Here is a 112,157-nt window from a genome sequence, read left to right as displayed (position 1 = left end):
GCGCTGCGATATTGAATATCGCCGCCCACTGAGCTGGTGCGTTTATTGGGAAGCGTGCCGCTAAATTCCTTCAGGAAGGTCATGGTTTTTAGCTCGCCGGAGAAGGTGCCCTGCGTTAGCCAGTCGTTAAAACTGTCTGTTTCAGCAGGAGATGTATCAGCAAAACAGGCGCCGCAGAACATCGCCACAGGCATGACGATGAAGGCGGCACCGCTGGAGTGTTTATGGACGCGCATTGCCAGGTAGCCTCATATCAGGGTGTAGGGTTGATCTCTCTTTCAGGCAAAGCGAAGCCCGCCGCTTCTGTCAGGAAGCGGTCAGTCTGCGCGATGAATAACCCGGGCAATACGTCGTCGCCCGGTACGACGGTGATTTACAGCGTGTGCGGCAGCAGTTTCAGCAAGGCTTTGCCGTAATCGTTGCCGTTGGGAATTCGCGTCAGGGTATGGATGTGAAAGCGTTCAGGATGCGCATTGGTCAGCCACATGCCGCTGTGATGATCAAACTCCAGCATCACCACAGGGCTTTGAATGCGGTAGTAGAAAACGTCCCGATCGCCGCAGCCGCCAATCCAGCTCCACCAGGTCTCATCCATAAAGCGCTCAATGAGCTGCAGCCGCGCCTCACGCGGGCCATCCGGCAGAAAATCCAGGAAAATGGCGATGGTTTCCATCAGCGTCGCCCGCTGCTGCGCGGTGAACTCGCTGGCGCAAACACCCTCCAGTGGAATAATGCGGTTGTCCTGAAACGCGCCGCCAAGATGCCGCTGATCGGCAAAATTGAAACGTTCGGGCGGCATGGCGGGATCTTCCATCAGCCGGTAAATCGTGGCGCGCTGCTGCTGTTCAGGGGTAAGCGACTGCATCAACGTGAGCCCTGCGCGTTCTTCCTCGGTAAACAGCACCGCGTCACGCGCATCGCCGCGCGCTATCACGTTCGGCTCCACCCCCATAAAGGTGGGCGCAATCACGAGCTGACGACCCAGAATAAAACAGCAAAACGCGACGTGATGGCCATACAGGCTCCAGCCCCAGGGCTGCGTCGGGGAAGGCTCGCCAAACAGCAGCACATGGAAGCTCCAGCGGTTCATGATGTGAGTAATCTCATACATCTCGCCGAGAAACTGGTTGGCTTCCATCACCTGCTGCACCTTGTGATACCCGCGCGCGCTGGTGCACTGCCTGAGCAAGTGCAGAAAAGCCTGCTGGCTCGTGGCAGCAGTGTCCTCCAGCCGCAGGCCGAGATCGTTAAAAGGGATCTCGGGGTTGTACCAGGCGCGCCATGCGCTGGCGTCCAGCGGAAAGGCAATTTTCTCACGCTGCGCCTCGCTCAGCGAGGCGCGGAACGCCTGCGCCGCCTCTACCGCGGCTTCCACAGCAAAGCCCTCATCCTGCAGCTGAAAAAGGTCAGATCGTACGGTGCCGTCGCTGGTAATGCCGCGAAAGGTTTCGTCCAGCATCGCCTGCCATTGCGCCTTGAGCGCCTGCGCTTTTGGCGTGGCCAGCATCTGCTCGCCATAGGCGCGAAGATCGCTGCGGCGCGCCAGCTGCAGGCGCGGATTGTCGTCAGGCACGAGGTAGTCTCTGAAATCTGGCATTGTCATGGTGAGATCCTGTTTTCAGTGCAGGGGCGTTTCCGCCACAACCGGATTTTCGATATAGCCCAACTGAGCGATCTCCAGCCGCATCACATCGCCCGGTTTGAGAAACCGTCCGCTGGGCGCGCCGATGCCCGATGGCGTGCCGGTTGCCAGAATATCGCCGGGCTCCAGCGTCATCACCGTCGACAGCCAGGCGATTTGCGCATAGATGTCATAAATCATGTCGCTGGTGGTGGCCTGTTGCCGCAGCTCGCCGTTGACGAAAAGCTTCATCTCCAGGTTGTGCGGATCGGCAATTTCGTCCGCTGTCGTCAGCCACGGCCCTATCGGTCCATGGGTGTCGAACGATTTTCCCAGCGTGAACGTCGGGGATTTTTGCAGCCAGTCTCGCGCGGAAACATCGTTGACGATGAGATAGCCGCCGATCACCGCGGCCGCATCGCTCGCCTTAACGTGACGGCAACGCTGACCAATGACCACGCCTAACTCCACCTCATAATCCATTTTGTCACTGACATCGGGTTTGACGACCGGGGCAAAAGGGCCGTTGATGCAGGAAACCTGCTTGTTGAACCACAGCTGGGTTTCGGGGATCGCGATCCCCGCAAGGCGCGCCTCCTCGGCGTGTTTACGATAGTTCATGCCAATGCCGAGAAATTTCTGCGCATCCTGCACCGGGGCTTCCAGCTCTACCTCCGCCAGCGCGAAACGCGGGCCGCTCGCCGCCTCGAGCAAAGGACGCAGCCGCGGCATATCACACAGCAGTTGCCGCATCGAATCGCCGACGCCCGCTATGACGGAAAGGTCGACCACCTGTTGCTCCACCACTTTGCCGATGCGAGTGCGGCCATCCTGAGTAAAACGTACCAGTTTCATGCCTTTCTCCTTTGCTTAAACGGGGTCAGCTGCGAAAGTAAAATTTCCCAGCCCGTTGCCGTGCGGCGCGCTATCAGGGTTGAAAAACCCTCTCTCACCGCCTCCTGTCCGCTATCCAGCAGGCGCACGGTATTGCGCGTGGGGCCGGTCAACAGCGCGATATCGCCGTAAACCTGCACCTCGGGTTCAGCGCGGGAGATGTCTGCAAACCCGCCCATGGTTTGAATGTGCTGAATAAACTGGGCTTTGGTGTGTACCAGTCCCGTGCTGTGAATATGCGTGAGATCCTCGGCCAGCAATGCCCTCAGCGCCGGCACATCTGCGCGAATCAGCGCCTGCTGGCGTCGCTGCTCCAGCGCCAGCAATGCGGCGATATCGTCGTTCATGCGCCTCTCCTTACACCAGGCCGGTATAAGACCCGCCGTCAAGCTGCAGGTTTTGTCCGGAGATAAAAGAGGCCTGCTGGCTGCAGAGAAAAGCGCAGGCCGCGCCAAATTCCTCTGCGGTGCCGTAACGTCGGGCGGCAATCGACTGCACATTGCGCTGGCGGGCAGCCTGCCGATCGATGCCCTCCTGGCTCATCAGGCGCTGTAGCATAAATTCCTGGCGTGGCGTATCGATGCGTTCCGGCAACAGGTTGTTTATCGTGACGTTATCTTTCGCCACTTCGCCGCTGATCGCCTTGCAGATTGCCGTCAGCGCAGTGCGTGCCGCAGTGGAGAGGCCCATCATATAATGGGGTGTTTTGACCATCGCCGAGGTGATATTGACGATGCGTCCAAAGCCGCGCGTCTGCATGCCAGGCAGCCATGCGCGAATGAGCTGCACCGCCGGGATAAAATTGGCCTCTATGGCAGAACGCAGCGCCTGTTCATGCCACGCCTGTAGCGATCCCGGCTGCGGACCCGCATTGTTGGTTACCAGAATATCGATCTCGGGCAATGACGCGAGAATACGCGCCCGGTCAGCTTCGCTGGTTAAATCCGCCGCCAGGTATTCGATCTTTTGCCTGGGGAACGCCGCGCGCAGGGTGCCGGCCACCTCGTACAGTTTTTCAGCATGGCGCCCGTTCAGCGTCACGTTGACGCCTTCCGCCGCCAGCGCCTGCGCGCAGGCCAGCCCTAACCCCTGCGATGATGCGCAGATAAATGCGTGTTTACCCTGAATCCCTAAATCCATGATCGCTCCTGCCCGTGTACGTGGCTTCTGAGAAAACCTGGCGGCAACGGCAGCGCGAGAGGCTGACGACAACATGTCGCATCACATAACTAGATATATCTATATTTACGATATGTCTGGATACTGCCCTTGTTCTGCGTGTAAAACTCAGAAGTCGATCACGGATTGTTAACCGTACGCTTTTAACGCGTCTGAATAGGCGGAAGGCTTAACGTGACGCGCAGGGTGAAAAACGCAGAAAGCGCTTTATAAACAGGGGATAAGAGGAGATAAAAACCGAAAGGAGTAATGTTAATGCGCTGCAACGCGCCTAAGGAAGGGATTCAGAACGGAGGCTATTTAAGCTCTCCGTCCCGATCGTCCACCGCTCTCATCATAAAAATGCTGCTTAAACGCTAGCGGCGACCTTTAACCACCGAAGCCTTCCAGCTGAAATCGCTAACCTCGCTCTCTTTCAGCGATTCAGGTTTCTTTCTGCGCGTCGGCGCTTTTTTCGCTTTATCGGCCCGCGCTTTCTCTTTTGCCAGCTTCACGCTCATAATTTGCTGTCGCGCTTCGGCGGTAAACTCTTTCTCTTTTTTGACGTCCGGCTCTTTGCCGGTGCGCTGGCGATACTTCTCCATTAGCCCTTTCAGGACGACCTCGACCGCCAGCCGCTCTTCGGCGTCGAACTGATCGATGGAAATCATTTTCTTGTCGCTCATAAGCTCTCTCTCCTGTGAATGCGCAGCGATGAGTGTACGCTGAATAGTCATTGATTGCTGCTGTTCCGGCTTTCTTGTACCCTTCCCGCTTCCGACAGAGAGGAGTTCTCATGACCGATCATCGCACCAAAGACCCGCTGCATGGCGTCACGCTGGAAATGCAGGTCAATGCGCTGGTGACGCGTTTTGGCTGGGCTGAATTAGGCAAGCGCATCAATATTAACTGCTTCAAAAGCGATCCCAGCGTTAAATCCAGCCTGAAATTTCTGCGGCGTACCCCCTGGGCGCGCGCGGAGGTGGAAGCGCTCTATCTGGATTCGCTGGAGAAGCCCGCCGCTGAGTCGCCCGAGCAGCCCGCGTTTAATCCCTGGACCGCGGGGCGCGATGCGTAGCGGCGCACGCCAGCGCGATGGCGATTGATTATGCCGGCTTTCTGCCCGCGCTGCTGCCCGTCGCCCTTTCCCCTGGGGCCAGCTTTACGCTGGTGATGAACAGCGCGCTGGCAGGCGGACGCCGCGGGCTTTTTAAAACCCTGGCGGGCACCGCAGCAGGCATTTATACCCACGCGCTGCTGATCGGCCTCGGCATTACCGCCGCCCTCGCGTCGTTTCCCTCGCTGTTCGGCGTGCTGAAGGTGGCAGGCACGCTCTATCTGCTCTGGCTGGGCGTGCAGCTGATCCGCAGCGGCGTTAACGCCCGCGCCTCAACCTCTGGCAGCGGCGACGCGCCCGTGACGGTCAAAGCCGCCTGGCTTGCCAATCTGCTTAATCCCAAAGCGGTGATCTTCTATCTGACGGTGGTATCGCCCTTTGCCGCGCATCAGGGCGGGATCCTCCCCTATTTACTGCTGGCGTCGCTGCATGTGGCGGTGATGATCGTTTGGCTGATCGCCGTCAGCGCGACGCTGATCTTCTCGGCGCGCAATGCGCATCCGGTCAGGCTGAAAAAGTGGGTGAATATCACGGGCGGGCTGGTGCTGGTGTTTATTTCGCTGAAGGGGTTAGTGCCGTAAATCGCTGGCGGCAGGCGGGAAGTAACCATCCCTGGTCAGTAAAAGAAGTTCTAGCTCTGCAACAGGGCTAACACCATTTGCGGCGTCTGGTTGGCAATCTTCATCACCGCGGCCTGCCCCTGCTGCAGGATCTGCGTCTGCGCCAGACGGCTCGCTTCCTGCGCGTAGTCCGCGTCCTGAATGCGGCTGCGCGCGCTCTGGGTGTCGACGCTCTGCTGCGACAGCACCGCTTTGTTCGACTCGTAGCGGTTGATTTTCGCGCCGTAGTGCGAGCGGTAGGCGCTGACTTTATCCAGCGCCGCATCCAGCGCGTTCATGGTGACGGAAATATCGCCGTCGGTTAGCAGCGTGGTGTTTTTCAGGCCCAGCGTCTTGATATCGGTCGGCGTCGGCGCCAGGGTATCGGTCTGCATCTGCTGCCCGAAATCGGCGCTGGTCACCACGTCAAAAGGACGGCTCTGCTTCGGCGGCACCGCTGGCATCGCTTCCGGCTCCGGCAGCACGCCCCAGGTGAGCTTGCTGGTGAAGGAGCCGTTGCCGACCACCACCACAATCAGATCTTCGGTGACGTTATCAATGGTGATCTGCTCCAGCGGATTGCTCTGGATGACGCCATTGTTATAGTCGCCGGTGGCGGTGTCTTCATAACGGTCGCCATCGCCGCTGTAGCTGATGTTCATCCCGTTATAGCTGCTGCTGGCGCTGCCGTTCAGCGCCCAGCTCGCTCCGCCCTGCAGCAGCTGCGAGTCGTCATAGCTGGCGCCGCTGGCGAAGCCGTTAGCGCTGGTCAGCAGCGAGGCGGTGGCGCTGGCGTCATCGGTAATGCCTTTGCTCACCCAGGTGAAGTCGGGATCGCTGCCGTTGATTGGCGTGCCGACCAGATGTTTGCCGTCGCGCGTAAACAGCTGCAGATCGTCATCCTGTCCCAGCGAGTCGATGCTGATGGTGATACTGGTCGCGCCCGCCGGAATATAGGCCAGCGGCACCACGCCCGAGGTGAACGAATAGCTCTGGCCCGCCACCGGAAAGCGGTTTTTGATCGGCTGCACGTTGCCCAGCAGCGCAGGCGGCAGATCGGGATCGTCGGTGGCGAGCGGATACTGGCCGAAAATCTCCGTCTGCTCGGAAATATCGGTGATGCCGGCGAGGATCTGCTGATACTCCGTGTTGACGCTGGCGCGATCGGCGTCAGAGAGCGTGCCGTTGGCGGCCTGAATCGCCAGGCTTTTGGCGCGGATCAGCAGATCGCTGACGCTGCCTAAGCTGCCTTCGGCGGTTTGCGCGTAGCTAATGGCGTCGCTAAGGCCGCGCGAGACCACGCTGTCCGCGTTGACGTTGGCCGTCATGCGGTTGGCGATCGCCTGGCCTGCAGCGTCATCTTTGGCGCTGTTGATACGGGAACCCGAGGAGAGTCGTTCTATCACCTGCCCCAACACTGACGAGCTGTTCTGCATCGATTTATTCGTCAGGGCGGCAAATTCGTTATGGTTTATTGTTAACATAGCCGCTACATACCTTCTTGGAAACTGATCGATTTATCGGCATGGCGCGGGGCGGCTTTAGCCGCAAAGCCTGTTCTGACGCCGCTTTGCGGCCCGTTTCAGGTTAAGTGGCTGATCGCGAATTGATTTAAGTTACGTTATTTTTTTACCGCGCAGGCGTCGAATGCCCAATGGCACTCGCCGCCTGCCCGTTAGCCTTCACCTCCCAGTGAATGCGCCTCCGCTCTCGCCGCTTATTTACGCGCGTCCAGCAGCTGCTGCGCATTCTCCGGCGTCACCACGGTCCAGGGAATGTAGTAGTGTTTGCTGGTGCCGTTGTTCCAGTTCAGCTCTTTCGCATACTGTTTCCAGATATCGGACTGCGGCTGATAGCTGCTGCCTTTCGCCGCGCGCATCGCTACGTCGATAGCGCCCTGCATCTGGCCTTTCGCATCCTGCAGGATAGAGACCATTTCGCCCGCCTGCACCGCGTGAATGGCGTCTGACACGCCGTCGACGCCTGCGATAGCGAAATCTTTTACGTTCAGGCCAGCGCCTTTGATCGCTTCGATGGCGCCCAGCGCCATTTCGTCGTTCTGACCAATCACGCCATTAATTTTGCCGCGATGCTTCTGCAGCCAGTTTTCCATCAGCGGCTGCGCCTCGGCGCGCGACCAGTTGGCGGTTTTACGCTCCAGCACGGTCACCTGGCCGGGACCGCATTCGGCGATGGCTTTGTCGTTGCCTTTGCCGCGCTGGATTTCACCGCTGCCGCCCTTCGGCCCTTCGATAATCACCACGTTCACTTTTTTCGTTTTGCACTGCAGCTTATCCAGCACCGCTTTGGCTTCCAGGTAGCCGCCCAGCTCGTCGTTCGACACCACTTCCGAGGTCATATCCTCGGTGTTGAGTCGGGCGTTGGTGACCACCACCGGGATTTTTGCCTCGTTGGCGTTGGTGACGATGTCGATATTGGCTTCGAAATCCATCGGGTTGACAATAATTGCGTCAGCGCGGGTCTGGATCGCCGTCGCCGCCTGGTCATTCTGCACCGAGGCGTCATAGCGCCCGTCATAAAAAGTCAGCACCGCATCGCCGCTTTTGACCGCCGGATGCGCTTTGCCGTAGCGCTCCATCAGCTGAACGAACTCCGCTTTGTTGCCGTACATCAGCACCGCGATTTTCACCGGCGCAGCCTGCGCCGCCGCCATATTGCCCACCAGCATTGCCGAGGCAAGCAATGCGATTTTGGTCATTTTCATTGTTATCTCCTGGTCGTTTTTTTATATAAGTAGGGTTAATCGCGCTGTTGTTTACGCGACGGGTCAAGCAATACAGCCACTACAATCAAGCCGCCTTTGATGATCTGCTGGTAATAGGACTGCACGCCCAGCAGATCGAGGCCGTTATTCATTACGCCGATAATTAACACGCCGAAGAAGGTGCCCAGCAGGGTGCCGACGCCGCCTGCCATGCTGGTGCCGCCGATCACCACGGCGGCGATGGCGTCCAGCTCGTAGCCGGCGCCGGCGCTGGTCTGGGCCGAGCCGGTGCGCGCGGTCAGGATCAGACCGGCAACGCCCGCCAGCGCGGCGCACAGGGTGTAAACCAGCACTTTGATGCGCACCACGCTGATGCCGGAGGTGCGGGCGCTTTTCGGGTTGCCGCCCACCGCATAGATATAGCGGCCAAAGATGGTTTTATTGAGCAGCAGCCAGGCCAGCGCGAACAGCACGACAAAGATAATTACCGGCACCGGGATGCCGGCGACATAGCCATTGCCCAGCCAGCGGAAGTCGCGGTTCAGCTGGGAGACCGGGTTGCCGTCGGTGGTGAGCATCGTCAGGCCGCGCGCGGCCGACAGCATCCCCATGGTGACGATAAAGGGCTGCAGCCGATAGCGCGCCAGCACCGTGCCGTTAATCAGTCCGCAGACGATGCCGATGCCCAGCGCGACGATCAGCGGCATCATTACCGCATGGGCGGTGTCGCCAATCGCCAGTCCGCTGTTACTGGTGGCGAAGCGCGCCGCAACGATGCCGCTGAGCGCCAGCACCGATCCCACCGAGAGATCCACGCCGGCGGTGATAATCACAAAGGTCATGCCGATAGCGAGAATGCCGTTGATTGACACCTGGCGCAGCACGATCAGCATGTTTTCATTGCTGAGGAAGTAGTTGCTGGTCCAGGCGCCCTTCGCCACCTGCACCTCGCCGATGACCGCGACGATCAGGCACAGCGCAAAGAAAGCGATAATGATGCCGTACTTGTGCATACGGCGCTTATTGCGAGTAAAAAACGAAACCCCGGGTGTCATTGAATGCGTACCGTTCATCTTGTTATCTCTCTTTTATACCGCCAGCTTCATCAGCTCGGCCTGCGTGGCCTGCGCCGCCGTGAGTTCACCGGCCAGCTGCCCGTCGCGGAACACCAGGATGCGATCGCTCATGCCGATAATTTCCGACAGCTCAGATGACACCATGATGATCCCTTTGTTTTTTAAGGCGAACTCCGACATAAAGCGGTAGATCTCCTTTTTCGCGCCAACGTCGATACCGCGCGTCGGCTCATCCAGCAGCAGCACCTCGGGATCGAGCAGCGCCCAGCGTCCCAGCACCACTTTCTGTTGATTGCCGCCGCTGAGATTGCCGACGATCTGATCGCCGTCCGGGGTTTTGACGTTGAAGCGTTTGATCATCTCGCTGGCACGCGCCTGTTCCCGCTTTTCATTGATAAAGCCTGACCGGCTGATGGCGCCAAACGAGGCGATATTGATGTTCTCGCTGACCGAACGGCACAGCACCAGCCCCGTCTGCTTGCGATCTTCCGTGACGTAGGCGATGCCGCTGTCGATCGCCTCTTTTGGCGAATGACGGCCCAGCACGGTGTCGCCCAGCTGAATGGTGCCGCTGTCGGCATGGTTGATGCCGAACACCAGATCGAGAAATTCGCTGCGTCCCGATCCCACCAGACCGTAGATGCCCAGGATCTCGCCGCGCCTGAGATGCAGGCTGATATCCTTAATTTTGTTGCGCCAGCGCAGGTTTTTGACCTCCATCATCACCTCCTCGCCGGGCTGGTTAAACTTGGCGAACTCGCTGTCATACTCGCCGCCAATGATGTGTTCAATCAGCTGTTCGCGCGTGATGTCGGCGATAAACCCTTCATGGATATAGGCGCCGTCGCGGAAAATGGTGTAGCTGTCGGCAATCTGGAAAATCTCCGACAGCCGGTGCGACACGTAGATGATCCCTTTGCCCTTCTGCGCCAGCCGGGTAATGGTCTGGAAAATCTTCTGCGCGTCCTCTTCCCCAATGGCGGACGTCGGCTCGTCCATGATGATGATGTCGGCATTGGCGTGTGACAGCGCCTTAGCGATCTCCACCAGCTGCTGCTCGGCGATGCTCAGGTTGCGCATTTTCTCGGTGGCGGAGAGGTGAAAATCCAGCTCCTGCAGCAGATCGCGGGTGCGTTGGTTCATGGTGGCGAAGTCAACGAACCCGAGGCGGCGCGGCTCGCGTCCCAGCCAGATATTCTCCGCTACCGTCAGATCGGGAATAGCGCTCAGCTCCTGCTGCACAATCGCCACGCCGGCGGCCAGCGCCTCTTTCGGATGATGAAATTCGCAGCGTTCGCCGTTGATGAAAATGCTGCCGCCATCGGGCTGAATAAAGCCCATCAGGATGCTCAGGAAGGTCGATTTTCCCGCGCCGTTGCCGCCGCAAAGCGCGTGGATAGAGCCACGGCGCAGGGCGAATTCAGCATTTTTCAGCGCCACGACCGGGCCAAAGGCTTTTTTTACTCCGGTCACTTCCAGCAGATAGGCGGGCTGTTGCGTGTGTGGATCGCGTGTCACAGTGAACCCTCCGGATAGGCCTGTCGCAGGCGTTGCAGATAGCGTTGATAGAGCGCGTCGTAGCGCGCCTGCCGTTCGGCGTCAGGCGCGACGCGGGTTGACTCATCAGGCGAGACGAAACGCTGGCAGAGATCGCTGAGCACGCGGTCGGCCTGCTGATGCGGTTGATCAGCGAGCGCCGCCGCCCACATCGCCTGAATCGCGCCGCCCAGCGCCGCCGTCTCATTGACCTGCAAACACACCACCGGACAGCCCATCACATCCGCCACGATCTGGCGCCAGCGTGGGCTGCGGGCGCCGCCGCCGGTCAGGCGGATTTCGCGCGCTGCGATACCCTGGCGTCGAAACAGATCCAGGCCATAGCGCAGGCCGTAGGTTGCGCTCTCCACCACCGCCATACAGAGGTTGGCGCGGGTAAAGTTATCGCTGTCGAGGTTATGCAGGCTGGCGCGCGCATGGGGCAGCGGCGGCACGCGTTCGCCGTTGAAGAAGGGCAGCATCTCTATCCCGCCCGCGCCCGCCGCGGCCTGATCCAGCAGCCGATTGAAGCCGGCAATATCCTCTTCCAGCAGCGTCTGCACCGACGAGGTGGCCGAGGTGACATTCATGGTGCAAATCAGCGGCAGCCAGCCGTTGCTGCTGGAGCAGAACCCGGCTATCGCCTCTGACTCTGCGACGATCGGCGCAGCAGAGCTGGCGAACAGCGTCCCGGAGGTGCCGAGACTCATGGTCACCGTACCGGCGGAAATATTGCCGGAGCCGATGGCCGCCATCATGTTGTCGCCGCCGCCGGTGGCGACGCGCGTGGCGGTCGAGAGTCCCAGCCTGTCCGCCGCTTCCGCACGCAGCGTGCCGATAAAGCATTCGGCGTTTTTTAGCGGCGGCAGCGCATCCCACAGCCGGCCGCTGCTGTCGATCAGCTCGACGGTGCGGCGGTCCCATTCGCGGGTGCGCACGTTGAGCAGCCCGGTGCCGGAGGCGTCGCCATACTCCGCGACGCGCTCGCCGGTCAGCCAGAAGTTGAGATAGTCGTGCGGCAGCAGAACCGTGTGCAAACGCGACCAGAGCGCCGGCTGCGTCCTTTTAAACCAGAGGATTTTCGAGGCGGTGTAGCCGGTCGCCATGCTCAATCCCAACTGCGCCAGCGATCCGCTGACGCCGCCCAGCTGCGCCAGCAGCGCGTCGTTTTCAGCGGCGGTTTCGGTATCGCACCACAGCTTAATGCTGTGCAGCACCTCGCCCTGCTCATCCAGCGGCACAAAGCCGTGCTGCTGGCCAGAGACGCCCAGCGCGACGATCTGACGCGCGTCGACGCCCGCCTGAGCCACCGCCTGATGAAACGCGGTGATTAGCGCCTCGATCCACCAGGCCGCATGCTGTTCGCGACGGCCGTTCGAGTCGCTGATCAGGGCGTGAGCGGCGCTGCCCTCGCCGAGGATCGCGCCCTGTTCGCTGTCGACAATCACCACCTTGGTGCCCTGGGTGCCGCAGTCAATGCCCGCATAGAGCGACATGGGTTACTCCATCTCCAGCATGATTTTGATATCGGAGGCGTTGCCGGCGGCGGCGCGCTCAAAGGCGGCGACGCTTTCGCTAAATTTGTAGGTCTGACTGATCAGCGGCTGCACGCGCAGCTTGCCGCTGCTCAGCAGGCGCAGAGTACGCGGATACATATTGGCGTAGCGAAAAATGGTCTTGAAGGTGATCTCTTTCGCCTGCGCGGCGACGATGTCCATCGGCGCCGCGTCGATCGGCATGCCAACCAGCACGGCTGTCGCGCCCGGCGCGGCGTGTTGCGCCAGCGTCGCGATAGCCGGTTTGGCGCCGCTGCACTCGAACACCACATCCGCGCCGTTGCCGCTGGTGAGCGCAGCAACCTTAGACGCCAGATCGCCGCTTTTAATATTGACCGCGTGCAGGCCTTCGTAATTTGCGGCCACCGCCAGCTTCTCATCGAACAGATCGCAAATGATCACGTCGGAACAGCCGCCCGCCAGCGCGGCCAGCGCCGTCACCACGCCGATCGGGCCGGCGCCGATCACCAGTCCGATATCGCCTGGTTTGATGCCGGCTTTGGTGGCGGCGTGCATGCCAATCGCCAGCGGCTCGACCATGGCGCCTTCCGCGAAGCTGACGTTGTCCGGCAGCTTGAAGGTAAACGCGCCGGGATGAACCACGGTTTCACGCAGGCAGCCATCCACCGGCGGCGTCGCCCAGAAGCGCACCGCCGGGTCGAGGTTGTAGATCCCGGCGCGCGACTGCGCCGAGTTAAGATCGGGAATGCCCGGCTCCATGCAGACGCGATCGCCCGGTTTGACATGGGTGACATTTTTGCCGGTCGCCAGCACCACGCCGGAGGCTTCATGACCCAGCACCATGGGCGCTTCCACCACGAAAGGACCGATGCGGCCGTGCTGATAGTAGTGAACGTCGCTGCCGCAAATGCCCACAGAGTGAATTTTGATCAGGACGTCATTGTCGCCTGTTGTCTCATCGAACTCGCGATCTTCAATCGCAATTTTGCCCGCTTTCTCCAGAACCAGCGCTTTCATTTTTACCCCCGGCAAGATCATTGTGATGGTATCGATATCATTTATCTGCGGCGATACTGTCGCAAAAAAAGCTGCAAAACTGTGATGCTTGTTAAATATCTGTCAAACAGGTAGCCAACCAATCCTCCCTGTAACCAACAACATTGAGGCCGATCACAGATTAACGCTGAACGGCCTGCGATAAATGATACCGATACCATTAACATGAGAAGGAAAAGCCATGACAGACAAGCAAGAGTACGTTCAGCTAACGCTTGATGCCCTGCAGCAGGCCGAGATCCGGCTGACCGACAAAGAGCGCCAGCGTATTGAGATCGCCACCTTTGGCCTGCCGGACTATCCCCTTTCCGGTTTGCAGCTGCTGACCTATGTCAACTCGCCGCGCTATTGCGCCAAGGAGCTGGTGCTGTTTCCTCGCCAGACCTGTCCTGAACATCTGCATCCGCCGTTCGACGGCACGCCGGGCAAACAGGAAACCTTTCGCTGTCGCTGGGGTGAGGTCTATTTATTCGTGGACGACAGCAGCCTGACGCAGAATGACGCCAGCGGCGAGCCGGTGTGTCGGGTGCCTGAAGGCAGCGAAGCCTGGTACAGCTGTACAGGCTATGTGCGGCTGCGGCCGGGCGAGCAGTACACCATTGCGCCGAATACCCGCCACTGGTTTCAGGCGGGCGATCAGGGCGCGGTGGTGTCGGAGTTCTCGTCGGAGAGCCGCGATGAGCTGGATATTTTCACCGATCCGCGCGTCAACCGGCTGGCCTGAGAATCAGCATTAGCGTCCTGACCCAGGATCTGTCATGATTTGTAAATGATACAAAATGATGTGGTGGAATAAAGGAGCCGAAATTGGCAGCAGGTCGGGGACGAAAGGCGACGCTGGCAAGCGTCGCCGCACAGGCGAACGTCAGTAAAATTACCGCTTCCCGGGCGTTTTCGCAGCCTGAGAAAGTGCATCCGGAAACGCTGCAACGCATTCGCGAGACGGCAGAACAGCTCGGCTATGTGGTCAACGCCGCCGCGCGCAACCTGCGGGCGAAGGCCAGTAAAACCATCGGCATCGTCAATCCCGATATGGCTAACCCTTTCTTTGGCGGCCTGACGCGTCTGATGACGCTGGAAGCGCAAAAAATGGGTTACGACACGCTGGTGTTCGACTCTTATGAATCCCAGGAAGCGGAAGATCGCATTATCGATAAGCTGATTGGCTACAACGTCGACGCCATTATTCTCTCGGTGATTTCTAACGACGTTAACTATCACCCCGCCTATATGAAGCGGCTGGAGATCCTGAATATTCCCGTGGTGCTGGTGGACCGCGAGCTGCAGGCTTCGCACTGCAGCGGGGTCTATATCGACAATCTGGACTGCGGCCTCCAGACCGGGCGCTGGCTGCTGGAACAGCAGGCAAAGCGCGTGGTGGTGGTTTCCGGGCCGGAAAACTCCAACGTCGCGCGTGAAAGGGTGACCGGTTTACAGGCGGCGCTGCTGGGCAAGGTGACGTCGTTCGAAATTTTGCACGCCGATTTCTTTATGGATGCCGCCTGGCGGGAAACCAGCCGCTGGCTCAGCAGCCACGAGGCGCCGGATTACTTTGTCGGCTGCAATAATCAGATTTCGCTGGGGATCGTCAAAGCCTGTATCGAACATCAGCTAAAGCTGATGGAGCAGGTTAATCTGTTTAGCATTGATGACGTTTCTCATGCGGAGATCTACGGCTTTCATATTCCCTGCGTTACCCATGATCTGCAGGAAATTGCCTGGCAGGCGCTGAATCTGGCGCTGCGTCGCGTGCAGGACAGCGACAGCAAGCCCGGAAAAGTGATCGTGCGCGGTAAGATTGTGGCCTAGGGCATCCGGCGAGGGAACAGCATGAACAACGATATCAATCAGGAAATTACCTTCCGCAAGCTCTCCGTCTTTATGATGTTTATGACCAAAGGTAATATCGCGCGCACGGCGGAGGCGCTCGATCTGAGCAGCGTCAGCGTGCATCGGGCGCTGCACACGCTGGAAGAGGGCATCAACTGCCCGCTGTTTATCCATAAAGGGCGCAACCTGGTGCCGCTGCCAGCCGCCTGGACGCTGCTGGAATATTGCCGCGACGTCACCGCGCTGATGAATAAAGGCATTGAAGAGGCGCGCCTGGTAGCAGGTGTAGGCTGCGGACGACTGCGCCTCGGCACGCTCTACTCCCTGACGCTGGAAACCATTCCCCGCCTGGTGATGGGTATGAAGCTGCGGCGGCCCGCGCTGGAGCTGGAGCTGACCATGGGTTCTAACCAGATGTTGCTCAACATGCTGGAGGATGACGCGCTCGACGCGATCCTCATCGCCACCGACAGCGAGGTCCCCAGCGGCGCGAATTTCGACGTTATCCCCCTGTTCTACGATCATATTTTTCTCGCCGCGCCGGCGGGGGAAAAGCTCGATATCACGCGCGAAGCGGATCTGCGCGACTACGCCGACCGCGATTTTGTCTCGCTGGCGGAAGGCTTTGCCACCTATGCCGGCTTTCAGGAAGCGTTTCAGGTGGCGGGATTTGAGCCGCGCATCGTTGCGAAGGTCAATGACATTTTCTCGCTGATCAGCCTGGTGCAGGCGGGTATGGGCTTCTCGCTGATCCCCGGCCGCATGAAAAAGGTGTATGAAAACAGCGTGCAGCTGGTGAGGCTCGCCGAGCCCTACCAGATGCGCCAGCGGATTTCGATCGTCTATTCGCACCACCGCGAACGCGACCAGGATCTGCTGGCGCTCGCCGCCGAAGGCCGCATGTTCGCTCGCGGCCTTACTGACTCAGCCGTTTAGCCAGATGGCGCGCCACCTCGACGCTGTTGCGCTCCATGCAGATCGCCTCTCCCTGCCAGCCCGCCTGGTGCGTCAGCCCGGTCAGCACGTTGCCGGGCGGCATCTCGATCGCCAGCCGCGCGTCGCGCTGATTGGCGGCGATCACCGCATCGCTCCACTGCACCGTGCGCGCCATATTAAAGGCGAGATCGTCGGCGATGCGGCGCGGCTCCCAGATTACGCGGCCGGTTGAGCCGCTCAGGTAGGCGCAGGCGGGACGCGCCAGGGTGACGCCTTCAAAAGCGCGCGCCAGCGCCGCGGCCGGCTTGTCCAGCAACGCGCAGTGGGACGGCACGCTCACCGCCAGCCGGGTCGCTTTACTGGCGCCCGCGTCGAGCGCTTTTTGCGCCACCGCCGCCATATCCTCGTCACGTCCGGCGATCACCGTCTGTGTTTCCGCATTGATATTGGCAACATAGGTGTTGCTGCCCGCCATCAGCGTCTCCAGCTTGCCTAACGTCAGCCCGACGATGGCGGTCAGGCCATAGCCGTGAGGATAGGCCTGCTCCATCAGATCGCCGCGCAGGGCAACCAGCCGCAGCGCGTCATCAAAGTCGAGCGCGCCGGCGATGACCGCAGCGGGAAAGGCGCCGATAGAGAGGCCGCTGACGATATCCGGCTTCACGCCCTGCTTAATCAGCTCACGCGCCCAGGCAACGCCGACAATCAGCAGCGAAAGCTGCACGGCGCGGGTGTGGCGCAGCGCCTCGGCGCTGTCGAGTCGATCGGTTTCGTCGCCCAGCACGGCGCGCACGCGACTCAGCAGCGCGTCGCCGTCGGGCAGCTGTTGCAGCATCCCGGCGCGCTGCGTGCCCTGGCCGGGAAAGGTAAAGAGTATTTTCATTGGGGCTCCCTGCTCCAGGGTGAGGCGGTCAGGAGCGGGCCGGTGGCGGTTTTCACCAGCGCGCGGCCGGCGCGCAGCCATTCGCTGAGCGCAAAGGCGCCTGACTCTGTTTCAACCTGGGTGTCGACGCGGCAGGGCAAACGTGTTGTCTGCGTCTGCCACTGCTGTAAGAGGTCGCGCGCCAGCGGCTGCGGCGCGCGGAGGATTACATCGAGATCGCTCTCAGGATGCAGCACCGGGCGGCCGGTCGCCAGCGCGTAGCCGGTGCTGCCGGTCACGCCCCAGCGCCACGGCCAGCGCATATCGGCCAGCGCCAGCGCGGCCTGAACCGGTCGATACGCCGCAAAGGGCGAATCACGCAGCACGTCGCGTTCGGCCAGGCTCTCCGGCGTGGTCACGCGGACAATATCTGCGGCATGCACCCAGCCGGCAGCGCGCTGTTCGCGCCGTTCGCCGCGCACGCCCACCGGGATTAACCCCTCGGCGTGACGATCGCGCCGCACCACCACTGGCAGCTCAGCGTGCCAGTGGTGGCCGACCCACGCCTCGCTCACCAACAGCAGCGCGCTCTCGCTGCGCAGCCAGAGCAGATCGTGAGGACGAGGGATAACGTTCATGTTAAATACCTGAGGTTAACGTAATAAACAGGGGAAGCGACAGCACGCACAGCACCGAGCTGAGCAGCAGCACCGCCTCCGCATCCGGCGACTGCACGCCGAAGCGGTTGCCAAACACCACGCCGAAGAAGCCCGCCGACAGCGCAATCATCAGAATCGAAGTAATGGCCACCGGCCCGGTCAGGCCCAGCGCCAGCACGATGCCCCAGGCGATAAAGGGCTGAATTAACAGTTTAGCCACGGTGCCGACGCCGACCACCGCGTTGAGTTTCAGCTTCCGCGCCGAGAGGATCACGCCGGTCAGGAACAGCGCCGCGGCGGTGGCCGCCAGCCCGAGCGGTTTGATCGCCGCCAGCACCAGCTCCGGCATTTTAACGCCGAAGGCGGAAAGCACCACGCCAAACAGCGGGCCGAGCACAATCGGTTTTTTCACCGAACGCCACATCAGCACCGGCAGCATGGCGAAGGTAGAACCGTGGTCTTCGCCGGCGGCGCGCGCCTTTTCACGCTCGAGGATCAGCAGGCAAAGCGGCGTCAGCAGCACCGAGCCGCAGGCGATGGAGACCGCCACCGACAGCGAGGTGGCGCCGCTTTCGCCCAGCACGCTGCCGAGGATCGGCAGGCCCAGCGCGGCATAGTTCGGCAGCGCCACGGTCAGGGTCAGCACGGCGGCATCCTGAGGCGCCTTTTTAAACACTTTAGTAGCGAGGAAATAGATCGCCGCATAGGTGATCCACATGGCGCCGGTCAGCACCACAATCAGCGGCCACTGGGCGACGATGCCGGGCCAGGAGGTCTGCACCGTGGCGCTGAACAGCGCCGCCGGCAGGGCAAAATCCATCACGAAGATATTGAGCAGCGAAACGTCTTTATTATCGACCATTCCCGCTTTGCCGGCCCAGAAGCCGAGCAGCATAATCACAAAGATGGGAGCAAGGGCATGAACAATTATGTAAATCATAAATCACCTGTTTTTAAGAATGGTTATTCCAGCACACGCGATGTTTATAATTTCTAAAAGCGGCCCTTGCCCCGGGGCGCGACGATGCGCCCCGAGCAGACCGGTTTCGGCAGGTCTTTTTTAATAAGTGTTTTGGTGTTACCAGGCCGCGCGCATCCGCTCGCGAACCAGGGAGGAGCTGCGGCGGTTTTCCGCGCCGAGCCGGGTTTTCAGCGTCGGATCCTGACGCGCGTCGGCGATCGCTTTCTGCAGGGCGATTTCCACCTGCGCCAGATCGGCGTCGGACGGCGCGTCTGGGTTGCTGACGTTCAGCAGATCGGCGAGCAGCCCCAGCGTGGCGAAGTTGCTGACGTCATACGCCATCGGCGGAATAGTCGCCGCCAGCTTTTCCAGCGCGTCGACGGTGCGCAGCGTAATGCGCGCGGCGGACTCTTTGCCCATCGCATGCACCAGCACGCCCCGATCGTTAATGGCAATCAGACGGTTTGCCTGGTAGCCGTGCGCCAGAAACGCACCTGACATCGCTTTGCCAACGATCAGGCCGATTACCGGATGTCCGGCGAGACGCGCTTTCGCATAGGCGCCTGCGGCGCCGGCCAGCGCCTGATGAATGCCGAACGCCTCTTCGCGGCGGCCGTAGGCCTGGCTGGGCACGTCGATCACCGCGATAATCGGGCGCTTCACTTCGCTTTTTTGATCCGCCTCGATGGTTTCATTGACCACCTTCGCCAGCGTCCAGCCCTCCAGCAGGCCGACCTCGCCGCGCGCGGCGCGGGGATAGTGGTTGTGCGCGTCGGGCACCACGGCGATAAAGCGCGCGCGCTCGCCGTTGAGTTCGCCGTCGGCGACCTGTACAGAGGCGCAGAGGCCGCTAACATGCTGCGCGTTGGGTGCCAGTTTTTCCAGCCAGGTCGCACCGCGGCTGATAGTCTCGGTCATTATTTATCCTCCCGCGCAAAAAGCTGTTTAATCTGCGCCGTGTCCGCCTGCTGACGCGTATCGAACTGGGTCAGACGCGGCAGGAAATCGGCATAGTTGTCGCTGCGATGCTGCGCCGGCACCCCTTTGTCGATAAAACTTTTCATCGCGGTTTTCACTGCGCTAATGCCGTCGTCCACCAGCGCGTCGGCCAGCCCGCTGGCGTAGCGGATCTCGCCGCCGGTCATGCTCCAGATAAAGGGACGGTCGCGGGAGTCATACTCTTCAATGCCCGCTTCCTGCTCGATAACCTGCGGACCGTTAAGGCCCAGACGCGCCTCACGCGTGACGATAAGGTAGCTGCAGAGCGCGGCGGCAATAGACATGCCGCCAAAGCAGCCGACGGTGCCGGCGATAATGCCAATCACCGGGGTGTAGCGGCGCAGATCGACGATAGCGGCATGGATATCGGCAATCGCCGCCAGGCCGAGATTCGCCTCCTGCAGGCGCACGCCGCCGGTTTCCAGGCAGAGCACCGCCTGGGTGGCAATGCCGTTGCGGTTATCTTCTGCCGCCAGCTCAAGCGCCGCCGCCATTTTCGCGCCGGAGACTTCCCCCATGCTGCCGCCCTGGAAGGTGCCTTCGATGGCGATCACCACGGCGGACTGCCCGTTAATGGTGCCGCGCGCCACCACCATGCCGTCATCGGACTGCGGCACGATGCCCTGCGGCGCCAGCCAGGGCGACATGATGCCCTCAAAGGGATCGAGCAGTTCGCGGTAGCTGCCTTCATCCACCAGCGCATGCGCGCGTTCACGGGCGCGCAGTTCAATAAAGCTCGGATCGTTACGCATGGCTCACCTCTTCAAAAACCTGTTCGATACGAATGCGCGCCACGCCCGGCGTCGCGCCGAAATCGTGGATCACCAGCTGCCCGGCGGGCAGGCCGCTGATCAGGTTCAGGCGGTCGAACAGCGCCTTCCAGCGGCTGTCGCTGTTGTCGAGCGAAGTGGTGATATCAATCGTGAGCGTTTGCCCTTCGGCTGCGGTGAACAGCACTTCCATATCACCGGAGCCAACTACCCCTGCAAGGGCTCTGCCGCTAAGCGTGCGGTTCGCAGGGAGAGATAATGTAATGTGTTCCATAACGTCCTCTAGAAAAAAGAGTGAGGGTGAGCAAGGCTGACCCTGTCAATGAACAGCGTGGCGGCCAGCAGATCGGCGGCGCCGCCCGGCGAAGCGTTGAGCTTCAGCATGCCGGCATCGAGACGCGCCAGCGCGCGCTGGCCCGCCGCCATCATACAGCCGCCCGCCGCCAGCACGGCGCGCGCGCCCGCCTGCATCGTTTCCAGTCCGGGCAGGCCCGCGCGGGAGAGCACGCAGGTGTCGCTGAGCGAGGTCATGATCGCCATCAGCGCGTCGAGGCGGGCTTCGCTTTCGCTGGCGCCCGCCGCGCGGCTGCGCAGCAGCTGCGGCAGCGCCAGCGCCATGACGTGGGGAAATCCCTGCTGCGCCTCTTCGCGCGCGCCAGGCACCCGGTAGCGATGGCTCGCCTTCAGCCCTTTGCTGAACAGCTTCGGCGCGGCATTGTCGGGCAGGCTGGCCAGCGCTGCCGCCGTGTGGGCAAGCTGTGCGGCGTCGGCGCGACCGCCGTTCATCGCCGCTGCGCTCACCAGCAGGCCCAGCGCCCAGATGGCGCCGCGATGGGTGTTGACCCCGCCGGTGGCCGCCATCATGCGCTGCTCCCCTTCCCGACCCAGCCGCCCGACCGCTTCGCGCAGGGCGACGTCGGCCGGGCGCTGCCAGCACTCGCGCGCCAGCTGCTGAAAGGTCGGCTGCAGGCTGTGGGCTGAGCGCTCCATCAGCGCCAGCGTCAGATCCTGGTGTGCGCCGCTGCCGCGACTGTCGACCAGACCCGGCTTCGGCGTGAGCCGCGCTTCCGCGATCAGGCTGTCGCATGCGACGGCCGCCAGCTGGCTCACCTCCGCCTCGGCTTGCGTCTGTGACAGGAGTTTCATTACCAGCTCCGGAATTTTGCCGGCGGGTTGTAGAGACCGCCTGACCATTCGACCAGATCGGCGACGCTGCCGGCGGCCAGCAAGGAGCGCGTGGCGTCGGAGCGGCGAATGCCCATATCTTCCGGGTAGACCACCTTGCCGCTTTTACGCAGCGCGGCGACGCGCGCGGCGTCAACGCCCAGGCCGATATCGGTGATGCCCGCCACGGCGGCGACCATGGCGCGACGCTCTTCAAGGCTCTCGGCGCGATAGAGGTAGGCGATGCCCTCTTCGGTCAGCACGTGCGTCACGTCGTCGCCGTAGATCATCACCGGCGCCAGCGGCATACCCGAGGCTTTCGCCACCTCGACGGCGTCGAGCTGCTCGACGAAGGTCGGTTTCGCGCCGGCCTGGAAGGTTTCCACCATCTGCACCACCAGCTTTTTGCCGCGCTGCATCGGGTCCGGCTCGGTGATCATATTGAGCCAGGCGGGCGTGGCGTGGCGGCGACCGTGCGGATCGTGTCCCATATTGGGCGCGCCGCCGAAGCCGGAGAGACGGCCGCGCGTCACGGTAGAGGAGTTCGCTAGCCCGTCGACCTGCAAGGTGGCGCCGATAAACATATCGACCGCATACTGACCCGCCAGCTGACAGAAGGCGCGGTTGGAGCGCATCGAACCGTCCGAGCCGGTGAAAAAGATATCGGGACGGGCGCGGATATACTCTTCCATCCCTAGCTCGCCGCCAAAGCAGTGCACGCTCTCAACCCAGCCGCTCTCAATCGCCGGGATCAGCGTCGGATGCGGATTCAGCGTCCAGTGTTTGCAGATTTTACCTTTCAGGCCGAGCTGTTCGCCGTAGGTGGGCAGCAGCAGCTCGATCGCCGCCGTGTTAAAGCCGATACCGTGGTTAAGCGACTGCACCTGATGTTCGGCGTAGATCCCTTTAATCGCCATCATCGCCATCAGGATATGCTCCTGCTTAATCAGGCGAGGATCGCGCGTAAACAGCGGTTCGATAAAGAAGGGCTTGTCGGCCACCACGATATAATCGACCCAGGAGGCGGGAATATCGACGCGCGGCAGGTCGCTTTCATCGTCAACCAGTTCGTTGACCTGCGCAATCACGATACCGTCGCGGAACGCGGCGGCCTCGACCAGCGCGGGGGTATCTTCGGTGCTCGGCCCGGTATAAAGATTGCCTTTGCGATCGGCTTTATAACCGGCAATCAGCGCCACGTTCGGACTGAGATCGACATAGAGCCGGGAATAGAGTTCGATGTAGGTATGGATAGCGCCTATTTCCAGCTGACCATCCTGCAATAATTGTGAAATACGCAAACTCTGCGGACCGGAAAAAGAGAAGTCGAGTTTACGGGCAATGCCTTTTTCAAATATATCGAGATGCTCGCTGCGGCCCACGCTCGGCATAATCATATGCAGGTCGTGAACTTTCGCCGGGTCGACTTCCGCCAGCGTGCGAGAAAGAAAATCAGCCTGTTTCTGGTTATTCCCTTCCAGCACGACGCGGTCGCCTGGCGCAATGAGTTTTTCCAGCGCTTCTACTGCTCTTTCAGTAGGGATCACTTTACCGTCTGCGGGAAAGGATGCTAAACGACGCGCTTTTTCGCTGCGGCGCGTGTTCCATTCCCGAACCGGCGCCTGGCCAGTTTGCATTATAACCTCCTGATTCAGATAACCATTCTTCGTTTATGCTGGATGGAGTCTGCGCTTTCTGATCAAGTGATTCAATTAAGACAAGGTGACGATCGTTAGTCTTAGAGTAATGATTGAGGGTTTCGGCATTGAGATAAACGAACCCGAAAACTGAGTGTAGACCTCATCCTCAGGAGGAAAAGGTCCCGTCAGGATATTTCTTCAGTTTGAAATAATAATTAGCCGTCAATATCGACTTTTTTATCCGCATTAAAAGGCGAACTATCAGGATAATATGCGGATTAGGCAGGTTATTTTTCTTTATCGGCCGGCGTCATAAAGAGCGACGCGGTATTTTGAATAAAAAGTGTAACATCCTTATTTTGCCTCCCCTCTTTCCAGCACAGCGACAAAGAGGTGGTGATATCGGTCGCATCTATATCCAGCGCCACCACATCCTGGCGCAAAAAAAGGCGCTGCGAGGCGGGAACAAAGGTTATTCCCATGCCCATTGCCGTCAGATTAATGGCGGTATTAACGTCGCGCGCTCGCACGCTGCTGCCCGGCGCGATGCCCGCCTCCGCATAGAGGCGTAATACCGTGCCGCCCAGCCCGACGCCGTCGGGATCCTGCTGGACAATCAGGGTTTCATCCGCCAGCTCGCTCAGGCGGATCTGTCGCGCGCCCGCGTGAGGATGATCGTCAGGCAGCACCGCGATAAGCGGCGTCTGCTGGATAGTGCGGCGGGCAATAAAACGGCAGGCTGGCAGCGGGCCGCGCAGAATGCCAATATCCAGTTCGCCGCTTTGCAGCAGGCTGAACTGCTGATCGACGTTGTACTCTGTCGGCTTCAGCTGGATGGTCGGGAACTGGCTTCTGAAGCTGCGCAGCGCCTTCACCAGCAGCGGCTCCTGCACCGCAGTGCCGACATAGCCGAGACGCAGCACGCCCCGACTGCCCGCCGCCACCTCTTTGACGGTGACCTGCAGGTTGTCCAGCCGCCTCACCGTGCGCGCAATCTCCTCCACCAGCTGCTCTCCCTCCGCCGTCAGGCTAACCTGGCGCTTATTGCGTTCAAACAGCCGTATCCCCCAGTTTTGCTCCAGCGACTGAATATGCTGGCTCAGCGCGGGCTGCGTCAGGCTGACCTCCGCCGCCGCGCGAGCGAAATGCAGCGTGCGTGCCAGGGCGAGAAATGAGCGAAGTTTACGGTGATCCATGCTTTTCCTGATAATGGTTCATTATTAATAATCCGATAATAGCAATTAGATCTTTATCAGTCCGCGTTTTATTTTCTTTCCTGTTGTGACGATTTGTCCCCCCTGTCGCCAGGCGGATGCCTGACTGGTTTAAGGAGAAAATATGAGTGACCTGTTATCTCGCCCTGAAGAAGGCGCCAGTTTCGATCTGCGCGCGGCGATCGACCTACTGAAGCAGTACGACGACGAATATATTGAAACCAACGAGCCGGTCGATCCCGCCGCCGAACTTTCAGGCGTCTATCGCTATGTCGGCGCGGGCGGCACCGTAATGCGCCCGACGCGCACCGGACCCGCGATGGTGTTCAACAAGGTAAAAGGGTACGAGGATTTCCGCGTGCTGATCGGCCTGCTCGCCTCGCGGCAGCGCGTCGCCCGCCTGCTGGGCGTCCCGAAAGAGAAGCTGGCGCAGCTGCTGCGCGACTCGGTTCATCACGCCATCGCGCCGGTGGTGATCCCCCGTGAGCGGGCGGCGTGCCAGGAAGTGGTGCATCTGGCCAGCGACGAGGGATTTGATATCCGCACGCTGCTGCCCGCCCCGACCAACACGCCTGAGGATGCCGGCCCCTATTTTACGCTGGGCATGTGCTACGCCGCCGATCCGGAAACGGGTGAACACGATGTCACCATTCATCGCCTCTGCGTGCAGGGTAAAGATGAGATTTCGATGTATTTCGTGCCAGGCCGCCATCTCGATCAGTTCCGCATTAAAGCGGAACAGGCGGGCAAGGCGCTGCCGATCACCATCAGCATTGGCGTCGATCCCGCTATTGAGATCGGCGCCTGCTTCGAGCCGCCGACCACGCCGCTGGGCTTTGACGAACTGGCCATCGCAGGCGGTCTGCGCCGTCGCGCGGTGGAGCTGGTGCAGGGCGTCGCCGTCGATGCGCGCGCTATTGCCCATGCGGAGATTGTGATTGAAGGCGAACTGATGCCGAACTACCGCGTGCAGGAAGATCAGCATACCCACAGCGGCAAGGCGATGCCGGAGTTTCCGGGCTATACCGGCGAGGCGCAGGCCGCCGTGCCGGTGATCAAAGTTAAAGCCGTCACCCACCGCAAAAACCCGATCCTGCAAACCTGCATTGGACCAAGCGACGAGCACACCAATCTCGCCGGCATTCCTACCGAAGCGAGCATTCTCGATATGGTTGAGCGCGCGCTGCCGGGGCTGGTGAAAAATGTGCACTGCCCTTCGCCGGGCACCGGCAAATATATGGCGGTGTTGCAGATTAACAAGCGCGGACCGCAGGATGAGGGACGTCAGCGCCAGGCGGCGTTACTCGCCTTTTCCGCCTTTTCCGAGCTGAAGCATGTGTTCCTGGTGGATGAAGATGTCGACGTGTTCGATTTAAGCGATGTTATCTGGGCGATGACCACGCGCTATCAGGCTGATGTGGACACCATCACCATTCCTGGCGTGCGCTGCCATCCTCTCGATCCGTCGCAGGATCCGGCGTTCAGCCCCTCTATTCGCGCGCACGGCATTACCTGTAAGGCGATTTACGACTGTACCGTGCCCTGGAATTTGAAAGGCAACTTCCAGCGCTCGCAGTTTATGGAGGTGGACGTAAACCGCTTTATTCCCGGCTTTAGTCAGCCTTAAAAACGCCAAAGGCCGCATTACGCGGCCTCTGAAACAGCAGTGAAGCAGGATTATTTAACCAGCTCAGCCGACACGTAAGCACCGTTATCGAAGCGTGCGCCGGTAATTTTGTATGAGGCGCCAGCCTGATGCGCCTGCGCAGCGATTTGCGCTTCTGCCGCGTCCAGCGTTGAGGCGGAAGCGGTGATGCTCTGAGCGAAGCTGCCGAATGAAACCAGTGACAGAGCGGCAACTGCAACGAAATTTTTGATGGTTTTCATGGTCGATTCCTTAATGATTATTCAGGTTGGTGAGGCGTTCTGCCTCGATGTGATAATCATGCGCCTGAAAACCTGCGGGTAAAAGCGGACTAATTTGCTCTGAAGATTCAAAAAAAGTGAATGAGTTTGGCGGGGCGCTCTGCACATAATGAAGAAGGCTTAAAGAAGCTTTATGAACCCCCTGAGCGATCGCAGCAAGGGGGTCTGGAAGGACCTTATTATGAGCGAACGTGTCCCGCGCGCGCCCGCTTTTTGCCAGAAGCAGACGTGGCCTTTGTTGCCGCACGCCGATGAGGAAAATCACCGCTCATATTGTCTGCATCATTCATTGTGACTTTTTAGCTGAAAATGTTGGGTAATTTTCAGGCGTAATAAGCTGATAAGGCACCCAGTTGAACGCCTCAACCTTTTGCTTATCCAGCAGCGCTTTGGTTACCTGAACCGAACCGGTGGCCTGTCCTTTAGCGTCCTGGAAAATATTCAGCGCCATTTTGCCCGTTTTAATAAACTGCTGACCGTCTGGCGTTCCGTCGATGCCGGCAACGAGAATTTTTTCATTCTTCGCCTGGCTCAACGCCATGATGGCACCGATTGCCATTTCATCGTTATTGGCGGCAATGGCGTCAATCGGACGCTGATTCAATAGCCAGCCTGAGACCACATCTACCGCTTCATTGCGCTGCCATTTTGCAGATTGCTTCTCAATCACCTTCATATCTTTATATTTGGCAATCACCCCTTCTACTGCGCGGGTACGCTCACGCGCCTCTTCGTTCGACAACGCGCCCATCAAAATGGCTACGTTGCCTTTGTAGTGCATTTTTTTTGCCAGCGCCTCCATCTGCATTTCGCCGCCCAACGCAGAATCTGAACCGACATAAGCCATATCAGCAGGCAACTTCATTTCCGGCTTGCGGTTAACAAAAACCAGTGGGATACCGGCGTTTTTTGCCGCAGTGATCATCGGCAACACGCCCTGCGTATCCACCGGATTAAGGATGATGGCGTCAACGCCCTGATTGATAAAATCATCCACCTGCTGCACCTGCAGCGCCACATCGCCTTTCGCATCAACAAACTGCCCGTTGAGCTGATTCGCTTTCAGCTCCTGCTGCATCTGGTTGCGCAGGATAGAGACAAAGTTGAGGTCAAAGTTAGCCAGCGCCACGCCAACGGTGAAGGTTTTGGCGCTGACACTCACGCTGAGCAGCAGAGAGCAGAGACAAAGAAGAAGGGTTCTGATGTTCATGATCTGTTCCTGTAGGGTTGAAATCATTATTGTTTTCAGAGGTTTTTTAACGTCGGGTAACAGGCAAATACCCGACGTATGACGTTTATAACGTAAAGTGATCGCGGAACTGCTGAAGCGCCGCCGTGCTATCGCCGCTGGCCCAGCCCTCCATGGCGACCGTACCGCTGTAACCCATCTCCTGCAATGCACGGGCGATGGCGCGATAGTTTATCTCACCTGTTCCCGGCTGCTGGCGTCCCGGTACATCGGCAACCTGAATTTCCCCGATAGCCGCACCGCAGCGCCGCATCAGTTCAATCAGATTCCCTTCGCCAATTTGTGCATGGTAAAGATCCAGATTCATCTTTAGCCCTGGGCTGTTGACGGCCTCAACCAGCGCCAGCGTATCGGCCGCCAGAGCAAACGGCGTGCCGGGATGATCAACCGGAAGGTTAAGGTTCTCGAGGGTGAAAACCCGCCCGGCACTTTCTCCGAGCTGCGCGATCTGGCGCAGCGTATCGACGGCCTTCAGCCACATGGCGCCGCTAACTGTCGCAACGGGCTTTACCGGCAGGCCGCGATCGTTAAGGCCTGTGCCATGCAGATTAAGCACAGGGCAGTTGAGCCGTGCAGCCACCGACAGCGACGCTTCAGCGCTTTGCAGCAATTGCTGAATTTCCGCATCGTCGGTGAGATTACCGCTCAGATAGCCGGTCATGGAGGTAAAGCGTGCGCCGGTCGCCGCCAGCGCCGCGATATCCTTGTTGGCCCAGCCCCAGATTTCGACGCCAAAACCCAGTTCATGAATGCGTTTCACGCGCTCGATAAAGGGCAGTTCGAGAAAGACCATTTCAGCGCATACGGAGAGTTGATAACCAGCCATCAGCGTCCTCCCAGTGTGACAGGTTGGTTGCGCTTAACAGATTCAATGCAGGCCAACGCGATTTCCAGTGCGTTACGCGCATCTTCACCGGTCGCGCGCGGCATTTCTCCACTGCGGACACAGCGGGCGAATTCAGTCATTTCCGCCACATACGCTTCGCGCAGTAAATCCGAATCCAGCCGCGAGGTGTCGACAGCGATACCACTGGCGGTGTAACGCACGCAGTGATTAGCATTGATATGACCCGCCTGCAGCATGCCTTTGCTGCCAAAGACCTCACCGCGCACGTCGTAGCCATACACGGCCTGAAAGTTCGCTTCGGCGATAGCGATAGCACCGTTATCGAAGCGGATAGTCACCACAGAGGTATCCAGCAGGCCTTTATTTTTAAAATCCGGTCTTACCAGCGCATCTGCCAGCGCATAAACCTCAACCGGTTTCGCGCCGTGATTGAAATGCAGCAGCGTGTCGAAGTCGTGTATGAGCGTTTCGAGGAATATTGTCCATTGCGGAATCGGTGCCGGATCGTGCAGGCCCGGATCGCGCGTCACCGAACGGCTAAGCTGGGTTGTACCATTCTCGCCATTTTTTACTGCTGCAATTGCCGCAGCAAACCCGGAATCGAAGCGACGATTAAACCCTACCTGTAACACCACACCCGCCTGTTTTGCCGCGGCAATCGCGCGATCTGCCTCCTCCAGCGTAACGGCCATCGGTTTCTCGCAAAACACATGCTTACCGGCATTCGCAGCGGCAATCACCCATTCAGCATGGGTGCGTGCCGGGGCAGCGATGGCAATGGCATCGATCTCTGCATCCTGAAGAAGCGCATGCAGATCGCTGTACGCTTTGCTGACGCCCAGCCGGGTAGCCAGCTTTTCCGCTGCGCCGGGAAAGGGATCGGCAATCGCCGCCAGGGTTGCGCCGGGCACGCGATACGCCAGATTTTCAGCATGGAAGCTGCCCATACGGCCCGCGCCGATTAACCCTACACGCACTGTTTGCTGGTTCATAAAAAACTCCTTGTTATTTCGCTTTCGCCCATGCGGGCGAGGAAGGTTGTTGATCAGATCGCTGCGCCTCTGCGGCGAAACGACGAGATTTGGAGAGCATCAGCGGCTCGATATGCTCAAGAGAAACGCCTCGGGTTTCTGGTAAAAAGCGGCGGACAAACCAGAACGCCACCAGACACCCCACGGCGCACAGCATCAGCGGGAAAGCCCCATGAAAGTGATCCATCAACACCCGGCTGCGGTTCATCATCGGGAAACTCTGGGTAACGATAAAATTCGCGAGGTACATAGAAGCGAATGCAAAGCCCATCGCCACGGCGCGGATGCGGTTGGGAAAGATTTCAGAGATCAGTAGCCAGGCACCGAGGCTCCATGACAGGCCAAAGATCAGGACAAAGGCCACCAGCCCCACCACTGGCAGAATCCCGCCCGCCTCGGTGATAAACGCCCAGGCGGTAAACATCAGACAGAGCGCGCACCCCAGCGCGCCCCAGCGCAGCAGCGGCATGCGCCCTGCGCGGTCAATGGTGCTCAGGCAAACGGCCACACCAACCAGCAGCGCCAGGCCAAGGAAGATGCTCTGGAACAGCGAGGCCTGAGTACTGGCGGTGATGTTTTGCAGCAGCGAGGGGGCGTAATAGAGAAGAATGTTGATGCCAGATATCTGCTGCAAAATAGCGATGGCGCAGCCAATCAGCAGGATATAGCGGGCGCGCGCATCGCGCAGGATGCCGCGCTGGCTGGCGGAGGCATGGTCGTGCTGATTGGCCGTCAGGATTTCCTGCAGCAGTCGTTCAGCGTGCTGCGCATTCGACAGCCGGGTCAGCACCGCGCGGGCGCGCGCTGTTTTGCCGTTCAGCGCTAGCCAGCGCGGTGACTCCGGCATAAACGGAACCAGCAGCAGAAACAGCGCACAGGGCACCACGCCAGAGGCCAGCATCCAGCGCCAGCCCTCGCTGACAATCCACTGATGCGACATACCGCGCGCGATCAGGTAGTTAACGATATAGACCGCTACCTGTCCGCCCACCATCAGCATCTGCTGCAGGCCGAGCATGCGCCCGCGCCAGTCTTTCGGGGAGACTTCGGCGATATACAAGGGCGTAATCGCCGAGGCCATCCCAACCGCCAGACCGCCCACCAGCCGCCAGAGAACAAACTCCGTCAGGGTGCTGGCCAGCGCTGAGCCAGTCGCTGAGAGCACAAAGAGGATGGCGGTCACGATTAGCGTGGATTTGCGGCCAATACGATCGGAAACATAACCAACGCCCCATGCGCCAGCGATGCAGCCGAGAATGACATTAGAGACCGCCCAGCCGCTCTCCAAGGGCGTCAGCGCCAGATGTTCTGTCAGCGGTTCAATCACGCCCGAGATCACCGACGCGTCATAGCCCAGAATCACACCGCTGAGTGAAGCGATGCCACAGATAAACAGAATCAACCGTAAATTATGTTTGCGCATAAAGACTTATTTTCCTTATCTCATTCAAGTCACCTCTTTGCATCCTTCATTGCAAAGGCGATGCCAACTGAAATCAGGGTAATTTTGTGAGCGTTCGCACGGCTTCAGCTCACAAGTTGGCAACAAAATTTACATGCCAACTTAACATGTCAATAAAATGGACATTTCGTTCAGTGGGAGAGGTCGGTGAAACAGCAACGGTTATTGAGTGATGAGAGCGATGCGATTTTTAGCCTGCCAGACAGAGCGGAAGCTGACAGCCTGGATGCGCTGTTATGGCAAAGCTGGCAATCTTTTATGCAGGGTGAACAGCCCTCAACGCTGCGGTACAGCATTTTGCAGTCATGGCAGCGTTCGCAGCAGCAGGCCATCGATCCCTACAGCTTTATCTATACCGCCCCGCCTGCGCATGAGCTGGACGCCATCCTTGAACACAACGCCGAACTGATTCTGGTGGCGCGCAGCATCATGGAAAATTTGCTGGCCTATAATCCAGACGGCCATATCAACCTGACCGACGCGCAAGGCGTCACGCTGCATTTTTGCGGCGCGGATCTGACGCCCGTTGGCAGCATCCTGCGCGAAGAGGTGCTGGGTACCAACTGCACCGCGCGCTGTCTGATTGAACAGCGGCTGGTGTACGTGCTGAGCGGGGAAAACTGGAAGATCAGCCTGCGTAAACGTCGCCGTCAGTGCGCCGCCGCGCCGGTACGCGACGCCAGCGGCCAGCTAACGGGCGTCCTGACCCTGACCGCCACGCCGGAAAACTTTAACGCACATACTCTGGGTACGGTACAGGCGGCGGCAGAAGCAATCGGGCAGCAGCTCATGCTGAGGCGTTTGCTGGCGGAACAGCAGTCCATCCTGGAAACCCTGAATGAAGGGGTGATCGTCTGTGATAAACAGGGCCGCATCAAAACGCTTAACCGCTATGCGCGCCAGATATTCAGCGGGCTTGATCCGCAGGGGACATCGATTGACGAACTGCTGCGTCCACAGGGTGGATCGCTGCTGACCATGCCGTTCTGTAATGACCGTGAGCTGCAGTTTATGCCGGAAGGTTTGGCTCCCCTCTCCTGCCTGCTCTCGCTGATGCCCGCGCCGGATGGAGGGCGCGTTCTCTCTCTGCGTGAAAATCAGCGTATCCGCGCCATTACGCGCAGGGTCATGGGCGTGAGCGCCAGTTACACCTTTGAGATGATTCGCGGCCATGCGCCACGCATGCAGCAGGCAATTCAGAAAGCACGCGCCAGCAGCCGCACCGACAGCACGGTGCTGCTGAGCGGCGAAAGCGGAACCGGCAAAGAGCTGTTTGCCCAGTCGATTCACAACGCCAGCCCGCGCCAGCAGGAAGCCTTTATCGCGCTTAACTGCGGCGCCTTACCGCGCGATCTGGTTCAGAGTGAACTGTTTGGCTATGCAGATGGCGCCTTCACAGGTTCACGTCGGGGTGGTTCAGCAGGCAAGTTTGAGATAGCTGACGGTGGAACCCTTTTCCTTGATGAAATTGGCGAGATGCCGCTTGAAGCGCAAACCAGCCTGCTGCGGGTGCTGCAGGAGAGTGAAGTGCTGCGCATCGGCGCAGCGCAACCGGTGAAGGTCAACGTGCGTATTATTGCGGCAACCCATTGCAATCTGCTTGATGCCGTAGAGAAAGGCGCTTTTCGGCGCGATCTCTACTATCGCCTGAACGTCATCTCACTGGAGATCCCTCCGCTGCGTGACCGGCGTGAGGACATTCCAGAACTCGTCAACACGTTCATTCAGGCACTGTGCGCACGTCTGAAACGCATTCCGCCCGTCGTCGCGCCGGATGCTATGGCGGGGTTGCAATCATGGGATTGGCCGGGAAACGTGCGCGAGCTGGAAAACGTGATCGAGCGCGTGGTTAACCTGTGTGAAGGGTTAGAGATCACGCGTGCAGAGCTTCCTGAGTCGCTACTAAACTCAGCCGTCAATAATGTGAATGAAGACAGGCAACCTTCTCTGCAAAATCTGGAACGCGCACATATCCTGCAGGTGATTGATGAACAGCAGGGGAATCTGCGTCAGTCTGCACAGCAGTTAGGTATCTCACGCACCGCGCTGTATAACAAACTTAATGCCTGGAAAATAGATTATCGCGCATTAAGAAAAAGCGCTCGTTGAACGTAGCGAGTGATGTAGCGGATATGGGACGCTGATGTGTGCCACGCCCCGTGTGCATGAGGCAGCCTGTCGAAGGGCTGCTTCGCATCAAGGCTGCTGGTTGAGGCTTATCAGGCTGCGACAGCAGATGGGGAAGTATCAATGGGCACGCCTGACGTAAAAATCATCCTTGTTCGGTTACGCCTCAACATTGATACTCCCGCCATAACTATCTGCACATTATGCAGCCAACCAACGACTACCCGATTTATTTACCTGCTGACATCGACATCTGCTGGGCGGCCTTCAGATGCTCCTCAACCACTGGGGTATGCGCGTCGGCCAGCGTCTTCACATCGGGATCCTTAATTTTTTTGGCGTCGCTTTGCAGCGTCGACAGCACCATCTTATGGTCTTTAGTGCCAGCGTTTTGCATATACATCTTGTCAAAGGCGGCGCCGCTCTCTTTTTCCAGCTTCATTGCCATCGCCTTGTGCTTAGCGTCCGGCTCAGTCGGCAGCGTAACGCCCTTTTGCTGGGCCACCGTCTGGACTTTAGTCAGCGCGCTGCTGTGGTCTTCCACCATTTTCTGCGCGAAGGCTTTCACTTCGCTGCTTTGCGCCTTGCTGAGCGCAATTTTGGCGGCGGCCACTTCATTGATATTGGCCTGCGCCATATCCTTCAACGCTTTTTCGTCGCCGGCGCTGAGCTTGCCGTTCGATGCGGTCTGGCCTGCGGCGCCTGTCTGCGCGGCGCTCGTCGGCGTCTGGGCCTGCACGCCAGCAGCATTGAACATCGCAACAACTGCCGATACGGCCAGCAGCCCTTTCAGGGTTTTATGCTTGTTCATGGTGTTCTCCTGAGGGTCATAGGTAGGGTTCGTATAAGGTATTTATGGTGCGCAGCCTGGTAGGTAAATGGCAGCTGCAACAACGAGTATAGTGGATCAATGATTTGAGACAGCCGTTGAGGAAAGCTTCTGAAGGCGGACGACAGATGATGACCTCGTTGATAGAGGGGCCAGGAGATAGCTATAGCGGCATCGTTGCCCTGACCGATCAGACAGGCTCTGTGTTGGCGCGATAAGTGGGCATATCATAATGAAATAACTGAAACCTTAAACACCTGCTGAGTAAAAGCCAGGGTGTCGTTATTATTAGCAGACTCCAGCCGCAGATGGCCGGATATTAATAAGCACCCTTATAATAAGGGTGTAAATATTAATCCATCACACTTTCAGCTATATTACAGCCATAAATTATTAGAGAGCGGGCTGGATGATAATAAACCTTTAGCGCCACTCTGATTTATTCCCCCTTATTTTCCAGGACAATTCTGGTTGAGTGTAAATCTGTGTCAATGCTAATTTGGCCTTTCTTTTTTGCTCGTCTTTTTCCAGGGGAATATATGCACCCACGTATTACGCATCTCGATGGCATGCGAGGCTTAGCGATCCTGATGGTGATTGCTTATCACGCCTATGCAAGATGGCCTGAATTATTACCTTATGCGGCGACGACACAACATATCCCACTATTTGCATTTGGCTGGGTGGGGGTTCAGTTATTTTTTATGATCTCCGGATTTGTCATTTTTATGACGCTGGATAAATCGCGTAGTTATGGTCATTTCCTGAAAAAACGCTGGCTGCGCCTGTTTCCAGCCATGTTGGTTGCTACCCTTCTGCTCTATTTTACTGCCGGATTCTTTCCTGAATGGTCAGAGCATACGCCGGAAAGCAAGAATCTTATTCCCGGACTCATCTTTGTTAATCCTGAAACCCTGACGCAACTTACCGGCATCGAATTCCGCTCGATGGCGGGATCGTTCTGGTCGTTATATGTCGAAGCGCTATTTTATCTCATCATCGGCGCTGTCTATTTCACTGCCGGACGAAAATATTGCCTTCCGGCGCTCATCGTTCCAATGCTATTACTTTCCGCATCGTCGGTACTGAAATCCCTCGGCCATCCACTCTTGATTGATGTTATTTCAAAGTTCGGCTTTATACATTACGCCTGGTTTATGGTGGGCTGTCTGGTTTATGAGCGCTTACACGGACGCGATAAAGGCTATCACTATGCGCTGGTCATCCTGGCCTTGCTGATCAACTTTAGCTATTACGTTAAAAACAACGGTGTTATGACGATCGTACCGCTAGTAGTGGTGATGCTCTTTTTTATCGCCAGCTTCTACTCAAAACAGATGGAGCGCTGGCTCTCGGTGCGTTTTTTCACCGCCATCGGTTTTGTCAGTTATGCGCTCTATCTGATCCATGAAAACCTGCTGATCGCCATGATGGTCAAGTTGAATGTCCATATCAAAAATGAGGCAGTGATGATAGCGCTGCCCGTGGTGGTCGCTACCGCGCTCTATTACGTTGCCTGGCTTATTACCCAATACGCTGAGCCGGCGCTGCGGAATGCGCTAGGTCAGGTCGTTGATCGTCCGGCCAGGGCGTAGGATCTGATCACTCGCCGCGTCCTGGATAACAGCGCTAGCCTGAGCAGGCTGAAAAAGTTTTCAGCCTGCTCAGAAAAATTCCTCCCCCAGAAGAGACGCCGTTGGCAGCGCTGAACAGTGTGATAATCTTCATTATCCGCTAGTAGCGATTAACAAGCTGGATCTAAACGGCACAAGTAAATATGATTCCTGCCGTTATAAGCAGCATGCCCTGGCGAGAACTATCACTTGATGAGGCACTACAGCAGCAGCATATTTAGCATGATGAAACGCTAAGCAGACCAGGCAGTCTGTGGAAAAGGAGAGGAAATGCTTTTCGCATTACGATTTACCGATCACCCAACAGCATTTGATGTCAGAAAAGCGTATCTTCATCCACATCTGGCGTGGTTGAAGCAAAAAAAAGATGTGGTTAAGGCGGCCGGTTCACTGCGCGAGAAAAATAGCGATCGTCCGGTTGGCGCGCTGTGGATAGTTGAGGCTGAAAATGAAGAGCAGGCCTTATCAATATTTGCAGACGATCCTTTCTGGCTACATGGCTTACGCGCATCTGTTGAGGTGTTATCCTGGAGTCTGGCCTTTGAGGATATGCTTAATCATTAATCTCCTTTTGGTGAAGCGACAGCGTTGTTCTAAACGGATAGCACTGCCTGATGCAGGCAAGCACCATTGCGGGTCTTATCCGCCATACGGATGCAGCGCTATCAGGTGACAGGCCAAAAATCTGACCAGGCTGTGCACATTATTAATTCAGTCACGGGAAAACGTCGCTGATAAAAGCGCCCTTTATCAAACCAACCGCATAAAACCCAATCCTCCTGGCATTCAAGCACCACCATGGTTCTCTTTCTTTTTCGACGTCGAACCAAGGTTCCCGCGTTAATCATGTTGATGTCCTGTTAGCACATCTTCATCATTAACGTCGGAGTTCGACAGTACCGCTCTGACAATAAAATCATTACTCTTTCTGAGATCGTCGATAGCAGGCTGAATTTTGCCATATATCCGCATGCCTTCGAGCATCATAAAAATAGTTTGCGCCATCACGCCTGCGTCCTCATCCTGACGAAAAACGCCCTGCGCCTGGCCTTTCCTTAATACTTTCTGCAGATCGTTGATTATATTTTTAAATTTAGAAGAGACTTTGCTTTTAACCTGTTCGTCGCCCGGTAAGCATTCGCTGGCTGCCGCAATAGTGAAACACCCTTTCTCTCCATCAGGGGCAGAAGATAGCAGCGCTACATACTCAAGGGTTTCACGCAATGCCGCTTCTGGTGAGACCTCGGCATGTCGTTGCGCTCTTCGGGACGCGCCTTCATCCATGTAGTGTTGCAGCGCAGCCAGATAAATGGCTCGCTTGTCTGGATAAAGTTTATAAATGCTGGCGCTTGCCAGACCTGATGCCTTCATCAGGTCTGACAGCGAGGTTGCCCGATAACCCTTTACCCAGAAGCATTCGAGCGCGGTGTTCAAAAATTCTTTGGGATCAAACTCTCTTGGCCTGCCAACAGATGGTTTCATTTGCTTCTCCTGGGCTGATGATGAATTGTAGATCGAACAATCTACAATTGAAAGCGCTGATGCAACGCAGGCTTTTGCACTCTACTCTGCCCGTGATGACATGCCCGCGCTGTCCCGGCAGCAGACGCTAACCCGTTGAAAAAGTGCAGCGGTGAACAGCTTTGCCGTCACCAGTCAGTCTTTACCTGGCACTGCCAGAGATTTTTTGTACCCATAAAGAGGCCAGTTTATTAGATTTTTCATATACTCATGAGCGTGAATAAGGTAATCCGCAGATAACCTGAATAAGAAAGGTTACTGTTTTTTTTGACTTGTCTGACAACGTGGTTGTTGGCTGAATATAAGGGAAAATAATGCCTTTGTTATTTGGTGAGTTATCTGGCGCGCCATCATGGGTGCCTGCTGTATTGCTCGTCACGCTCTCGCTCGCCGTGGGTTTTTTAACGCGTTTTATCCTTCTCCGCTTCATTCGTTACTGGCAAAGCCGTGACCGTAAGCTATTTAAATCCCTTGAAAAGCATCTGCGCGGCTCGATGTTTCTTTTTATTCCTTTACTGCTGATCAATCTGGGGATTAATTATGTCAACGTCCAGCCAGAATCCCTTAGCTTTATTATTACAACCGTTAATATATTCATCATTCTCTCTTTCTGTTCGATTTTAATTCGCTTTATTAATGTCGCGCAGGATATGCTTTTCATCCGCTATGACATTAATATTTCCAATAATCTGCGCGCGCGGAAAATACGCACGCAGATCATGTATGTTAAAAAGGTCGCTATCGTTGTCCTCGTTACGCTCTGTCTCTCCCTGATCCTTCTCAGTTTTCCTGGAGTGAGAAAATTCGGCACCACTATCCTGGCGGGCGCCGGGGTGGCCGGTATCATCATTGGTTTTGCGCTGCAAAAATCGCTGGTTAACCTGTTTGCCGGCATCCAGATCGCCTTTACCCAGCCGATAAAAATTGACGATGCTGTGGTTGTGGAAAAAGAGTGGGGCTGGATTGAGGAGATCAATCTGACGTATGTGGTGGTGCGTCTCTGGGATCTTCGCCGGCTGGTGTTGCCGATCACCTACTTTACCGAAAATCCGTTCCAGAACTGGACGCGTACGAATGCGCAAATTTTGGGCACTGTTTTTCTTTATCTCGACTATTCCATGCCGTTAGAGCCTCTGCGTCAGCATTTTGAAAAAATACTCAATGAAACCAAACTCTGGGATCGGGAAACGCAGGTGCTTCAGGTGACCGACACCACTGAAAAAACCATGACGGTCAGATTGCTGATGACGGCGCAGAATTCTCCCACCGCTTTCGATTTACGCTGCTACGTGCGGGAAAAAATGATTGAGTTTGTTCAGCAAAATTATCCTCAGAGCCTGCCGCGTATAAGGGCGACGCTGAATAGTGATGATGCCTGACGAGCGGACGCTCTCGCCTGATGCGGGTTTTGCGCCCGCATCAGGCCGACATAATGCTGGCAATGCAATTTTCTGATACGGATACGTTCAGAGCAGGATGCGCTCACTGTAGCGAAGAAACTCATTAATACGATCCCGCTGCCGGATAAATTGTGTTTCTAGCATCAACCAGTAACGAGCGCTGCATTGCTGACGACGAAAACCGCGTAATAACTGAAGGCCGGGAAAGGCCCCGCCGTGAAAACTCAGATCGGGATGGAAATCATCGCTGGCCCGATAACGGGCTCGATGCCATAACCCAACGGCTTGAGCCAGCGCAGAAGATTGACAACTCTCTCTTCTAACCAGCGTCATCAGGGCGGCAATCCGCTCGTGCAACGGGCTCAATGAAAACGTCGGGTCAATTTCATTTTGCAGTTGTGTCAGCGCTTCGTCCATCAGCGTCAGATATTGCAGGGCATCCAGTGGCAGCGTCTCTTCAACCAGTAGCGACTCTAGCCAGTGCTGATGAATACGAAAATCCCGCCACAGGTGATTTTCATCGACCTTGTCTAAGGTATCTTCCTCCGTGTGCCACCACCAGCCTCCCCCGCTACCCGGAGAGAGTGATTGCCGCTGTTCAGGCACCTCACGTAAGGAAAAATGAAGGGGAATACCTAACCCCCAGAAGGACTGATCTGCTCCTTTACCGAGGGGCGTTACGCGGTCCGCTGCTTCGCCAGTGGTAACAACAATGGCCTGATTGAGCCAGGCAACGGATTCTGCGCCGCTGGCATTAATCACTAATTTTGATCCGCCCATGCAGCCTGGTGAATCGACATTAATATGTGCAATACAGTTGTGCATGAGCTGTGAGCGGAAGCGATCGGCATACCATGTTGAGCCGCCGTAGCGGCCATTGGAATGGCCCGGCCAGAAAGCGATACGTATACCCCGCTTCAATACCTGACCATGAAACAGCGCAGCCAGGGCAAGGCAAAGGGCATTGCCCGTGGCATTGTCTGTCACGCCCTCGTGCCATGAGTCGTAATGGGATGAGAGCAGGACAAATTCATCACTGCTGCCGGACAGCTCGACGACCGGCAATGAGCAGGACGCGACATGTTCATCAAGAAGCGTGGTGATATGTGCCTGGAGTGGAGCCGCTGATAACTGCGCTCGCAGGCGGGAACCATCCTGCTGGTTAATGCTAATCACCGGAATAGCAGGGTAACGCTGCATATCATCAGGTACTGGCGTGCCCCAGACAGGCCCCACCGTTTCTTCATGGAGCGCCGCTTCGGCTGATCCCCAGATATGAATGAGCCCCAGGGCACCCGCGTGCATCAGGCGCTGCACGTACTCCTCAAAGCCCTGGTCGGCAAGCACCAGTTTACCGCGTACGCTCTCTGCCCAGGCAGCCAACGCATTTTCAGGAAGAAAATCCAGCGATCGTGCATCATAAAATAATTCGGCTTCTACCCCGTTGGGGCAACTGGCAGAAAACGAACGTGTTTTAGCGTCAATCCGCTGGCCCGCTACAGTCAATGAGGCATCCAGCGGATCGCTCAGCCAGAGGTTGCAAAAATTACGCCGAAACGGAATGGCCCGCGCCCGTAGCTGTTCACAAAGCCAGTCAACACTTTGTTCCGCGTCTGCGCTACCTGATAGCCGATGCAGATGCTGAAACTGCGACAGCGTCTCATACATCAGCTTTTTCAGATCACTGATTAACACGAGCGGGCTCCATGCGCGTGACTTTCATCTCCAGATCGCCAAAATAATGTTGTTTCACTCTCTCCCACGTGCCATCCGCCATGATTTTCGCCAGGCCTTCATTCAGTAATTTTTGCGTTTTTTCATCACCTTTACGCACACCGTATGCAGAGCCAATGCTAAACAGCTTATCGTCACGCACTTCCGGGCCTGTCAGCACGAAATCCTTGCCTTCAGGCTTATTCAAAAAACCGTAGGTGACGGCGACACCCGGACTCAGCGCACCATCGAGTCGGCCTGCTGCCAGATCCTGATAGATGGAGTCCTGATCGGCATACATCACAATATCCACGCCTTTGGGCGCCCAGAACTGATTCACGTACATTTCCTGGATCGAGCCCTGCTGAACGGCGATATGTTTACCCTGCAGCGACACGGCATCAGGTTGTAAATTGCTGCCTTTGCGCGCCACCAGTTTAGTGGGGATATGATAAATAAAGTCACTGAAGTCGATAGACTTACGACGTTTTTCCGTCGCGCCAAGAGGAGAAATGAAATCGACTTTTTTGGCCATCAGAGAGGGAATTTCAGCATCAAAACTGCTGACAACATATTCGCAGGTGATATTTACCGCTTTGCAAACCGCATTGGTAATGTCTATTTCAAAACCGGTGGGCTTACCCGAGGTATCACGATACTGGAATGGCGGATAACTCAGATCGGCCGCGACGCGTAAAATGTTATTCGCTGCGAATAACGGACTGCTGAAGGCGAGGGTTAACGCTGCCATCATAGGTAGGGTTATTTTCATATTATTTCTCCTGCGAAACGGATGATTGCCAGGCGAGAAACTCATTGCGCACGTTCTTTAACGTATCAGCCTGCTGAAGGTCTAACGTGGTCATCGCCAGGGCGCGGGCCGCATTCAACATGGCTTCAATCCCACGGTCTGACGCCGCAGCGACCGCAAACTCAGGTGTATGAGGGATAACATCGCCAATGCGTAAATAAGGGTGGATCGCGGCGGTGAGCTGACTGACGTTGCCAATATCCGATGAGCCCACGCCGCCGCGTTCCGGCGCAGCCTCTGCTGCCAGACCGAGTTGCTCGAGATTGGCCTGAAACAGACCCGCCAGCGTCAGGTTGTTATTCCGCTCCGCGTAGGTTAGGCCCTCCTCGATTTCGAGGCGTGCTCCGCTCATCGCCGCTGCGCCCTGCGCGGCGGCGAATACTTTGCTGCGCACGGTCTGCAGCCCGCTCACGCTAGCGGCACGCATCAGGAATTTCGCTTCGGCATAAGCAGGAACAATATTGGTGGCGCTCCCACCGTGCGTGATGATGCCATGCACTCTCACATCATCGGTGAAGAACTGGCGCAAGGCGTTAATTCCGACAAATGTCTGAATAACCGCATCCAGCGCACTGATGCCCAGATGCGGCGCCGAGGCAGCATGTGACGCTTTGCCATAGAATTTGAACGTGGCATCGACACAGGCCAGCGCACCGCGGGTCATCATATTTTTTTCGCGTGGATGGAACATCATGACCGCGTCGATACCGGAAAACACGCCGTTATCAGCCATGATAATTTTTCCTCCGCCCTCTTCTTCCGCTGGCGTGCCGATCACTTCAAGCACGCCGGATTGCAGCGTGCCGCTGGTTGCCAGTGCAACAGCGGCAGCAACCGAAGCGGTGCCAATCAGGTTATGTCCGCAGGCATGGCCAAGTTCTGGCAGCGCATCGTATTCAGCCAGCAATGCCACATGCGGGCCAGGCTTCCCGCTGTCTAAGCGGGCGCGAAATGCCGTCTTAAGTCCGGCCACACCGCGGGTCACGGAAAATCCCGCGGCCTGCAGGGGAGCCTGTAACGCGGCGCTGGCATGATGCTCTTCGAAACTCAGTTCAGGCTGCGCATGAATATCGCGCGCCAGAGTGGCCATTTGCTGGCTAATCTCTTCGATCGCAAAAAGGATTTTATTTTTTTGTTCGAGCATGGTGCATATTTCCCTGGTGTTTCACTTTTGTGGTGCAATTAATCTGAATAACTACAGCGTGTTAGTCATTTATACTCTGCCTTTAAATAGATGCCCAATTGAGCTTTTTTATCTCTTGCACTGTTAAAGAAAAAAATATTTTATGGATGCACACAAGGGGAGCGGATAATGAACGAAAAAGACTGGCTGATTATTCATACTGTCTGGCAGCATCAGAATATTACGCGTGCCGCGCGGCAGCTCTATACCTCACAACCCGCGCTCAGTTATCGCCTGAAGCAAATTGAGCGCAAACTGGGTATCGCTTTGTTTGAAGAAAGCGGACGCCAGATGACATTCAGCGCGCAGGGCCGCTACCTGGCTCAGCATGCCGCCAGGGTTTTAAATGATTCCCTGCAGCTTAGGCAGACGCTACAAAGCCTGTCACAGCCGCGCCAGGGGGAGTTGCGTATTGGCGTCACCAGCAATTTTGCAGCCTATCGACTCCCCGATATTCTGGCGCGCTTCGCTGAGATACACAGCGGCATTCGCGTCAATCTGATAAGCGGTCTCAGCGAAGAGATGTATCAAAAACTGCAGCGCGAGGAGATTCAGGTTGCTCTGGTTAAAGATGACTATCACTGGCGTAACGGCAAACGACTGGTGGATGAGGATGATTACTGGCTAGTGAGCCAGCAGCCCCTGGATCTTCGCCTGCTACCTCAGTTACCGCAGATTCGTATTAATCATGGCGGGCATGTCACCCATCTGATTGAGCGCTGGTGGAATGCCAACTATTCTCTTTCACCGCGTGTAGCGATGCAGGTCGATAAACTTGAAGTGTGTCTGGCCATGGTTGAGCGTGGGCTGGGATATGCCATCGTATCAAGCTATCAACCTTTGGCGGAAGGCTTATGCCGCCAGCCAATCAGGGTCGCAGGAGAAGCGTTAAAAAGCAGGACATGGTTGCTTTATCATCATGCCAGCAGCGACGCATCGGTGATCCTGCCGTTTGTGGAAATGTTTCCGGACCTCGGCGTGTCACAAAATTAACCTGTCTGACCCGCATCTGGCATGCCAGAGCGAATCTCGTCGCTGCTGCGGATCTGGATAAGCTGGCCAGCGCACCTGAATGACCTACCCTTCGCTAGCTGGCTCACTCTCACAGCGTCCCTGATTAGCGTTCTCGCTTTTTTGTTCAATGCCGCCAGCGCACCTGTGAACCCTTAAATCAATCATTCGCCTTCAAATACGTTTCCCCATCCTTCTCATCCCCCCTTTTACCCTTTTGCGGCAAGCCATCGGGAAACCCGTCAGCCGCGTTGACAGCTAACCAACCTACCAGTAGGATGGTTAGACAGGTTAAATATGTGTTAACGCCGATTTCAAATAACATGCCGAGCAGGAGAGTAAAATGCCACTCAACATCAAGCCGTTGCAAGGTCTGCCTTCACAATACTGGCTGAAAAAATATTACTATTTACGCGCTGCGTTTTCACTAATATGGGTTGCTGCTGCGTTTATCGTCGGTCAGCACGCCAGCTATATTGGCGCTCTGCTGCTTATTATCTATCCTGCGTGGGATGCGCTGGCAAATTATATTGACGCTACCCAAAGCGGCGGCTTCGGAAAAAACCGCATGCAGACCGCCAATATTCTTATTAGTGCGCTGACTACGCTGGCGGTGATATTCGCCACCAGAGAGAGCATGAATGCGGTCATCGCGGTGTTTGGCGCATGGGCGATTTTATCCGGGCTGTTACAGCTTGGCGCCGCTGTGCTGCGATGGAAACATAACAATGCCCAGTGGAGTATGGCACTGAGCGGGGCGCAGTCCGCCCTGGCGGGTGCGTTTTTTATCTTTCAGGCTCAAGGGGTTGTGCCGCCCTCTATTATCAATATTGCAGGCTATGCCGCTTTTGGCGCCTTCTATTTTCTTATTTCAGCACTGTCGCTTAGCGTGATTATTCGCAGAAGCAGGCAAGTTAGCGCCTCTTAATAACAGGCTGCTTTTATTACGGCATCTCGCCTTTAAATAACAAACCTGAAGTGAAAAATGAAAATACACCCACTGTTCACCAAAAGAGCACTGCCGCTTCTTGCGCTAACGGGCATTATCCCTCTGGCGATCACCTTATTATTTCTCTGGGCGGGCGGCTGGCTGACACCTGCGCGTCTGACCTCCGATAAACTGGTCACGGTATTAGAAAAATCATCGGGCGTACACCCGACCTATCGCCGCAACCACGCTAAAGGCATATGCATACTCGGCCGTTTTATTTCTAATGGCAACGCCAGCGGTTTATCGCGCGCGGCGCTGTTCGCCAAAGGCGAAACAGCCGTGACGGGACGTTTCGCTATCGCAGGCGGCAATCCGCATGCGCCAGATTATGCGGTGCCGGTACGCAGCATGGCTCTGCTTTTTCAGCAGGCGAATGGCGAGCAGTGGCGCACGGGGATGAATGCCATGCCCTTCTTTCCCGTCTCTTCGGTCGACGCGTTTTACCAGCTGCAAACGGCTACGCTGCCAGAGAGTCAAACCGGAAAAGCCAGTCCGCAGAAGCTCACCGCATTCATCGCCAGCCACCCGGAAGTCAAACCCTTTTTTGCATGGGCAAAGCAGTATAAGCCCTCCTCCAGCTGGGCCAGCGATCGCTTTAACAGCCTCAACGCCTTCCGGCTGGTTGATCAGGCGGGCCAGTCACATCTGGTTCGCTGGAGCATGGTGCCGACGATTGCAGAGGAGCCAGTCAGCGAGGCCAGTCAACACGACGCTGATTTTCTGCAAAAAGATATTTTACAGCGACTCGATCGCGGTCCGCTCAGCTGGGATCTGGTGATCACGCTGGCGCAGGCGGGCGACAAAAGCAATGATGCCGCTGCCGCCTGGCCAGCCGATCGTCAAACCATCAATGCTGGTAGACTGGTGATCAACCGGGCCACGCCCCAGCAGCAGGGGCCGTGCAATGACATCAATTTTGATCCGTTGATTTTGCCCGACGGCATCGCCGCCTCTGACGATCCGTTATTGAATGCGCGTTCATCAGCCTATGCCAAATCGTACAATTTACGCACGCGTGAACAGGCAGGAGCAAAATTATGAAGCACGCTGACTATTTTCACCCGGCGCTGCGCTTGCTGCACTGGCTGATGGCCGCAGCGATTTTCACCATGCTGTTTATCGGTGTGGCGATGGTCGCCAGCGTCTCCTCTCTGCATAGCTTGCTGCTGGCGATACATAAACCGCTGGGCGTGATGATTCTGGTTTTAGTTGTGGTGCGCCTGTGGCTGCGTTTTGCCACCGCGACGCCCGCCCTGCCCGCGTCGTTACCCGCATGGCAGCGCGGCGCGGCGCACTTTTCCCACTGGATCCTCTACCTGCTGCTGCTGGCGCAGCCGCTGATCGGCTGGGCGATGCTTTCTGCTGCCGGTTATCCTGTTACGCTGGGCGGCGGTATTGTTCTGCCGCCTCTCCTGCCCGTCACTAACGACGGGTATGCACTATTGCGTCCTCTTCATAGCTGGGTGGCGCTCGCGCTATTCGCGACGGTGATGCTGCATCTGGCGGCCGCGCTGCTGCACGCTTTTATCCTGCGGGATGGCGTGTTTCGCACTATGACCGGCATGCGACGCCGTGACTAGCCTGCCGTTAAGGGAGAAAAATAGTGACCGTTATCCGTTTTCCTGACAGCAAAACAGCGCGTCCGCCTGAAGGCGCAGAGCAAACTATTCAGGCAGAGAGAGAGGATTATCTGCCGGTCAGTCGGGGTGACAATCAGGCAGTACGCCATTTCGCGCTGACCCTTGCCGAAAAGCTGTTAAAGGACCAGGAGCTCAACCACGTCGCGCCGATGCTGGTAGACAGAGTGGTCAGAATGCTGGTGAATGAATCGCGGGAAGTGCTGGAGAAAAACTAACAGGTCAACGCTCGCATGAGGTGGCAAAAACCCTCTGCGAGCGATGAACGCGCGTTGATCAGGAACCGAGCGCCCGCTCGACCGCCGCCTCGCAGTGGATCAGCGTGGTGTCGAAAACGGGAAAGGAGACATTCTCCTGATTAAGCAACATGCCGACTTCCGTGCAGCCGAGGATCACACAATCGGCGCCGTTCTGCGCTAATCGTTGCGCGATGCCTTCATACACCGCGCGGCTGGCGGAGGTCGCGATATCCTTGCAGAGTTCCTCATAAATAATGCGATGCACTTCCGCTCTGTCGGCAGCCTCAGGAACCACAGGCTGAAGTGAGGCCGCCCGCAGTCGGCCGAGGTAAAAAGGCTGCTCCATGGTAAAGGCGGTGGCCATCAAACCCGGCGCGCGCAGACCCGCCTGACGAATTCGCTCGGCCGTGGCGTCCGCGATATGCAACAGCGGAATGCTGACGCCGTCCATCATCTGCCCGGCCAGCTTGTGCATGGTGTTGGTCGCCAGCACGATAAAATCAGCACCCCCACGCTCCAGCGCCTTTGCTTCAGCATTTAAGATGGCACCCGCCTCGTCCCACTGACCGCTGGCCTGTAGCTGCTCAATGGTGGCGAAATCAAGAGAACGAATCAGCAACTCGGGCGAATGCAGTCCCCCCAGGCGCTGACGAACCAGCTCACACATCTTGCGGTAATAGATCTGGGTGGAAGCCGCCGACATACCGCCCAATATTCCAATGGTTTGCATGCTATTTTCACTCCGTTCAGAGGCTGGCAGAAAAGGCGGCAACGCCTTTTATCGTGCGGGTCAGGCCGTTGCGACAATACGGTTTAACACCGGCTGCAGGATTTGATGAAACAGCCCGGCGCGGTTAAACGCGCGCGCTGAAAGCATGGCGCCGTGCACCGTTGCCATCAGCGCCTTCGCTTCGACGTCTGGCGCATCCTGTAGCTGGAAGGTGCCCTGGCTTTGCCCTTTCTCCAGCAGCGAGGTCAGCCAGCCGGAAAGATCGCGGAAATGACCCGAGACTTCGGCTGCGATCTCCTCAGGCAGCGTGGGTAATTCAGCCGCCAGCATGGCGCACAGACAGAATAAAGAAGAGCCATCCTCAATGCAGTGCGACCAGTAGCCGATATAGGCGTTAAGCTCAGCCAGCGGGTCATTGAGCTGATGATCGAGCGCTGCCATTCCGGCGCGCGCCTCCTCACAATATTGCGCCACGACGGTGCGCACCAGATCTACCTTACTGGGAAAATGGTGATGGATACTGGCTTTGCGGATCTGCACCCGTTCGGCAATATCGGCATAGCTAAAGCTTTTATAGCCGCCAGCGATTAGCATGCGACGAGCATGGAGAGCGATTTCATTCGCTTTTGGTGAAAGTTCGGTCATAAAGCGTCTCAGCGTAGCGATACAGGCGCAGGCAGGATGCCTGCATCTAATGGTGATACTACCTGAGTCAACCTACCTATAGGTAGCCTGCCTGTCAAGGCGCCGCCTGCGCAGCGCAGCCAGCGCAGGCTACCCACCATGATCAGGAGAAGATCGGTCAGCGCATACCGCCAGAAGCCAGCACGATCTCGCCCGTTATCCATCCCGCGTCGTCCGAGGCGAGGAAGGCGACAATCGGCGCAACATCCTGCACCTGCCCGCCGCGACCGCCACGGCCTGTACACCCGCGGCGATGATATCGTTCACCACCCTTTCTGCGCTGCTTTTGCCTGAAGCGTAGTTGACCACAACCCTGGCGCCCTCGCCCGCCAGCTGACGCGCAATGCCTGCGCCGATGCCCTTAGAGGCGCCCGTGACCAGTGCGACCTTACCTTCTAACTTTTTCATCTCTTTGACTCCCGCTGTGCCGGTTGGATTAAAGAGAACAGGTTGAGGCTTACAACATTGTTTAGGAACTGACACTTTTGTATATTTGATGTTCATTTTTGAACGGTACATAGAAGATGGAATGGAGTGACGTTCGGATCTTTCTTGCGGTTATCCGCAAAGGTTCTTTTGGCGAAGCCGCGCGCACGCTTGGCGTGAGCCATCCCACGGTGGGGCGTCGGATCAAGGCGCTGGAGAACGAGGCGCAGCAGGCGCTATTCCGCAGAACGCGCGACGGGCTGGTGCTGACGGACGCCGGAGACGCCATACTGAACCTCGCCGAATCGATGGAAAATTCCGCGCTGGCGCTGGAGAGGCGACTGGCGGGCAATCACGATCGTCTCGAGGGTATATTGCGTATCTCTTCTGCGGAGTGGTTTGCGACCACCGTGCTGGCGCCTGTGCTGAGCGAGTTGACGCGCCGCCATCCCGCCATCGTACCGGAAGTGATCGCCAGCTATCGCCTGCTCAGCCTGTCGCGTCGTGACGCCGATGTCGCTTTTCGCATCGTTCCCTTTACCGAACCGGATATTGTCCAGCGTCGTCTGATGAGCATTGCCTACGGGCTTTATGGCACTTCTGCAACCGCGCAGGCGATGCAGAACGATCCCGCCTCCGTCGGCCTTATCCTGATGAATACCGCGCAGTCCCACTTTCCTGACGTCGCCTGGCTGCTTGATCGATTCCCTCAGTCACCGCGCGTTTTCACCAGCACCAGCCGAGCGGTGCAGGCGCAGATGTGCCTGCGCGGCATGGGCGTTGCGGTGCTGCCCCAGCCGCTTGGCGATACGCTGCCCGGATTGCAACGTATCCAGACGGCGGAGCCGCCGCCATCCCGCGATATCTGGGTGGGATACCATCAGGATCTGCGGCATATGGATCGCCTGCGCGCCATGCTGGATATCGCTGATACGCTTCTGGTAGATCCGGTGATGAGAACGCAATGATAGCGGCGGAGCCAGCAGCCGGTCAGGCTGGCGGCAGAGCAGTCTCATGCAGATGCCGCCAGATCGCCTGAGCATGGTGATCCCGTTCAAACACCACGGTGGAAAAACGGCGCGTTGCCGCCTGTCCGGGCTGTTGCTGTAACTCTTTATATACCACCGTCGCCCCGGTTTCGTTTTCAGCAATGATCTGCATATCGTCGATGTCGATAGTCAGACCCGGACGGGCGCCGCGCTGCGTGCGGAAAAACGCGCTTAAGGCGGTAAAATTGAGCAGAAGACCGCCCGGCGTCACCATTGAGTATGCCGGGCTAAACCGTGACAGTAAGCTTTCGCATACCTCATCAGGGGCATCTGCCTCCCCTAACCAGCGGCGAATTAATGCGTGGGCATCCACGACTTCTCTGAAATAACGATTCATTGCGACTCCTGATTAACGGCAGGTATGACGTGGTGGCTGGCGAGACGAAAACAGCACAACAAGGGAATAACGGCGCTGCATGCTGCTATCACAAAGCAAAGGCGACAGGCCTGTTGCGTCGGTAGCCCGGTGTTGGCGATCAGATTAAACAGCAGATTGATCAGCGTAACGCCCAGGCAGAAACTGAGCTGGCGATTGATATTCCACAGCGCGCTGGCATCAGCAAGTTCATCCTCCGCGATCTGAAGAAAGGCGGCGCTTTGCGCTGTGCTGCTGCATAAGCTGCCGCCAAACCCCATCAGCGCAAAGGCAAACACGCAGACTATCGTATCCGCTGCGTGGCCGGTCAGCGCCAGCGCGCCCGTGCCGGCGGCCTGAACCAGACAACCCGCGATAAACAGCGGGCGCGGCCCCCAGCGGTTAAACTTTTTGCCTGTCAGACCGATCGCGGCAAAAGCAGCCAGCGACCAGGGCAGCATCATCGCGCCGACAACCCTGGCAGGCATGCCAAGCTGATTCTGCAGGTAGAGCATGGCGAGCATATTCACGCCGATAAAGACGCCCGGTACAGACTGATAAATCAGCATGGCGGTATGCAGAAGCGGATCCTTAATCAGACGCAGATTAAGCAGCGGCGTGCTTTGTTTCAGGGCGTGCCAGACGTAGCCCGCCAGGCCCATCACGCCGGTTAACAGCAGCATCGCGCCCTGATTGAGATAGTGAGGCTCCCCCAGCCCGGTCAGCCCGAGAAGGATCAGGGTTAACGCCGCGCAGCCGCTCATCAACCCCACCATATCCAACCGTTCGCGCGAAGGGCCGCGCGCATCCTCTTTCAGCCAGAGCCCGGCCAGGAGAAGCGCGAGCGCGGCCAGCGGCAGGCTGGCCAGAAATACCCATCGCCAGCTGAGGCAGTCGACCAGCACGCCGCCGATAGCCGGTGACAGCGCAGGCGCCAGCAGGGCGATCAGCATCACCACAGAGGAGAGCTTTGCGCGTTCATGGCTTTGATAGAGCGCATAGGTCATTGTCTGGCCAATGGGGATCAAGAGTCCGCCGCCGATGCCCTGCACCCAGCGCCAGGCAATCAGCTGCGAAACAGAGAAAGAGGCCGCTACACCGACGGTGCCGACCATGAAAAACAGCAGAGAAAACATGAAAAGGCGTTTTGCGCCAGCTCGTCTCGCCAGCCAGCGGCTAAGAGGAATAACCAGCGTGAGGCCCAGAATGTAGCCGTTACTTATCCATGCCAGCTCACTCACCGAGGCGGCTAAACGTCGCGAAATAGCTGGATACGCGACGCTGGCGATAAACATATTGACTAAATCAAGGAAAAAACCCAGCAAATAGACGCTGGCAACGCGCACTCGATAGCTCATTTTAGTCTCGGAAAGATCGGCACAAGGGGCGCAGTATAGGCATCGCGAGGAGCGGGATAAATTCACGCGCGGCGGTTACACTGTCAAAAAATTTTTGACAATCAACGCTTCAACAGGAGTAAGAATGATTGACTTGCAGCGCGTCAGGATCTTTGTCGCCGTGGTTGAGGTAGGAAGTTTTACCGGCGCGGCGCACACGCTCGGCCTGACCAAAGCCGTGGTGAGCGCTAACGTTAAACTGCTGGAAAAAGAGTTAGGCGTCTCATTACTGAACAGAAGCACCAGGCGCGTCTCCGCCACGCAGACCGGCGAAAGGTTTTACCAGCATGCTTTGCGGCTGCTGCAGGAGGCGGAATATGTTCTGGACGACGTACGCAGCGCTCACTCAGGCTTAAGCGGGTCGCTGAGAATCACCACCACGCCGGAGTATGGCGTGCGCGTCATCGTTCCGGCGCTGGCGGCATTCAGCGCCAGACATCCGCAGCTGCGCATTCAGCATGTTTCATCATCGATGAATGACGATCTTATTTCTGGCCGTTTCGATGTTGCTATACGGCTTGGGCAACTTGCCGATTCCAGCCATCACGCCCGGCTTATCGATCGGTTTGCTATTGTGCCGGTGGTGTCGCCTGACTACCTGACGACTCTGGGTTCGCAGCCGGTTAGCAAACTGGCGCAGCTTGCCGAGGCAAAATGGATCGCCCACAGCCGTTTATCGACGCCGCTAAGCTGGCAGGTCACCACGCCTACGGGAGAGAGTCTGTTTTTCAGCGCGCATCACCCCGCCGCCATCGTGGCGGACAGCGCCGCTTCCCTGCTCGCCTTTGCCCTGGCAGGCGCGGGCGTCGCGCTTTTACCGGCCTGGCTGGTGAAAGAGGAGATAGCCAGCGGGGATTTAATCCATCTGCTGCCCGATCACCACTTTCCCCGCCAGGGGATCTACGCGCTATACCCCAACACGCGCCATGTACCAGAGAAGGTGCGCGCCTTTATCGATTTCCTGCAGGGCCGCATAGAGGACGCGCAGCAGCATAGCCCTGTTACGCAGACATCCCGCCATCAATGACCAGCTCGGCGCCGCTCACGTAGACGCTTTCGTCTGAGGCCAGGTACAAGGCCGCCGCCGCCACCTCGTCGGGATCCCCCAGACGTCCGGCCGGTATCTGCGCGCTCAGCGTCTGCCTGACATCGTCGCTGACCTGATCGAACATTGGCGTATCGGTGGGCCCAGGACTGAGGGTATTGACCCTGATGCCACGCGGCGCCAGCTCGGCGCTCCAGCTGCGGGCATACGAACGCACCGCGGCCTTACTGGCGGAATAGGCGCCATAGCCGGGATTGGCCATTCCGCCCGCAATCGAGCCGATCAGCACGATAGCGCTGCCCTTGCCCATCAGCTGGATCGCGTGCTGCACGGTGAAGACCATAGCGCGCACGTTCAGGTCGAAGGCGCGGTCGAAATGCGCCTCGGTGGTCTCTTCCAGGCGGGCAGGCTCGGCCACGCCTGAGGCGTTCACCAGGATATCGAGACGGCCCGCTTTGGCATGAATAACCTCGAACAGGCGCGCAAGGTCGCTGGTGCGGGTCAGGTCGCCGGCGATCGCCTCGACCTGGCCGCCAGTAAGCGTTGCCGCCTCGGCCAGCTGGGTTTCACGTCGCGCGGTGATAAAAACGTGGGCGCCCTCGCGGGCAAAACGGCGGGCGATGGCGAGGCCGATGCCGCTGCTGCCGCCGGTCACCAGCACGATCTTTCCTCTTAGTTTCACAATGGCTACTCCAGATGCAGGATAGACGCCAGATGATACATTTCGTATATTTAGTGTCAATTACGCACCTAATCGATACCAGATATAGTGAAGGAAACTTTATGGCGACCGATATCGCGGCTCTGCTGGCCGAAATCAACAGCACACGCCCCATCCTTGAGCAGGTGGCCAACAAATGGTCGGTATTGATCCTGACCGTGCTTTGCACTCAACCGGCGCGCTTCAACGCCATCAAGCGCAGGCTCGACCCCATCACCCACAAAGCCCTGACGGAGGCGCTGCGCCGCCTCGAGCGCAACGGCCTGGTCAGCCGTCGCGTCATCGCCTCGTCGCCGGTGGCGGTCGAGTATGCGATCACGCCGCTGGGGCGCACGCTGCAGGATCCTTTTGTGGCGCTGGTGGGCTGGGCCAGGCAGTTTGGCGCGGAGATAGAGCAGGCGCAGGCGCATTACGACAGTCGGCGCGCCGATGAGGCTTCTGAATGAAGAAAGTTACAGGAGGGTGTTCTGTTTCTTATGGATCTATTGACAGGTTTCGCGAAAGTACACGGGCAAGCCGAGAAAGCCGGCCTTGCCGTCATTAATCCAGACAAATGTTGACCAGACAAATGTTGAAATGCTTAGTCAGTTGCGCGCAGATTTACTGTAAATAATAAGACATATTATCTATGACTTTTTTGGCCAGAATTGCATGATCCATTTCCCAACAGGCTGGACTAAATAACTCAGCCGACCATACTCCATCAAAGCCAGTGGCTTTAACTGCCTCGGTCCAGGCAGGTATATCAATCTCGCCTTCGCCTGGCATAAAAGCGCGCAACACCGTTTCCTGCCAGGCTTCGCCCTGCCGTGGCTTACGACCATCACAGAAATGCACTCCGAAAATCAGCGAAGGGTCAAGCCGGCGAATATCATCCGGTGTCGTTGCGCCAGAAGCAAACAGATGCCAGAAATCAATGACCACTCCTACGTTGGACAGGCCGATGCGGCGAATTACCTCTAGCGCCTGATTCAAAGTATTAAATCGGGTATGAGCGATGACTTCGATTTGATAACGCACGCCATAGCGTTGCCCGATGGTGGCAATGTCATAAATGTTCTCTGTCATGATATCCATGATTTTCGCGTGCGACAGATGATCAATACCATGCTGTGCAAGGATCTGAATAGTGGGGCACTCAAGGTCAGCAGCAATCTGGGTCAAATGCACCGCTTCGGTAAGCAGTTGCTGTTTATCGCTGCCCTGATGACGCTCGATATCAATCAATGCATTGAGACAGGCGGTTTGCAGGCCATAACCATGCACGTTTTTTTTTAGTGCGTCAGTGGTGCCGCCGTTATCGAGATAGCGCAGGAGTTTGTCGTGTAAAAACTCGAGTCCGTCATACCCCGTCTCTGCAGCGATGCGCGTTTCTGTGGCCAGGTTACAATAATGTGTCGAGATGCCGTGTAATGCTTTAATCATATTTACCTTCAGGATAATGAATAAAAAAATGTAGCCGCTGTGCGTAGTAAAGCGCGGCCAGATTTTAAACAACAGGCGAACGGCTATTCGCTGTCACCCTGAATATTTAACGTATCAAGCGCAGCGGATATGGAGCAATATTAATTAAATAGCGCCGGCTTATTCGCTAGGTTCTGACCTGCCCATTAAGCCAAAACTTTTTATAGCGTGCTGGAGGAATACCAACCAGGTTGTGAAAAATACGGTGAAAATTATTAACATTATCGTAGCCAACGGCATTCGCCACTTCGGTGACACCCAACTCGGTACTCAGTAAAAGATTTTGTGCCTCTCCAATACGGCGGCGTGTCTGATACTGTTTAGGGGAGTATCCGGAATATTTTTTAAAGACGTGCGCCAGATAAAAATGATTCATATTCATCGCTGTAGTCAGAGAGCTTAGCGCAATATCTTCTTTATAATGGCTGTCAATATAATCTTTTATACGCTGACCAAGAAGAGCATGGGTATCTTCCTGCTCTTGCTTGTTTTCAATCCATATTTTTCGACAAAGTAATAGTACGACGCTTAGCAGGTTATCACCGATTTCAATACTGTAGAGCTTTTTGCTGTTAACATGCGCCCACATCTGATCAAATAACAGGCAAAGCTCCTCATAGCATTCACCGCTTGCCATTACTGCCGGTTGGGCGCGTGTCGTTAGCACGTTGAGCGGTAAACCTTCAATTTTGAGTTGTTCAACACCGCAGCTGAAAATCAGTAAGTCGTCTGTGGCATCAGGGCATTCATCATGTAACACATTAGCATTGAACAACATGATATCGCCTTGTTTAACGTGATAGCTCTTGCCATCAATGTTATAGGTGCCACTGCCAGAACGAATAAACATCACTTCAAAACGGTCATCATGCTTGTGCATGACTCGAGGAATAGCGTCTTCTTTACCCTCTGCCCTACACATGAACGCCAGACGCGGACGCAAACCACTGTCAAATCCACTAAGAGAAAGAGGGTCATTCAGGCGGAAGGTAATCATGTCAACTCCTGTGGGCTTTTTAGTATTCTTACATGAGTTTCAGGTTTCGTAATCATCAATTTTGCTTTTTTGAAAATCTTACCTTATTGAAATATATCCATTTTATTTATTACAGTTAATGCTGACTGACGATTGTTGTTTTTCTTAGCTGCCGGTAATCTCTTAGCATGATCTCTATCACATTTTGTCTGACTCGAGTCGACTGAGACTCTGCTCAGCGATCTTTTTTTACAAAGGGCATCATCCCAGATGAAATCAGGGATAAAGTGTTTTATCCACCCCAGTATCATCAAAATTGCTTTAGCCGGTTAAAAATTAATAAAAGAAAAAACCTGGAATCAACATTACTCTTTCCTTCAAAAAAGCATGCTGTTTTAAGGCGTCACTGACAGGCGCTATACAACTACTCTCACACAACAGGCGTTTTATGACACCTACCCTTTACTCTTACTTTTCCATTGCAAAAACTTGAAATTTGGCTTCTCTCGATTCTTGCTATGTCAACCTTATAAAAACATCTTGTGATATTTATCACTTTATTTTGTGCTATCTGTTATCAATATTTGATCTCAAACACGCTGTTAAATTCTGTTGCTGACACGCGCTGGTATTTGAAATTTAGTTTGATGTAACGTTGTCGTAACAACAAAGGGAGAGAGATAATTACTCCCCTCCCGAAAATTAACAGTAGTCCTATTGTGCATTACTCCAATGTTCTGATTCAGGCTGCCAAATTTGATCGGTTAATACCGATCATAAATGGCCTCGCATCGGTGTTACCCTATAACCAGATGGAACAGATATGTATAATAAAACCAACCTGCAAAACCCCCAGCGCATGAGATTAATTACCATAGTGTCAACTATTGGTGGATTGTGCTTCGGTTACGATACGGGCGTTATTTCCGGCGCTCTGATTTTTATGAAATACGATCTTAACCTGACGCCAACGCAAGAAGGATTTATCACCTCTTTTTTACTCTTCGGCGCGGCACTTGGTTCCCTGTTTGGTGGTTATTTATCAGATAAGCAGGGCCGCCGTAAAAATCTGTTATGGGTTGCGGCGATTTTTATATTTGGCGCTTTAGGCACCTCTTTTGCCTGGGATGTGCCGTCGATGATTATAGCTCGCTTTATTTTAGGCCTGGCCGTAGGGTGTGCTTCGGTAACGGTGCCCATCTATATTTCCGAACTTGCACGCGCCGATCAGCGAGAAAGGCTGGTTACGGTTAATGAGCTGATGATCGTTACCGGTCAATTCCTCGCCTACTCAGTTAACGCGGCGATTGTGAATCTCTATCCAGAAATGCAACACAACTGGCGGATTATGCTGGCAATCCCGGCATTGCCCGGCGCGCTCCTGTGGTTTGGCATGCTTATGATGCCGGAATCTCCGCGCTTTTTTATCCGTAAAGGCGATACAGATAAAGCAGTCAAAGTTTTAAAAACGCTGCGCCTTCCAGAAGAGGTAGATCGCGAAGTCAAAGAAATTCAGCAAATTGTTAAAGCAGACCAGGTGAAGTTTAATCTCTTTGCCGAGCTGAAAAATCGCTGGGTTATTCAGCTGGTGTTGATCGGCTTAATGATTGTGCTGGCAACTCGTGTAACGGGCGTCAATACCATCATGTATTATGCGCCCACCGTTCTCAAAGCTTCTGGCCTTGGTGATGCTGCAGCCGTTACCGGTGCGGTTGCCAACGGCGTCATTTCGGTACTCGCCACGTTACTGGGTATGGCGCTAATCGGCAAACACTCCCGTCGTAAAATGTTTTTTACCGGCCAGGCAGGCGTCACCCTAAGCCTGGTGTTGATCGGCCTGGCCTTTAAATTTTTCTTTCACACTGAAACGCTAAATGGTGTAGAGACTTTACATGCCAATTTCGCCAACGCTCCCTACGTTATTCTTGGATTAATGCTGGTATTCCTTGTCTTTATGCAGGGCTGGATCGCCCCGGTATTCTGGCTGATGCTGGCTGAAATCTATCCTTTAAGAATGCGCGGCGTAGGTATGGGCTTCGCGGTGTTTGGCCTGTGGATCTTCGATTTTATCATTCAATCCATTTTCCCGTTCCTGCTGAGTCATTATGGCGGCGGTATGACATTCGGATTTTTCGGTGCCACTAACGTCATCATGCTCATCCTGTTGGTGAAATATCTGCCGGAAACGCGCGGCCTGACGTTAGAACAGATTGAAAAAAAATTCCGCTTTTAAACTGAGGTAAAGCAAATGACTGTTAAAATTGGCCTGATTGGCCTTGGCATGATTGGACAAGATCATCTGAAGCGTTTTCGCGATGTCATCTCTGGGGCAGAAGTTACGGCCGTTTGTGATATCAATCATTCTACCGCTGACGCTGTTGCCAGCGAATATAATGCTGTCGCATTTTATGATGCAGAAGAGATGATTCATTCCGAACTAGTCGATGCGGTATTTATCTGCTCGATTGGACCCGTGCATAAAACGCAAATTCTGGCCGCGTTCAAGGCAGGCAAACCGGTTTTCTGCGAAAAACCGTTGACGCCAACCGCGGGTGAATCGAAAGAAATCATTGATGCAGAAGTCGAGGCTGGTAAGCGCCTGCTGCAGTTAGGTTTTATGCGTCGCTTTGATCCTGGGTATCAGGCGCTGAAACAGTCGATAAGCACCGGTGAGCTTGGCGATATTATGCTGATTCACTGCGCCCACCGTAATCCATCGGTTCCCGAAAGCTATACGCTTGAGATGGCGATAAACGACTCAGCCACCCATGAAATTGATATTATTCGTTACCTGCTTAATGAAAATATTACTTCAGTGCGTGTAGATAAGCCGCGCAAAAAAACCAGCCGGGCGTTACCGCACTTACAAGACCCGCTTATCGTTATTTTCGAGACGGAATCAGGCGTCCGTATTGATGATGAGCTGTTTGTTAACTGCCATTATGGCTATGACATTCGCTGTGAAGTTATTGGTGAGAATGCGATTGCCGCCCTGACCGAGCAGCAACTGATCAGTACGCGCTCATTCAACGGCAACGCGCAGCATATTGCCCAGTCCTGCATGGAACGTTTCGCGACGGCGTACGATCGTGAAGTGCAGCATTTTGTTAACAGCGTGCGCGATGATCTTCCGATGGCGGGCCCCTCTTCCTGGGATGGCTATGTGGTTGCACTGGTGTGTGACGCAGGTTTGGCTTCGCTGAAGGATGGCGAAAAACATGAAGTGGTTATCCCTGAGCAACCAGCGCTCTATCGCTAATAGCCATTCTTCTCGCGGAAAGTGAGGGATTAGATATGTTGAAACTGTCTGAAGATTCACTGCATTTGCAATGCCGGGCGGCCAATAAAAATGAAGCGATCAAAATAGCCGCTAACGCGCTTGAAAAAGCGGGTTATGTCAAACCGGGCTTCATGGAAGGCATGCTGGCACGCGAGAAAAGCGTTTCCACCTATATAGGCGCAGGTGTTGCTTTCCCTCATTGTGCAAAAGAGAACCTCGATCTGGTCCTTAAAACCGGTTTTCAGGTTTTTCAGTTCCCACAGGGCGTGAGCTGGGGAGCCGGTAAAGTGGTGTTTGTGGTGGTTGCCGTCGCGGCCACCGGTAATCAACACATTCAGGTACTGGCGGATATTGCGAGCCTGCTGGGTGATGAGGTGAAAACGACATTGTTAGCCAGTGCTAAAACCAAACAAGAGTTTATTAGCCAGTTTGAGAAAGCGTAATTAACGCACCAGATAAAGGATTAAGTCATGAAACTTGCATTATGTACCGATGTTTTAGCGGATTTACCCTTCACCGCGATGCTGGATAAAGTGAAGAGTTATGGGATCAGCGGAGTCGAGATGACCGCTGGCGGTTGGTCACCCTGTCCACACGTCAAAACTGAAGAGCTGCTCTCGTCGCCAGAAAAGCTGGAACAATTCAAGCAAGAGCTGGCCGAGCGTGAAATACGCATCGTGGCGCTCAATTGCTCAGGCAATCCATTAGCACCGGGTGAGCTGGGCGACACCCATACCAAAAGCAGCTATCGGGCGGTGGAGCTAGCCGCCAAACTGGGTGTTAAAAAAATCGTTATGATGAGTGGTTTGCCGGGTGGCGGACCGGAAGATCGCGTGCCGAACTGGATTACCTCTACCGTTTCCTGGCCTGATTATATGCCTGCCGTGATCGATTATCAGTGGAATAAAGTCGCCATTCCCTGGTGGAAAAAATTTGTTCAACATGCAAAACAACACGGCGTTGAGCAAATTGCGATTGAAGAGTTTCCTTCCCAGTTGGTATACAACCCCTCAACGCTGCTGCGGTTGCGCAATGAAGTGGATGATATTATCGGTATGAACCTCGATCCTTCGCATCTGCTGGCGATGGGTGCCGACCCGATTGCGGCTGTGCGCAAACTCGAAGGCGCTATATTTCACGTACATGGCAAAGATGCACGTATTGAGCGCGGACTGGCTGAGATAGACGGTCTGCTGGAATATCAGCCAGTGACGAATACCAAAACCCGTACCTGGAATTATGTCGCGGTTGGATGCGGCCAGGATCTTAAATGGTGGAAGGAGTTTTTCTCGGTGCTACGCATGACCGGCTATGATGGCGATGTCTCGCTCGAGATGGAAGATCTCACCATGAGTGTTGAAGCGGGACTTCAGACCTCTATTGACGCGCTAAATCAGACCTTGAGCCGTTAATTAAAACGTAACGCTTAACGACCCGACAGGTCACAGGGGAGTCTGGCATGGACTGTTTAACTGCCAGACTCGACCCGTTTCTACCCACGTTAATGAATCATCTCTGGACTAGCGGCACAAGATGAAGAGATGGCCCCCCAACCGTTAGTTTGATGCTGGGGTTTTAAGCTTATCCTGTGCCTGCGTGGCCTACTGGTGGGAGTCGTTTCTCACCAGCTTCATTCCCGTCTGACCAAGGCCATAAGCACCTCTCGTGTTGTAGCCCGCACTGTGGCTGTTTCCCCCTGGAAATGTCAACGCTGACCGCCTCTCCCGCCTGTAGTCATTAATGTGTCAATTGCAGGCTGGCAAAAATTCTCTCTTGCATATCAGACAGCAAAAGTTAACCTATATACAATCCATATACGTTTCATATAGGACTTTCGATGGGCATTGTCAAAATCTCCGACCTGATGCATGAAAACCTGCGCATCGCCAGCCAGGCGATGAGCCGCTCGATCAATTCGCAAGCCGAACACTGGCTCAAGCTCGGCATGCTGGCGGAGCTCTATCCGCAGTTTACCCAGCAGGAGCTGGCGCAACTGCTGATCCGCGTTGAGCTGGAGCACGGCAGCGATCTGCGACACATCCTGTCGGTGTCCGAACGTATGCCACAAGGAGAAGCGCAGTGAAAAGAGGCGTAAAGATCCATACGCAGGAACAGATCGAGCTGGCGCGCGCGGCGGGCCACGCGGCGGCCCAGGTGCTGGCGATGATTGCGCCGCATGTGCAGCCTGGCATCACCACGCAGGAGCTGGATGACATCTGCCACGATTTTATCGTCAACACGCTGCATGTGATCCCGGCTAATATCGGCTATCAGGGCTATACGCGCACCACCTGCACCTCGGTCAATCATGTGGTGTGCCACGGCATTCCCTCGGCCAAAAAGCTGAAAAACGGCGACATCGTCAATATCGATATCGGCATTATCAAAGAGGGCTGGTACGGCGATACCAGCCGCATGTATTTCGTCGGCGAGCCGTCGGTGCGCGCCCGCCGCCTGGTGGATATCACGTATCAGTCGCTGGTGGCTGGCATTCACAGCGTCAGGCCCGGCGCGACGCTGGGCGATATCGGCGCGGCAATCCAGCGCGTTGCCGAAGGCGCCGGTTTTTCCGTGGTGCGCGACTACTGCGGCCACGGCGTCGGTCAGATCTATCACGACGAGCCGCAGGTGCTGCACTACGGCACGCCGGGAGAAGGCATGAAGCTGCAGCCGGGCATGATCTTTACCATTGAGCCGATGATCAACGCCGGTAAAGCGGGCACCAGCGTGCTCTCCGACGGCTGGACGGTGGTCACCAAAGATCGCTCGCTCTCCGCGCAGTGGGAACACACCCTTGCGGTGACGGAGAGCGGGTTCGATCTGCTGACCCCCTGGCCGGACGGCACCGGCGACTATGCGGCTATCTGAGCCTCAGGCGGAGTCGCGCTGAATAATCTCAAAGCCGATATCGGTTACCGGCTGCGGCACCGCGTCGCCCGCCAGACGCGCCAGCAGCGCGCGCACCGCCTGCTGCCCTATCGCCTGACGATCGATGCGCACCGTGGTGATCGCCGGGCGATGGGCCGCGGCGAAGGCGAGATCGCCGAAGCCCATCACCGCCACATCCTGCGGCACGCGTCTGCCGCGCGCCTCCGCCTCAATCAGCGCGCCCTGCGCGATGGTGTCCGAACTGCACACCACCACGTCAACTGCCGCATCGTCAAGCGCGGCAAAGGCATCGCGCCCGCCCTGCATCGACGCGGGCAGCGGCACGGCGATCTGCGCGACAATGGCAATCTGCTGTCGCCGCAGCCGCGCCTCCAGCCCCTGACGACGCTGCGCGGCGCGCGCGTCGTCGGCCCATAGCAGCGCAGGCTTGCGGTAGCCACGCTGAATGAGATAGTCGCCCACCTCCGCGCCCACCTGCTGATGAGAAAAGCCCACCAGCATATCGATCGGCGTCGGCGTCATATCCCAGATCTCCACCACCGGCAGCGCGGCCTGCAGCACCATTTTCTTCAGCGCGGGCGTGTGGTGGATGCCGGTGAGAATAATGCCGTCCGGCCGACGCGACAGCAGCGTGGCGACGATTTCCGCTTCGCTCTCCGCCTGATAGCCGCTAACGCAGAGCAGCATCTGGTAGCCCTGACGCACCATCTCGTCGTTGAGCGCCTGGATGGTGTCGACGAACATCGCATTGTTGATTTGCGGCACCACCACGGCGATCAGTCGGCTGCGGCGGCTCGCCAGCCCGCCCGCCAGCGCGTTGGGAATGTAGCCGGTGGCGCGCACCGCCTCCATGACGCGCGCCAGGGTTTGCGCGCGCACCTGCTGCGGCACGTTCAGCGCGCGGCTGACGGTCATGGCGGATAAGCCGGCGGCGCGCGCCACATCCTCCAGCGTCGGCGCGCGCGGCGGGCTCGCTTTGATCTTCATTTCTCTCTTCTCCCTCAAGCGTCGGGCGGTTGCTGCATTGGCACAATGTTAACCCTAACATTTTTGGCAGCTGAATCTGTTTTAATAAACTGTGACGCAGCCCTGCTTTTATGCGCTGCAGGCACGCTATACCTGTTAACGCCTTTAGCCACTCACCCGCTTAAAAATGTTAGCGCAAACATTCAGGAGGTTTTTATGACCCATGCCGGTTCCGATGCCGTCTCTTATGCCAGACATCACGGCGGCAAAACCGCTGCCGAATCTGGCGATCGCATTGTCTGGGTAAAGCTGTCGCTGGCTTTTCTGCCGCTGGCGACACCGGTCAGCGACGCCAAGGTGCTGACCGGCCGCCAGAAACCGCTGACCGAGGTGGCGATCATTTTTGCCGAGCTACAAACGCGCGACGGCTTCACAGGCGTCGGCTTTAGCTATTCGAAACGCGCAGGCGGCCAGGGCATCTACGCCCACGCCTGCGAGCTGGCGGACGCGCTGCTGGGGGAAGACCCTAACGATATCAGCAAGATCTACACCAAATTGCTGTGGGCTGGCGCGTCGGTGGGCCGCAGCGGCATGGCGGTTCAGGCGATCTCGCCGTTCGATATCGCCCTGTGGGATATGAAGGCGCGTCGCGCCGGGCTGCCGCTGGCGAAACTGTTCGGCGCGCACCGCGACTCGGTGCAGTGCTACAACACCTCCGGCGGCTTTCTGCATACTCCGCTCGACCAGGTACTGAAAAATGTCGCCATTTCCCGGGACAACGGCATCGGCGGCATTAAAATCAAAGTCGGCCAGCCTGATACGGCGGAAGATCTGCGCCGCCTCAGCGCGGTGCGTCAGGCGCTGGGCGACGACTTTCCGCTGATGGTGGACGCCAATCAGCAGTGGGATCGCGAAACCGCTATCCGCATGGGGCGCAAGATGGAGGCGTTTAACCTGGTCTGGATCGAGGAGCCGCTGGATGCTTACGACGTCGAAGGGCATGCGGCGCTCGCCAGCGCCCTTGATACGCCGATCGCCACCGGCGAGATGCTCACCAGCTTTCGCGAGCATGAGCAGCTGATCCTCGGTCACGCCAGCGATGTGGTGCAGCCCGACGCGCCGCGCGTCGGCGGCATTACGCCTTTCTTGCAGATCATGGATCTGGCCGCGCGCCACGGCCGCAAGCTGGCGCCGCACTTCGCCATGGAGATCCACCTGCATCTTGCCGCCGCCTATCCGATTGAACCCTGGCTGGAGCACTTTGAATGGCTCAATCCGTTATTCAATGAGCAACTTGAGCTGCGCGACGGCCGCATGTGGATTTCCGACCGTCCCGGACTGGGTTTTAGCCTGAGCGAGCAGGCAAGGAAGTGGACGGTGCTGACCAGCGAAACGGGTCAGCGACCCTGACGCGCGGCCCTCAGGCAGGCTGCCAGAGGCGCACGCCGTCGCGTCCACCGCGCTTGACCTGGTAGAGCGCGTCATCAGCATAGCGCAGCCAGCTGTGGATCGAGTCCGCCTGGCTGGCTGGCGCGATGCCGATACTGACGGTACAGGAAAAATCGGACGACGCAGGCAGGCGCAGCTGTGAGATGCGCGTCCTGAGGGTCTGCGCCAGCGCCAGGATGGCGGCGTCCTGGGCGTCGCGCACGATCACGCACAGCTCGTCGCCGCCGAAGCGCGCCGGAATATCTTCGATTCCCACGCCGTCGCGCAGCAGCGCGGAGATTTCCGCCAGCAGGAAATCGCCCGCTTCATGACCGAAACTGTCGTTCACCGCCTTGAAATGGTCGACATCGATCAGCATCAGCCAGGCGGCGCTCTCTCCGCGTCGGGTGCGCAGAAACTCGCTCTCCAGCCGACGCTCAAACAGCCGACGATTGGGGATTTTCAGCCCAGGATCCATCAGCGCGATGCGCTCCAGCTCGCGGTTTTTCAGCCGCAGGCTGAGCGTCAGGTTGTAGGAGACCACGCTGAGCGCCAGCAGATAAAAGGTGGCGAGCGGCAGGCTCAGCCATACCGTGCGGATGCTGAAGTGCATATTCACCGGCGCGCCGCGCACCAGCCACACCAGCGCAAAGGCGATCAAAAACGCCCGCAGCGCGGCGATAAGCTGCGCCCAGCCGCCTGCGGCGTATCGATCCGCCACCAGAATCGCCATGATGACGAACGATGGCAGCGGGCTCAGCGCCATCATCGCCACCCAGGCGCCGCCGAACGCGGCGTCGAGCGTCAGGTTAGTGCGCTCGCGTCCGGTGGGATCGTCTGAGGCCAGCGCCAGCCGCCACGCCAGCCAGGGCCATAAAAAGGCGTTGGCGAACAGCAGCGCGCAGGCGCTAAGACCACATCCCGACTCCATCAACACCGACAGAATAGGGTAAAAACAGAGCAGCGTGCCCAGCTGGCGCATAGCAAACATACGCCTGACGAATCGTGTCGAGCGTAACTTCAGATGCGTATCATCAGGAGAGTAGTAATTCATTGAAGCCGTAAAAGAGGCGGTATCGTTAGCGCAGTTTATCGGGATTTAGCCTAAATCGGTGGATTTTTTTAGGAATATTCACCTTGCGCGAGCCGCGTCATCACACTAGCCCGCCAGCATCTGCCGCGGCTTAACGCAGCAGACGCATAACCTATGCCGCATTCCTTATTAACGCTTTTGGCGCAGCAAACGTAGTCTGCTCTTTTTTTCACCGGGAAAATAGCAATGAAAATGTTAGCGTTAGCGCTCTCTCTGGCCGCGTTTGCCGCGCAGGCGGCCTCGACCGAACTGGTGGTGGGCGATCAGAAAGGCAACGCGCGCGCCGTGATGGAAGCGGCGGGCCAGCTTACCGATCTACCTTATGCAGTGAAATGGTATGAATTTCCTAACGCCGCGCCGCTGCTGGAGTCGCTCAACGCCAGCCATCTCGACGCCGGGCTGGTGGGTGACGGGCCGCTGTCGTTCGCGGTGGCGTCCGGCGCGACGATAAAAGCGATTCAGGCCTCGCAGTATCTGGGCAACGCTATCATCGTGAAAAAAGGCAGCAGCATCAAAAGCGCCGCAGATTTAAAAGGCAAAAAGATCGCCACGGTAAAAGGCTCCTCCGGTCAGAACCTGGTGTTTAATGCGCTGAGCAAAGCGGGCCTGCCCGCCGACAGCGTGCAGTTTGTCTTTACCACCCCAGCCGAAGCGACGCTGGCGCTGGATAACGGTGCGGTGGACGCGGTCGCCACCTGGGAACCCTACGTCTCCTTTGCTATTGCCCAGTCCGGCGCGACGATCGCGGTGGACGGCGACAACTTCCCGGTCTCCAACTATCTGGTGGCAACCGATCGCGCCATCGCAGACAAGCGCGCGGCGCTGCAGGACTTTCGCCAGCGCCTGATCCGCGCGCGCGCGTGGGGCGTCGCCCATCCTGAGGCCTATGCACAGGGCATCGCCACGCTGCTGCGCCTGCCGGATGCGGTAGCGCTCAGCAAAGTGAAGCGCGAAAACAACGCGCCGGTCGCCGACGTGGCGCTGGTGCAGCAGCGCCAGCAGGCGGCTATCGACACCTTTACCCGCAGCGGGCTGATCAAGCCCGGCCTGAAAGCCGATCAGGTGATCGACGCCAGCTTTTTCCGCCAGCCGTAAGGAGAGATAACCATGATGAACCTCGCGCTCTACCTGGACGCCGGTATTCACCAGGGCGGCTGGCGGCACCCTGAGGCCGTCTCCAGCGGCGGCAGCAACTGGCCGCTGTTTCGCCGCATCGCCCAGCAGGCGGAAGCGGCGAAGCTGGATATGATTTTTGTCGCCGATAAGCTGGCGATCGACGATATCTACGGCGGCGATCTGAGCGCCACGGTGCGCAGCCGTCCGCAGGGCTGGTCGGAGCCGCTGACGCTGCTCGCCGCGCTGGCGGCGGTGACCGACCGCATCGGGCTGGGCGGCACCGTCTCCTCCTCCTATTCGCTGCCCTATACCACCGCGCGCCAGCTGGCGAATATCGATCACCTGAGCGGCGGACGCGCGGCGTGGAACCTGGTGACCTCGGTCAGCGACGCCGAAGCGCGCAACTTTGGCCGCGACCGCCACTATTCACATGCTGAACGCTACGCGCGCGCCGCGGAGTTTATCCAGCTAATGAAAAATCTCTGGGACAGCTTTGACGATGACGCCATCGTGATGGATAAAGCCGGCGCCGAGTTCGCCAGGCCGGATGGCTTCCGCTACCTCAACCATCAGGGCGCCTTTTTCGATGTACGCGGGCCGCTCAATATTCCGCGCCCGCCGCAGGGCTACCCGGTGGTGATCCAGGCGGGCGTGTCGGACGCCTTTATCGACCTGGCGGCGCAGCACGCCGAAGTGTTGTTTGTGGTGCAGCCGGAGCAGCAGCGTGCGCAGCGCTTTTATCAAACGCTGAAAAGCAAAGCGCAGCAGTTCGGCCGCACGCCGGATCGACTGCGTATTTTGCCGGGCATCGTGCCGGTGCTGGCGGAGACGCACGCCGCGGCGCAGGAGAAAGATCGCTTTCTGAAGTCGCTGATCACCGCCGAGTCGGCGCTGAGCTTTATGTCCGCCAGCATGAACCACGATCTGGCGCAGTATCCGCTCGATGGACCTGCGCCCGATCTGCGCGAGGTCATTACCGGCAGCAAGGGGCGCTTCCAGTATGTGATCGCGCAGGCGCTGGAAGAGAAGCTGACGCTCGGAGAAATGGCGATCCGCTATGCCGAAAGCCTGTCGTTTCCATCGCCGGTCGGCACGCCGGATGAGGTTGCGGCGATGATGATCGACTGGTATCGCAGCGGCGCCTGCGACGGCTTCGTGGTGCTGCCCACCTATCTGGAAGCGAGCGGCAACCTGTTTCTTGATGAAGTGGTGCCGCGCCTGCAGCGCGCCGGGGTGTTCCGCACCGCCTACCCGCAAGGGACGCTGCGCGACACGCTGGGGCTGGCGCGCCCGGAAAACGGCCTGCGCTGAGATTTGAGTAGAAGTGTAAATCGGCTATCGTCGCCGTGCCTGACATGCTAAATAACCTTTTTTTACAAGGAGTGCGGCATGTCGGCTTATTTACTGGTTTCACTGATGGCGCTCTGCATTGCGCTGGGTTTTTTATTTATGGGCGTGAAGCGCCAGCAGAAAAATCTGCTGACGCGCGCGGGCGTTTACGCGGTGGTGGCGGTGGTGCTGCTGGTGCTTGGCCTGGTGCTGAACTAACCGAGCAGCCCGGCGTAAATCGCCCGCGTTTCCTCATCGAAGCAGACGATTTTCACCTCCTGCAGCGCCGGGTTGTCCGCCAGCGCGTCGCGGATCGCCTCTAGCGCGATTTCAGCCGCCTTTTTCTTTGGAAAGCGATAGATGCCGGTGCTGATGCTGGGAAAGGCGATGCTTTTGACATCGTGCTGCTGCGCCAGGCGAAAACAGCTCTGGTAGGCGCGCTTCAGCAGCTGCGCCTCGTTCTGACTGCCGCCGTTCCAGACCGGCCCGACGGTGTGGATCACATAGCGCGCGGGCAGGTTGCCGCCGGTGGTGATCACCGCGTCGCCGGTATGGCAGCCGCCCTGCCGGTTGCGGATCTGTTTGCACTCCTCCAGTATCGCCGGCCCGCCGGCGCGGTGAATAGCGCCATCGACCCCGCCGCCGCCGAGCAGCGAGCTGTTCGCCGCGTTGACGATGGCGTCAGCGTGGATGTGGGTGATGTCGCCAGTGACCAGCGTGATCTTCTCGTTCATTGCGCTCTCCTTTTTCTTTCAGCGTAGTTCAGCGCGACGCTTTCAGCTCCCAGGCTTAAATCCCGCTGTCAAAAGCGATCGAAACGGTAAGGCGCGGGATCGATAATCGGCCTGGCGGCCATCACCAGATCCGCCGCCAGCGCGCCCGCAGCGGGCGACGTGCCGAAGCCGTGGCCAGAAAAACCGGTCGCCAGCGTCAGCCCCGGCAGCGCCGCCACCGGGCCAATCACCGGGTTGGAATCGGGCGTCACGTCAATCGCCCCCGCCCAGGCCGCCTCAATCTCTGCGCGGGCGAAGGCGGGCCAGGCGGCGCGCAGGTTGCTCAACGCCTCCTGATTCAGGGCCGGGTTAACCGCCGGATCGAGCGTGCGCACCTGTTCAAAAGGAGAAGGCTGCTGACTGCTCCAGCGACGCGCCAGGCTAAAGTCCTGCATGGAGTAGCGGTTCAGTGTAATGCGCAGATTATCGCGCGCGGCGCGCAGCTGGCCACGATAGCGCAGGCCGATGCGCAAATGGTCGGTGGTCAGCGGCGCATCCAGCGCGCCGCGCTGGGTGACGATAAAACCGCCGTCGCGATGTCGACGAAACGAGAAATCGGGCGCGCCGACGGCGATGTCGGTCGGACCTGCCATCGGCCTGGTGCGCAGCACCGAGCATATTAACGGCAGCGTCGGCAGCGAAATGCCCAGGTTGCCGAGAAAGCGCCTCGACCATATTCCGCCGGCCAGCAAAACCTGATCGCAGCGAATTTCGCCCCGCTCCGTTACCACGCCGCTGACGCGGCCCGCCGAGGTGGTCAGGGAGCGCACCGCGCAGTGCTCGACGATTTGCGCTCCTTTGGCTATCGCCGCCTGGGCAATGGCGCTGGCGGCAAGCGACGGCTCGGCGCGCCCGTCAGAGGGCGTGAACAGGCCGCCTGCCCAGCGGCCCGCGCCGCCGGGCACGTTGCGCGCAATCTCCGCCGCGCTCAGCAGCCGCGAACCCAGCTCAAGATGCGCCACTGACGCCAGCCAGGCTTCATGCGCCGCCATCTGCGCGTCGCGGCGAGCGATAAACATAATGCCCGCCTGACGATAGCCCACATCCGCGCCGGTGCGCGCCGGCATCTCCGCCCAGAGGCGATCGGCCGCCAGCGCCAGCGGCACGTCTTCCGCCGCGCGGCTGGTTTTGCGCACCCAGCCGAGATTGCGTGAGGACTGTTCGCCCGCCAGTCGCCCTTTTTCCAGCACGACAACAGGGATACCGCGCTCCGCCAGCGTCAGCGCGGCGGTCAGCCCGACAATGCCGCCGCCGATAATTACTACGCGGGTTGCGGCAGGGATCTGAGTGCTGGTGCGCACCGGTTTGATAACTGGCGCCATGTTCGGTTTCTCCTGTTACACCGCGACGGTGATGCGTTCTGCCGCCACGCGCGACGCGCCGCGAAACGCCGTGACTTCGATCTCGACTTTATAAACCGCTGAACCCAGCGGCGGACAGGTCACCGTGGTGGCGGGATCGATGCCGGCAAACTTCTCACCGACAATCGTCATCACCGCCTCGGTGTCCGCCGGATGCTGGATAAAGACGCGCGAGAAAATGACGTCCGCCAGCGTCGCGTCGACCGCGCTCAGCGCGGATTCAATATTGGCGAAAACCTGCCGCGTCTGTTCGCCGATCCCTTCAGGGATGGTTTTGCTTACCGGATGTCGTCCCGCGGTATTAGAGAGATAAATCCAGTTATCTACCGCCACGATGCGGGAGTAGCTGCCCATCTCTTCAAACTTCGAGCCGGTTTTTACTTTTACAATGCGGGTCATCGATCTCTCCTTTGCTTAACGTAGTTCCGGCGTGTCCCACAGGTTTAATTTCACGCCGATGTTTTTCTCCAGCGCGTTGCGGTAGATCACCGTGCCCCACGCCACGTCTTCTACCGGCATGCCGCCCACCGACATAATGATGATCTCCTCGTCATTGCGGCGGCCAGGGGCGTCGCCCGCGACGATTTTGCCGATATCCTCCAGTTGCTCGGCCGCCAGCTTTCCCTCTGCCAGCATGTCCATAAAGCGCACCCCGATCACCGGAATGGTGTGGTGCGCCGGTTTCGGTGCCTCGTCATACCAGGCGTGATAGAGGCCGGTGTTGTCGAGCACCTTACGAATGTCGTCGCGCTCCATGCCCTCATCCAGGCTGCAGGCCGCTGGCATAGCGAGAAACGCTCCCGGCTTGACCCACTCGCGCTTTACCTGCGGATAGCGTGCGGGATCGCCCACTTCGCCGGAGCTGCAAAAGGTAACGATATCCGCCTCGCGCACCACCTCTTCCAGCGTGTCGACCACCTCGATAGTGGTGACCTGCGGATAGTTCGCCTTTATCCAGGCGATAAAGGTATCGAGGCTTTTCGCGCCGCGTCCCTTAATGCGCAGGGTGTCGATCAGCGGACAGACGGCGAGAAAGGCGGCGACGGCGGTTCTGCCCATAACGCCTGGCCCGAGCAGGCCAATCACGCGTGAATCTTTGCGCGCCAGATAACGCGCGCCGACACCCGGCACCGCGCCGGTGCGGTAGGCAGAGAGCAGGTTGGCGGACATATGCGCCAGCGGCGCGCCGGTGTCGGCGTCGTTAAGGGTGAACAGCAGTATCGAGCGCGGCAGCCCTTTGTCGCGGTTGGCGATATTTGAGCCGTACCACTTCACGCCAGCGGTGCGGAAATCGCCGCCGAGGTAGGCGGGCATCGCCATCAGCCGGCGATCGGCGGTGGGCTTCGGCATCGCCGGGAACGGCGAGTTCTCGGGAAAGGTGACCATCGCGCCGTGCGAGTCGTTGTTGGCGCCCGCCATGCGGTAGTCGCCGCGATAGAGCAGCGCAAACATCTGCTCCATGGTGTCGACGCAGGCAGGCATATCGGTCACGCCAGCCTGGATCATGTCCTGCTCCGAGAGATAGAGAAAATCGATGCGGGTTGATGAAGTCATTGTGCTGTTCCTCGCCGTACGTAAATGAAGGGAATGACGCTGGCAATATCAATAACCCGTCTTCCAGGCCGGCGTATTGAAGATTTACGACATGCAGTGGCATCGGGATTGCATAGCTGAGTGACAGCCCATTTCGAGGATTGCGCTATGCAACGGCTTCACTATCCTGAACAGCCCTGGTTTGTTCTCAGCGCGGCGCATCGCTACGCCTTAATGACCGCCGACGATCCGGCTATCTCCCATTTCTACAGTTTTGTTGTCTCGCCGCAGGCGGCATTAACCCTGGCGATCCCGGACGGCTGCGTCGATATCCTCTTCGACTGCGACGCCTCTCGCCCGCTGGCGCGGGTGTGCGGCACGCCTCTGCAGGCGCGCAGCGCCGAGATGAAGCCGGGCCATCGCTACTTCGGCGTGCGCTTCGCGCCGGGCGTGATCCCCGATTTTCTTGATTTGATGGCGGAAGAGCTGACCGATCATGAATTTAGCTTTCTCGACGTGGTGCCGAACGCGCGTCGGGCGTTTGAGGCGATTGTGCAGAGCCCTCATTTCTCCCGGCAGGTCGCCCTGTTCAACCAGAGCTTTATGCCGCGGCTGACGCGACGCTGTTCGTCGATCACCTCGCTGATTTTGCAGACCATCTTTCAGCAGCGCGGCAACCTGCGCGTGGGCGCGCTGGAGGCGGTGACCGGCTTTACCTGCCGCACCATTCAGCGACAGTTCCGCCAGGATACCGGCCTGACGCCCAAGGCGTTTTGCCGCATCATCCGCTGTCAGTCGGCGCTCAACAGGCTGCACGCGCCGCACGCCGTGTCGTTTCTCGATCTGGCGTACGATCTCGGCTTCAGCGATCAGTCGCACTTCCTGCGCGAGTTTAAAACCCTGGTCAGCACCACGCCGCTGGAGTATCAGCGGCGCATGGCGCAGGAAGCCTATCAGGCGCGTCTGCACTACGCGGCGATCGGCGAGCCGCGCCTTTCCGCCTGAGCACTAAAAACGTGCAGCGGCTGCACTCCTGCCCTGTCGCATTTTTTCTATCCGGCCCGCTGGTCTCAGGAAATGATGCCAGCTCTGCGACATTCACTAAGGGGTGGTTATGAGCGATGCGGGCGGGTTAGGCAAAAACAGGCTGGGACTCTTTTCTCTGGTGTTTTTTGTGGTGGCGGCGGCCTCGCCGTTAACCGGCGTCGTCGGCGGGCTGCCGGTGGCGATCCTCTCTGGCAACGGCGGCGGCATTCCGGTGATCTATCTCTTCGCCTGTCTGATACTGATGCTGTTCTCGGTGGGCTTTATCGCCATGAGCCGCTACGTCAGCAATGCAGGCGCGTTTTATAGCTATATTGCCCAGGGGCTGGGAGAGCGCTGGGGCGCGGCCGCGTCGGTGCTGGCGCTGGTCTCCTATTTCTCTATTCAGCTGGCGGTCACCGCCATGCTGGGCTTTTTCACGCAGCAGTTTCTCGCCCAGCATCTCGGCGCGCAGCTGCCCTGGTGGGCACTAAGCATGCTTTTTCTGCTGGTGGCCTGGGCGCTCGGCATTAAGCGGGTCGAAGTGGGCGGCAAACTGCTTGGGGTGCTGATGCTGGCCGAAGTGGCGATCGTGCTGCTGACGGACGTGATGCTGCTGGTGAAAAAAAGCGGGCCGCTAAGCTTCGCCTCTTTCGAGCCTGCCGTGTTTCTGCATGGCAACCTCGGCGTCGCCTTTATCTTTACCATCGCCGCCTTTATCGGCTTCGAATCCACGGCCATCTATGCAGAGGAGTGCCGCGACGCGCGCAAAACCGTGCCGCGCGCCACGCTCTGCGCGCTGCTGCTGATTACGCTGTTTTTCTGTTTTACCAGCTGGGCACTGGTGCAGGCCTACGGCTTTGACCAGCTGATCGGCGAGGTTGGCCGGGACCCGGGCAACTTTATCTTTATGATCACGCGCCAGTATGTCGGCCAGTGGGCGGTAGAGGTAATGTCGCTGCTGCTGATCACCAGCCTGTTTGCGGCGGCGATGGCGTTTCACAACAATATTTCGCGCTATCTGTTCAGCATCGCGCGCGACGGGCTGATCTGGCAGGAGCTGTGTAAAACCCATCCCACTAACGGCACGCCGCATAAGGCCAGCCACCTGCACAGCGTGATTTCGCTACTGCTGATCGCCGGCCTGGGCAGCGCGGGCGTCGATCCCATCGTGCATATTTTCGCCTTCGGCTCGGCGATTGCGACCCTCGCCATCCTGCTGTTGCAAACAGGGGTATCCGCGTCGGTGGTGATCTTTTTCCGTCGCCGACCGGAATGCGGGGAAAAAGCCTGGCAGGTATTGTGGGCGCCGCTGCTGGCGATGGCCGCCATGTCGGTCACCCTGGTGATGATGATTGACAACCTACAGGTGCTGAGCGGCAGCGACTCCACGCTGGTGCGCTATATTCCCTGGCTGCTTGTCGCCTGCGGCGGCGCTGGCTATGTGCTCTCCCTGCGCCGCCGCGTGCCGATCAGCGGGTGAGCGTGGTGCCCGGCAGCGAGTAGCGCGACATCGGCGCAATCTGGCCGATCAGCTTGTTGTCCAGCATATAGCGCGCGAAGGCCTGATAGCGCGCCTCGTCAAAGCGGCCAGCGTCGCTGGCGAAAAGCGGCAGCGTCGCCAGCCAGGCCTGATGGTTAAGCGGTGTGTTCAGCTCGGGCCAGGCCTGGGTAAAAGCCTTCCACATCGCTTCCGGATGCGCGCGCAAATAGGCGACGCCGTCGTTCAGGCCGCGCAAAAAAGGAGCGATGCGCGGATCCTGCGCGGCCGTGTCACTTTTCGCCAGCAGGATCAGTTCGTCATAGGCGGGCACGCCGTGCTCTTCCGGTTTAAAGGTCACCGGCTCCGCACCCTGCTGCCTCAGCTCCAGCAGCTCGTAGTTGCGATAGATCGTCATCGCGCCGTCTATTTTATGACTGAGCAGCGCTGAGGCGGCGTCCATATTCAGGTTAATCAGTTTCACCTTGCTGACGTCGACACCGGCCGATTTCAGCATGGTCTGGATGGCGACATCCTCAAAACCGGGAATGGCGTAGCCCAGCGTTTTGCCCGCAAAATCTTTCAGCGTATGAATATTCTCTGTTTTCAGCGCGGTAAGGGTATTGAGCGGCTGGTCGATCAGCGTCCCGACGCGCATCACCGGCACCGCTTTATCCACCAGCGTATAGAGCTGCGGCTGGTAGCCCACGGCGAGATCGGCCTTGCCCGCCGCCAGCAGCAGCGGCACCGAGGCGGAGTCCGCCGGCGCGATCATCTCCACCTCCAGCCCCTGGCGCGCAAACGCACCGCTCTGCTGGGCGGCGAAGATCGCCGCATGGTTGGGATTGACGAACCAGTCCAGCAGCAGGCGCACCTTCTGCGCCGCCTGGGCGGGCGCCATCGCCGCCATCAACAGCACGGCCAGCATCAGCATCACTTTTTTCACGATTGTTCCTTAAGCAGAGTAGAGAAAACGGCGGCGCAGCAGCGCGACACCGCCTGAAAGCGACAGCGCCAGCAGCATGAGCAGCGCCAGCGCGGCGAAACTGAGCGGCGTTTCCAGCCGCGCGCTGGCGTGCATCATCAGATAGCCAAGTCCTTCGCTGGCGCCGACCCATTCGCCGATCACCACGCCGACCGGCGCAAGGATCGCCGCCATCTGCAGGCCGGAGAAAAAGTGCGGCAGCGCGGCGGGCCAGCGCACATGCAGAAAGTGACGCAGCCGCGACCGGCTCAGGGTGTGTGCCAGCTCCAGCCAGCCGGGCGGCGTGCGGCACAGGCCGTCGAACAGCGACAGGCAGAGCGGGAAAAAGATAATCAGCGCCGCGACCGTGACTTTCGAGGCGACGCCGAAGCCGAGCCACAGCACCAGCAGCGGCGCCAGGGCGAATACCGGAATAGTCTGGCTGGCGGTCACCAGCGGAAAGAGCAAGCGCCGCAGCAGCGGGCTGGCGGACATCAGGATCGCCAGCGCAACGCCGGCGCCGCCGCCCAGCAGCAGCGCCAGCACAATCTCGCCGAGGGTATAGATCGCGTGATGCGCCAGCAGCGCGCGCTGCTGCCACAGCGCGGCGCCAACCGCCTGCGGCGCGGGCAGCAGAAACGCGGGCACGCCGCTGTGGCGCGCCAGCTGCCACGCGCCGCCGATCAGCGTCAGCAAGTAGGCCAGGCTTAAAAATCGATGTTTAATCACAGGTGAGCCGCTCAAAAAGCTGGCTCTGCGCCTGCAATACTGCGCCATCCTGCGCGGGGCGCGGCGTGTCGCCGTCGGGCGCGGGAAAAGGGCGGCAGCGCAGCGGCGCGTCGTCCAGCAGGTAGATATCATGCGCCAGGCGGCACGCCTCCAGCGGGTCGTGCGTCACCAGCAGCAGCGTTTTGTCGCGCAGTAGCCTGGCGGTCAGGCTTTGCAGCCGCAGCCGGGTCATCACGTCCAGCGCCGCGAAGGGCTCGTCCATCAGTACCACCGGACGATCCTGATAGAGGGTGCGCGCCAGCGCGACGCGCTGGCGCATGCCGCCGGAGAGCGCATCCGGGCGCGCGTCGCCCAGCCCCTCCAGTGCCACCTGCGCCAGCAGCGTCTCGGCGCGCTTTTTGTCGGGGCGCGCGCCGTTAAGCCGCGCGCTGAGCGTGACGTTGTCGCGCACCGACAGCCAAGGATAGAGGTCATCGCGCTGCCCCATCCAGGCGATCTGCTGCGCCAGTTCGCCCGACAGCGAGCTGGTGATGCGCCCCTGCTGCGGCGTTAACAGCCCCGCCGCCAGCCGCAGCAGCGTGCTTTTACCTGCCCCGCTGCGGCCCAGCAGCGCGCTGGTTTTGCCGCCGCGCAGCCGCAGGCTGAAGCGCTGGCAGATCGCCTTGCCGTCCCAGCCAAAGGTAACGTCCTCAAAAAGAATGTCGGGCGCCGGCGGGCTCATGGCTGATTCGCCGCAATGATCGCCAGCGGGCCGATGCCGCGCTGCGCCAGCGTGGCGGCCGCCTTCGCCGCGCGAATGCCGCTGGCGCAGACCAGCACCACGCGCCGACCGGCGGGCGGCTGCCAGGCGTCAACGGCCTCTGGCAGCAGACGCTCAACCTGCGCCGCCACGCTGCGCGGCGCCTCTTCCAGGCTGCGCAGCTCGACGACACAGTCGTCCGCCTGCAGCAGCGCACGGTTGATAAAGGGGATCGCGGGCTGCGTCGGCTCCTGCGCGTCATCAAAGCGAAACGCGCGGAAGTGCCACTGACTGAAGTCGCAGTTCACCAGGCTGCCCAGCGGCGAGGGCGTCAGCCCCAGCAGCGCGCTAAGCGCCATCTGCGCCTGCATCGCGCCGAGCGTCGCCACGGCCGGCCCCATCACGCCCGCGCTGTTGCAGTTGGCTGCCGTTGCAGGCAGGCGCGGAAACAGCGCGCGATAGCTCGGCGCGCTGCCGCAAAAGCCGCCGACGTAGCCCTGCCGCCCGAGCGCCGAGGCGCTGATCAGCGGCAGGCTGCGCGCCTGGCAGGCGTCGGACAGGATATAGGTCACGGCGAAGCTGTCCGCCGCGTCGATCGCCAGATCGATATCCGCCAGCGCCGCCGCCACCGTGCTGGCGCGCAGCGCCTGCTGTTGTGCCTCCGTGACGCAGTCGCGGTTGCGTTCGCCCAGCGCGCGCGCGGCGCACAGCGCTTTCGGCTGGCCGACATCCTCTTCGGTATAGAGCGTCTGACGATGCAGGTTGTGCAGTTCGACCACATCCGCATCCCAGATGCGCAGAAAGCCGACGCCGGCGCCCGCCAGCAGCGGCAGCAGAGTCGATCCCAGCCCGCCCGCGCCAACCACCAGCACGCGCGCGTCGCGCAGCCGCTGCTGGCCCGCTTCGCCGATTTCCGGCAGCATCTGCTGCCGCTGATAACGATTCATCATCGCGCCCCGTTAGCTGAACCGCGCCAGACCAAACACCGGCGTCGAGGCGGCGGCCATTTCGCGCCGCTCCATCAACCCCGCCTGATGCGCCTGATGTCCCGCGCGGATCGCCCCGGCGAAGGCGCACGCCATCGCCGCCGGATCCTCTGCTTTCGCCACGGCGGTGTTGAGCAAAATGGCGTCGAAGCCCAGCTCCATCGCCAGCGCCGCCTGGCTCGGCGCGCCGATGCCGGCGTCGATCACCAGCGGCACGCCTTTGAACCAGGCGCGCATGCTGCGCAGCCCGTCGATATTGCGCAGTCCCTGACCGGAGCCGATGGGCGCGCCCCAGGGCATCAGCACTTCGCAGCCCGCTTCCAGCAGCTTTTCGCCGACGATCGGATCTTCCGTGGTATAGGGGAAGACCTGAAAACCGTCCGCGCAGAGAATGCGCGCCGCTTCCACCAGCGCGAAAGGATCGGGCTGCAGCGTGTCGGCGTTGCCGATCACCTCTAGCTTGATCCAGCGGGTGTCGAAGAGTTCGCGTGCCATATACGCCGTGGTGACCGCCTCTTTCACGCTGTGGCAGCCCGCCGTGTTGGGCAGCACGCGCCGGTTAAGCTGGCTGAGCAGCTCGCGAAACGCGCCGCCCTGGCTGCCTTCGCGCCGCAGGCTGACGGTGATAATCTCCGCGTCCGCCGCAACAATCGCCTGTTGCAGAATGTCGGGCGACGGATAGCCGGCGGTGCCGAGTAAAAAGCGCGAACGGGGAACGAAGCCGTAGAACATGGTTCAGCCTCCCTGCATCGGCGACAGCACTTCCAGCCGACAGCCCGCTTCCAGCGGCTGGCTCTCATAGCGCGAGCGCGGTAAAAACTGGCCGTTGAAGGCGCTGGCGACGCAGGCGGCGTCGATCTGCCGCTCCTGCAGCAGCGCCGCTACGTTCGCCGCCTCGGTCTCCACGAGCTGGCCGTTGAGTTCAATTTGCATGCGTTACCTCCTGACTGAGCCGTTGCATAAGCTGCTGCGCCATCGCAGGCGCGAGTAAAAAACCGTGACGATACATGCCGTTCAGAGAGAAGACGCCATCGCGATAGCGCACTTCAGGCACGTTATGCGAGTAGGCGGGACGCCGGCCGGTGCCGCTCTCCACAATGCGCGCCTCGGCCAGCGCCGGATGGATGGTCCAGGCGGCGCTGAGCAGCTCCATCATGGCGCGGGCGCTGATCGCACTGGCGTCGTCGCTCTCCACCATAGTGGCGCCAAGCATAAAATGTCCGTCCGCACGCGGCACCAGATAGCAGGGAAAGCGCGGATGCAGCAGGCGAATCGGGCGGGAGAAGTGGAGTTCGTCGCACTGCAGGATCAGCATTTCGCCGCGCACCGCGCGCAGATCCGGCTGGCGCGCGGCGGCATGAATGGCGCGACAGTCGATCAGGGTGCCGCGCGGTTTGCCGGTGTGAAACGGCACGCCGCGCGCTTCAAGGGTGGCGCGCAGCTGCTGCAGCGCGTCGCGCGGGTTGAGGTGCGCCTCGCCGGGGAAAAACAGGCCGCGCGCAAAGCGGCCGGCCAGCTCCGGCTCCAGCAGCGCGGGATCGCGCCACTGATGTTCGCGCGTCATGCGGGCGAAGCGCGTCAGCTCTGCGCCGTCGCGCGGCGCAGCGACCACCAGCGTGCCCTGCTGCGCCACGCCGTCGACCCGTTGCGACCACCACTCTGCGGCGCGCTGTCCCAGTTCGACCACCTGTTCAGGGGCGCTTTCGCCTTCGCAGAACGGCGCGAGCATGCCGCCCGCCCAGTGTGACGCAGGCGTCTCGTCGCTGAGGATCACCTCTGGCGTTTCGCCCTGCTCAGTGAGCAGCGTGGCGACGCATAGCCCGGCGACACCGCCGCCAAGCACCGACCAGCGGCTCATGACGCGCACCTGATAAGCAAAGCTGTAGGAAAAAGATAATGATTCACGCTGGCCTCGACGTTGAGGACCCGTGATACATGAAGGGAAAAAGCGTGAGCAGAGGGATCGGCTCGCGCGGCAGGCATCTCAAAGGGGGCAAAAAACCATGAGATACGAGTCTTCCTACGCCAGTATCAACTGGGTCAGGTTCAAAGGGTCGCTAAACCGCGCGCTGCGCTATTAGCCTCTCAGTCTCTCTGGCGAGACTCCCCTGACGGCCATTAGTTGTAGGGCAACTGCCTGGTCGGCGTCAAGTGCGACGTGTTAATCAGGCGTTAAATCAGCGGTGGCGTTACCGGTGGTCAACGCCACCGAAGCGGCCTGACGTCGCTGCCGCCGCTCGCTTAACACCGAGTAAATACCGGCGAACGCCACCAGACTGGCGCCGATCAGGGTGACTTTTTCGGGAAACGTGCCGAGAAAGATCACACCGATGATCACTGACCAGAGTAGCGAGCTGTAATCGAAAGGCGCCAGCAGCGACGCGTCGGCGTAGCGCATGCTGAGCGTCAGTAAAATTTGCGTCAGCCCGCCGAACAGGCCGCAGCCCAGCAGCAGCAGCAGCTGTTCGCCCTGCGGCAGACGCCAGCCGAACGGCAGCGTCAGCAGCGACGTGGCGCCTGTCATCGCGGTAAACCAGAAGGCGATAGCGCCAGGTTTCTCTTTGCCGCTGAGATAGCGGATCTGGATCAGCGCGCCCGCGGTGCAGAGCGCGGAGAGCAGCGCCAGCAGGACGCCAACCGACGAAGCCAGGCTCGCCACCGTTAGCCTGGGCGGCCCGCTCAGCGACAGGTGGCCGGAGAGCATTACCATGATGCCCGCAAAGCCCGCCATCACCGATAGCCAGCGGTTAAGACGCACCTTTTCGCGCAGCACCACAGCCGCCAGCAGCACGGTAAACAGCGGCGCAGCGTAGTTGATGGCGGTGGCGTCGGTGAGGCTGATGTACATCAGCGACAGATAGCTGAGGTACATGCTGCAGGTACCCGCCAGCCCGCGGCCGATATGGCCCTTGACGTTGCGCGTTTTGATCCCCTGCGCGATGCCGCCCTGGCATTTCAGCCATATCAGCAGCGGCATTACGCCCACCAGCGAACGAAAGAAAATCACCTCACCAACCGGCAGCGCGCCGTCCAGACCCTTTACGCAGGCGAGCATCAGCGTAGAGCTGAGCGTCGCCATCACTTTTAATGAAATTCCTGTCGACGCGCTCACGTCGCGCTCCTCTTTTCGCCATTGTCAGCAGAGGTTCAGGGTAACGCAGCTGCGCCTGACAGGTGGCGGTAAAGCCCGGGCCAGACGGCGTTTTCTGCCATTCTGAGGCGGACGCGCAGCATGAATGCACCATCTTTTGTTACATTTTGCCCGTCGCGCGGTCGGCGGCATTTATTTGCGGGTTGGCTTACTGCCATGACGCGGTTATTTATCCGCCGGGCTTTGCCTTTATTTTCTTTCACCCCCGGCGGGCGTCTGACAAAAAAAGACCCAGCGCTTATTGATATTCTGGTATTACCTTCGCACAGGATAAAATCAATAAGCCACTGTAATAACATGGTTTCGCTTAATCCCCTATTCACCTTGCCAGGGTAAAGCTTAAGTGATAACCGGCCACATAAATCGCTTAGTAAACCATCACTTAAACCGCGCTGATAAAAATAACGCCCGCTGGCGCCATCCCTTTCAGAAAGGCGACTTATTATTAATGCTGTCCCCTAAACAGGTGAGTTTAATTACCGTCTGGCTAAATCGAATGTGACAAACTTCACATATGTGCCAGGCTTATTGTTATCCGAAAACGATGTGCAAGGAGCTAAGCATGACTAATCAAAACGACAAAACACTCGTCCCGGCTGAATATCCGAAACCGTCATTCCCGGAGCAGAAACAACCTGTTCCCGGTCTTGCCAGTAAAATGGATCCGGTTCCGGATCACGGGGAAACGTCCTATCGCGGCACCGGCCGTCTGACCGGTCGTAAAGCGCTGATCACCGGTGGCGATTCCGGCATTGGTCGTGCCGTGGCCATCGCCTACGCTCGTGAAGGCGCCGACGTAGCGATTAACTATCTGCCAGAGGAAGAGTCGGACGCGGCCGAAGTGATCCAGCTGATCGAAGCGGAAGGCCGTAAAGCGGTCGCGATCCCAGGTGATATTCGCGATGAAGCGTTTTGCCAGTCGCTGGTAAAACAGGCGGTTGAGAAGCTGGGCGGACTGGATATTCTGGTGAACAATGCCGGTCGCCAGCAGTTCAACGAATCGATCCGTACCCTCTCGACCGAAGATTTTGACGCGACGTTTAAAACCAACGTCTACGCCATGTTCTGGATCACCAAAGCGGCGGTAGATTATCTGCCGCGCGGCGCCTCCATTATTAACACTTCGTCGGTGCAGGCCTATAAGCCGAGCGAAATTCTGCTCGACTACGCGCAGACCAAAGCAGCCATCGTCGCCTTTACCAAGGCGCTGGCGCAGCAGCTGGGCGAAGAAGGTATCCGCGTAAACGCCGTTGCACCGGGCCCATACTGGACGCCGCTGCAGGTGTGCGGTGGTCAGCCGCAGGAAAAAGTGAAAGAGTTCGGCGCCAGCGCGCCGCTGGGCCGTCCTGGCCAGCCGGTGGAAATCGCGCCGCTCTACGTGACCCTCGCCTCGGTCGAAAGCAGCTACACCTCTGGTCAGGTGTGGTGCTCCGACGGCGGCACCGGCACGCTGTAACGCCCTGCTCTCCCCCACAACTGGCCGCCCTGTGCGGCCAGTTTTTTCGTCTGTAGATAATGCGTTTCAGACAAGGATGCTTCTGATGAAAAACGGTGATTACGCCTCGCCTGTGCGCGAGGAGGGTTTTGCTGGCCTCGGCGACTACGCAGCGATTGGCGAAGGACGCTCCGTGGCGTTGATTGCCCCCGACGGCGCCATCGACTGGTGGTGCGCGCCCAATCTCGACTCCCCGCCGCTGTTCGATCGTCTGCTCGATCCCGGTATCGGCGGCTTTTTCGCGCTGACGCCGGTTCAGCCCTATCGCATGCAGCGACGCTATCGCGAAGAGAGCAACGTGCTGGAAACCTGCTTCACCACCGAAGACGGGGAAGTGCGCCTGACGGAGTCCCTGAACAGCACGCTGGCGGGACGTCTGCCCTGGAGCGAACTGGCGCGTCGCGTCGAAGGCGTACGCGGCAGCATGACGCTGAAACTGCATCTGCGCTTCGGCACCGTGGCGGAAACGCGTTCACCCTGGATGGGCAACACCACACAGGGCAACGTCTTTCATATCGGCGATATTATGGCGATGCTGCGCACCAGCGACGACGTGAAAATTACCCATATGGATGATGAAGAGGTGATCGCTGAAGTCACCACCCAACAGGACTCCCGTTCGCTGGTGGCGCTGCTGATCACCCAGCGCGAGCCGCTGGCGGTGCCGGATCTGGACGCGATCGACACTCGTATCGAAACCAGTCATGTCGCCTGGCAAGACTGGTGCAACAGCCTGAGCTACGAAGGCGAATACAAAGTCCACGTTAAACGATCGGCCCTGTCGCTGAAGTTTCTCTGGTACTCCCCGACCGGTGCGCTGGCCGCGGCGGCCACCACCTCGCTGCCGGAAGGCATTGGCGGCGAAAAAAATTATGACTACCGCTACGCATGGGTGCGCGACGCCTGTCTGATCATCAAGTCTTTCGTCTATCTCGGCGCGCTGGAAGATTGCAAAGCGGCATTTTCCTGGCTGTCGCAAACCATCTTGCGCCACGGCGTCGAGCTGCGCACCTGCTATACCCTGGAAGGCGACATCGTGCCGCCGGAGCGCTATCCGTCGCTGCGCGGCTATAAGGATTCGCAGCCGGTGCGCGTGGGTAATAACGCGCGCGATCAGCGCCAGCTCAGCATGTATGGCGATATGCTCGCCACCGCGCAGCTGTTTATTGAGGCGGGCCACGTGCTGGATCTCGGCACCTCGCGCCTGCTGGGACAGCTGGCGAACCACTGCGCCGATCGCTGGCGGCTGAAAGATTCCGGCATCTGGGAGCTGCCCGACGAGCAGCACTATACCCACTCGAAAATGGCCTGCTGGCTGGCGCTGGATCGCGCGGTCGCGATGGCAAAAGCGCGTCATATTGAGCCCACCTGGATGGATCGCTGGGAGCGAGAGCGCGACCGCATCAGCGAGTGGGTCGAACAGCACTGCTGGTCGGAGAGCAAGCAGGCCTATCTTTTCTATGTTGGCAGCGACGATCGGCTCGACGCCTCGCTGGCGCTGGTGCACCACTACGGCAATGCGGTGAACCCGGCGCGCATGCGCCTGACCTACGAGGCGATCCAGCGCGAGCTGGGACACGGGCGCGCAATGCTCTATCGCTACAGCGGCGTCGAGCAGGAAGAGAGCACCTTTATCGCCTGTTCGTTCTGGCTGGTAGAAGCCTGGGCCTCCATGGGCGATATCGACAAAGCGCGGGCCTGCATGGAAGAGATTCTGGAAACGCTGTGCGACCAGGGCAACGTTGAGATTTTCAATGAGATGTTTGACGTCCGCACCAGCGAGTGGCGCGGCAACCTGCCGCAGGGTCTAAGCCACCTGGCTTTGATCTGCGCCGCCCAGGCGATGACCTGTCATCAACACAATCAGAAAACCAAAGGAGAAGCATGATGGCGATCAGAGGTATTGAGCATATCGGTATTACCGTCAGCAATATTGAGCAGGCGGAAACCTTTTTTATTAAGGCGCTCGATGCGTCGGTGCTGTATCGCATTGTGCCCTGGCAGGATAGCGAGCAGCGCATCGGCGGCGAGAGTATGCGCCCGGTGAATGGCTTTCCGCCGCAGCTGAGCGTGGTTGGCCTGTCGATGCTGCGCCTCGGCAACGGCTGCAACGTCGAGCTGTTTCAGCTCGATCCCGGCATCGCCGACGATCTGGCGAACATCGGCCAGCCCGGCGTTAATCACTTTTCGCTTTACGTAGACGACATTCAGGCAACGGCGGAGAAGCTAAAGGCGCACGGTGCCCGCTTCTATGACGGTCCTAATGACTGCTTCGCGCAGGAAGCGGGCGCCGGCAATCAGACCTGGTTCTGCCTGACGCCGTTTGGCGTGCTGATCGAGCTGATTACCCTGCCCTCTGCGCTGCAGTATGACAGCGAGGCCTCCGCGCCGCGCTGGCTGCCCGCGGAATAATCGCGTCGCCCCGCTTGCGCAACAGGCCAGGGCTTCTAGTCTTTAAAAGGTAAGACGCGCACAGCTTTCTTTTTCTGCTGTGTTGTTTTCAACTGATGAAGAGGAACCATAATGGCTCAACATCGAGGCGGATCGGGTAACTTTGCTGAAAATCGTGAAAGAGCGGCAGAAGCAGGCCGCAAAGGCGGACAGCACAGCGGCGGCAATTTCAAAAACGATCGTGAAAAAGCGTCCGAAGCGGGTAAAAAAGGCGGCCAGAACAGCCGTCGCGGCTCTTAGCCCGCCTGCTGGATCGCCAGGCGGCTGCCAGACATCGCATCAGGATAAGCCAGCCGCCAATAGCAGCGCCGTCTCTTTGCACGGCGCTGTTTTTTTCTTTTCTCAGCTGCTAAAACCTCGCATTAACCCCTACATTCCAGCTTAGCTGCCTGGCCTCGCGGTCACCGCCCACGGCGGAGACGCCGGCAAAGGCATTCACCCTTTCGCCCAGCGGCACGTTAGCGCCAACGGCAGCCTCCAGCCAGTTACTGTCACGCGCACTCGTGGTGCGGCTAAAGGCGGTTTGCGTCGATTTCAGCCCGGCGGTCACGGTGGAATCGGTGTCGCCGAACTGATGGTTGTAGCTCACCTGCGCCCAGGGGTTGACCGGCCACTGATGGGCGTCAATGCGCCAGCCGATGGCGCCGATTTGCGAGTGTTGCGTTTGATCGCCATAGCGCATCGAGGTGCTGCTGTTGCCCTGCTCGCGGTAGCCGCCGACCCGACCATAGTCGAGCGCATAGCTGGCGACCGGTCCGGTAGTGAGATGCTCGCCCAGCGGCAGATCCCAGCCGGTCTGCACGCGCAGGCCAAGCAGCTTGCCGCCGCTGTTGCCCTGTTCGGTACGGGTTGCGGGACCGATTTTTATCTCACGCTGAATAGCGTCGAAATCGAGATCGGCGTAGTGAAGATCGGCGTTGATCCAGGCGTGTTCGCCCAGCTCGAGCTGGCTGTAGGCCGCCACCATATTGCCGCGCAGACGATAGTCGTAGCGCGATGAAGGCGCCTGCCGCTGGTTGGTGGTGGAGAAAAGCAGGCCGGTTTGCCAGCTGTCGGTCAGCTGGTAGCCCAGCCCCAGGGTAAAGCTCTCCGTGGTGGCGTCGCCGTTGTAGAACGCATCGCCTTTGGCGTCCACATGCTGTCCGGCATAGCCGCCAAATACCGACAGCTGACCGGCACGCCCTTCCTGATGTCGCTGCTGCTGCAGATGTCCATCCAGCGTGTTCTGCATATCGCGCGCCATGCTGAGCGGCGCCTGCGATAGCGCGGCAACCTGCAGGGGCGCATCGAGAATCGACTGGATATAGTCCGCCATCATGGCGTGCACGGCAGGGCTCGGGTGCAGACGATCGGCGAACAGATAGCTTTGCTCGCTGGAAAAGCCCGCCGTGGTAGAGGCGCACGCGTCCGCTGAGGTGCCGACCGGACAGGCCATGCCGATAGTATTGGTCAGCCCATAGCGCGCTGGATCGACGATCACCTCGTTAAACAAACCGGCGATATCGACGCGAACGATATTGCCTTTCAGCGCCGCCAGTCCGTTCTCTTCCTGCTGATTGTAGCCTGCGGTCAAGGCGGAAACCTGGGTGCTGAGCGCCTGCCAGGCGCGATAGAGCTGCGCCGCCAGCGCATCGCGCACCGCAGGCACGGTGGAAACCTGCGCCGCCGCCTGCACAAAGGCGTTCTGCACCGCCTGCTGGCGTGACGCGGCGTCGGGCGTCGCGGCGCCGTCAAGCGACTGAAAGGCGGCGGCCATCGCGGCGTCAGAGGCGGGACCCAGCGCCCGCAGAACGGTTAAGATCATATAGGGCGTTTCGCCCAGCTGCGGCGTGGTCGGTACGATAACCGCGCCCGCGCCAGCATCCAGCAGCGTTTTTACCTGATCCGTTGCCGCCGCCGCGCTGGTATTGAGGGTATCGACCGCCGTCAGCGGATTCGTCACGGCAACCGCAACGTCGTTCGCTCCGACCCAGTGGATATAGAGCCCGTCGCTGTCGGCCCGTCCGCCGGTCGAGCGCAGATAGGCGGCAAGCTGATCCTGGGTATTGAGGTCAGGATCGAGACGCGGCCGGGAGACCGCGCCGCCCTGCGCGTAGTTGCTGCCGCCCAGCGACGATCGCTCTAAATCCTGCCCCAGCTGTGCGGCGAGGATTTCATCATAAAGAGGATGACGACCGCCATCCCAGGTATAGCGTCCTATATTTCCGCTGTCGCTCAGGCTGTCGCCGAACACGGTGAGGCTGTCCCACGCCAGCGACGGTAGCGGCGTCAGTAAAGCGCCGAGAGCAGTAAAGGCCGCAAAAGAACGCGCGTTCTGGAAGGTTTTCATCATCGACTCCGACAAAGGAAGTAAACGGCTGCGGCATGCGCAGCCAGAAACGTGCGCATCGCGGATGCGAACGTAAAGAAAATGTTAACAAGGACGTTTAAAAAACTAGTCAGAGACGCGCGCGGTCGCCACTCTTTTTGCAAGATTTTCACAGGCGAAGCGGCAGATAAGCGCTTGTTGTGCCAGCTATCCTTGCCGGCACGCTTTTTCAGGCGGGCTGGATCTGATAAACCCAGGCGGTGAGCTGGTCGCCCTGGTCAGTGTTCACTGTAACCGGCACGCGGTCATAGCCTGCTTCAAATTCATCCAGCATCGGCCAGTGTTGCCCCAGGCTGCTGGACTGAAAAACGAAGCCATGCACCGGCGCGCCCTGCGCATCCAGCTGGATGGCCGGGAAACCCAGCGCCGCGCCCCAGCCCGATTCGTGCAGCACGCCCTTTACCCAGCCGGCCAGCCACTCGCCACCGATTGTTTCCAGAATATGGGCGTTCGATCGCCCCGGACATAAGGTGCCATAGACAAACAGCTTTTCCATTCTCTTCCCCGTGCAAAAAACAAACTCCCGACTTTACCGATGCCGCGGCGCGATGTCATGTGCTGCGTCAGCCTGCGCCGCCTGACGACGGCTGTGCAGCGCAAATATCGCTATCGCCAGCCCGGCGACCCCGGCAGCGCCGACAAAGCGGCCGCTGATATCGCCCGGCAGCGCCAGCATCAGCGAAGACAAAAATTGACCGGAGAAGATCGCAACAGAGAGCGCCGCCAGATTGCGCCCGCGCGCGCGCTCTTCGCTTAAATCCACCGTGAGATGGTTGACCGTGGGAATGGAGAGCCCAAAACCGATGCCCAGCAGCACGCCGCCGAGAATAAAAATCGGCAGCGTGATGGCAAACGCGAAGATCAGATGCGCGCATAAATAGCAGCAGAAGGCAGCGATCAGCGTCCGCCATGCGCCCAGCGCGGCGATAACTTCCGGCATCACCGCCGCAGCGACCACTGCAATCAGCGATATAAACGAAAGGAAATAGCCGGTTTCTGCCGGGCCGATCTGCTGCTGGGAAAAAAATTGCGGGATCAGGATAACGGCGGTGAAGAAGCTGATCATCGAGAGCAGCGCGGCCAGCCGCACCGGGCGCAGCGGCGCGGCCTTGCTCCGGGTGTTTTGCGCCTTCTCTTGTGGTGGCGTCTGCAACGGGCGCGGCACCCAGCGCCACAGCATCAGCAACAACAGCCAGGCGACCAGATAGAGCGCAAAGGGCCAGCGCCAGCTTAGCGTAGTCAGCACGCCGCCGATAAACAGAAAAATCACGCCGCCCAGCTCGATCGACATCCCCTGCCGCGCGATCATCTTTAATCGCGCCTCGCCCTGATAAAAGGTGGAGAGCAGGCTGGTGCCCGCCGCCATCACCAGCGCCGTCGCGCCGCCCAGCAGCAGTCGGTTCAGTATCAGCGCGGGCATGCCGTGCAGAAACACGCCGCTGCTGCCCAGCAAGCCGTAGAGAAACAATCCCCAGCTGAGGCTTCGCCAGGCGCCGAAGCGATCGATCGTTCTGCCCGCCAGCGCGCCGAACAGCACCACGCCCAGCGACGGCAGCGTAATCAGCCAGCTGGCGCCCTGGCTGACGCCCAGCGCCGGTGCGATGGTTTCTAAACCCGGCACCAGAACACAGCCGACCATAATGGTAAGACAGGCAACGCCCAGCAGCGTCGCTGCTCCTGCCGTTGATAACTCCCGCACGCTACACCTCTTAATTATCCGTATAATGGACAGATAATCCGATATATGGATGAATTTTGCAAAGCGTTCATAGCGGAGCGGCAGCCATCGCTTGCGGCAAACATGCTATAGTCGGTCGCGATGTCGGGACGAAAGCAGGAGAAAAAGGTGCACGACCAGATGGAGAAACAGGGTTCACAGGTCATTGCGCGCGCGGCGCAGATATTGCGTGCGCTGGAGAGTCAGCCGCAGGGCATGTCGATAACGGCGCTGGCGAAGCAGACCGGGTTGCCGCGCACCACGGTGCATCGCCTGGTGATCTCCCTTGAATCGCAGCAGCTGCTGACGGCCACCGAGCAGGGCGTGCGGCTGGGCCCCGCGCTGACCCGACTCGCCGCGTCGGCGCATACCGATATCGTAGCGCTGTCGCGTCCGGCGATGGAGTCGCTGGGACGCCGAACCCGCGAAACGGTGGATCTCAGCGTCTATCGCGGCACGCACGCTATTCTGGTGAGCCAGTTCGCTTCCGATCGCGAGCTACGCGTGATGTCGCCGCTGGGCACTGCTTTTCCCTGTCACTGTACCGCTCACGGCAAAGCGCTGTGGGCCACGCTGCCCGAGGCGCAGATCGCCGCGCTACTGGGCGAGCAGCCGGAAGCGCGCACGCCACAGACGATTAATTCGCTGCCGGCGCTGGCAGAGGAGCTTGCTGTCGTTCGCCAGCGTCACTACGCCATCGATCGTGAAGAACATGCGCGCGGCGTGTGCGGCATCGCCGTCACGCTCGCCAGCCCGCTGAATGAGCGCTACGCCCTCTCGCTTGCCGTTCCGGCGTTACGTTTCGATGAGCAGCTAGCGACACTGCTGCCTGCGCTGTTGCAGAGCAAGGCGGAAATTGAGTCGTTGCTTAATCTGTGACCGCGCAGCAGATTACAGTGAATGGGGAGTTTTGCTGATTACAGTGAATGTTCTGGCGGTTCTGTTTAATCTGACGTTCACCCGCTTACTGATTACAGTCAATCTGGCCCATTGCTCAGTAAATCAGCACTCTTTCAGCGCTATTGTTTACGGCGCGAGCGATTGCCGCACGAATTTTGATCAAAGCTGGCAACCGCAAAGCATTCACTGTAATCAGTAAACGCCTGTCGCCGTCAGAGAAGGGTAAAGGCTGTAACGGGAAAAGGGATTAGCGCCAGGCATAGCTGGCGATTTCAGGCTGAAACGCTTAAAAATCAAGGGACTTAACCTTAAGCCCCTCGCGGCTGTTACCAGCCTGTTTTTTCCATGTCGATAACAAAGCGATACTTCACATCGCCCTTCAGCATGCGGGCAAAGGCTGTTTCGATCTCTTCGCCAGCAATCATTTCAACATCGGCGGTGATGTTATGTAGGCCGCAAAAATCGAGCATCTCCTGGGTTTCGCGGATGCTGCCGATTGAAGTGCCGCTGATGCTTAGTCGACGGAAAACCATCGGCGTCACGTTCGGCGACGGATGCGGTTGATCGGGAATGCCCACCAGCACCAGCTGACCGTTGGTTTTCAGCGTGGCCAGGTAGGGGTCGAGATCGTGCGGCGCGGCGACGCAGTCAAGAATGATATCCAGCGAGGTCTGACACGCCGCCATCTGCTGCGCATCGCGCGAGACCACGACCCGACTGGCGCCCAGCCGCCGCGCATCTTCGCCTTTCTCCGGCGAGGTGGTGAAGAGCGTGACCTCTGCGCCCAGCGCACTCGCCAGCTTAACCGCCATATGCCCCAGACCGCCCAGGCCGACCACGCCCACTTTGTCCCCTGGCTTGACGTTGTAATGACGCAGCGGGGACCAGACGGTGACGCCCGCGCAGAGCAGCGGCGCTACCGCTTTCAAATCGAGATTTTGCGGCACGGAGACCACAAAGTGCTGATCGCTGATCAGGTGCTGGGCATAACCGCCAAAAGTCGTGGTGCCGCTGTATTTGTCCGTGCCGTTATAGGTCGGCGTGAAGCCCGCCTCGCAGTACTGCTCTTCCTGCTGCTGGCAGAAATGACACTGCCCGCAGGAATCGACCATTACGCCAACGCCGACAATATCACCGGTCTTAAACGTGGTGACGCTGCTGCCTGTGGCTTCGACGCGGCCGACAATCTCATGGCCCGGCACCAGCGGATAGCGGCTGACGCCCCACTCATTGCGCGCCATATGCAGATCGGAATGGCATACGCCACAGTACATAATGGCGATCTTAACGTCGTTCGGCTGTAGCTCGCGCAGTTCAACCTGACCCACGGTCAGCGGTTGTGTCGCCTGTTGAGCGACCAGTGCGTTAATTTTCATCTTTTCCTCCTGATGTCTGCCTGCAGCGGCAACGAAAGCGGCCCACTATAGACATCAGGGCACGTTATTGGTAGTAGTTACCTTTTGGTTACCATTAAGGAAACGCGTGCTATGCCTGCCTGGGTTGACGGAAAGCTGATGTTCTTTGCCGATTCGCCGCCGCGTCGGCTGCTGGATCTGTTTGCGGTCAAGTGGAGCACCATGGTTCTGCATGCGCTTTATCACTGGCCTGAGCAGCACGCGCGCACCGGCGAGCTACAGCGCAGCCTGCAGGGCATCTCAAAAAAAATGCTGGTGCAGACGCTGCGCGAGCTGGAGCAGCGCGGACTGGTGTCGCGCAAGGTATTTGAAGTGGTGCCGCCTAAGGTGGAGTATGCGCTGACGCCGCTGGGCAAAACCTTTGCCGCGCCGATTGAGCAGATGTATCAGTGGGGGCTGGAGAATCAAAGCGCGCTTGATGAGATGGAGCGCCATCTTCACGCCGCGCGGCGGCAGCAAGAGAACTAATGTGTTATTCCGGCTGCGGCGCAGCCGGAACAGGCAGGCGTTTAGCCAAAAGGAAACTCACGCGCCAGCACGCGGGCGATCACGTTTAACGCGCCATCTTCGTTATTGCTTTCGGTTTTATAACGCGCCACGGCGCGCACCGGCTCGACGGCGTTGGCCATCGCGAAGCTAAACCAGGCCTGGCGCAACATCTCCAGATCGTTGGCGCTGTCGCCGATAGCCACCACCTCACAGTCGCTTATGCCCCACTTCTCCTGCAGCAGCGCAATGCCGTGCGCTTTATGACAACCGGGGATAATCAGATCGATAAAACCATAGCCGCTGGAGACTGGATGCATAATGTTTTCGATCTCGCCCAGCTGGTTGTGCAGCCGCGCCATCAGCGCATCGACGCCTTCGTGCGCCAGGTTCAGGGAAAACTTAAAAATAGTGTCGTCGATAGTGTAGAGATCGTCGCGTTTTTCCAGGCGAGCGTAGTGGTTGGAGAGCAGGCTGACCACCTCATCAGAGGCGGAGGCGTGGATATAGGCGCCGTTGCGGCCGCAGACCACCGTGCTGATATCGGGCTCTTTAGCCAGGATATCCAGCACCTGATGCACGCGCGACTGCGCCAGTTCGCCGCAGAAGATCTCTTCATTGCTGTCTGACACCCAGGCGCCATTCTCCGCGACGAAGGCGATCTCATCTTTAATTTCCGGAAAGTAACGCTGCAGCTGGTAGTACTGATTGCCGCTGGCGACCACGAAACGGATGCCTTTCTCTTTTAACAGCGCGTACTGCCGCAAAAAACGCTGCGCGTTGTACTCCTTGTTATCGTCGAGAAAGGTGCCATCCATATCCACCGCAATCATCTTTACCGCCATTGTCATCTCCTTGCTAAGGCTGTTGTGCCAGTGTGGCCCGGTTCATGGGTAAAGCTTACCCGCAGTGTGGATTAATGAGAATTCTAATAATACGAATGTTCAGGGCTTTCGGAGCTTTCCTGACAGAGTGTGCTCGCTGTCACGAAATCCAGGGTTGCTTTGCGCTATCTTAGCGGCTTAAACTTACGAACGAAACACATTTTAGTTACATATGAAGAACACTTACCCGCCTGCGGAGGCCAGCATGACCCTACAGACTCAGGCTACGCCGTTACCAGAAAATATTAGCGTAGCGATTCGCACCTTTAAACAGCAGCTGCGTCAGCAAATCGGCGATGTCGACGCGCTGTTCGCCCGCATTAGTCAGCATATCGAAAGCGCCATTGCGGAAGCGAAAGCTGAAGAGCGCCAGTTCGGCACAGCGTGGCCGGTCGTCGAACACAGCGATATCGCCAGCGGTCGGGTTTCAAATGAAACCCTGGCGCGCATCAAGCGACGCGGCTGCGTGGTGGTCAAGAAGCAGTTCCCGCGCGAGCAGGCGCTGGCGTGGGACCAGTCGCTGCTTGATTATCTCGACCTTAACGACTTCGACGCCCAGTATCGCGGACCTGGCGACAACTTCTTCGGCAGCCTGGAAGCGTCGCGCCCGGAGATTTTCCCGATCTACTGGTCACAGGCGCAGATGCAGGCGCGTCAGAGCGACGCCACGACGCAGGTGCAGTCGTTTCTCAACCGCCTGTGGCGTTTCTCTTCCCAGGGCAAGCAGTGGTTTGATCCAGACGTCAGCATTATCTATCCCGACCGCATTCGTCGCCGTCCGCCCGGCACCACCTCGAACGGTCTGGGCGCGCACACCGACTCCGGCGCGCTGGAGCGCTGGCTACTGCCCGCCTATCAACAGGTGTTCGCCGCTATTTTCCACGGCGACACAGAGGCCTACGATCCCTGGGATGCGGCGTGGCGCACCGAGGTGAACGAGTATGACGTGCCGGATACCACCAAATGCTCGGCGTTTCGCACCTTCCAGGGCTGGACCGCGCTGTCAGATATGCTTGCCGGACAGGGACTGCTGCACGTCGTGCCGGTGCCGGAAGCGATGGCCTATATTCTGCTGCGTCCGCTGCTCGACGACGTGCCGGAGGATGAGCTGTGCGGCGTGGCGCCGGGCAAGGTGCTGCCCGTCAGCGCAAAATGGCATCCGCTGCTGATCGACGGCCTCTGCTCTATTCCGCCGCTGGAAGCAGGCGACTCGGTGTGGTGGCATTGCGATGTGATCCACTCTTTTGCGCCGGTTGAAAATCAGCAGGGCTGGGGCAACGTGATGTATATTCCCGCCGCGCCGATGTGTGCGAAAAACCGCGCCTGCGTGCAGCAGGTCGCCGAGGCGCTGGCGCTGGGCCGCTCGCCGGCCGATTTCCCGCCGGAAGACTATGAAACAGGCTGGCGCGATCGTTTTACCCTGGACGATCTTAACGACAACGGCCGCCGCGCGCTCGGTCTGGTCTGAACATCGCCGCGCAGCGTCCCCTGCGCGGCGCCTCTCTGCTACACTGGCGCCACCCTTTTCTGATAAACGGCTCGCATGAACGCTCGTCATCAACAGATCATCCAACTCGTTAATATGCGCGGCAGCGTCACGGTCAGCGAACTGGCCCAGCTGACTGGCGTCTCCGAAGTGACCATTCGCCAGGATCTTAATCTGCTGGAGCGTGACCATTTTCTGCGGCGCGTCCACGGTTCGGCGCTGGCGCTGGACAGCGATAACGTCGGTATGCGCATGCATACGCGCTATGAACTCAAGCAGGCGCTGGCCAGTCACGCCGCTGGCCTGATTGAAAGCGGCGAAACGGTGTTTATCGAAGGCGGTAGCAGTAACGCGTTGCTGGCGCGTCTGCTGGCCGATCGCGCCGATATTACGGTGGTAACCGTCAGCCATTTTATCGCCCATCTGCTGAAAGACGCGGCGTGCGACGTGATCGTGCCGGGCGGGCTGTTGCAAAAGAGCAGCCAGTCGATGGTCGGCCCGTTAACGCGCCACTGTATTCAGCAGATACACTTTCATAAGGCATTTATCGGCGTGGACGGCTGGCAGGCGGAAACCGGATTTACCGGTCGCAATATGCTGCGCTGCGACGTCGTTGACGCGGTGCTGGCGAAGAACGCGCCCACCTGGGCGCTGACAGACGCGTCCAAATTTGGTCAGATCCATCCCTATCCGCTGTCGCCGGTTTATCAGGTTAAACAGGTGATTACCGACAGCAGCCTGCGCGCCGAAACGCTCCGGCTGCTGGAAGAGCAGGAGGTGGCGGTGACGTGCGTGGCGCAGCCCTGAGCGGCGCCTCACATTTTCATATGATCGATCAGCGCCCGTAGTTTAGGCGCCAGATTTTTCCGGCTGGGGAAGTAGAGATAGAACCCAGCGAATGCAGGCAAATACGCGTCCAGCAGCGGGATTAATTCCCCGCGCGCGACCCAGGGTTGCCAGGTCTCCTCCAGCCCGATAGCGATGCCGCCGCCTGCGCAGGCGGTGCGGATCATCACCCCCATATCGTTGGTATTCAGCTGCGCGTTGACCGCGACGTCGAATGCCCTGCCCTGTTCCTCAAACTCCCAGCGATAGGCCGCCACGCCCGGCTCGCGTCGCCAGCCGATACAGCAGTGCTGCAACAACTCGTCAGGATGCTGCGGCGCGCCTCGACGCGCCAGATAGGCGGGCGATGCCACCACCATCTGGCGCTGGTGACGCGATACTGGCACCGCGATCATATCCTGAGCGATGATTTCGCCCAGCCGAACGCCGGCATCATAACCCTGCTGCACAATATCGAACTCTCTATCGGTCACGGTGATATCCAGCTCAATCTGTGGATAGCGCGTGATAAATTCCGCCAGCAGTTCGCCGTTGAGAAAACGTTCCGCGATAGAAGAGACCGCCAGGCGCAGCATGCCACGCGGTTCGCCTGCCAGCGCGGTAATGTCGATCACGGCCTGATTGAGCTGCGCTATTGCCGGCGCCACCTCGGCGTAGAGCCTTTCGCCCGCCTCGGTAAGGCTCAGGCTGCGAGTGGTGCGCTGTATCAGCGAGATTTGCAGCCTGTCCTCCAGCCGCCGCAGCGTCTGGCTAATCGCCGGGCGCGTTACGCCCAGTTTCTCCGACGCCACGCGGAAATTACGCGTTTGCACCAGCGTGACGAACACCTCAAGCGCATTTTTATCCAGCATCATTGGTTAGTCTCAGTGACCAGTCAGGTAAGGCATAGATGGATTCTCTTTATAGTCCAGCAGGCCTAAGATCGCCAGACAGCTAACCACAGAGGTGACACCATGAGTGATAAAGTGATTTTAATTACCGGCGCATCCAGCGGTATCGGCGCTGGCATTGCGCGCGAGCTGGCCGCAAGCGGCGCAAGGCTGCTGCTCGGCGCGCGCCGCGTCGATCGCCTGCAGGCGCTGGCGGCGGAACTGGAACAGCAGGGCGCCGAGGTGGCGGTCGCCGCGCTTGAGGTGACGTCACGCGCCTCCGTTCAGCAGTTTGCTGATGTCGCACTGGAGAGATGGGGGCGTATCGACGTGATGATCAACAATGCGGGCGTCATGCCGCTGTCGCCGCTGGCGTCGCTGAAGGTAGACGAGTGGGATCAGATGGTGGACGTTAATATCAAAGGCGTGCTGTATGGCATTGCCGCCGTGCTGCCGCCCATGCTGGCGCGCGAGACGGGCCATATTATCAATATCGCTTCTATCGGCGCGCTGAGCGTGTCGCCGACCGCGGCCGTATACTGCGCCACCAAGTTTGCGGTACGCGCCATCTCCGACGGTTTACGGCAGGAGAATACCCAGCTGCGCGTCACCTGTATTCATCCCGGCGTGGTGGAGAGCGAGCTGGCGAAAACCATCACCGATCCCGCTGCTGCCGCGCTGATGGACGATTACCGCGCTATTGCGCTACAGCCGGCCGCTATTGGTCGCGCGGTGCGCTTCGCCATCGAACAGCCTGATGATGTCGACGTGAGCGAAATTGTGGTGCGCCCTACCCGCTCGCCTTACTAATCTCATCTCTGCGCCCACAAAAAAGGCTGCCTTGCGGCAGCCTTTTCTGGCACGTCCCTGTACGACCATCCGTTATTTATAGAGTTCAGCGGTCATATACACGCCGTTGTCGGCGCGGGCGCTGGTAATTTTATAGCCTGAAGCGCCTTCAGCCTGGGCTTTCGCTGCAATATGCGCTTCGGCGCTATCCAGCGTGCTGCCGTGTGCAGAGATGCTCTGCGCGGCAAAGCTGCCGAATGAGATCATAGAGAGTGCAGCGACGGCGGCGATAGCGAATGTTTTTACGTTTTTCATGGTCAAAATCCTTCTTTTGTTAGTGCGAGGCAACATGCCTTCGATGAAAGATATAATAACCTAAGTTACTATTATCAGACTAACAAAAAGTGCGATTTAGATCACACTGGACTGTTCACGGCAGAAGAGCCTGACAGCCGAAGCCGTCAGGGTTTTTTTATGCCTCAAGAGACCTGATTAACGGCCAGCGCGCCTGCGGATAGAGTGAGAGCCGCACGTTGAATAGATGGAATAACGGCGCATAGAAACCGCTATCACGCTGCGCCAGCGCTTCCAGCGCCAGTATCAGCCTGTTCAGCTCCTCAAGCAGCGCCTCATGCGGCTGGGTCGGCAAAAGCCGGATACGGTTTTTCAGGAAGATACGCAGCTCGCCGAAGAAGCGATCGCTGCTAAGTCCCTGCTCCGCCAGCTGCGCCTGATGACGTGCATAGAAGTCATAACAGTTGGCGCCTAACCATGCCTCGGTGATTAGGTTACCGCCTGCGGCAAGCTCCGCATCGCTGTCGATGCGTTTGCGAGGCAGAATAACGTTAACCTTGTCCAGGGTTCGTGCCACGAACTGCTGGCGCATCAACAGCGACGCGCTGTTCAACTCCACAGCCGTAATAAACTGCAGCAGCTCTCTTATTCCTTTGCGCAGCGCGCGCTTCGCTGTCCAGGCGGGACGCTTGTTGCGAATCACTGCCGTCACCAACACCGCCGCAGCGATGCCGGTCAGCGTCGACAGAGAAGCATTCACTATAAGCAGCAGGTTGGGTTTGAAATCGTGACTCATGCCGATCAGGCCAGGAATTTGCGTCGCCACAATCAGGCCAATTAAATTAGTAGAAGGGTTAGCAATCACCAGGCCCAGTAGCATTAACCCTGGCGCCAGGCAAAGCACCAGTGATTCAAAAGAGGTCGCTTCCGGAATCAGTAAGGTGACATAGAGCATACTGATGAAGATGGCCGCCACCACGCCCTTGAGAAATATCTTCATCGGCGCAAGCGGACTGTCCATTGCGGCAAAGAAGGAGCAAAGCACGGCTGCCATCATTGGTGCGGTGGAGCCGTCTACCCAGCCGCTGCCGATCCAGAAAAGCGACGTCAGGAAAGTAGCGAGAAAAGCGGTTAAGCAGGAGAGAAGCAGCATCCCTTTATCGACATGCTTGTGACTGCGCGCGACCTTGCCGGGCTTAGCGCTCGGCGTCAGCTCGCTGACGCGATCGCCCACGGTCTGATACGCTTCGGCAATGCGGACAAAGTTTAGCAGCCGCTCCAGTAAACCCGTCAGCAGTAGACTCTCTTCGATATTCATCTTGCCGCTTTCCCAGCTTTCTCTAAGCTGCTGCTGCGCTGCCGCCAGACTCTCTTTTATCGCGCGCGTCTCTGCCCCATGCTCCGTGCTGTTTAACCAGCGCAAGAATTGCTGAAAGGTCTGCGCAACCTGTTCAGGAAAGGTGATCTGCTGCTCCGCCAGTAGACTGAGGCGCGCTTCGATGGCGGTCAGCGTCGGGATCAGGTAGGAGAGATGCTGATACTGAACGCTGACCAGACGGATCAGTCGGCGCGCCGCTTCGCCTTCATAGACGCAATGGGTAATAAGCGTTTCGACATTGAGCGGATAGTTCGCCATCTGGATCAGGATATCTTCACGCTCCAGCGACTTCTCTTTAGGTATCGCCGTCATCAGCTCCGCGCAGAGTTTTCTGGCATTCTGATACCAGATGCTGACGCTCTGCTCCAGCATATTGCTCATCGAGACCGGCATAAAAAGCCTGTGCACCAGGCTACTGCACAGTATTGCCACGCTGATCTCTTCAATACGCGAAATCACGGTATAGGTAATTTCGGTCGGCGCTGTCACGTCGGGAAATCCCATTATCGCCGCGCTGTAGCCGGCCAGCATAAAGACATAGCTTTTTGGCGTACGATCGTGCAGCGACAGATAAAGACACAGCGCTACCCACAGCGAGATGCAGAGGCTGAAGAGCATGGGGTCCTGCACGGTGGCGGGATAGATCAGCAAGACAAATAGCCCGCCCAGTATCGTCCCTAAAAAACGGAATACCGATTTAGAAATCGTGGAGGCAGAATAGAGTTGCGATGCGACATAGACGGTGGTCAGCGACCAGGCGGGTTTATCAAGATTAAGTTCTAATGCGATATAGAGCGCTAAAAACGCGGCCACGCAGGTTTTGCCCGAGAAGAGCAGCGCGCTTTTTGAAAACCACTTCATACAGTGAATGGACCTCAGACAGGCATTTTTGCCGGTATCCTGGCAGAAGGTACTGCGGAATGCTCTTTGATTATTACTACAAATTATTAACGTGCTAACTATTCTTACTGAGTATAAGCAAAGTTAATTCGTTATTTATTGGTTATATATTTGATTTGGTAAGGTTGGCAAAAAAACAGGAGAGAATAAATTGAAAGCTAACCGCCATCTTCTCAGCGCGCTGGCGCTTGCATTAGGATCTGTTGCCAGCGTAGCGCTCGCCGCACCGCAAACTGTTAATATCGGCTATCAGAAAGCCAATATCTTCGCCCTGCTTAAATACCGCGGCACGCTGGAAACCGAATTTAAAAAAGAGGGGATTACTGTCCGCTGGGTTGAGTTTCCAGCGGGACCGCAGATGCTCGAAGGCCTTAACGTTGGCAGCATCGATTTAGCAGCGACCGGCGATGCGCCGCCCGCGTTTGCTCAGGCGGCAAAAGCCGATCTGGTCTATCTCGGTCACTCGCCTGCCAACCCTAAAACAGAAGCCATTGTCGTTCCCGCCGCCTCCTCTGTTCACAGCGTTAAAGATCTTAAGGGCAAACGCGTTGCCCTGAATAAAGGCTCTGACGTTAACTATCTGCTGATTGCCGCGCTTGAAGAGGCTGGCCTGACCTATCATGACATCACCCCCGTCTACTTACCTCCTGCTGATGCGCGCGCGGCGTTTCAGAAAGGAGCAGTGGATGCGTGGGTCATTTGGGATCCTTATCTGGCAGAAGTTGAAGCCAGCACAGGCGCAAGGCAGGTACGCAATGCTGAAGGGCTAGTGCCGCATTACACCTTCTATCTGGCCAGTCGTAAGTTTGCAGATGGCGAACCGGAGACGGCCAAAAAGGTGCTTGCTGAGCTTGGCGCGTTAAGTGACTGGGCGAACCATCATCAGGATGAGGCGGCGGCTATTCTGGCGACCTCTACCGGTCTGGATAAAGCCATCTGGCAAACCACGCTGACGCGTCTGCCCTATGGTGCAGAGCGCATGACGGATAAAGTCTTTACCGAGCAACAGACGCTGGCAGATACCTTTTCCCGAGTAAAATTATTGCCGGTTAAGATTGACGTTCGCTCTGCAACCTGGTCGGCTGATAAAAAATAATGGCTTACAGGCTTAGTAAACCGATGCGTTTGTAGCAGCGATTATGCTGGCGATTTCACCCTGAAATTCTTAACGAAAACAGATTTATTTCAATAAGTTAAGAGTGAAATCGCCGTGGAGAAGATTTTATGTTTTTAAGAGCACTTGCACTGCCTGACCCTTTTTATCAATCTTCCAGCTAACGTTATCAGAGAGAAACCAGCAGTGAAATCGTGGCGATTTCAGGCTGAAATTTATTTAGAAGATGCTTAGAAACAGGCAGTTAGGCTTGAAATCGGGCTGGCGAAAGGGGAGTAAAAAAATCCGGATAGCGCGCTATCCGGATGGTATTGTCACTGCTCGCCAAGGTATTGTCGCAGCGTCTCAGCAATCACTCTGTCCAGCTCTTCCTGCAGTTCTTTCGACTGACGATTGAACTCATAGCTAAACATACGGCCGCGCGTTTTCTTACGGGCAAAGCGGTCTTTATCCCCAAAGGTCCAGAGGTTCTCAGATACCGTTTTATCTTTTGCTGGCGTCTCGATCAGCGTCTGGCTGCCGTTGCGCACCAGTCGAAGAATATGGTTTTTAACCTCATCCTCAGCCAGCCCCTCACGCGCGCATACGCTATCAACATCCATGGAGATGGTTTCAATTAATCTGTCGACCGCTTGCCCTGTCTCAGTGAGCTTATCCGCTGCCATCAACAGCGCCTTGTAGTCGGGATAGGTCAGTTCTGAATGGTTGGGGAACAGCGAGATCAGTTCTGCCGGCACGCTGGCGGCCTGTAGCGCACGCGTCACTTTCGCCTGCGACAGCCCCTGATTTTCTGCGATCTCTTTTTGCGACAGGCCGCCATTTTTTAGCGACAGCAGACGAAGTCCCACTTCACGCAGGTTATGTTCGCGCGCGGTCTGAATATCCTGCGCCAGCCTACGCGCCTCGTCGGTGGTAATGGCCGTTTCGGAAACCAGAATATCAAGACCGGTTTTACAGTAGAGTGCCGCGGCGCGTCGGCGGGAACCGTCGAGGATCTCAATGCGTCCGTCTCGCTTAACGCCGATAGCCGGGAAGAATTGCTGAAGTTTGATGGTGCGAATAATGTCGCGCAGGGAATCGGGCGTCAGCCCAGCCTGATCGCGGCCATTGGTTTCCAGCACCACAAACGTTTTCTCTGCTAACTCTTTCGCCTCAATTCTTTCCAGACGGAAAACGGCGCGTTTGCCAGTAGACAGAACAAAAGTTTGTGTTGGCGATTCTTGTGACTCTTCAGTCTGAACGGGCGTCTGGCTGAAGGTTCTGCCGATAGTAATTCTTTTTGCACTCATAACGACCTCAGTTCAGGCGAATAAATTCAATACGGTCAAAAACCGCTTTCGCAAAATCTTCCGCAGCCGAGCGCGCATTTTTTAATGCCTCGCTACTGCCGACGTAGGTAGAGGGATTAGCCGAGATAACGGTATCGAACGACTCCCCGCAGCGCTCAAAACCATCAAGGCGCGGCAGAGCGGCATCCAGCATATCGCCACCGAAGATCTCTTTTGCCAGGCTGTGACAGAGCTTATGGTCTGCTTTGTTAGAGAGCTTCGACATAAAGCCGATATTGCCCTGCAGGCGGCAGGCGGCGCCCGACTGCTCAATAATGTCGATCAGCTCTGGCAGGCGCGTCAGATATTTGAGAGTGGAATGAAAATCGACCTGGGCCGGCGGCACGGGCGTCATCAGCAAATCAGAAGCGGCGATAGCGTTTTTCAAAAATGCATCGAGGTGGGGACCGCTGTCGATAAAGATAAAGTCATAATCTTTTTTCAGCTTCGCGATAACGTTGTCATAGAGTACGGCGTGCACGTTCTGCCCAGACAGATGCTCCGCGCAAAGTTCATCCCAGCGAGAGGCGATAAAGGCGTCGTCGATTGACGCGGGAAGTACATCGACGCCAGGAATAATGGAGGGCACGATAAACTCTTTCAGCAACTCTTCGCGGCTGACGTTTTGCAACATCGCCTGAGCAGCTGTCGCTTCGACCAGCCCAACTGAGCGTTCATGATTGAGGAACATGGTGGCGGAGGACTGAGGATCGAGATCGATCACCAGAATACGCAAATCTTCAAAAAGCAGATGAGGATGCGCGCGCAGGGCGTGAGCCAGAGAGACCGTGGAAACGGTTTTCGATACGCCGCCTTTTAGGTTGCCAACGAAGATTGTATAGGCTTCTGCATGACGGTCGCGGTATTTAGGCACCCCGCGATGATGGTAAATATCAACGATATTTTCAATCGACATGGCGTACTTGGTTGAGCTGCCTGCTGCACGCTTGTCGAACTGATAGCCGCTTTCTTCCATTTCATTAACGGCATAGTCAACGCTGGCGCGCGTGAGCTTTGGCAGTTTCGCTAAAGCGGCTTTGGCATAAACCTGGTAGAAGGTGTTCTCATGCAGTTCTTCTTTCTGCGCCTGAATCTGTTCCGTCAGGCTCAACAGCATTCTCTCTGACCGCTGCGCGACCTTGAGAACCTGCTTTTCATCATTAGCCATACTTGCTCCACACATGTAGGATTTATGACTTTATACATAAATCCTGCATATAGGGCAAGAAAATATCTTTTAGACCAAATCAGATGACGTTCTAAAAATGGCTGACGTGATAACAGCTTGTTGCTTGTGTTCACTGTAATCAGTAGACCATCGTCCGGTCATGTCTGCTCGCTCATTCACTGTAATCAGTGCATCGTTCACTGTAGTCAGTGAATGTGCCCGCTTTAGCTCCGGGCATACTGGCTAATGGTCAGTTTAAACCAGACCGGCTGTTGCTAACGTTCACTATACTCAGTAACGCAAAGCGGAAGTGTTCACTGTAATCAGTATTGCCAGCCATAAACGGCTGAAATAACACCAACGTTCACTATAAACAGTAAGCAAAGGGGCTCTGTCAGGCAGAAATTCACTGTAATCAGTAAGAGATTCACAGTAGTCAGTAGAAGAGGGGCAAACATTCACTGTAATCAGTAGCGGTTGTCTGACAAAGGAAGGAGACAGAGCGGTAATCGGAATAGCCGGGACGTTCACTGTAATCAGTAAGCCTCGCCAGAAAGAAACCCGTTCGGTAACGTTCACTGTAATCAGTAAAAAGCGATTCACTGCGCCCAATTGATGCGGACTAAGGTGACATGCTGGGCGCAGGCAGCCGTGAAAGGGCAGGGCGCGGGCATAAGATTCACTGTAATCAGTAACGCTGAGATTAAGAGGAGAGTTTACCCGCCCAGGTCATTAACATTCACTGTAATCAGTAGATGGCAGGTAGGGCTGGCTTGTATGAATGCATAAACAGAGTGAAACAGGCTGATTACGTTCACTGTAATCAGCACAGGCGGATGCAAAGTAGTCACAGTGGCGCATATTCGTTCTAAGTTTCACTGTAATCGGCAAAAAGGGGCGTTGCGGTAGGCGATATCGGGCTTTGCCTCTAACTGTTCACTGTAATCAGCAGAAAACGGATGCGACCATCAGAATACAACATAAAAAATATATAATTCAATTAGTTAAGCAATAATGTTCACTGTAATCAGCAAAACGCCAGTCTGGTAAATTCACTGTAATCAGCAAAATCAGGGGCAGAGCTGCGCCCGAGAATATTCACTGTAATCAGTGTAGACCGCATCAAAGGGATTGCAAGAAGGAGGCCAGTAAAGTGAGCAGGCGCTTACTTACATGTAACTTGCTGTATTTAAACGATTTTTAATAAGTGAGAACTAAAGTTCCCTGGAAAAGAGCAGCAGGCGTAGCTGATTACAGTGAACGTTACTCCTTACAGTGAACGTCAGCCCGTGCTGAATACAGTGAATCTCAAGGGGAGAGCCGCTGCCACTTTACCCGCTAAAGCAGCAGCGCCGCAGAGGACGCGCAGATCACAGTGAACGTGACCTGTTAATCATCAAAATCGATTTCGTCGAGCGAGTCGATGCTCTCCAGATTGCTGATTCCGTCCAGTTTTGGCGTGCGGCTGTGAATGATAAAGAAGACCGAACGTCCGCGCTTAACCTCTGAATAATCGAGATAACCGATCTCTTTCAGCTGCTCCATCGCCCGACGAACGACATGGTTTTGCGTGGTCGTTTTGGAGCCGAGGTTTAAACGCATCCGCAGGCGCGCCAGCGAGATGGGCGCGGGATTGGTAGGCAGGCTTTCAAGGAAGGTGTAGAGCGCCTGTGCAGACTCTTTACGCTTGAGCCGGGAAATAGCGCGTAGCTGCAGCAGCACCTTGTGATCGAAGTTATAGAGTTCAAACAGCTTGGGATCGGCCTGGATCCGCACCACGTCCTTTTCACGATCGTAGTAAGCAGACTGCACAAGGTGCGTGTGGTATGCCTTGCCGTTGCCTTCAAAGGAGAGCGTATTCGTGGCGATACGTCGCAAAGAGGCGTCCAGCCTTTTACGCAATGCCGCTGACGAGTTAGCGGAAGGAATACCACACATCTTAACGAAATCGATAAAGGGCAGGGTAACCGTATCGCCTTTGGTGGGATAGCGAGAAAACGACTGAATAATCCCGGCCCAGGTTTTGAAATCGTTATCCATATCCAGCCTCGCGCCGGTAATGGTAATCTTCTCGTAACCCTCGGCTTTTACCAGCGAGAGGTTTTTTAGCTCTTTCGTCGCATCCGTTGAAGCCATTGCGCCTGACTTACCGCGCGCCGTCGATTTAAGTGTCGGGACAAACAGTCCCAGACGCATTAACGCGACGGGCTGAACAGTATTGTTCTTGTTGGGATGAAGCTGAATAACTTCACCGCTGTTTTTGGTCACCGACAGAAAAGGTTCAAGCAACCCTTTGTTTTCACTCTCTTTATCTGCCATGGCATTAGATCTTCATTCTGTGGATGAAAAGGATCGTTTTCTGACTACAGTGAACACTATCACTGTTTATAGTGAACATTCTACAGTGTATAGTGAATAAAGTACTGATTACAGTGAACTCTTTACTGATTATAGTGAACGCGATCACCTTCTCAGCCCTTGTGGGGTGCGGCCTGCGACGATCGGGGATCTCTTAGGATCTCTTTTAGATCTCTTTATGATCGTTTATTAGGATCTTCTCACTGTATATGTGGATAACGATCGAAGCCGCACAAAATTATCTGGCCAGAACCTGTTCGCTACCCCCAATCACTAAATCCATCGCATTCATAATATGAAAACAACTTGCTCACTATTATTCATTTTTCATCACGAATGCAGAGGCGTAGGGTAAGCGCATATTCATCACGCATATTGAGAGGCACTATGACCGATTACGCTGTTTCAAAAAATCCCGCCAATGGTGAAATTCTGGCGCAATATCCGATGCAGTCGCTGGCTGAGCTGGATAGCGTGCTGGCAAGCAGCGCGGCCGCATTTAACCAGTGGCGCAACAGTGATATGGCGCTGCGCGTTAAGGTTCTGCGTCAGCTTGCTGAGCAGCTGCGTCAGCGAGAGCCTGAGCTGTCGCGCATGATCACGCAGGAAATGGGTAAACCGATCGCTCAGGCGCGCGCTGAGATCCTCAAATGCGCCACGCTGAGCGACTGGTACGCTGAGCACGGTCCCGCCATGCTGGACGATCAGCCTACGCAGGTACCGGATGCCTGGCAGCGCTTTAAGCCGATCGGCACCATTCTGGCCGTTATGCCGTGGAACTTTCCGTTCTGGCAGGTGCTGCGCGGCGCTGTCGGTATGCTGCTCGCAGGCAACACCTATGTTCTCAAGCACGCGCCAAACGTAATGGGCAGCGCGACCTTAATGGCTGAGCTGTTCGGCGCAACGGATCTGCCGGCAGGCGCTTTCGCTTCTGTCAACGTCGATAACGAGGGCGTTTCTGCGGCGATTAAGGATCCGCGTATCGCCGCTGTCGCCGTAACCGGCAGCGTGCGCGCTGGCGCCGCCATCGCCGCACAGGCGGGTGCTGCCCTGAAAAAAACCGTGCTGGAGCTGGGCGGATCGGATCCGTTTATTGTACTGGCCGATGCCGATCTGGATGAAGCGGTCAAATCTGCGGTGATCGGGCGCTATCAGAACACCGGACAGGTCTGCATGGCCGCCAAGCGTTTTATCGTTGAAGCAGCGATCGCAGAAGAATTCGAAGCGCGCTTTTGCGCGGCGGTGCAGGCGTTAACCATGGGCGATCCGCTGGATGAGAAAAACTTTCTCGGTCCGATGGCGCGTTTCGATCTGCGCGATGAGCTGCACAATCAGGTGGAACAGTCACTGCGCGAAGGCGCACGTCTGGTGCTGGGCGGCGAAAAAATCGCAGGCGAAGGGAATTACTATGCGCCGACGATCCTGTCAAACGTCACGCCGCAGATGACGGCGTTCCGCGAGGAGTTGTTTGGCCCGGTCGCAGCTATCGCTATCGCGCGCGACGCCGATCATGCGCTGGCTATCGCCAATGACAGCGAATTTGGCCTGAGCGCCACCGTCTGGACCGCCGACAGCGCGACGGCTGACCGTCTGGCCGATCAAATTGAAACCGGCGCGGTGTTTATCAACGGCAACGGCGCCTCCGATCCGCGCGTTACCATCGGTGGCGTCAAGAAGAGCGGATACGGCCGTGAGCTCTCCCATTTCGGCGTGCACGAGTTCTGCAACATTCAGACGGTGTGGAAAAACCGCCGCTAAGGCCTACTGCGCAGCGGGAAGGTAAGCGGGGGCCAGACCCTCGCTTTTTCCTGTAAAGGCCGTCAGCAGGCGCTGAGGCGCGAAATCGGCCAGCATCTCGGGTCGCTCCCCCGTAAGCACCTCATGCGCCACCAGCTCGCCTAACAGCGGCGCCAGCGTCATGCCGCTATGAGAAACCAGCAAATAGGCTCGCTGGTGGCGGCTGACATAGCCGACAGCGGGCAATCCGTCGGCGGGACGCGCGCGCTGACCTACCGCAATCTGTGCAATCCGCGCGCCTTCGGTCTGGATAAACAGACGGCGCAGACGGCGCAAAAATTCCTGACCGATCATCCCTTCCGTACTCGCCGGTCGAGCCGGATCCGCATACTCATCCAGATCCAGCGCCTGAAGCATTAGCCTGCCGCCGCCGTCCGGCCTGACGTTGAGTTCAGGGGAAATAATATTGCTGTTGATCTGGATCGGCAAAGGATCGGTCACGGCGAGAAAGCTGCAGGCCACCTTATCGGGGCGACTGGCGTCGGTCATCGCCAGATCGAGGCCCAGCTGAGTAAGAAGCTCTGCTGACCAGCGGCCGGCGGCCAGAATCGCCCGATCCCCCAGCCAGCGTTCGCCGCTGGAAAGCTCCAGCGTCACGCCTTCAGGCGTTTCATCGAGCGTCAGCACCTCCTTCTGCGTCACCAGCGTCGCGCCGAGACCGCGTAGCTGAGCCTGAAGCCAGCCGATCAGCAGGGCAGGATAGAGCAGACATTCCGAGGGGAAAAACCAGCCTTGCTGAATGCGGGAATCCAGCCGCAGTTCAGGAAACTGCTTGAGCAGCGCATCCCGCGTGACCGCCTGCCAGGGATAGCCAAGCGTGGTCAGCGTCGCGAGCCGCTTCTCCAGCTGCGCACGCACGGCTGGCGCCGCCGCCCACTCCCAGGTGCCGGTTTCCAGCAGCCAGGGCGCGGGGGCATCAGAGAGGCGCTGCAGGCGTTTATGCGCCTCAATACCGGCCGCATTTAAACGGTGGTAGCTTTCCGGGCTTTTGCCGTTGGCGTTAACCCAGGCAAAGCTGATCTGACTGGTGCCGGCGCCTGGCGTGCCTTTTTCAAACAGGGTAACCTGCGCGCCTTGCAGAGCCAGCATGCGCGCCACGGACAACCCCAACACGCCTGCGCCGATAACGGCAATACGCTGTGTCATAACAGTAACCTCCCGACTGGTGAATAGCGCGTTATAGCAAACAGAGCAGGGCGTCGACCAATTGCTTTTCGTTCTTACCTGCTGCTTTTACCGGCATAAAAAAAGCGCTGCATCAGGCAGCGCTTGCTGGGGTTACTCTGAATATCCTTAAACCATGAGGGCAGGGGATCGAGCAGCGTTGACCCGTGCGACAGTGGCGCGGTGCTGTCAGAGACGGTTAAAAGGGCGGAAGCAGCGCTTCCGGCGAGGTTGCGTCGCCTGTGCCCAGCTCGCGCTGCATAAAATGGGTGTCGAGCCAGCGGCCATGCTTGAAACCTACCGCTTTCAGCACGCCGGTTTCGCGGAATCCGAGCGCGCGATGCAGCCCGACCGACGCCTGATTGTCGTTGCCGGCGATAACGGCAACGAGTTGACGGAAGCCGCGCGCTTCGGCAAGGCGTATCGCCTCCGTCAGCAGCGCGCGTCCCGCCCCACGGCCGGTGCGTTCAGGATGAAGGTAGATGGAATCTTCCAGGGTGAAGCGGTAGGCGTAGCGCGGTCGATAAGGTGTCAGATAGCAGTATCCGATCACCTCCTCCTCCTCCTCCTCCTGCGCCACCAGCCAGATGCCGCCTTTTTCCAGCAGCGCGCTTAACCGGTTTTGCATCTCGTCCGCGTCCGGCGGCTCGGTTTCAAAGGTGGCGCTGCCGTGCAGCACATGCCAGGCGTAGATGTGCTGAATGGCGGGAATATGCTGCGGCGTAGCGGGAGTAATCTTCATAACGACCTCGGTATCAACCCTGATAGCGCCATATTAACTCGCCAGAGGCGCCACGATAATCGTAGCTATCATAGGAAAAAGTGATGGCTCAGCTATGCTCCATCACCAGCACCGCCAGGGTGTCCGGTTCCAGCGCGCGAAAGATATGGGCTTCATCACCCGCGTAGCAGATGTAGTCGCCGGGATGCAGCTCGACAGGGGAAGGTTCCGGGCCGACCAGCGCGCGTCCCTGGGTAACGATGATATGTTCGATGGTGCCTGGCGAATGCGGCGCCGAACAGCGTTCGCTGCCCGGCTGGGTGTGCAGCAGATAGATATCGCGCCGCGCGCCGGGCGGACAGGTGGCCAGCAGCACCGCCTGATAGTCCGCCAGCTCGGCGGTGACGGTCGGTCCTTCGCCGCGACGGATCACCTGCATACGTTTCTCTTCTGGCTCCATCAGGCGGGCAAAAGGAATATTGAGCGCGACGCACAGCGCCCAGAGCGTTTCGATGCCTGGATTGCCGTTGCCCGCTTCCAGCTGCGACAGCGTCGATTTGGCGATACCTGCACGGCGCGCCACTTCGGCCAGCGACAAACCGGCGCGCTGACGTTCGCGCACCAGCCCCTTGGCAATAATTGTGATCGGGGTCACGTTCACTCCTGTTTTCTAAATCGAACGATTCGTTCGTATTGTAAAACGATGCTGTGGCGTTCATTATAATGGAATTTTCGTTCGTTATAAGAAGGATTTGTTATGCAGAGGCGTCACATCCCCCTTAGCCGTGAGGTGGTCAAAGCGATTATTCTGGTCTGTCTGGCCGACGGCATTGTCGGCTTATCCTACGGTTCGCTGGCTAGCGCCGACGGTTTTCCGCTGTGGGTGCCTGTCGCGCTGTCGACGCTGGTGTTGGCGGGCGCGTCTGAGTTTTTGTTTATCGGCATTGTGGCGGGCGGCGGCAGCCCGTTAACCGCCGCGCTGGCTGGTCTGCTGGTGAACGCGCGACATCTGCCGTTCGGCATTGCGGTCAAGGATCTGGTGGGTAAGGGCACGCGCGGCCTGTTTGGCTGCCATATCATGAATGACGAAAGCGTGGTATTCGGCATTTCCCAGTCAACGCCGGCGCAGCGCCGCGCCGCATTCTGGCTGTGCGGCCTGGGTATTGCCCTGATCTGGCCGCTGACGGTGATCGCCGGCGCGGCGATTGGCAAATTCATTCCTGATGTCTCCGCCATCGGCCTCGACGCGGTGTTTCCGGCGATTCTGATCGCGCTGATATTTCCGGCGCTGCGCCAGCGGCGGACGCTGATCCCGGCGTCGGGCGGCGCGCTGTTGTCGATTCTGGCGACCCCTTTTGTCCCGGCGGGCATGCCGGTGCTCTTTTCGCTGCTGGGCTTACTCACATGGAGAATGCGTAAATGAACCATCATGCGCTCATCGTCGCAGGCATCGCGCTGCTGGCGTCGGGAACCTATCTGATGCGTCTGGCGGGCGTGAAGCTTGGTAACCGTCTGCCGATCACCGAGCGGACGCAAACCATGCTGTCGGACGCAGCGACGATACTGCTGCTGGCGGTCGCCTCAACCACCACCCTGTTTGAAGGCCAGCATTTTGCCGGCATGGCGCGCGTGCTGGGCGTGGCTTTCGCCATTTTCCTCGCCTGGCGCAAAGCGCCGTTGATCGCGGTGATTATCGGGGCAGCCGTGATGACCGCCGCGTTGCGCTACTGCGGCGTGCCCTGAGCGGCGCGCCATTGCGCCAGGGTAAGCTGGAAGGTCAGGCTGGCGGGCGCGTCGGGCACGTCGAACGCGTGGCCGTTTACCGAGAATCCCGCTTTCTCCAGCACGCGCTGCGAGGCGAGGTGATTTTGCCGCACCGCGGCGTCAATCACCGGCAAACCGCACGTCTCGAAGCCGTAACGCACCATGCTTTGGGCAAACTCGGTCGCCAGACCCTTGCCCCACGCCTGCGTCGCCAGCCGGTAGCCGAAATTATTTACCGGCCTGCCAACGAACTCGCGAACGCTAAATCCGCCGAAGCCGATGACTTCCTGGGGTGCGTGGCGCAGCGCGAGCGCCATATTGCCGAAGCCGTGCAGCCGCCAGTGCGCAATCCAGCGATCCAGCAGCAGCTGCGTCTCATCCAGATCGATCAGCGGACCCGCGGGATTAAATGTGTTAGTCGCTGGATCGCCATAGATGCGGAACAGTGCCTCCCTGTCCTGGCCGATAACGGGACGCAGCACTAAACGTTCGGTCACTAACTCCATTTGCTCATCCCTTTTACGGTCATCTGCGAGCCAGCATAGCCGGTTTAGCGCGCGGCGTTAAGACGCGCTTTGCTGCGCCAGCAGTTTACCCATCACGCTGTCGTGCTTCAGAATATTCAACCGGCGCGCCAGCGGCAGAAAGCGGCGATCGTCATTGGTCAGCTTAATCAGTCTGGGATGCGTCACCGGTTCGCGCGCGCAGAGCAAAAACAGCGACATCTTCAGGCTGTCCCAGCGAAACGCGTCCTGATAGAAAAAGGCGGAACTTTCACACTTCTTCAGATAGCAGCTAAAACCAGGCTGCTCGCGCATCACAATCTGACAGAGAATGTTAATGATGATATAGCTGCCGCGGTTGATGCCCTGCTGAATTTGCGCAAAGTCGGGTCGCTGGGCGATTTGCGCGTAGTAGTCGTCAATGCCGATCTGCGTCAGTGGCATAATCAGCTCCAGCCAGCGGGCAATAAAGGGATTGGCCGGCGGCGAGGCGAGAAACCACGCCTCCACCACCGGAAACGCCTTATCCACGGTGGTGCCGTCGCTGTAGTAGCCGACCACATCGTAGCCGCCGCGCTGATGCACCCAGGAGAAGTCCTGATAGACCAGCGTGGAGCTGTCGACCCAGATGCCGCCGTAGGCGTTCAGCAGCGCCAGACGGATCACATCCCCTTTATGGGACATGCCGATGCGCGCATAGTCGAAGCGCAGCCACGGCAGAAAGGCGGCCACCGTCTCGCGGTTGAGCAGATGGATTTGATGGTCCGGATTCATCTGCTTCATTTTGCCGTAGAAAGCCTGAATAAAATCGGGCGGCGTCACGTCGTCCCAGTACATCCAGATCACTTTAGGAATGGGCTGCGCCTGAGTGCCGTCATGCTGGCGAATATCTTTAACGTCATTGTCGTGCGCATCTGAATAGGCCAGGTCGGGAAAGCGAAAAAGACCGAGCTTATAGAAAAGATACAGCAGGAGAAATTTTGCCGTTCTGAGGGCGCGTTTCAGCTTTTGCATGTTTTTATCCTGCGTATTGATTAAGGGTGCTGCTGTTCCAGCATTAATTTTCCCAGAATGCTTTCCGCATCGAGAATGCGTAATTTGCGCGCCAGCGGTAAAAACTGGCGATCGCTATTGGTCAGCTTGATTAATGTCGGATGCGTGGCGGGCTGGCGCGTACAGAGTAAAAACAGCGACATTTTCAGGCAGTTCCATTTAAAGACATTCTGATAATAGAAGGCGGAGGTTTCGCACTTTTTCAAATAAAGGTTAACGCCTTCCGCTTCGCGCATCGCAATCTGACAGAGATAGTTAGTGGTCAGATAGCTGCCGCGCGGGATGCCCTGTTTGATGCGCTCGAAGTCGGGACGATCTTTTATCTGGCGGTAATAGTCGTCCACGCTGATTTTCGTCAGCGGCATAATCAACGCCAGCCAGCGGCTGACAAAGGCGTTTTCCGGCGGGGCGCACATAAACCAGGTTTCTATTACCGGGAAACGCGCGTCCTGAGTGTTGGCCTCGCTGTAGTAGCCCACCAGATCGTAGCCGCCGCGCTCGTGCACCCAGCTGAAATCCTGATAGACCAGCGTTGAGCAGTCGACCCAAATGCCGCCATAGCGCTTGAGCAAAGCCAGGCGGATAACGTCGCTTTTATGCGCCAGACCAATGCCCTGGAAATCAAAATGCAGCGTCGGCAGATATTTTCTGACGCTGTTGCGATCCAGCAGGATGATTTCATGCGCCTGATTGATCACCTTCATTTTTTTATAGAAAGCCATAATATGATCGGGCGGATTGGGACTGTCCCAGTACATCCAGATCACTTTCGGAATCGCGTTTTTATCGCCGTCGTGCCGCGTAAGAATATCTAACGCTTCATTTTCTTTATCGGAATAAGCCAGATCGCTGAAGGTAAATATCTTCATGCGAAACAGCGCGTACAGGAATAAAAAGCGCACAACCCTTATCTGATATTTTAGGCGGTCCATTTCACAACCTCTGATTAATGGCCTTGCTGGTGTCTGTTGAAAGGGGTGACGGCGAAGAAAAACTGACAAACGCCCGGCACCAAAATAAATAAAAAACTGGCTGAATGCTGAAATTTAACGATTTGTGATGTGAATGCGCAATCCCTGACGCGGCAAATCAGAGTTTAGCCATTGGCGCTGATAAGCAACCATAAAGCAATGGCGATCATGCTGTTGAGAAAGGTTCTCATTATCAGCTGTGATTTGTTAGACTGCCGAATTATTGTCGACAGGTCAGGAAGGCTTTTTGATGCATATTTCGTTGAAACATCTCGCCGGCGCGCTGCTGGCGTTGAGCGTGGCGCT

General features: G+C 57.8%; 115 protein-coding genes, 1 pseudogene and 1 riboswitch (2 of these 117 only partly in view). Of the genes and pseudogenes, 44 read left to right on the top strand and 72 right to left on the bottom strand.

What is annotated here, in order from left to right:
• From B2J69_RS21195 to B2J69_RS21170, 6 genes are all read right to left on the bottom strand, one after another.
• Window positions 1–236: the start of a hypothetical protein gene (locus tag B2J69_RS21195; RefSeq protein WP_081142071.1), read on the bottom strand. Its footprint begins 1,096 nt before the window's first position; only the first 236 of its 1,332 coding nucleotides appear in the window; its start codon is at window positions 234–236; its stop codon lies beyond the left edge, outside the window.
• 137 nt (window positions 237–373) lie between these two features.
• Window positions 374–1,603, bottom strand: a complete 1,230-nt coding sequence (locus B2J69_RS21190) for a DUF3500 domain-containing protein (RefSeq protein ID WP_081142069.1) — start codon at window positions 1,601–1,603, stop codon at window positions 374–376.
• Window positions 1,604–1,618: 15 nt separating this feature from the next.
• On the bottom strand, window positions 1,619–2,476 hold the full coding sequence (locus tag B2J69_RS21185; RefSeq protein WP_081142067.1) for a fumarylacetoacetate hydrolase family protein: 858 nt from the start codon (window positions 2,474–2,476) through the stop codon (window positions 1,619–1,621).
• Window positions 2,473–2,862 (bottom strand): nuclear transport factor 2 family protein, encoded by a 390-nt coding sequence (locus B2J69_RS21180; protein WP_081142065.1) that lies wholly within the window; start codon window positions 2,860–2,862, stop codon window positions 2,473–2,475. Before B2J69_RS21180 ends, B2J69_RS21185 begins: the two co-directional genes overlap by 4 nt.
• Before the next feature lie 10 nt (window positions 2,863–2,872).
• Window positions 2,873–3,655 carry an SDR family oxidoreductase gene (locus B2J69_RS21175; protein WP_081142063.1) on the bottom strand — a complete coding sequence of 261 codons (783 nt, stop codon included), beginning with the start codon at window positions 3,653–3,655 and terminating at the stop codon, window positions 2,873–2,875.
• Window positions 3,656–4,050: 395 nt separating this feature from the next.
• Complete coding sequence (locus B2J69_RS21170; RefSeq protein ID WP_081142061.1) at window positions 4,051–4,359, bottom strand: hypothetical protein; 309 nt, start codon at window positions 4,357–4,359, stop codon at window positions 4,051–4,053.
• 110 nt (window positions 4,360–4,469) lie between these two features.
• Between B2J69_RS21170 and B2J69_RS21165 the strand changes: the two genes are divergently transcribed.
• Both B2J69_RS21165 and B2J69_RS21160 read left to right on the top strand, forming a co-directional pair.
• Window positions 4,470–4,751: a VF530 family protein gene (locus B2J69_RS21165; RefSeq protein WP_081142059.1), complete on the top strand. Its 282-nt coding sequence runs from the start codon at window positions 4,470–4,472 to the stop codon at window positions 4,749–4,751.
• A gap of 17 nt (window positions 4,752–4,768) precedes the next feature.
• Entirely contained in the window at window positions 4,769–5,371 is a 603-nt protein-coding gene (locus B2J69_RS21160) for a LysE family translocator (RefSeq protein ID WP_081142057.1), read from the top strand.
• Between the two features lie 50 nt (window positions 5,372–5,421).
• On the opposite strand, the gene B2J69_RS21155 is transcribed toward B2J69_RS21160, so the two are convergent.
• The 6 genes from B2J69_RS21155 to B2J69_RS21130 form a co-directional block, all read right to left on the bottom strand.
• Entirely contained in the window at window positions 5,422–6,873 is a 1,452-nt protein-coding gene (locus B2J69_RS21155; RefSeq protein WP_081142055.1) for a flagellin N-terminal helical domain-containing protein, read from the bottom strand.
• A 233-nt stretch (window positions 6,874–7,106) separates the two neighbouring features.
• Entirely contained in the window at window positions 7,107–8,114 is a 1,008-nt protein-coding gene (locus B2J69_RS21150) for a substrate-binding domain-containing protein (protein ID WP_081142053.1), read from the bottom strand.
• Between the two features lie 35 nt (window positions 8,115–8,149).
• Entirely contained in the window at window positions 8,150–9,127 is a 978-nt protein-coding gene (locus B2J69_RS21145) for an ABC transporter permease (protein WP_407944760.1), read from the bottom strand.
• Window positions 9,128–9,202: 75 nt separating this feature from the next.
• Window positions 9,203–10,708 carry a sugar ABC transporter ATP-binding protein gene (locus tag B2J69_RS21140; protein WP_081142049.1) on the bottom strand — a complete coding sequence of 502 codons (1,506 nt, stop codon included), beginning with the start codon at window positions 10,706–10,708 and terminating at the stop codon, window positions 9,203–9,205.
• Window positions 10,705–12,222: a xylulokinase gene (gene xylB, locus B2J69_RS21135; protein ID WP_081142047.1), complete on the bottom strand. Its 1,518-nt coding sequence runs from the start codon at window positions 12,220–12,222 to the stop codon at window positions 10,705–10,707. Before xylB ends, B2J69_RS21140 begins: the two co-directional genes overlap by 4 nt.
• Before the next feature lie 3 nt (window positions 12,223–12,225).
• Complete coding sequence (locus B2J69_RS21130; RefSeq protein ID WP_081142045.1) at window positions 12,226–13,260, bottom strand: NAD(P)-dependent alcohol dehydrogenase; 1,035 nt, start codon at window positions 13,258–13,260, stop codon at window positions 12,226–12,228.
• A gap of 220 nt (window positions 13,261–13,480) precedes the next feature.
• On the opposite strand from B2J69_RS21130, the gene B2J69_RS21125 reads away from it, so the two are divergent.
• The 3 genes from B2J69_RS21125 (at window position 13,481) to B2J69_RS21115 (ending at window position 16,065) form a co-directional block, all read left to right on the top strand.
• On the top strand, window positions 13,481–14,023 hold the full coding sequence (locus B2J69_RS21125) for a D-lyxose/D-mannose family sugar isomerase (protein ID WP_081142043.1): 543 nt from the start codon (window positions 13,481–13,483) through the stop codon (window positions 14,021–14,023).
• A gap of 83 nt (window positions 14,024–14,106) precedes the next feature.
• Entirely contained in the window at window positions 14,107–15,108 is a 1,002-nt protein-coding gene (locus B2J69_RS21120; RefSeq protein ID WP_081142041.1) for a LacI family DNA-binding transcriptional regulator, read from the top strand.
• A 21-nt stretch (window positions 15,109–15,129) separates the two neighbouring features.
• Window positions 15,130–16,065 carry a LysR family transcriptional regulator gene (locus B2J69_RS21115; RefSeq protein ID WP_081142039.1) on the top strand — a complete coding sequence of 312 codons (936 nt, stop codon included), beginning with the start codon at window positions 15,130–15,132 and terminating at the stop codon, window positions 16,063–16,065.
• Here the strand turns inward: B2J69_RS21115 and mdcH are convergent.
• The 9 genes from mdcH to B2J69_RS21070 all read right to left on the bottom strand — a co-directional run bounded on the left by mdcH (window position 16,046) and on the right by B2J69_RS21070 (window position 24,316).
• Complete coding sequence (gene mdcH, locus B2J69_RS21110; protein WP_081142037.1) at window positions 16,046–16,948, bottom strand: malonate decarboxylase subunit epsilon; 903 nt, start codon at window positions 16,946–16,948, stop codon at window positions 16,046–16,048. The two genes, B2J69_RS21115 and mdcH, sit on opposite strands and share 20 nt — an antisense overlap.
• Complete coding sequence (locus B2J69_RS21105; protein WP_081142035.1) at window positions 16,945–17,565, bottom strand: malonate decarboxylase holo-ACP synthase; 621 nt, start codon at window positions 17,563–17,565, stop codon at window positions 16,945–16,947. Before B2J69_RS21105 ends, mdcH begins: the two co-directional genes overlap by 4 nt.
• Window position 17,566: 1 nt before the next feature.
• Entirely contained in the window at window positions 17,567–18,526 is a 960-nt protein-coding gene (locus B2J69_RS21100) for an AEC family transporter (RefSeq protein ID WP_081142033.1), read from the bottom strand.
• Window positions 18,527–18,664: 138 nt separating this feature from the next.
• On the bottom strand, window positions 18,665–19,465 hold the full coding sequence (gene mdcE / locus B2J69_RS21095; protein WP_081142031.1) for a biotin-independent malonate decarboxylase subunit gamma: 801 nt from the start codon (window positions 19,463–19,465) through the stop codon (window positions 18,665–18,667).
• On the bottom strand, window positions 19,465–20,298 hold the full coding sequence (locus B2J69_RS21090) for a biotin-independent malonate decarboxylase subunit beta (RefSeq protein ID WP_081142029.1): 834 nt from the start codon (window positions 20,296–20,298) through the stop codon (window positions 19,465–19,467). Before B2J69_RS21090 ends, mdcE begins: the two co-directional genes overlap by 1 nt.
• A complete protein-coding gene (gene mdcC / locus B2J69_RS21085) occupies window positions 20,291–20,590 on the bottom strand; it encodes a malonate decarboxylase acyl carrier protein (RefSeq protein WP_081142027.1) in 300 nt (99 codons plus the stop codon). The genes B2J69_RS21090 and mdcC overlap by 8 nt, the downstream gene beginning before the upstream one ends.
• Before the next feature lie 8 nt (window positions 20,591–20,598).
• Entirely contained in the window at window positions 20,599–21,462 is an 864-nt protein-coding gene (locus B2J69_RS21080; protein ID WP_081142025.1) for a triphosphoribosyl-dephospho-CoA synthase, read from the bottom strand.
• Window positions 21,462–23,117: a malonate decarboxylase subunit alpha gene (mdcA, locus tag B2J69_RS21075; RefSeq protein ID WP_081142023.1), complete on the bottom strand. Its 1,656-nt coding sequence runs from the start codon at window positions 23,115–23,117 to the stop codon at window positions 21,462–21,464. Before mdcA ends, B2J69_RS21080 begins: the two co-directional genes overlap by 1 nt.
• A 290-nt stretch (window positions 23,118–23,407) precedes the next feature.
• Window positions 23,408–24,316 (bottom strand): LysR family transcriptional regulator, encoded by a 909-nt coding sequence (locus tag B2J69_RS21070; protein ID WP_081142021.1) that lies wholly within the window; start codon window positions 24,314–24,316, stop codon window positions 23,408–23,410.
• A gap of 142 nt (window positions 24,317–24,458) precedes the next feature.
• On the opposite strand from B2J69_RS21070, the gene B2J69_RS21065 reads away from it, so the two are divergent.
• On the top strand, window positions 24,459–25,961 hold the full coding sequence (locus B2J69_RS21065) for a UbiD family decarboxylase (RefSeq protein ID WP_081142019.1): 1,503 nt from the start codon (window positions 24,459–24,461) through the stop codon (window positions 25,959–25,961).
• Between the two features lie 50 nt (window positions 25,962–26,011).
• Here B2J69_RS21065 and B2J69_RS21060 read toward each other — a convergent pair whose 3' ends face one another.
• From B2J69_RS21060 to B2J69_RS21040, 5 genes are all read right to left on the bottom strand, one after another.
• Window positions 26,012–26,221, bottom strand: coding sequence for a YdgH/BhsA/McbA-like domain containing protein (locus tag B2J69_RS21060; RefSeq protein WP_081142017.1), 210 nt, complete (start codon window positions 26,219–26,221; stop codon window positions 26,012–26,014).
• A 325-nt stretch (window positions 26,222–26,546) separates the two neighbouring features.
• Window positions 26,547–27,470: a substrate-binding domain-containing protein gene (locus B2J69_RS21055; protein WP_081142015.1), complete on the bottom strand. Its 924-nt coding sequence runs from the start codon at window positions 27,468–27,470 to the stop codon at window positions 26,547–26,549.
• 85 nt (window positions 27,471–27,555) lie between these two features.
• Window positions 27,556–28,335, bottom strand: coding sequence for a TIM barrel protein (locus B2J69_RS21050; protein WP_081142013.1), 780 nt, complete (start codon window positions 28,333–28,335; stop codon window positions 27,556–27,558).
• Complete coding sequence (locus B2J69_RS21045; RefSeq protein WP_081142011.1) at window positions 28,335–29,348, bottom strand: Gfo/Idh/MocA family oxidoreductase; 1,014 nt, start codon at window positions 29,346–29,348, stop codon at window positions 28,335–28,337. Before B2J69_RS21045 ends, B2J69_RS21050 begins: the two co-directional genes overlap by 1 nt.
• Window positions 29,349–29,361: 13 nt before the next feature.
• Window positions 29,362–30,810: a sugar porter family MFS transporter gene (locus B2J69_RS21040; RefSeq protein WP_081142009.1), complete on the bottom strand. Its 1,449-nt coding sequence runs from the start codon at window positions 30,808–30,810 to the stop codon at window positions 29,362–29,364.
• 186 nt (window positions 30,811–30,996) lie between these two features.
• Between B2J69_RS21040 and B2J69_RS21035 the strand changes: the two genes are divergently transcribed.
• On the top strand, window positions 30,997–32,958 hold the full coding sequence (locus tag B2J69_RS21035; protein ID WP_081142007.1) for a sigma-54-dependent Fis family transcriptional regulator: 1,962 nt from the start codon (window positions 30,997–30,999) through the stop codon (window positions 32,956–32,958).
• A 247-nt stretch (window positions 32,959–33,205) separates the two neighbouring features.
• On the opposite strand, the gene B2J69_RS21030 is transcribed toward B2J69_RS21035, so the two are convergent.
• Window positions 33,206–33,787, bottom strand: a complete 582-nt coding sequence (locus B2J69_RS21030) for a DUF4142 domain-containing protein (protein WP_081142005.1) — start codon at window positions 33,785–33,787, stop codon at window positions 33,206–33,208.
• Between the two features lie 557 nt (window positions 33,788–34,344).
• Between B2J69_RS21030 and B2J69_RS21025 the strand changes: the two genes are divergently transcribed.
• Both B2J69_RS21025 and B2J69_RS21020 read left to right on the top strand, forming a co-directional pair.
• A complete protein-coding gene (locus tag B2J69_RS21025) occupies window positions 34,345–35,400 on the top strand; it encodes an acyltransferase family protein (protein WP_081142003.1) in 1,056 nt (351 codons plus the stop codon).
• 309 nt (window positions 35,401–35,709) lie between these two features.
• On the top strand, window positions 35,710–36,003 hold the full coding sequence (locus tag B2J69_RS21020; RefSeq protein WP_081142000.1) for a YciI family protein: 294 nt from the start codon (window positions 35,710–35,712) through the stop codon (window positions 36,001–36,003).
• A gap of 276 nt (window positions 36,004–36,279) precedes the next feature.
• Here the strand turns inward: B2J69_RS21020 and B2J69_RS21010 are convergent, their stop codons facing one another.
• Window positions 36,280–36,921 carry a TetR/AcrR family transcriptional regulator gene (locus tag B2J69_RS21010; protein ID WP_081141996.1) on the bottom strand — a complete coding sequence of 214 codons (642 nt, stop codon included), beginning with the start codon at window positions 36,919–36,921 and terminating at the stop codon, window positions 36,280–36,282.
• 353 nt (window positions 36,922–37,274) lie between these two features.
• On the opposite strand from B2J69_RS21010, the gene B2J69_RS21005 reads away from it, so the two are divergent.
• Entirely contained in the window at window positions 37,275–38,339 is a 1,065-nt protein-coding gene (locus B2J69_RS21005; RefSeq protein ID WP_081141994.1) for a mechanosensitive ion channel family protein, read from the top strand.
• 87 nt (window positions 38,340–38,426) lie between these two features.
• Here B2J69_RS21005 and B2J69_RS21000 read toward each other — a convergent pair whose 3' ends face one another.
• The 3 genes from B2J69_RS21000 to B2J69_RS20990 are packed head-to-tail and all read right to left on the bottom strand — an operon-like array spanning window position 38,427 to window position 42,028.
• Window positions 38,427–40,055, bottom strand: a complete 1,629-nt coding sequence (locus tag B2J69_RS21000; protein ID WP_236722761.1) for a M28 family peptidase — start codon at window positions 40,053–40,055, stop codon at window positions 38,427–38,429.
• Window positions 40,042–40,845: a transporter substrate-binding domain-containing protein gene (locus B2J69_RS20995; protein WP_081141992.1), complete on the bottom strand. Its 804-nt coding sequence runs from the start codon at window positions 40,843–40,845 to the stop codon at window positions 40,042–40,044. Before B2J69_RS20995 ends, B2J69_RS21000 begins: the two co-directional genes overlap by 14 nt.
• 1 nt (window position 40,846) lies before the next feature.
• A complete protein-coding gene (locus B2J69_RS20990) occupies window positions 40,847–42,028 on the bottom strand; it encodes a M20 family metallopeptidase (RefSeq protein ID WP_081141990.1) in 1,182 nt (393 codons plus the stop codon).
• 168 nt (window positions 42,029–42,196) lie between these two features.
• On the opposite strand from B2J69_RS20990, the gene B2J69_RS20985 reads away from it, so the two are divergent.
• The 5 genes from B2J69_RS20985 (at window position 42,197) to B2J69_RS20965 (ending at window position 45,924) form a co-directional block, all read left to right on the top strand.
• On the top strand, window positions 42,197–43,060 hold the full coding sequence (locus B2J69_RS20985; RefSeq protein ID WP_081141988.1) for a LysR family transcriptional regulator: 864 nt from the start codon (window positions 42,197–42,199) through the stop codon (window positions 43,058–43,060).
• 361 nt (window positions 43,061–43,421) lie between these two features.
• Window positions 43,422–44,006, top strand: coding sequence for a DUF308 domain-containing protein (locus B2J69_RS20980; RefSeq protein WP_081141986.1), 585 nt, complete (start codon window positions 43,422–43,424; stop codon window positions 44,004–44,006).
• A gap of 57 nt (window positions 44,007–44,063) precedes the next feature.
• Entirely contained in the window at window positions 44,064–45,110 is a 1,047-nt protein-coding gene (locus B2J69_RS20975) for a catalase family peroxidase (RefSeq protein WP_081141984.1), read from the top strand.
• Window positions 45,107–45,649, top strand: a complete 543-nt coding sequence (locus tag B2J69_RS20970) for a cytochrome b (RefSeq protein WP_081141982.1) — start codon at window positions 45,107–45,109, stop codon at window positions 45,647–45,649. The genes B2J69_RS20975 and B2J69_RS20970 overlap by 4 nt, the downstream gene beginning before the upstream one ends.
• Window positions 45,650–45,672: 23 nt before the next feature.
• The gene (locus tag B2J69_RS20965; protein WP_081141980.1) at window positions 45,673–45,924 is read left to right on the top strand and encodes a hypothetical protein; all 252 of its coding nucleotides are present in this window, start codon (window positions 45,673–45,675) and stop codon (window positions 45,922–45,924) included.
• A 58-nt stretch (window positions 45,925–45,982) separates the two neighbouring features.
• Here the strand turns inward: B2J69_RS20965 and B2J69_RS20960 are convergent, their stop codons facing one another.
• From B2J69_RS20960 to B2J69_RS24485, 4 genes and pseudogenes are all read right to left on the bottom strand, one after another.
• Window positions 45,983–46,675 carry an aspartate/glutamate racemase family protein gene (locus tag B2J69_RS20960; RefSeq protein ID WP_081141978.1) on the bottom strand — a complete coding sequence of 231 codons (693 nt, stop codon included), beginning with the start codon at window positions 46,673–46,675 and terminating at the stop codon, window positions 45,983–45,985.
• A 60-nt stretch (window positions 46,676–46,735) separates the two neighbouring features.
• A complete protein-coding gene (locus B2J69_RS20955; RefSeq protein WP_081141976.1) occupies window positions 46,736–47,320 on the bottom strand; it encodes a TetR/AcrR family transcriptional regulator in 585 nt (194 codons plus the stop codon).
• A gap of 157 nt (window positions 47,321–47,477) precedes the next feature.
• On the bottom strand, window positions 47,478–47,573 hold the full coding sequence (locus B2J69_RS24560; protein ID WP_236722760.1) for an SDR family oxidoreductase: 96 nt from the start codon (window positions 47,571–47,573) through the stop codon (window positions 47,478–47,480).
• 5 nt (window positions 47,574–47,578) lie between these two features.
• Window positions 47,579–47,767: pseudogene (locus B2J69_RS24485) on the bottom strand (SDR family NAD(P)-dependent oxidoreductase); the annotation flags it as partial.
• 116 nt (window positions 47,768–47,883) lie between these two features.
• Here B2J69_RS24485 and B2J69_RS20945 point away from each other — a divergent pair.
• Window positions 47,884–48,753, top strand: coding sequence for a LysR family transcriptional regulator (locus B2J69_RS20945; RefSeq protein WP_081141974.1), 870 nt, complete (start codon window positions 47,884–47,886; stop codon window positions 48,751–48,753).
• A gap of 22 nt (window positions 48,754–48,775) precedes the next feature.
• On the opposite strand, the gene B2J69_RS20940 is transcribed toward B2J69_RS20945, so the two are convergent.
• A complete protein-coding gene (locus B2J69_RS20940; protein ID WP_081141973.1) occupies window positions 48,776–49,171 on the bottom strand; it encodes a DUF4440 domain-containing protein in 396 nt (131 codons plus the stop codon).
• A complete protein-coding gene (locus tag B2J69_RS20935) occupies window positions 49,168–50,547 on the bottom strand; it encodes an MFS transporter (protein ID WP_081141972.1) in 1,380 nt (459 codons plus the stop codon). The genes B2J69_RS20940 and B2J69_RS20935 overlap by 4 nt, the downstream gene beginning before the upstream one ends.
• Before the next feature lie 124 nt (window positions 50,548–50,671).
• On the opposite strand from B2J69_RS20935, the gene B2J69_RS20930 reads away from it, so the two are divergent.
• Entirely contained in the window at window positions 50,672–51,613 is a 942-nt protein-coding gene (locus B2J69_RS20930) for a LysR family transcriptional regulator (RefSeq protein ID WP_081141971.1), read from the top strand.
• Here B2J69_RS20930 and B2J69_RS20925 read toward each other — a convergent pair.
• Window positions 51,588–52,316, bottom strand: a complete 729-nt coding sequence (locus tag B2J69_RS20925; RefSeq protein ID WP_081142253.1) for an SDR family NAD(P)-dependent oxidoreductase — start codon at window positions 52,314–52,316, stop codon at window positions 51,588–51,590. The two genes, B2J69_RS20930 and B2J69_RS20925, sit on opposite strands and share 26 nt — an antisense overlap.
• 98 nt (window positions 52,317–52,414) lie before the next feature.
• Here B2J69_RS20925 and B2J69_RS20920 point away from each other — a divergent pair, with 98 nt between their 5' ends.
• On the top strand, window positions 52,415–52,798 hold the full coding sequence (locus tag B2J69_RS20920) for a winged helix-turn-helix transcriptional regulator (RefSeq protein WP_081141970.1): 384 nt from the start codon (window positions 52,415–52,417) through the stop codon (window positions 52,796–52,798).
• A 154-nt stretch (window positions 52,799–52,952) separates the two neighbouring features.
• On the opposite strand, the gene B2J69_RS20915 is transcribed toward B2J69_RS20920, so the two are convergent.
• Both B2J69_RS20915 and B2J69_RS20910 read right to left on the bottom strand, forming a co-directional pair.
• Window positions 52,953–53,777, bottom strand: a complete 825-nt coding sequence (locus B2J69_RS20915; protein ID WP_081142252.1) for a sugar phosphate isomerase/epimerase family protein — start codon at window positions 53,775–53,777, stop codon at window positions 52,953–52,955.
• A 166-nt stretch (window positions 53,778–53,943) separates the two neighbouring features.
• The gene (locus B2J69_RS20910) at window positions 53,944–54,813 is read right to left on the bottom strand and encodes an AraC family transcriptional regulator (RefSeq protein ID WP_081141969.1); all 870 of its coding nucleotides are present in this window, start codon (window positions 54,811–54,813) and stop codon (window positions 53,944–53,946) included.
• Between the two features lie 802 nt (window positions 54,814–55,615).
• Here B2J69_RS20910 and B2J69_RS20905 point away from each other — a divergent pair.
• The 6 genes from B2J69_RS20905 (at window position 55,616) to map (ending at window position 60,940) form a co-directional block, all read left to right on the top strand.
• Window positions 55,616–57,025: a sugar porter family MFS transporter gene (locus B2J69_RS20905; RefSeq protein ID WP_081141968.1), complete on the top strand. Its 1,410-nt coding sequence runs from the start codon at window positions 55,616–55,618 to the stop codon at window positions 57,023–57,025.
• 15 nt (window positions 57,026–57,040) lie between these two features.
• Window positions 57,041–58,051, top strand: a complete 1,011-nt coding sequence (locus tag B2J69_RS20900) for a Gfo/Idh/MocA family protein (protein WP_081141967.1) — start codon at window positions 57,041–57,043, stop codon at window positions 58,049–58,051.
• A 35-nt stretch (window positions 58,052–58,086) separates the two neighbouring features.
• Window positions 58,087–58,515 (top strand): PTS sugar transporter subunit IIA, encoded by a 429-nt coding sequence (locus B2J69_RS20895; protein ID WP_081141966.1) that lies wholly within the window; start codon window positions 58,087–58,089, stop codon window positions 58,513–58,515.
• Between the two features lie 27 nt (window positions 58,516–58,542).
• Window positions 58,543–59,484 (top strand): sugar phosphate isomerase/epimerase family protein, encoded by a 942-nt coding sequence (locus B2J69_RS20890; RefSeq protein ID WP_081141965.1) that lies wholly within the window; start codon window positions 58,543–58,545, stop codon window positions 59,482–59,484.
• 425 nt (window positions 59,485–59,909) lie between these two features.
• On the top strand, window positions 59,910–60,155 hold the full coding sequence (locus tag B2J69_RS20885) for a ParD-like family protein (RefSeq protein WP_081141964.1): 246 nt from the start codon (window positions 59,910–59,912) through the stop codon (window positions 60,153–60,155).
• On the top strand, window positions 60,152–60,940 hold the full coding sequence (gene map, locus B2J69_RS20880) for a type I methionyl aminopeptidase (protein ID WP_081141963.1): 789 nt from the start codon (window positions 60,152–60,154) through the stop codon (window positions 60,938–60,940). Before B2J69_RS20885 ends, map begins: the two co-directional genes overlap by 4 nt.
• A gap of 3 nt (window positions 60,941–60,943) precedes the next feature.
• On the opposite strand, the gene B2J69_RS20875 is transcribed toward map, so the two are convergent.
• On the bottom strand, window positions 60,944–61,948 hold the full coding sequence (locus tag B2J69_RS20875; RefSeq protein ID WP_081141961.1) for a LacI family DNA-binding transcriptional regulator: 1,005 nt from the start codon (window positions 61,946–61,948) through the stop codon (window positions 60,944–60,946).
• 195 nt (window positions 61,949–62,143) lie between these two features.
• Here B2J69_RS20875 and B2J69_RS20870 point away from each other — a divergent pair, with 195 nt between their 5' ends.
• A complete protein-coding gene (locus B2J69_RS20870; protein WP_081141959.1) occupies window positions 62,144–63,337 on the top strand; it encodes an L-talarate/galactarate dehydratase in 1,194 nt (397 codons plus the stop codon).
• Between the two features lie 10 nt (window positions 63,338–63,347).
• On the opposite strand, the gene B2J69_RS20865 is transcribed toward B2J69_RS20870, so the two are convergent.
• Window positions 63,348–64,409 carry a diguanylate cyclase gene (locus B2J69_RS20865; RefSeq protein WP_081141957.1) on the bottom strand — a complete coding sequence of 354 codons (1,062 nt, stop codon included), beginning with the start codon at window positions 64,407–64,409 and terminating at the stop codon, window positions 63,348–63,350.
• A 225-nt stretch (window positions 64,410–64,634) separates the two neighbouring features.
• Here B2J69_RS20865 and B2J69_RS20860 point away from each other — a divergent pair, with 225 nt between their 5' ends.
• From B2J69_RS20860 to B2J69_RS24135, 3 genes are all read left to right on the top strand, one after another.
• Complete coding sequence (locus tag B2J69_RS20860; RefSeq protein ID WP_081141955.1) at window positions 64,635–65,543, top strand: ABC transporter substrate-binding protein; 909 nt, start codon at window positions 64,635–64,637, stop codon at window positions 65,541–65,543.
• A gap of 12 nt (window positions 65,544–65,555) precedes the next feature.
• Window positions 65,556–66,875, top strand: coding sequence for an NtaA/DmoA family FMN-dependent monooxygenase (locus tag B2J69_RS20855; RefSeq protein ID WP_081141953.1), 1,320 nt, complete (start codon window positions 65,556–65,558; stop codon window positions 66,873–66,875).
• Between the two features lie 78 nt (window positions 66,876–66,953).
• The gene (locus B2J69_RS24135) at window positions 66,954–67,112 is read left to right on the top strand and encodes a hypothetical protein (RefSeq protein WP_158083448.1); all 159 of its coding nucleotides are present in this window, start codon (window positions 66,954–66,956) and stop codon (window positions 67,110–67,112) included.
• Here B2J69_RS24135 and B2J69_RS20850 read toward each other — a convergent pair.
• The 4 genes from B2J69_RS20850 to B2J69_RS20835 all read right to left on the bottom strand — a co-directional run bounded on the left by B2J69_RS20850 (window position 67,109) and on the right by B2J69_RS20835 (window position 70,581).
• The gene (locus B2J69_RS20850; RefSeq protein WP_081141951.1) at window positions 67,109–67,627 is read right to left on the bottom strand and encodes an O-acetyl-ADP-ribose deacetylase; all 519 of its coding nucleotides are present in this window, start codon (window positions 67,625–67,627) and stop codon (window positions 67,109–67,111) included. The genes B2J69_RS24135 and B2J69_RS20850 overlap by 4 nt on opposite strands.
• Window positions 67,628–67,695: 68 nt before the next feature.
• On the bottom strand, window positions 67,696–68,988 hold the full coding sequence (locus B2J69_RS20845; RefSeq protein ID WP_081141949.1) for an NAD(P)/FAD-dependent oxidoreductase: 1,293 nt from the start codon (window positions 68,986–68,988) through the stop codon (window positions 67,696–67,698).
• Between the two features lie 15 nt (window positions 68,989–69,003).
• A complete protein-coding gene (locus B2J69_RS20840; RefSeq protein WP_081141947.1) occupies window positions 69,004–69,426 on the bottom strand; it encodes a Rid family hydrolase in 423 nt (140 codons plus the stop codon).
• Window positions 69,427–69,441: 15 nt separating this feature from the next.
• Window positions 69,442–70,581, bottom strand: a complete 1,140-nt coding sequence (locus B2J69_RS20835; RefSeq protein WP_081141945.1) for a tyramine oxidase subunit B — start codon at window positions 70,579–70,581, stop codon at window positions 69,442–69,444.
• 147 nt (window positions 70,582–70,728) lie between these two features.
• On the opposite strand from B2J69_RS20835, the gene B2J69_RS20830 reads away from it, so the two are divergent.
• On the top strand, window positions 70,729–71,565 hold the full coding sequence (locus tag B2J69_RS20830; protein WP_081141943.1) for an AraC family transcriptional regulator: 837 nt from the start codon (window positions 70,729–70,731) through the stop codon (window positions 71,563–71,565).
• Window positions 71,566–71,674: 109 nt separating this feature from the next.
• Window positions 71,675–73,066: an APC family permease gene (locus tag B2J69_RS20825; RefSeq protein ID WP_081141941.1), complete on the top strand. Its 1,392-nt coding sequence runs from the start codon at window positions 71,675–71,677 to the stop codon at window positions 73,064–73,066.
• Here the strand turns inward: B2J69_RS20825 and B2J69_RS20820 are convergent.
• From B2J69_RS20820 to B2J69_RS23970, 9 genes are all read right to left on the bottom strand, one after another.
• Entirely contained in the window at window positions 73,056–74,009 is a 954-nt protein-coding gene (locus B2J69_RS20820) for an ABC transporter substrate-binding protein (RefSeq protein ID WP_236722759.1), read from the bottom strand. The genes B2J69_RS20825 and B2J69_RS20820 overlap by 11 nt on opposite strands.
• A gap of 9 nt (window positions 74,010–74,018) precedes the next feature.
• Entirely contained in the window at window positions 74,019–74,753 is a 735-nt protein-coding gene (locus B2J69_RS20815) for an ABC transporter permease (protein ID WP_407944763.1), read from the bottom strand.
• A complete protein-coding gene (locus B2J69_RS20810; RefSeq protein ID WP_081141937.1) occupies window positions 74,749–75,477 on the bottom strand; it encodes an ABC transporter ATP-binding protein in 729 nt (242 codons plus the stop codon). The genes B2J69_RS20815 and B2J69_RS20810 overlap by 5 nt, the downstream gene beginning before the upstream one ends.
• Window positions 75,474–76,442, bottom strand: coding sequence for a HesA/MoeB/ThiF family protein (locus B2J69_RS20805; RefSeq protein ID WP_081142250.1), 969 nt, complete (start codon window positions 76,440–76,442; stop codon window positions 75,474–75,476). The genes B2J69_RS20810 and B2J69_RS20805 overlap by 4 nt, the downstream gene beginning before the upstream one ends.
• A gap of 12 nt (window positions 76,443–76,454) precedes the next feature.
• Window positions 76,455–77,213 carry a thiazole synthase gene (locus B2J69_RS20800; protein WP_081141935.1) on the bottom strand — a complete coding sequence of 253 codons (759 nt, stop codon included), beginning with the start codon at window positions 77,211–77,213 and terminating at the stop codon, window positions 76,455–76,457.
• 3 nt (window positions 77,214–77,216) lie between these two features.
• Window positions 77,217–77,414, bottom strand: coding sequence for a sulfur carrier protein ThiS (thiS, locus tag B2J69_RS20795; RefSeq protein WP_081141933.1), 198 nt, complete (start codon window positions 77,412–77,414; stop codon window positions 77,217–77,219).
• Window positions 77,404–78,339: an FAD-dependent oxidoreductase gene (locus B2J69_RS20790; RefSeq protein ID WP_081141931.1), complete on the bottom strand. Its 936-nt coding sequence runs from the start codon at window positions 78,337–78,339 to the stop codon at window positions 77,404–77,406. The genes thiS and B2J69_RS20790 overlap by 11 nt, the downstream gene beginning before the upstream one ends.
• A 142-nt stretch (window positions 78,340–78,481) precedes the next feature.
• Window positions 78,482–78,601, bottom strand: a riboswitch (TPP riboswitch).
• A gap of 41 nt (window positions 78,602–78,642) precedes the next feature.
• Window positions 78,643–79,593, bottom strand: a complete 951-nt coding sequence (locus B2J69_RS20785; RefSeq protein ID WP_081141929.1) for a DMT family transporter — start codon at window positions 79,591–79,593, stop codon at window positions 78,643–78,645.
• Window positions 79,594–79,628: 35 nt separating this feature from the next.
• Window positions 79,629–79,931: a hypothetical protein gene (locus B2J69_RS23970; protein WP_143806323.1), complete on the bottom strand. Its 303-nt coding sequence runs from the start codon at window positions 79,929–79,931 to the stop codon at window positions 79,629–79,631.
• Between the two features lie 263 nt (window positions 79,932–80,194).
• Here B2J69_RS23970 and B2J69_RS20780 point away from each other — a divergent pair, with 263 nt between their 5' ends.
• The 4 genes from B2J69_RS20780 to B2J69_RS20765 all read left to right on the top strand — a co-directional run bounded on the left by B2J69_RS20780 (window position 80,195) and on the right by B2J69_RS20765 (window position 83,818).
• A complete protein-coding gene (locus tag B2J69_RS20780) occupies window positions 80,195–81,088 on the top strand; it encodes an SDR family oxidoreductase (protein WP_081141927.1) in 894 nt (297 codons plus the stop codon).
• 85 nt (window positions 81,089–81,173) lie between these two features.
• Window positions 81,174–83,015: a glycoside hydrolase family 15 protein gene (locus tag B2J69_RS20775; RefSeq protein WP_081141925.1), complete on the top strand. Its 1,842-nt coding sequence runs from the start codon at window positions 81,174–81,176 to the stop codon at window positions 83,013–83,015.
• Complete coding sequence (locus B2J69_RS20770; protein WP_236722757.1) at window positions 83,012–83,539, top strand: VOC family protein; 528 nt, start codon at window positions 83,012–83,014, stop codon at window positions 83,537–83,539. The genes B2J69_RS20775 and B2J69_RS20770 overlap by 4 nt, the downstream gene beginning before the upstream one ends.
• A gap of 111 nt (window positions 83,540–83,650) precedes the next feature.
• Complete coding sequence (locus B2J69_RS20765; RefSeq protein ID WP_081141921.1) at window positions 83,651–83,818, top strand: con-10 family general stress protein; 168 nt, start codon at window positions 83,651–83,653, stop codon at window positions 83,816–83,818.
• 109 nt (window positions 83,819–83,927) lie between these two features.
• On the opposite strand, the gene B2J69_RS20760 is transcribed toward B2J69_RS20765, so the two are convergent.
• From B2J69_RS20760 to B2J69_RS20750, 3 genes are all read right to left on the bottom strand, one after another.
• Window positions 83,928–85,910 (bottom strand): autotransporter outer membrane beta-barrel domain-containing protein, encoded by a 1,983-nt coding sequence (locus B2J69_RS20760; protein ID WP_407944759.1) that lies wholly within the window; start codon window positions 85,908–85,910, stop codon window positions 83,928–83,930.
• Between the two features lie 205 nt (window positions 85,911–86,115).
• Entirely contained in the window at window positions 86,116–86,442 is a 327-nt protein-coding gene (locus tag B2J69_RS20755; RefSeq protein WP_081141919.1) for a gamma-glutamylcyclotransferase family protein, read from the bottom strand.
• A 33-nt stretch (window positions 86,443–86,475) separates the two neighbouring features.
• A complete protein-coding gene (locus tag B2J69_RS20750; protein WP_081141917.1) occupies window positions 86,476–87,645 on the bottom strand; it encodes an MFS transporter in 1,170 nt (389 codons plus the stop codon).
• A 147-nt stretch (window positions 87,646–87,792) separates the two neighbouring features.
• On the opposite strand from B2J69_RS20750, the gene B2J69_RS20745 reads away from it, so the two are divergent.
• The gene (locus B2J69_RS20745; RefSeq protein ID WP_330847891.1) at window positions 87,793–88,542 is read left to right on the top strand and encodes an IclR family transcriptional regulator; all 750 of its coding nucleotides are present in this window, start codon (window positions 87,793–87,795) and stop codon (window positions 88,540–88,542) included.
• Window positions 88,543–88,889: 347 nt separating this feature from the next.
• On the opposite strand, the gene B2J69_RS20740 is transcribed toward B2J69_RS20745, so the two are convergent.
• Window positions 88,890–89,939: an NAD(P)-dependent alcohol dehydrogenase gene (locus B2J69_RS20740; RefSeq protein ID WP_081141915.1), complete on the bottom strand. Its 1,050-nt coding sequence runs from the start codon at window positions 89,937–89,939 to the stop codon at window positions 88,890–88,892.
• 111 nt (window positions 89,940–90,050) lie between these two features.
• On the opposite strand from B2J69_RS20740, the gene B2J69_RS20735 reads away from it, so the two are divergent.
• On the top strand, window positions 90,051–90,446 hold the full coding sequence (locus tag B2J69_RS20735; protein WP_081141913.1) for a winged helix-turn-helix transcriptional regulator: 396 nt from the start codon (window positions 90,051–90,053) through the stop codon (window positions 90,444–90,446).
• A gap of 41 nt (window positions 90,447–90,487) precedes the next feature.
• Here the strand turns inward: B2J69_RS20735 and B2J69_RS20730 are convergent, their stop codons facing one another.
• Window positions 90,488–91,309, bottom strand: a complete 822-nt coding sequence (locus B2J69_RS20730; RefSeq protein WP_081141911.1) for a Cof-type HAD-IIB family hydrolase — start codon at window positions 91,307–91,309, stop codon at window positions 90,488–90,490.
• A gap of 244 nt (window positions 91,310–91,553) precedes the next feature.
• Between B2J69_RS20730 and B2J69_RS20725 the strand changes: the two genes are divergently transcribed.
• Both B2J69_RS20725 and B2J69_RS20720 read left to right on the top strand, forming a co-directional pair.
• Window positions 91,554–92,816: a DUF1479 domain-containing protein gene (locus tag B2J69_RS20725; protein WP_081141909.1), complete on the top strand. Its 1,263-nt coding sequence runs from the start codon at window positions 91,554–91,556 to the stop codon at window positions 92,814–92,816.
• A 75-nt stretch (window positions 92,817–92,891) separates the two neighbouring features.
• Window positions 92,892–93,641: a DeoR/GlpR family DNA-binding transcription regulator gene (locus B2J69_RS20720; RefSeq protein WP_081141907.1), complete on the top strand. Its 750-nt coding sequence runs from the start codon at window positions 92,892–92,894 to the stop codon at window positions 93,639–93,641.
• 8 nt (window positions 93,642–93,649) lie between these two features.
• Here the strand turns inward: B2J69_RS20720 and B2J69_RS20715 are convergent, their stop codons facing one another.
• Complete coding sequence (locus B2J69_RS20715; RefSeq protein WP_081141905.1) at window positions 93,650–94,534, bottom strand: LysR family transcriptional regulator; 885 nt, start codon at window positions 94,532–94,534, stop codon at window positions 93,650–93,652.
• A gap of 99 nt (window positions 94,535–94,633) precedes the next feature.
• Here B2J69_RS20715 and B2J69_RS20710 point away from each other — a divergent pair, with 99 nt between their 5' ends.
• Window positions 94,634–95,359: an SDR family oxidoreductase gene (locus tag B2J69_RS20710; RefSeq protein WP_081141903.1), complete on the top strand. Its 726-nt coding sequence runs from the start codon at window positions 94,634–94,636 to the stop codon at window positions 95,357–95,359.
• Window positions 95,360–95,431: 72 nt separating this feature from the next.
• Here the strand turns inward: B2J69_RS20710 and B2J69_RS20705 are convergent, their stop codons facing one another.
• Both B2J69_RS20705 and B2J69_RS20700 read right to left on the bottom strand, forming a co-directional pair.
• Window positions 95,432–95,653 carry a YdgH/BhsA/McbA-like domain containing protein gene (locus B2J69_RS20705; RefSeq protein ID WP_081141901.1) on the bottom strand — a complete coding sequence of 74 codons (222 nt, stop codon included), beginning with the start codon at window positions 95,651–95,653 and terminating at the stop codon, window positions 95,432–95,434.
• Window positions 95,654–95,810: 157 nt separating this feature from the next.
• A complete protein-coding gene (locus B2J69_RS20700) occupies window positions 95,811–97,871 on the bottom strand; it encodes an FUSC family protein (RefSeq protein WP_081141899.1) in 2,061 nt (686 codons plus the stop codon).
• A 220-nt stretch (window positions 97,872–98,091) separates the two neighbouring features.
• Here B2J69_RS20700 and B2J69_RS20695 point away from each other — a divergent pair, with 220 nt between their 5' ends.
• Window positions 98,092–99,006, top strand: a complete 915-nt coding sequence (locus B2J69_RS20695; RefSeq protein ID WP_162287549.1) for a sulfonate ABC transporter substrate-binding protein — start codon at window positions 98,092–98,094, stop codon at window positions 99,004–99,006.
• A gap of 332 nt (window positions 99,007–99,338) precedes the next feature.
• Here B2J69_RS20695 and B2J69_RS20690 read toward each other — a convergent pair whose 3' ends face one another.
• From B2J69_RS20690 to B2J69_RS20680, 3 genes are all read right to left on the bottom strand, one after another.
• Window positions 99,339–100,313, bottom strand: coding sequence for a ParB family protein (locus tag B2J69_RS20690; RefSeq protein ID WP_081141895.1), 975 nt, complete (start codon window positions 100,311–100,313; stop codon window positions 99,339–99,341).
• A 7-nt stretch (window positions 100,314–100,320) separates the two neighbouring features.
• The gene (locus B2J69_RS20685; RefSeq protein WP_081141893.1) at window positions 100,321–101,520 is read right to left on the bottom strand and encodes an AAA family ATPase; all 1,200 of its coding nucleotides are present in this window, start codon (window positions 101,518–101,520) and stop codon (window positions 100,321–100,323) included.
• A gap of 1,389 nt (window positions 101,521–102,909) precedes the next feature.
• Complete coding sequence (locus B2J69_RS20680) at window positions 102,910–103,839, bottom strand: RepB family plasmid replication initiator protein (RefSeq protein ID WP_081141891.1); 930 nt, start codon at window positions 103,837–103,839, stop codon at window positions 102,910–102,912.
• Between the two features lie 426 nt (window positions 103,840–104,265).
• Between B2J69_RS20680 and B2J69_RS20675 the strand changes: the two genes are divergently transcribed.
• Window positions 104,266–105,636, top strand: coding sequence for an aldehyde dehydrogenase family protein (locus B2J69_RS20675; RefSeq protein ID WP_081141889.1), 1,371 nt, complete (start codon window positions 104,266–104,268; stop codon window positions 105,634–105,636).
• Between the two features lie 3 nt (window positions 105,637–105,639).
• Here B2J69_RS20675 and B2J69_RS20670 read toward each other — a convergent pair whose 3' ends face one another.
• From B2J69_RS20670 to B2J69_RS20660, 3 genes are all read right to left on the bottom strand, one after another.
• Window positions 105,640–106,821, bottom strand: coding sequence for an NAD(P)/FAD-dependent oxidoreductase (locus B2J69_RS20670; RefSeq protein ID WP_081141887.1), 1,182 nt, complete (start codon window positions 106,819–106,821; stop codon window positions 105,640–105,642).
• Between the two features lie 217 nt (window positions 106,822–107,038).
• On the bottom strand, window positions 107,039–107,581 hold the full coding sequence (locus B2J69_RS20665; protein WP_081141885.1) for a GNAT family N-acetyltransferase: 543 nt from the start codon (window positions 107,579–107,581) through the stop codon (window positions 107,039–107,041).
• A gap of 88 nt (window positions 107,582–107,669) precedes the next feature.
• Window positions 107,670–108,215: a helix-turn-helix domain-containing protein gene (locus B2J69_RS20660; protein ID WP_407944758.1), complete on the bottom strand. Its 546-nt coding sequence runs from the start codon at window positions 108,213–108,215 to the stop codon at window positions 107,670–107,672.
• Between the two features lie 102 nt (window positions 108,216–108,317).
• Here B2J69_RS20660 and B2J69_RS20655 point away from each other — a divergent pair, with 102 nt between their 5' ends.
• Both B2J69_RS20655 and B2J69_RS20650 read left to right on the top strand, forming a co-directional pair.
• On the top strand, window positions 108,318–108,983 hold the full coding sequence (locus tag B2J69_RS20655; protein WP_081141881.1) for an AzlC family ABC transporter permease: 666 nt from the start codon (window positions 108,318–108,320) through the stop codon (window positions 108,981–108,983).
• Window positions 108,980–109,303, top strand: a complete 324-nt coding sequence (locus B2J69_RS20650; RefSeq protein WP_081141879.1) for an AzlD domain-containing protein — start codon at window positions 108,980–108,982, stop codon at window positions 109,301–109,303. Before B2J69_RS20655 ends, B2J69_RS20650 begins: the two co-directional genes overlap by 4 nt.
• Here the strand turns inward: B2J69_RS20650 and B2J69_RS20645 are convergent.
• Genes B2J69_RS20645 through B2J69_RS20635 form a run of 3 tightly spaced genes read right to left on the bottom strand, consistent with a single transcriptional unit; the run spans window position 109,285 to window position 111,749 of the window.
• A complete protein-coding gene (locus tag B2J69_RS20645) occupies window positions 109,285–109,830 on the bottom strand; it encodes a GNAT family N-acetyltransferase (protein ID WP_081141878.1) in 546 nt (181 codons plus the stop codon). The genes B2J69_RS20650 and B2J69_RS20645 overlap by 19 nt on opposite strands.
• Window positions 109,831–109,887: 57 nt before the next feature.
• Window positions 109,888–110,841 (bottom strand): glycosyltransferase family 32 protein, encoded by a 954-nt coding sequence (locus tag B2J69_RS20640; protein WP_081141877.1) that lies wholly within the window; start codon window positions 110,839–110,841, stop codon window positions 109,888–109,890.
• Window positions 110,842–110,861: 20 nt separating this feature from the next.
• A complete protein-coding gene (locus B2J69_RS20635) occupies window positions 110,862–111,749 on the bottom strand; it encodes a glycosyltransferase family 32 protein (RefSeq protein WP_158083447.1) in 888 nt (295 codons plus the stop codon).
• Between the two features lie 352 nt (window positions 111,750–112,101).
• On the opposite strand from B2J69_RS20635, the gene B2J69_RS20630 reads away from it, so the two are divergent.
• On the top strand, window positions 112,102–112,157 hold the 5' portion of the coding sequence (locus tag B2J69_RS20630; protein WP_081141875.1) for an alpha/beta hydrolase. Its footprint extends 841 nt past the window's final position; only the first 56 of its 897 coding nucleotides appear in the window; its start codon is at window positions 112,102–112,104; its stop codon lies beyond the right edge, outside the window.

Origin of the sequence: Pantoea latae (genome assembly GCF_002077695.1) — a bacterium.
Taxonomy (GTDB): domain Bacteria; phylum Pseudomonadota; class Gammaproteobacteria; order Enterobacterales; family Enterobacteriaceae; genus Pantoea; species Pantoea latae.
The sequence above is the reverse complement of the archived record's forward strand: the minus strand, read 5'-3'. Positions and strand labels throughout refer to the sequence as shown.

Coding starts and splice junctions, on each gene's coding strand:
- thiS (WP_081141933.1), bottom strand. CDS start 77,414: ATGCAAATTGAACTCAACGGCCAGCTCGTGGAGACCGAGGCGGCGAAC.
- B2J69_RS21060 (WP_081142017.1), bottom strand. CDS start 26,221: ATGAAAACCATCAAAAATTTCGTTGCAGTTGCCGCTCTGTCACTGGTT.
- B2J69_RS21150 (WP_081142053.1), bottom strand. CDS start 8,114: ATGAAAATGACCAAAATCGCATTGCTTGCCTCGGCAATGCTGGTGGGC.
- B2J69_RS20920 (WP_081141970.1), top strand. CDS start 52,415: ATGGCGACCGATATCGCGGCTCTGCTGGCCGAAATCAACAGCACACGC.
- B2J69_RS21090 (WP_081142029.1), bottom strand. CDS start 20,298: ATGCGTAACGATCCGAGCTTTATTGAACTGCGCGCCCGTGAACGCGCG.
- B2J69_RS20675 (WP_081141889.1), top strand. CDS start 104,266: ATGACCGATTACGCTGTTTCAAAAAATCCCGCCAATGGTGAAATTCTG.
- B2J69_RS20755 (WP_081141919.1), bottom strand. CDS start 86,442: ATGGAAAAGCTGTTTGTCTATGGCACCTTATGTCCGGGGCGATCGAAC.
- B2J69_RS20810 (WP_081141937.1), bottom strand. CDS start 75,477: ATGAGCCCGCCGGCGCCCGACATTCTTTTTGAGGACGTTACCTTTGGC.
- B2J69_RS21105 (WP_081142035.1), bottom strand. CDS start 17,565: ATGAACGTTATCCCTCGTCCTCACGATCTGCTCTGGCTGCGCAGCGAG.
- B2J69_RS21020 (WP_081142000.1), top strand. CDS start 35,710: ATGCTTTTCGCATTACGATTTACCGATCACCCAACAGCATTTGATGTC.
- B2J69_RS20875 (WP_081141961.1), bottom strand. CDS start 61,948: ATGAAGATCAAAGCGAGCCCGCCGCGCGCGCCGACGCTGGAGGATGTG.
- B2J69_RS20870 (WP_081141959.1), top strand. CDS start 62,144: ATGACCCATGCCGGTTCCGATGCCGTCTCTTATGCCAGACATCACGGC.
- B2J69_RS20895 (WP_081141966.1), top strand. CDS start 58,087: ATGTTGAAACTGTCTGAAGATTCACTGCATTTGCAATGCCGGGCGGCC.
- B2J69_RS20700 (WP_081141899.1), bottom strand. CDS start 97,871: ATGAAGTGGTTTTCAAAAAGCGCGCTGCTCTTCTCGGGCAAAACCTGC.
- B2J69_RS20730 (WP_081141911.1), bottom strand. CDS start 91,309: ATGGCGGTAAAGATGATTGCGGTGGATATGGATGGCACCTTTCTCGAC.
- B2J69_RS20995 (WP_081141992.1), bottom strand. CDS start 40,845: ATGAAAATAACCCTACCTATGATGGCAGCGTTAACCCTCGCCTTCAGC.
- B2J69_RS20735 (WP_081141913.1), top strand. CDS start 90,051: ATGCCTGCCTGGGTTGACGGAAAGCTGATGTTCTTTGCCGATTCGCCG.
- B2J69_RS21125 (WP_081142043.1), top strand. CDS start 13,481: ATGACAGACAAGCAAGAGTACGTTCAGCTAACGCTTGATGCCCTGCAG.
- B2J69_RS20740 (WP_081141915.1), bottom strand. CDS start 89,939: ATGAAAATTAACGCACTGGTCGCTCAACAGGCGACACAACCGCTGACC.
- B2J69_RS21185 (WP_081142067.1), bottom strand. CDS start 2,476: ATGAAACTGGTACGTTTTACTCAGGATGGCCGCACTCGCATCGGCAAA.
- B2J69_RS20890 (WP_081141965.1), top strand. CDS start 58,543: ATGAAACTTGCATTATGTACCGATGTTTTAGCGGATTTACCCTTCACC.
- B2J69_RS21115 (WP_081142039.1), top strand. CDS start 15,130: ATGAACAACGATATCAATCAGGAAATTACCTTCCGCAAGCTCTCCGTC.
- B2J69_RS21055 (WP_081142015.1), bottom strand. CDS start 27,470: ATGAACATCAGAACCCTTCTTCTTTGTCTCTGCTCTCTGCTGCTCAGC.
- B2J69_RS21010 (WP_081141996.1), bottom strand. CDS start 36,921: ATGAAACCATCTGTTGGCAGGCCAAGAGAGTTTGATCCCAAAGAATTT.
- mdcA (WP_081142023.1), bottom strand. CDS start 23,117: ATGCAAACTGGCCAGGCGCCGGTTCGGGAATGGAACACGCGCCGCAGC.
- B2J69_RS21180 (WP_081142065.1), bottom strand. CDS start 2,862: ATGAACGACGATATCGCCGCATTGCTGGCGCTGGAGCAGCGACGCCAG.
- B2J69_RS24135 (WP_158083448.1), top strand. CDS start 66,954: ATGTCGGCTTATTTACTGGTTTCACTGATGGCGCTCTGCATTGCGCTG.
- B2J69_RS20705 (WP_081141901.1), bottom strand. CDS start 95,653: ATGAAAAACGTAAAAACATTCGCTATCGCCGCCGTCGCTGCACTCTCT.
- B2J69_RS20725 (WP_081141909.1), top strand. CDS start 91,554: ATGACCCTACAGACTCAGGCTACGCCGTTACCAGAAAATATTAGCGTA.
- B2J69_RS21145 (WP_407944760.1), bottom strand. CDS start 9,127: ATGCACAAGTACGGCATCATTATCGCTTTCTTTGCGCTGTGCCTGATC.
- B2J69_RS21070 (WP_081142021.1), bottom strand. CDS start 24,316: ATGGATCACCGTAAACTTCGCTCATTTCTCGCCCTGGCACGCACGCTG.
- B2J69_RS21065 (WP_081142019.1), top strand. CDS start 24,459: ATGAGTGACCTGTTATCTCGCCCTGAAGAAGGCGCCAGTTTCGATCTG.
- B2J69_RS21165 (WP_081142059.1), top strand. CDS start 4,470: ATGACCGATCATCGCACCAAAGACCCGCTGCATGGCGTCACGCTGGAA.
- B2J69_RS20670 (WP_081141887.1), bottom strand. CDS start 106,821: ATGACACAGCGTATTGCCGTTATCGGCGCAGGCGTGTTGGGGTTGTCC.
- B2J69_RS20650 (WP_081141879.1), top strand. CDS start 108,980: ATGAACCATCATGCGCTCATCGTCGCAGGCATCGCGCTGCTGGCGTCG.
- B2J69_RS20940 (WP_081141973.1), bottom strand. CDS start 49,171: ATGAATCGTTATTTCAGAGAAGTCGTGGATGCCCACGCATTAATTCGC.
- B2J69_RS20665 (WP_081141885.1), bottom strand. CDS start 107,581: ATGAAGATTACTCCCGCTACGCCGCAGCATATTCCCGCCATTCAGCAC.
- B2J69_RS21040 (WP_081142009.1), bottom strand. CDS start 30,810: ATGCGCAAACATAATTTACGGTTGATTCTGTTTATCTGTGGCATCGCT.
- B2J69_RS20775 (WP_081141925.1), top strand. CDS start 81,174: ATGAAAAACGGTGATTACGCCTCGCCTGTGCGCGAGGAGGGTTTTGCT.
- B2J69_RS20805 (WP_081142250.1), bottom strand. CDS start 76,442: ATGAATCGTTATCAGCGGCAGCAGATGCTGCCGGAAATCGGCGAAGCG.
- B2J69_RS20905 (WP_081141968.1), top strand. CDS start 55,616: ATGTATAATAAAACCAACCTGCAAAACCCCCAGCGCATGAGATTAATT.
- B2J69_RS20970 (WP_081141982.1), top strand. CDS start 45,107: ATGAAGCACGCTGACTATTTTCACCCGGCGCTGCGCTTGCTGCACTGG.
- mdcH (WP_081142037.1), bottom strand. CDS start 16,948: ATGAAAATACTCTTTACCTTTCCCGGCCAGGGCACGCAGCGCGCCGGG.
- B2J69_RS20770 (WP_236722757.1), top strand. CDS start 83,012: ATGATGGCGATCAGAGGTATTGAGCATATCGGTATTACCGTCAGCAAT.
- B2J69_RS20980 (WP_081141986.1), top strand. CDS start 43,422: ATGCCACTCAACATCAAGCCGTTGCAAGGTCTGCCTTCACAATACTGG.
- B2J69_RS20830 (WP_081141943.1), top strand. CDS start 70,729: ATGCAACGGCTTCACTATCCTGAACAGCCCTGGTTTGTTCTCAGCGCG.
- B2J69_RS20855 (WP_081141953.1), top strand. CDS start 65,556: ATGATGAACCTCGCGCTCTACCTGGACGCCGGTATTCACCAGGGCGGC.
- B2J69_RS20860 (WP_081141955.1), top strand. CDS start 64,635: ATGAAAATGTTAGCGTTAGCGCTCTCTCTGGCCGCGTTTGCCGCGCAG.
- B2J69_RS20850 (WP_081141951.1), bottom strand. CDS start 67,627: ATGAACGAGAAGATCACGCTGGTCACTGGCGACATCACCCACATCCAC.
- B2J69_RS20640 (WP_081141877.1), bottom strand. CDS start 110,841: ATGCAAAAGCTGAAACGCGCCCTCAGAACGGCAAAATTTCTCCTGCTG.
- B2J69_RS21080 (WP_081142025.1), bottom strand. CDS start 21,462: ATGAAACTCCTGTCACAGACGCAAGCCGAGGCGGAGGTGAGCCAGCTG.
- B2J69_RS20990 (WP_081141990.1), bottom strand. CDS start 42,028: ATGCTCGAACAAAAAAATAAAATCCTTTTTGCGATCGAAGAGATTAGC.
- B2J69_RS20760 (WP_407944759.1), bottom strand. CDS start 85,910: ATGATGAAAACCTTCCAGAACGCGCGTTCTTTTGCGGCCTTTACTGCT.
- B2J69_RS21175 (WP_081142063.1), bottom strand. CDS start 3,655: ATGGATTTAGGGATTCAGGGTAAACACGCATTTATCTGCGCATCATCG.
- B2J69_RS21025 (WP_081142003.1), top strand. CDS start 34,345: ATGCACCCACGTATTACGCATCTCGATGGCATGCGAGGCTTAGCGATC.
- B2J69_RS20960 (WP_081141978.1), bottom strand. CDS start 46,675: ATGCAAACCATTGGAATATTGGGCGGTATGTCGGCGGCTTCCACCCAG.
- B2J69_RS20975 (WP_081141984.1), top strand. CDS start 44,064: ATGAAAATACACCCACTGTTCACCAAAAGAGCACTGCCGCTTCTTGCG.
- B2J69_RS20825 (WP_081141941.1), top strand. CDS start 71,675: ATGAGCGATGCGGGCGGGTTAGGCAAAAACAGGCTGGGACTCTTTTCT.
- B2J69_RS20635 (WP_158083447.1), bottom strand. CDS start 111,749: ATGAAGATATTTACCTTCAGCGATCTGGCTTATTCCGATAAAGAAAAT.
- mdcE (WP_081142031.1), bottom strand. CDS start 19,465: ATGACCGAGACTATCAGCCGCGGTGCGACCTGGCTGGAAAAACTGGCA.
- B2J69_RS20645 (WP_081141878.1), bottom strand. CDS start 109,830: ATGGAGTTAGTGACCGAACGTTTAGTGCTGCGTCCCGTTATCGGCCAG.
- B2J69_RS20945 (WP_081141974.1), top strand. CDS start 47,884: ATGGAATGGAGTGACGTTCGGATCTTTCTTGCGGTTATCCGCAAAGGT.
- B2J69_RS20910 (WP_081141969.1), bottom strand. CDS start 54,813: ATGATTACCTTCCGCCTGAATGACCCTCTTTCTCTTAGTGGATTTGAC.
- B2J69_RS20800 (WP_081141935.1), bottom strand. CDS start 77,213: ATGTTCTACGGCTTCGTTCCCCGTTCGCGCTTTTTACTCGGCACCGCC.
- B2J69_RS20840 (WP_081141947.1), bottom strand. CDS start 69,426: ATGACCCGCATTGTAAAAGTAAAAACCGGCTCGAAGTTTGAAGAGATG.
- B2J69_RS20900 (WP_081141967.1), top strand. CDS start 57,041: ATGACTGTTAAAATTGGCCTGATTGGCCTTGGCATGATTGGACAAGAT.
- B2J69_RS20655 (WP_081141881.1), top strand. CDS start 108,318: ATGCAGAGGCGTCACATCCCCCTTAGCCGTGAGGTGGTCAAAGCGATT.
- xylB (WP_081142047.1), bottom strand. CDS start 12,222: ATGTCGCTCTATGCGGGCATTGACTGCGGCACCCAGGGCACCAAGGTG.
- B2J69_RS21130 (WP_081142045.1), bottom strand. CDS start 13,260: ATGAAAGCGCTGGTTCTGGAGAAAGCGGGCAAAATTGCGATTGAAGAT.
- B2J69_RS21190 (WP_081142069.1), bottom strand. CDS start 1,603: ATGACAATGCCAGATTTCAGAGACTACCTCGTGCCTGACGACAATCCG.
- B2J69_RS20885 (WP_081141964.1), top strand. CDS start 59,910: ATGGGCATTGTCAAAATCTCCGACCTGATGCATGAAAACCTGCGCATC.
- B2J69_RS21155 (WP_081142055.1), bottom strand. CDS start 6,873: ATGTTAACAATAAACCATAACGAATTTGCCGCCCTGACGAATAAATCG.
- B2J69_RS21030 (WP_081142005.1), bottom strand. CDS start 33,787: ATGAACAAGCATAAAACCCTGAAAGGGCTGCTGGCCGTATCGGCAGTT.
- mdcC (WP_081142027.1), bottom strand. CDS start 20,590: ATGGAACACATTACATTATCTCTCCCTGCGAACCGCACGCTTAGCGGC.
- B2J69_RS21050 (WP_081142013.1), bottom strand. CDS start 28,335: ATGGCTGGTTATCAACTCTCCGTATGCGCTGAAATGGTCTTTCTCGAA.
- B2J69_RS20930 (WP_081141971.1), top strand. CDS start 50,672: ATGATTGACTTGCAGCGCGTCAGGATCTTTGTCGCCGTGGTTGAGGTA.
- B2J69_RS20765 (WP_081141921.1), top strand. CDS start 83,651: ATGGCTCAACATCGAGGCGGATCGGGTAACTTTGCTGAAAATCGTGAA.
- B2J69_RS20685 (WP_081141893.1), bottom strand. CDS start 101,520: ATGGCTAATGATGAAAAGCAGGTTCTCAAGGTCGCGCAGCGGTCAGAG.
- B2J69_RS20780 (WP_081141927.1), top strand. CDS start 80,195: ATGACTAATCAAAACGACAAAACACTCGTCCCGGCTGAATATCCGAAA.
- B2J69_RS20985 (WP_081141988.1), top strand. CDS start 42,197: ATGAACGAAAAAGACTGGCTGATTATTCATACTGTCTGGCAGCATCAG.
- B2J69_RS20845 (WP_081141949.1), bottom strand. CDS start 68,988: ATGGCGCCAGTTATCAAACCGGTGCGCACCAGCACTCAGATCCCTGCC.
- B2J69_RS20955 (WP_081141976.1), bottom strand. CDS start 47,320: ATGACCGAACTTTCACCAAAAGCGAATGAAATCGCTCTCCATGCTCGT.
- B2J69_RS21160 (WP_081142057.1), top strand. CDS start 4,769: ATGGCGATTGATTATGCCGGCTTTCTGCCCGCGCTGCTGCCCGTCGCC.
- B2J69_RS21045 (WP_081142011.1), bottom strand. CDS start 29,348: ATGAACCAGCAAACAGTGCGTGTAGGGTTAATCGGCGCGGGCCGTATG.
- B2J69_RS20915 (WP_081142252.1), bottom strand. CDS start 53,777: ATGATTAAAGCATTACACGGCATCTCGACACATTATTGTAACCTGGCC.
- B2J69_RS20720 (WP_081141907.1), top strand. CDS start 92,892: ATGAACGCTCGTCATCAACAGATCATCCAACTCGTTAATATGCGCGGC.
- B2J69_RS21100 (WP_081142033.1), bottom strand. CDS start 18,526: ATGATTTACATAATTGTTCATGCCCTTGCTCCCATCTTTGTGATTATG.
- B2J69_RS21005 (WP_081141994.1), top strand. CDS start 37,275: ATGCCTTTGTTATTTGGTGAGTTATCTGGCGCGCCATCATGGGTGCCT.
- B2J69_RS20715 (WP_081141905.1), bottom strand. CDS start 94,534: ATGATGCTGGATAAAAATGCGCTTGAGGTGTTCGTCACGCTGGTGCAA.
- B2J69_RS20710 (WP_081141903.1), top strand. CDS start 94,634: ATGAGTGATAAAGTGATTTTAATTACCGGCGCATCCAGCGGTATCGGC.
- B2J69_RS20790 (WP_081141931.1), bottom strand. CDS start 78,339: ATGAGCCGCTGGTCGGTGCTTGGCGGCGGTGTCGCCGGGCTATGCGTC.
- B2J69_RS20680 (WP_081141891.1), bottom strand. CDS start 103,839: ATGGCAGATAAAGAGAGTGAAAACAAAGGGTTGCTTGAACCTTTTCTG.
- B2J69_RS20935 (WP_081141972.1), bottom strand. CDS start 50,547: ATGAGCTATCGAGTGCGCGTTGCCAGCGTCTATTTGCTGGGTTTTTTC.
- B2J69_RS20865 (WP_081141957.1), bottom strand. CDS start 64,409: ATGAATTACTACTCTCCTGATGATACGCATCTGAAGTTACGCTCGACA.
- B2J69_RS21170 (WP_081142061.1), bottom strand. CDS start 4,359: ATGAGCGACAAGAAAATGATTTCCATCGATCAGTTCGACGCCGAAGAG.
- B2J69_RS20690 (WP_081141895.1), bottom strand. CDS start 100,313: ATGAGTGCAAAAAGAATTACTATCGGCAGAACCTTCAGCCAGACGCCC.
- B2J69_RS20835 (WP_081141945.1), bottom strand. CDS start 70,581: ATGACTTCATCAACCCGCATCGATTTTCTCTATCTCTCGGAGCAGGAC.
- B2J69_RS23970 (WP_143806323.1), bottom strand. CDS start 79,931: ATGTTATTACAGTGGCTTATTGATTTTATCCTGTGCGAAGGTAATACC.